Origin of the sequence: Pseudomonas gingeri (genome assembly GCF_013385635.1) — a bacterium.
GTDB classification, from domain to species: domain Bacteria; phylum Pseudomonadota; class Gammaproteobacteria; order Pseudomonadales; family Pseudomonadaceae; genus Aquipseudomonas; species Aquipseudomonas gingeri_A.
Genome location: NZ_JACAPR010000013.1, coordinates 298,894 through 408,873, shown reverse-complemented (window position 1 = coordinate 408,873; position 109,980 = coordinate 298,894). Strand labels below are relative to the sequence as shown.

Here is a 109,980-nt window from a genome sequence, read left to right as displayed (position 1 = left end):
AAGAAATCCTTCGTGTGACACGGGACGCCTGATGAATCGCTATCGCTTCGAAGCCGCCGACGCCCTCGGCAAGATCGAATCCGGCCATCTCGAGGCGGACAGCCAGAGTGCGGCGATGGGCGTGTTGCGCAGTCGCGGCCTGACCGCCTTGTCGGTCAAGGCCGACGGTGGCGAGAGTGGCGGGGCGGGCGGCGGTCTGTTCAGCGCCAGGCTGTCGGACAACGACCTGGCCTGGGCCACCCGCCAACTGGCGAGCCTGTTGGGTGCCAGCCTGCCACTGGAGGCGGCCCTGAGCGCCACGGTGGAGCAGGCCGAACGCAAGCATATCGCCCAGACCCTGAGCGCGGTACGCAGCGATGTTCGTGGTGGTATGCGCCTGGCGGAAGCACTGGCCAAGCGCCCCAGGGACTTTCCGGAGATCTACCGGGCACTGATTGCCGCGGGCGAGGAGTCCGGTGACCTGGCTCAGGTCATGGAGCGGCTGGCCGACTATATCGAGGAGCGCAACAACCTGCGGGGCAAGATCCTCACCGCCTTTATCTATCCGGGGGTGGTCGGGCTGGTGTCGGTGGCCATCGTGATTTTCCTGCTCAGCTACGTGGTGCCGCAGGTGGTCAGCGCGTTTTCCCAGGCTCGCCAGGATCTTCCCGGGCTGACCCTGGTGATGCTCAACGCCAGTGATTTCATCCGCGCCTGGGGCTGGCTCTGCTTCAGCGTCATGACCGGTGGTTTCTGGGGTTGGCGGTTGTACCTGCGCCAGCCGGCGGCGCGCCTGGGCTGGCACAGTCGGATCCTGCGCCTGCCGCTGATCGGGCGTTTTGTGCTGGGACTCAATACCGCCCGGTTCGCCTCGACCCTGGCGATTCTGGGCGGTGCCGGGGTGCCGTTGCTGCGGGCACTGGAAGCGGCGCGGCAGACGGTGTCGAACGATCGCCTGAGCCTGAGTGTGAGCGAGGCCACGGCGCGGGTCAGGGAAGGGGTGAACCTGGCAGCGGCACTGAAGGTCGAGAAGGTCTTTCCGCCGGTATTGATCCACCTGATTGCCAGTGGCGAGAAAACCGGTTCGTTGCCGCCGATGCTGGAGCGCGCGGCGCAAACCCTGTCGCGGGATATCGAGCGGCGGGCCATGGGCATGACCGCGCTGCTCGAACCGCTGATGATCGTGGTGATGGGCGCGGTGGTGCTGGTGATCGTGATGGCGGTATTGCTGCCGATCATCGAGATCAACCAGCTGGTGCAATAGCCGAGACAGGGGGGGGGGCTGTGCCGGCCTCTTCGCTGGCAAGCCAGGTCCCACAAGTGTCCGAGTCGAACACAAATGCTGCGTAGGACTCGATTCCCTGTGGGAGCTGACAAGCCGGCTCCCACAAGTGTCCGAGTCGAGCACAAATGCCGCGCACGACCCGATTCCCTGTGGGAGCTGGCTTGCCAGCGAAAGGGCCCTCGGGATCACCCCCTGATCAAGGCTCCTTGCGCTTGACCAGCTTCATCACCACCACAAAGAACACCGGCACGAACACCACGGCCAGGGTCGCGCTGATCATCCCGCCAATCACCCCGGTACCGATGGCCTGCTGGCTCGCCGAGCTGGCCCCGGTGGCGATCGCCAGCGGTACCACGCCGAGAATGAACGCCAGTGAAGTCATGATGATCGGTCGCAAGCGCAGCCGCGCGGCCTGTACCGTCGCGTCCAGCAGGTCATGGCCTTCGTCGTACAGGCTCTTGGCGAACTCGATGATCAGGATCGCGTTCTTCGCCGACAGACCGATGATGGTGATCAGCCCGACCTTGAAGAACACATCGTTGGGCATCCCGCGCAAGGTCACCGCGAGCACCGCGCCGAGCACGCCCAACGGCACTACCAGCAGCACCGAGGTCGGAATCGACCAGCTCTCGTACAGCGCCGCCAGGCACAGGAACACCACCAGCAGCGACAGGCCCAGCAGGATCGGCGCCTGGGAGCCGGACAAACGTTCCTGCAATGACAGCCCGGTCCATTCCAGGCCCAGGCCCGCCGGCAGTTGCGTCACCAGGTGTTCCATTTCCTCCATGGCCTGGCCGGTGCTGTAGCCGGGCGCCGACTCGCCGGAAATGGCAATCGCCGGGTAGCCGTTGTAGCGGGTCAACTGCGCGGGGCCCTGGGTCCAGCGGGCTTCGACAAAGGCCGACAGGGGGACCATCTTGCCGTTGCCGTTGCGCACATGGATCTTCAGCAGGTCCGCCACCTGGGCGCGCTGGTCGCCTTCGGCCTGGATCACCACCCGCTGCATGCGTCCCTGGTTGGGGAAGTCGTTGACATAGGACGAACCGACGGCGGTGGAGAGGATATTGCCGATATCGGCAAACGACACACCCAGGGCGTTGGCCTGCTTGCGGTCGACGATCAACTGCACCTGCGGCGCCTCGGCCAGGGCGCTTTCGCGGACATTGGCCAGCACCTTGCTCTTGGCCGCGGCCGCCAGCAGCTCGGTACGGGCCTGCATCAAGGCTTCGTGGCCGACGCCGCCACGGTCCTGCAGGCGGAACTCGAAACCGCTGGAAGTGCCGAGGCCGTCCACCGGAGGCGGCAGGATGGCGTAGGCCACTGCATCCTTGAGCTCGCCGAAGGCGATATTCGCCCGTTCGGCGATGGCCGCCGCCGAGTCCTTGGCACTGCGCTGCGACCAGTCCTTGAGGGTGGTGAACGCCAGAGCGGCGTTCTGGCCGCTGCCGGAGAAGCTGAAGCCGAGGATCATGGTAGTGTCACCAACACCGGGCTCCGTGGCGTTGTTGGCCTCGATCTGTTCCACCACCTTGACCGTGCGGTTCTTGCTCGCCCCCGGCGGCAACTGGATATCGGTGATGGTATAGCCCTGGTCTTCCACCGGCAGGAACGAGGCGGGCAGGCGGCTGAACAGCAGGCCGAGAACCACCACCAGTACGCCGTAGAGCAGCAGGTAGCGGCCGCTGCGTTTCAGGGCCTGGACCACCCAGCGTTCGTAGCCGGCGCTCATCTGCTCGAAGCGGCGGTTGAACCCGCCGAAGAAGCCGCCCTTGGCATGGTGTTCGCCCTTGGCGATCGGATTGAGCAGGGTGGCGCACAGGGCCGGGGTCAGGGTCAGGGCGAGGAATGCCGAGAACAGAATCGAGGTCGCCATGGAGAGCGAGAACTGCTGGTAGATCACGCCCACCGAGCCCTGCATGAAGGCCATGGGAATAAATACCGCCACCAGCACCAGGGTGATGCCGATGATCGCGCCGCTGATCTGGCCCATGGCCTTGCGTGTTGCGTCCTTCGGTGACAGGCCTTCATTGACCATGATCCGCTCGACGTTCTCCACCACCACGATGGCGTCATCCACCAGGATACCGATGGCCAGCACCATGCCGAACATGGTCAGCACGTTGATCGAGAAACCCAGGGCGAGCATGGTGGCAAAGGTGCCCATCAACGCCACCGGCACCACCAGCGTCGGGATCAGCGTATAGCGGATGTTCTGCAGGAACAGGAACATCACCGCGAACACCAGCAGCATGGCTTCGCCGAGGGTGTAGACCACCTTGGTGATCGAGACCTTGACGAACGGCGAGGTGTCGTAGGGGATCTTGTATTCCACGTTCGCCGGGAAGTACCGCGACAGCTCATCCATCTTCGCTCGCACCAGCGTCGCGGTCTTCAGGGCATTGGCACCGGGTGCCAGTTGCACGCTGAAGGCGGTCGACGGCTTGCCGTTCAGGCGCGTCGAGTACTGGTATTCCTGGCTGCCGACTTCGACCCGGGCGACATCGCCGATACGTACGCTGGAACCGTCGGGGTTGGCCCGCAGGACGATGTCGGCGAACTCCTGGGGTGTCGACAACTGGCCCTTGACCAGCACCGCTGCGGTGATTTCCTGGGTCGACGGCCCCGGCAAGTCACCGATGCTGCCGGCCGAGACCTGGGCGTTCTGCGCGGCCACGGCGGCGCTGACATCGGCGGCGGTGAGGTTGAAACCCACCAGCTTCTGCGGATCGATCCAGATCCGCAGGGCGCGTTCGGCACCGTACAGCTGGGCCTTGCCGACACCGTCGAGACGCTTGATCTCGTTCATCACGTTGCGCGCCAGGTAATCGCTGAGCGCGGTGTCGTCGTACTGGCCGTCATTGGACGTGAGGGTCGCCAGCAACAGGAAACCGGCGGAGACCTTCTCCACCTGCAAGCCTTGCTGGGTGACGGCGGCGGGCAGGCGCGGCTCCACCGCCTTGAGGCGGTTCTGCACGTCGACCTGGGCCATCTCCGGGTTGGTGCCGGGCTGGAAGGTCGCGGTGATGGTCGCGCTGCCCAGGCTGCTCTGCGATTCGAAGTACAGCAGGTGGTCGGCGCCGTTGAGCTCCTGCTCGATCAGGCTGACCACGCTCTCGTCGAGGGTCTGCGCCGAAGCACCAGGATACACCGCGTAGATTTCCACCTTGGGCGGCGCGACGTTGGGGTACTGCGCCACCGGCAATTGCGGGATGGCGAGAACACCGGCCAGCAGAATAAACAGCGCGACCACCCAGGCGAAGATCGGGCGGTCGATAAAGAAGTGCGGCATGCTCACTGTCCTTTGGACTGGGCGAGGGAAACAGGGCTGTCATCGACTTGCACCAGCTCGCCGGGGCGGGCGTGCTGCAGGCCTTCGACGACGATGCGGTCGCCGGGCTTGAGGCCGTCGTTGACGATCCAGCGGTCGTTCTGCACGGCGCCGAGGCTGACCGGGTGCTGGTTCACGCGTTGTTCGGCGTCCACCAGCAGCACCTGGGGAATCCCGGCGCTGTCGCGCAGGATCGCCCGTTGCGGCACGCTGATGCCTTCGCGGTTGAAGGCCTGTTCGACCTTGACCCGCACAAAGCTGCCCGGCAGCAGGTCGAGGTCCGGGTTGGGGAACTCGCTGCGCAGGATGATCTGCCCGGTGCTCGGGTCGACACTGATATCGGTGAACAGCAGCTTGCCCGGCAACGGATAGGCGCTGCCGTCGTCCTGGATCAGCGTGGCCTTGGCCTGGTTCTGTCCGACCTCCTGCAGTTGGCCGGCGCGGAAGGCCCTGCGCAGGTCGTTCAGCTCGCGGGTGGACTGCGTCAGGTCGGCGTGGATCGGGTTCAACTGCTGGATCAGCGCCAGGGCGGTGGTTTCGTTCTGGCCGACCAGTGCACCCTCGGTGACCAGGGCCCGGCCGATACGCCCGGAGATCGGTGCGGTAACGGTGGCGTAGCCGAGGTTGAGCCTGGCCCGTTGCACCGCGGCCTGGTTGGCGGCGACATCGGCGGCGCTCTGGCGCGCGGCGGCCTGGGCGTTGTCGTAGTCCTGGCGGCTGATGGCGTTGCTGTCCACCAGTTCGCGGTAGCGCTGGTGCTGCAATTTTGCCTGGAACGCATTGGCCTCGGCTTTCTGCAGGCTGGCGACGGCGCTGTCGAGGTCGGCCTTGAACGGTGCCGGATCGATCAGGAACAGCACATCGCCCTGCTTGACGTCGCTGCCTTCGTGGAACAGGCGCTTGAGCACCACGCCGGCGACCCGCGCGCGCACTTCGGCGATGCGTGGCGCGGCGATGCGCCCGCTCAGTTCGCTGCTGATCGACAGGGGTTGGGTATGGATGGTCTCGACCCGGACCTTGGGCGCGGGCGGCGCCTCGGGCTCCCCGGCGGACTTGTCACAGGCGCTCAGCGCGAGGGCCAGGGCCGACAGGCAGAGCGGGGCAAACAGCTTCTTCAACATAATCGAGTCCCAGTAATGACCCGGGCATGCTAAGGGCGGCTGTCAAGCGGTGCTGTGAAGCTATGTAGGTCGTTGGTGAAAAAGTGTGAAGCTTGTGCTCGCGCACGCGAAAGGGCGTATATCCTTCACGGTTTTCCACCTACCTGTAGTTATTTATGCCGACGATTCTCCTGGTCGAAGACGACACCGCGCTTTCCGAACTGATTGCCAGCTACCTGGAACGCAACGGCTATCAGGTCAATGTGCTGGCCCGTGGCGACCAGGTGCGCGAGCGGGCCCGGCAGAATCCGCCGGACCTGGTGATCCTCGACCTGATGCTGCCCGGCCTCGACGGCCTGCAGGTCTGCCGCCTGTTGCGGGCCGATTCGGCGACGCTGCCGATTCTCATGCTCACCGCCCGTGACGACAGCCACGACCAGGTGCTGGGCCTGGAAATGGGCGCCGACGACTACGTGACCAAACCTTGCGAGCCGCGGGTGCTGCTGGCCCGGGTGCGTACCCTGTTGCGGCGCAGCAGCCTCAGCGAGCCGCAGGTGGCCAGCGACCAGATCCTGATGGGCAACCTGTGCATCGATCTGTCCGAGCGCACCGTGACCTGGCGCGAGCAGCCGGTGGAGCTGTCCAGCGGCGAATACAACCTGCTGGTGGTGCTGGCCCGGCATGCCGGCGAGGTGCTCAGCCGCGACCAGATCCTGCAACGCCTGCGTGGCATCGAGTTCAACGGCACCGACCGTTCGGTGGATGTGGCGATCTCCAAGCTGCGGCGCAAGTTCGACGATCACGCCGGCGAGGCGCGCAAGATCAAGACCGTGTGGGGCAAGGGCTACCTGTTCAGCCGTTCCGAGTGGGAATGCTGAGTCGATGCTGAAGATTCTGATCCGCCTCTACCTGGTGACCATCGTGACCTTCAGCGCGGCGATCTACCTGGTGCCCGACCTGGTGATCGAGCTTTTCCGCGAACGTTTCATGAGTTACAACATCGACCAGTCCCGGGGCATGCAGGGGCTGCTGGTCAAGCAGTTCCACGAGGTGCCCAACGGCCAGTGGCCGGCGCTGGCGATCGAACTGGACAAAAGCTTCGCGCCGCTGCGGGTGGCGCTGATCCGCATTGACGACATCAGTTTCAGCGAACCGGAGCAGAAGCGTCTGCGCCGTGGCGAGAATGTGATCCGCCTGGGTGATTGGGGCGCGCCCAACCTGGTGGCCTCGCCGCTGGACGGGCAACTGGCGGTGGAACTGGTGGTACCGCCCGATCCGCTGGACGTGAACCTGTTGTACTGGAGCATGAACGTGCTGATCGGCGCGGCGCTGCTGGCCTGTCTGCTGTTCTGGCTACGGCCGCACTGGCGCGACCTGGAACGCCTCAAGCAGACTGCCCGACGTATCGGCCAGGGCCAGTTGAGCGAACGTACACACATCTCGCCGCGCTCCAACATCGGTGAACTGGCCGCGGTCTTCGACACCATGGCCGGCGATATCGAATGCCTGCTCAACCAGCAGCGCGACCTGCTCAATGCCGTTTCCCATGAACTGCGTACGCCCTTGACCCGGCTGGACTTCGGCCTGGCGCTGGCCCTGTCGGACGACTTGCCGCAGCCGTCGCGCGAGCGCCTGCAAGGGTTGGTGGGGCATATCCGCGAACTGGACGAACTGGTGCTGGAGTTGCTGTCCTACAGTCGCCTGCAGAATCCGGGACGGGTGCCGGAGCGGGTGATGGTGTCGCTCGACGAGTTTGTCGACAGTATCCTCGGCAGTTTCGACGAGGAACTGGAGGCGCCGGATATCGTGATCGACGTGCTGATGCACGGTTCCCTGGAACGCTTTTCCCTCGATCCGCGGCTGACCGCGCGGGCCGTGCAGAACCTGTTGCGCAATGCTACCCGGTATTGCGAGCGACGCATCCAGATCGGTATCCGCGCCAATGCCGAAGGCTGTGAACTGTGGGTCGACGACGATGGTATCGGCATTCCCGAGCAGGAGCGCGAGCGGGTCTTCGAACCGTTCTACCGCCTGGATCGCAGCCGCGACCGTTCTACCGGCGGCTTCGGCCTGGGCCTGGCCATCAGTCGACGGGCGGCCGAGGCCCAGGGCGGTACCCTGACCGCCGAACCGTCGCCGCTGGGTGGCGCGCGCTTCCGCCTCTGGTTGCCGGCGGTCTGAAGTCGTTGGCAACCTCAAGTCCGCCTTCGGGGGCAAGCCCCCTCCCACAAGGTTGAGTGGCTACATGGAAGGGAGGCAGTCTCCTGCCACAAGGTTGAGTGGCTACATGGAAGGGAGACAAGTCTCCTGCCACAAGGTTGAGTAGCCATGTGGAAGGGGGGCAAGCCCCTCCCAAAAGGTTGATCGGATACTGTGGGAGGGGGCTTGCCCCCGAAGAGGCCCTGGAGGGCGGCATCCATCTTCCTAGAGCCCCTGGCTGGCGCGGATCAGGTCATAGGCCCGGCGCACCAGCGGATTGACCGTGTTGGGCCGGATCCACAGGTGATAGGTGACATCCGGCAACCGTGGCAGACCGTCATTCTCCCCCAGGACGCGCATGTCCGGCCCCAGCAGCTCCATGCTGCGGGGCGTCACCCCGAGGCCGGCGCGAATCGCCGCCTTGATGCCGATCAGGTTTGACGCCAGGTACGCCTGGCGCCAGGCAATCCCCTCGCGCTCCAGTGCTTCCATGGCATAACGCCGATAGATGCTCGGCTCCTCCACCAGGATCAGCGGCAGCGGCTCGCTGGGCACATGGATGTACTGCGCCGAACAGATCCACCAGACCGGTGAGGTGCGCAGGGCGAAGCCTTGCAGGCGTGAGTCCTCGCGGGTGGAGATGACCATGTCGATCTTGCCCCGGTGCAGGTCGTCCATCAGGTAGGGGCTGCGCCCCACGTCGATTTCCAGACGCAGGCGTGGTGCCGAGCGGGCAATGTGGCTGAGGATCGGCGGAAGGATGGTGTCGGCGATATCGTGGGGCGAACCGATGCGCAGCACGCCGCTCAGGTGGCTTTCATGCAGCGAGTTGAGCGCCTCATCGTTCAGCGAGAGCATCTGCCGGGCATGGCGCAGCAATTGCCGGCCAGGCTCGGTGAGCTGTTTCTGCCGGCCCTGTTTCTGGAACAGACTGACCCCGACCTGATGTTCCAGGCGTTGCATCTGCTGGGTCACCGACGATTGGGTACGGGCCAGATGCTGGCCGGCTTCGGCAAAACTGTGATGGTCGACCACCGCGACGAAGGTGCGCAGCAGTTCCAGGTCCAGGGTCGGGGAGGGCATGGCAGCTCGAATTCATATCAAGGGCGATCCTCAATAGATTACGGATTCTTATGTATTTGGCGAGAGGAAAATACTTGTGGCTTGAAAATCCCCAGTAAACAGGGGTTATGCCGTTTTTCTCAAAAGCTAATAACCAGAAAGTTATAACAATATTAGATATTTGCATTTCCGTTCCGGTGGGCTGCTCCCTAGCATGCGGGCAAAGAGGTCGGGAGACGCCGATCACCACCGAGGGGATATCCATGCAGTTCACGCGCACACCGATCCAACGCTTTCTACCCGTCGTGCTCGGAGCGGTGCTCGCCTTCGGCGCGGCCGGTGCCGCCCAGGCCGATGCGACCCTCGACAAGATCCAGCAGCGGCACAAGCTGGTGGTCGGCGTGCTGTTGTCCGGCGGCCCGTTCGGCTCCATCGACCCGGCGACCCAGGACCCCAAGGGGCTCAACGTCGACCTGGCCAATGCCCTGGGCAAGGACCTCGACGTGGCGGTGGAACTGGTCGCGGTATTGCCGGCCAACCGGGTGCAGTTCCTGCAGCAGGGCAAGGTCGACCTGCTGATCGCCAACATGGAATGGACCGCCGAGCGCGACACCCTGCTGGGGCATGTGCCGACGCCGTTCTACAAGGTCGGTGGCACCGCGGCGGTGCCGAAGGAAAGCAAGATCACCCGCTGGGAAGACCTCAAGGGCCAGCCGGTGTGCACTTCCCAGGGCAGCAGCTACGTCAAGCCGCTGACCGAGCTGGGCGCTGACCTCAAGGCCTTCAAGAGCTCGTCGGAGTCCTTGCTGGCACTGCGTGGCAACAACTGTGTGGCGGCGGTCCACGATGCGACGCTGATCAACCCGCTGCTCGCCGGCAATCCGGAGTGGAGGGACTACCGGGCGCTGACGCCGGAACTCAACCCGGCGCCGTCGGTGATCTGGACCCGCCTTGGCGAGACCGACACCCAGAAGCGCCTCGACGGCGTGGTCCAGGGGCTGCATCGCAGTGGTTGGCTGATCGAGGCCGAGAGCCGCAACCACATCACCCCGGCATCGCCTGCGCTGGTGGAATTGCATAACCAGTTCAAGGGTTGAATCAAACACCTGATCGATCGTTCCCACACGCAGCCCGTGACACTGTGGGAGCGGGGCTTGCCCGCGAAGCTTTTGATCCAAAACGGACGCAGAGCGTCCAGTGAGGCATTCCCACGCAGAGCGTGGGAACGATCATCGAGATCATCAAGGAATATTTCACATGCTCAAATACCTCCCCGTCGCTCTGGCCCTCTGCGCCGGCCTGGTCCACGCCGATGCCACCCTGGACAAGCTCCAGCAGCGCCACAAGATCAGTGTCGGCGTGATCCTCAGCGGCCCGCCGTTCGGCACCATCGATCCGGCCACCGGTGCCCACCTGGGCTATAACGTCGAACTCGCCAAGGGCCTGGCCGAACGCCTCGGTGTCGAACTGGAAACCGTCTCGGTACTGGCGCCCAACCGCGTGCAGTTCCTGCAGCAGGGCAAGGTCGATGTACTGATCGCCAATATGCAGTTGACCGAAGAGCGCGCCGAGATCCTCGACTACGTGCCGACCCCCTACGAGGAAGTCGGCGGCGCCGCGCTGATCCGCAAGGGCGCCGGTATCAGCCGCTGGGAAGACCTCAAGGGCAAGCCGGTCTGCGTTTCCCAGGGCAGCAACTTCATCAAGCCGCTGCAGGAAACCTATGGCGCGCAGATCAAGGCCTTCCGCAGCCAGTCCGAATCGCTGCTGTCGCTGCGCGGCAACGGCTGCGTGGCGGCGGTGCACGTCAGCCCGACCATGCACAGCCTGCTCGACGAAGCGGAGTGGAGCGGCTACGAAATCCCCTTGCCCGACGACCTGATCCCGTCGCCGTCGGTGATCTGGGTGCGCAAGGGCGAGAAGGATACCCAGGCCCGTCTCGATGCCATCGTGCGTGACTGGCACCGTAGTGGCTGGCTGATCGAACTGGGCAAGCGCACCGGCATGCCGCCGTCCCAGGCCTTGCTCAAGCTGCATGAGCAATACCGTGCCGCCGCACCCCTGGCGACTGCGCAATGAGCACGTTGTTCACGCAGTTGCAGCAACTGCTGGGTGCCGCCCATGTGCGTGACGGCGCCGATGAATCGGCTTGGCTGAGCGACAAGCACCGGGTCTATCACGGCAAGGTGGTCGCCGTGGTGCACCCGGCCTCCACCGAGGAAGTCGCCGCGGTGGTACGTGTCTGTGCCCATCACGGCGCGCCGCTGGTGGTGCAGGGTGGCAATACCGGACTGATGGGCGCGGCGACCCCGGATGACAGCGGCCGCAGCGTGCTGGTGCGGCTGGACCGGATGAACCGCATTCGCCAGATCGATACCGACAACGACACTTTCACCGTCGAGGCCGGCTGCATCCTGCAGAACCTGCAGGACGCCGCGCGCCAGGCCGGGCGCCTGTTTCCCCTGAGCCTGGGGGCCGAGGGCAGTTGCACCATCGGCGGCAACCTCGGCACCAATGCCGGCGGCACCGGCGTGTTGCGGTATGGCAACACCCGCGAGCTGACCCTGGGTCTGGAAGTGGTCACCGCCGACGGTGAAATCTGGAACGGCCTGCGCGGCTTGCGCAAGGACAACACCGGCTACGACCTGCGTGATCTGTTTGTCGGCAGCGAAGGCACCCTGGGCATCATCACCGCCGCGACCCTCAAGCTGTTTCCCTTGCCGAAGGCGCAGAGCACCGCGTTGCTCGCGTTCGACTCGCTGGCGCAGGCGGTCAGCTTCCTGTCCCACGCCCGTGGCGGTTTCGGTGCCGATCTGACGGCCTTCGAACTGATGTCCGCGGCCTGCCTGGTGTTGCTGCGCGAGCAGTTCCCGGACGGCCCGCAGCCGTTTGCCGGGGGCGCGCAACCCTGGTACGCCTTGCTCGAACTGTCCGACAACCACAGTGCCGAACACGCCCGTGAGTCATTCGAACGCGTCCTCGGAGAGGCCTTCGAGGCCGGCCTGCTGGCCGATGCGCTGATCGCCGAAAGCCTGGCCCAGAGTGATGCGCTGTGGCAGTTGCGGGAGAACATGAGCGAGGCCCAGGCCCGCGAAGGGCGCAACATGAAGCACGATATCTCGCTGCCGATCTCGCGGATCGCCGAGTTTGTCAGCCGCACCGACGCCTTGCTGCAAGAGCACTTCCCCGGCGTGCGCAACCTGACCTTCGGCCATCTGGGCGACGGCAACCTGCACTACAACGTCGCGGCGCCCGTCGGCCAGTCGGTCGAAGCGCACATGGCCAACTACGGCGCATTGAGCGCCCTGGTCCATCGCAATACCCACGCCTTCGGCGGTTCCATCAGCGCCGAGCACGGCATCGGCCAGCGCAAGCGCGCGCTGCTGGCCGAGGTCAAGAGCCCGGTGGAGCTGGACCTGATGCGCCGGATCAAACAGGCCCTCGATCCTCGCGGGCTGCTCAACCCAGGCAAGGTGCTGCCATGACCGTTCAACTTTCCCGACGGGTGCAGAAAGTCTCGCTGTCGGCCAATGCCGCCGCCAAGTCCCAGGCCACCGCCCTGCGCGAGGCCGGGCGCGACATTCTCGACCTGACCACCGGCGAGCCGGATTTCGATACCCCCGAGCACATCAAGCAGGCGGCTTACGCGGCCATCGCCGCCGGGGCCACCAAATACACCGCCACCCCTGGCGTGCGGGCCCTGCGTGAAGCGGTGCAACGCAAGCTCAAGGGCGAGAACCGGCTGGACTATCCGTTATCCGCCATCGTCATCGCCAATGGCGCGAAACAGATCATCTTCAATGCCTTTGCCGCGACCCTGGACGAAGGCGACGAGGTGCTGGTGCCGGTGCCGTACTGGCCATCGTTCCCCGACAGCGTACGGATCAACGGCGGTGAGCCGGTGTTCGTGCAGTCAGGCCTGGGGCAGGGCTGCAAGCTGCGTCCGGCGCAGCTGGAGGCGCTGATCGGCGAGCGCACCCGCTGGCTGATTCTCAACAGCCCGGGCAACCCCAGCGGCGCGGTGTACAGCGCCGCCGAGCTGCAAGCCCTGGCCGAGGTGCTGCGTCGTCATCCCAAGGTGCTGGTACTGCTGGACGAGCTCTACGAACATATCCGCTTCGACGGCCAGCCGCCGCTCAACCTGCTGAATGTCGCGCCGGACCTGCAGGAGCGCTGCCTGCTGGTGGGCGGGGTATCCAAGACCTACGCCATGACCGGCTGGCGCATCGGCTTCGGTGCCGGTCCGCAAGTGCTGACCAGTGCCATGGCGGTCGTGCAGTCGCAGTCGGCGTCCGGCGCCTCGTCGGTCAGCCAGGCCGCGGCCCTGGCCGCCTATGAAGGCGGCCTGGCGTTTCTGCAACCGCAGGTGGCGGCCTATCGCGAGCGTCGCGACCTGTTGCTGGCGGCGCTGAAGAACGTCGACGGCCTGGAAGTGCTGACCCCCGAGGGCGGTTTCTTTGTCTTTGTCCGTTGTGCCGGGCTGATCGGTCGCCGGCGTCCGGACGGGCGTCTGATCGGCAGCGACAATGACCTGGTGGATTATCTGCTGGAAGAGGGCGTGGCCGGGGTCGCGGGTAGCGCCTATGGCTTGTCGCCATGGTTCCGCCTGTCGATCGCCACCGCCACCGACAGTGTCCGCGAGGCCGGCCGGCGTATCGCCGTGGCCTGTGCCAGGCTGGTCGAGGACCACGGCTGATGGAAATCTTTGTGCAATGGGCGGCGCACCTGGGCCTCAACTACCGCTTCCTGCTGGATGCCTATCAGCGTGGCAGCCTGGTCGACGGTGCCTGGACCACCATCCTCCTGTGCCTGCTGACCATTGTCGGCAGCCTCCTGGCGGGACTGGCCCTGGCGGCGATGCTCACCAGCGGCAACAAATGGCTGGCGCGCCCGGCGCGGGTGTTTGTCGAAGTGACCCGCAACACGCCGACGCTGGTACAGCTGTACTGCGCGTTCCTGGTGCTGAACATGCTGCTGACCCAGGCCGTCGGCGCGGCCAACCCGCTGACGCCGTTCGCCTGGGTAGTGATCGTGATTTCCCTGCACAAGGGTGCGTTTCACGCCGAAGCCCTGCGGGCCGGGATCGAGGCGGTGCCGGCGGTGACCCTGGAAGCCGCCAGCTCCCTGGCCTTCAGCAGCCGCCAGTTGCTGTGGAACGTGCAACTGCCGCTGGCCTTGCGCTTTGCCTTGCCGTCCCTGGTCAACAACCTGATCGACCTGGTGAAGATGACCGCCGTGGCCTCGGCCATTGCCGTTGGCGATATCACCTACGCCTCGATCATGATCTGGACCCAGAGCGACAACGTGCTGGAACTGATGGTCCTGATCCTGAGCTTTTTCGGTCTGCTGAGTTTTATCGTCAACTGTGTCGGCCGCTATCTCGAAGCGCGCCTGAGGATGCCCGGCTATGGCCATTGAATTGCCGGTTATCGAAGCGCTGTTGCGCTGGTCCCCGGCGTTGGCCGTGGGCTTCGGTCAGAATATCCTGATCAGCCTGCTGGCAATCGCCATCGGCTCGGTCCTGGGCCTGTTGATCGGCGCCCTGGGCCTCTCGCCGGTGCGTCTGCTGCGCTTGCCGGCGCGATTGTGGGTGCAACTGTTCCGCAATGCGCCGTGGCTGGTACTGATCTACTTCACCACTTATGTATTCCCGTTCGAAATCCATCTCGGCAGCTATTACCTGCCGTTTCCCGACTGGCTGAAAGTCACCATCGGCCTGGCCTTGCCGGCCAGTGCCAACGTCGCCGAGATCTTTCGCGGGGCGATCGGCTCGATTCCCGCCACCCAGTGGGAAGCGGCGCGCTCCCTGGCCTTCAGTCGCGGCCAGCTGTTTCGCTCGATCATCCTGCCGCAGTGCTTCAAGCGCATGCTGCCGCCGTGGATGAACCTCTATGCGGTGATCACCATGGGCACCGCCCTGGCTTCGCTGGTGGGCGTGCATGACCTGATCGACACCGCGCAGATCGCCAGCAACACCGTCAACCGCACCGGATTCACCGTCCTGATCTACTTCAGCGTACTGGCGTTGTTCTTCGCCTATTGCTACCCGATTTCCCGTCTGACCCAACGCCTGGAGCGACGTTATGCCTTCTACTGAAACGCTCGTCAGCCTGCGCGACCTGCACCTGTCGTTCGGTGCCAACCCGGTGCTCAAGGGCATCGACCTGGATGTCCAGCGCGGCCAGGCGGTATCGATTATCGGCCCGTCCGGCTCGGGCAAGTCGACCATCCTGCGTTGCATCACCGGGCTGCTCAAGCCCCAGCGCGGCAGCATCCGTGTCGGCAGCACCGAGGTGCACCAACTGCAACGCGAGGCCGAACTGATCGAGCTGCGCAAGCGGGTCGGCTTCGTGTTCCAGCAATACAACTTGTTCCCGCATCTGTCGGTGCTGGAAAACCTGCTGATCGCTCCGTGCAAGGTGCTCGGGCGCAGCCGCGCGGACGCCGAGCAGCAAGCCCGTCAACTGCTGGCCAAGGTGCGCATGGAGCACAAGGCCGAGGCCTTTCCCGGGCAGTTGTCCGGTGGTCAGCAGCAGCGGGTAGCGATTGCCCGGGCGCTGGCGATGCGCCCGGAACTGATCCTGTTCGACGAGGTGACCTCGGCCCTCGATCCGGAAACCGTCGGCGAAGTGCTGACGGTGATTCGCGAACTGACCGAGGAAGGCATGACCTGCGTGCTGGTGACCCACGAAATGCGTTTCGCCGAGGACATCAGCGACGTGGTGTATTTCACCGAGAACGGCCGGATCGTCGAGTCCGGCAGTGCCTACCAGATTTTCCAGGAGCCGCAGAGCGAACGCACCCGCGAGTTCCTCCGGCACGCCCTGGGCGACGTCAGCCGCCGCCCGGTGCAGGCCGACCCGTTCCGACTGAGCAATATCAGTCCCTTTAGCCTGTCCATCTGACCGTGATTCACCTGATAAGGAGCCTGCCCATGAGCACCACCGAACGCGCCAACGTGATCGAATCTTTCCTGGTGAAGATCCGCGCCATCCACCAGCGCGGCGTCGATCGCGCGGCACTGGAGCACATCGTCGCCCTGCTGGAAGAGCTGGCCGAGCGCCGCGACCTGTTCAATTTCGACGCTTTCCCGGCGCCCGTGGCGGGCGAGGGCAGCACTGCGTTCCGCTACCGCCTGAACGATGACGGCGAGACTCCGACGCTGTACCTCAACTCCTTGCTGCCGGGCAAGAACACCATCGCCCACAACCACGAGACCTGGGCGGTGATCAGCGCCATCGAAGGCCAGGAGCTGAACCGCGTGTACACCCGCAGCGACGATGGCTCCGATCCGAAGCGCGCGGTACTGGCGCTCGAACGTGAAGTGGTGGTGCAGCCCGGCACCTCGATCGCCTTCCTCGGCGAAGACCTGCACAGCATCCGCGTCGACGGCGAACAGGCCACCTTGCACTTCCACCTCTACGGTCGTCCGCTGGAGTCCCTCGAAGGCCGCTACGGCGTGCAGGACGATGGCACCGTCCTGAACTACAACAAGTCGCAGATGGCGCCTTCGATCAAGGCCTACGCATGATCGACTTCCACTACTGGCCGACGGCCAATGGCTTGAAGGTCGGCATCCTGCTCGAGGAACTGGGGCTGGAGTACCGCCAGCAAGCGGTGAATATCCGCACCGGGCAGCAGCGTGACGCGGCTTTCCAGCAGATCAGCGCCAATGGCCGGATCCCGGCGATTGTCGACCATGCACCGAGTACCGGCAGCGAACCGCTGAGCCTGTTCGAATCCGGGGCTATCCTCACGTACCTGGCGGACAAGAACGGACGTTTCGTCCCGGCGGCCGGCAGCGTCGAGCGCCAGCGGGTGCAGGAGTGGCTGTTCTGGCAGGTCGGGCACATCACGCCGTACCTGAGCCAGTGGCAACTGTTCCGGGAAAAGGCCCCGGAGCCGATCCCCTTTGCCCTCGACCTGTTGCAGGGCGAGGCCACCCGTTTGTATGAGGTACTGGAGCGGCGCCTTTCCCAACGGGCGTTCGTCGCGGGTGACTACAGCATCGCCGACATGGCGATCTTTCCGTGGATCCAGCCACAACGCCAGGGCTTCGATCTGGTCGACTACCCGGCGATCGGCGCCTGGCGTGAGCGGATCAAGGCCCGTCCGGCCGTGCAGCGGGCCTATGCCCGCGGCCGCGAGCTGGCACCGGCTGAACGTTCACTGGTGCTGGAATGACTTCTTTATCCCGAGGCGAGGCTTTCGTGAGCACAACCATTACCCCGGCACAGTTGCAGACGTGGCTGTTCGATGGCCGGGAAATCGCCCTGTTCGACATTCGCGAGCACGGGCAATACGGCTCGGCGCACCTGTTCCACGGCGTGCACCTGCCCTATAGCCGCCTGGAGCTGGAAGCCCGGCGGCTGGCGCCGAATCCGACGGTACGCCTGGTGATCTACGACCAGGACGGCGGCGAGCTGTCGTTGCGGGCTGCCCGGCGGCTGGCCGAACTCGGCTACAGCCAGGTGCACCGCCTCGAAGGCGGCGCCGAGGGTTGGCAGGCTGCCGGCCTGCAGCTATTCGCCGGCGTCCATGTGCCGTCCAAGGCCTTTGGCGAGCTGGTGGAAGAAGCCTGCCATACCCCGCATATCAGCGCCGGCGAGCTGGCCACCTGGCAGGCCGAGGGCAAGCCCCTGGTGCTGCTCGACGGCCGGCCGTTCGACGAATACCGCAAGATGACCATTCCCGGTTCGATCTGCTGCCCGAACGGCGAGCTGGGCTATCGCCTGCACGACCTGGTGCCGGATGAGTCGACTCCGGTGGTGATCAACTGCGCCGGGCGTACCCGCAGCATTATCGGCGCGCAGACCCTGATCAACCTGGGCGTGAAGAACCCGGTCTATGCCCTGGAGAACGGTACCCAGGGCTGGTTTCTCGCCGACCTGCAACTGGAGCACGGCAGCAGCCGGCGTTATCGCGACGAGGTGGCGCCGACCGGGCTGGAGCAGCAGCGCGAAGCGGCCCGGCAACTGGCGCGGCGTGCCGGCGTGCCGAGCGTCAGTGCGGCGCAGGTCAGTGCCTGGGCCGACAGCGGCGAGGGCAGCCTGTTTCTCTGCGACGTACGCAGTGCCGAGGAGTTTGCCCTGGGCAGCCTGCCCGGTGCGCAACACACTCCCGGCGGCCAGTTGATCCAGGCCACCGACCTGTATATCGGCGTGCGCAAGGCGCGGGTGGTGGTGTTCGACGGCGATGGCGTGCGTGCGCCGATCGTGGCCAGCTGGCTGCGTCAGTTGGGGCACGATGCGCGGGTGCTTGAAGACGGTCTGCACAGCGGCCTGCGGTTGCCGGTGGCGACACCGCCGCCGTTCCCGGAACTGCCGGCCATCGACGCGGCAAGCCTGTCGCGGGCTCTGGCCGAAGACAGCGTGGCGCTGATCGACCTGCGTCCGGGCATGACCTTCCGCAAAAGCCATCTGGCCGGTGCGCAATGGTCGATCCGTTCGCTGCTGGCGGCACAAGTGGCCGCCGAGACACGGCCGCTGGTGCTGGTCGCTGCCGATCTGGCGGTGGCGCAACTGGCGTTGCTGGAATTGCCGCTGGCCCAGCGCGCCCAGGCCCGTGTGCTGTCGGGAGATATCCCGTCCTGGCAGGACAACGGCCTGAAGCTGATCACCGATGCGTCGGCCTTGCCGGATGAGCAGTGCATCGACTTCCTGTTCTTCACCCATGACCGTCACTCCGGCAACAAGGACGCGGCGCGCCAGTACCTGGCTTGGGAAACCGGTCTGCTGGGGCAGATGACCGAGGCCGAGATCGCCAGCCTGAGCCCATTGGCACCGGCCGGCGCGCCGGTCGATGTGCGGACCCGCCTGGTCCACGCCGCGCGGACCCGCGAGGGTAGCGGGGCGCGGGCGGTGAATGTGCCGGTGACGCGTCTGAGCACGGTGCTGTTCGACAACCTGGCGCAGATGCGCGAGGCCCGTACCCGACGCGACAGCGAGCGGGTCTTGAGCTACGGCGCCCGTGGCAATCCGACGGCCTTTGCCCTGGAAGACCTGGTGACCGAGCTGGAAGGCGGTTATCGCACGCGGCTGTTCGGCACCGGCCTGGCGGCGGTGGCGCAGACGCTGCTGGCGTACCTGCGCCCGGGCGATCATGTACTGATCACCGATGGCGTGTACGGACCGGTACGCCGGCTGGCGAAGGAGTTTCTCGCGCCGTTCGGCATCGAGGTCGAGTATTTCCCGGCGGATGGCCGGGATCTCGAATCCCGGTTGCGGGCGACGACACGGATGGTCTACTGCGAGGTGCCGGGTTCGCTGCTGTATGAGTTGAGCGACCTGCCGGCGATCGTCGCCTTGTGCAAGCCGCGCGATATCCTGGTGGCGGTCGACAACACCTGGGGTTCGGCGTACCAGTACCGGCCGCTGGCACTGGGCGCGGATATCTCGATCATGGCCCTGACCAAGTACCTGGCCGGCCACAGCGATGTGGTGATGGGCAGCGTCTGCACCAACGAGGCCGCCTGGCAACCCTTGGCGCGCATGAGCGACAGCTTTGGCAACACGGTCAGTCCCGACGATGCTTTCCTGGTGCTGCGCGGTGCGCGGACCCTGGCGGCGCGGTTGGAAGTGCACCAGCGCCAGGGCCTGGAAATCGCCCGCTGGTTGCAGGCACAACCGCAGGTCCGGCAGGTCTTTCATCCGGCGTTGCCGGAGCATCCGGGGCACCTGGTGTGGCTGCGCGATTTTACCGGCAGCAACGGGCTGGTGTCGTTCGAGTTCGCCGAGGCCGATCCGGAGCAGGCCGAGCGCTTTATCGGCGCCTTGAGCCTGTTCGGGCTGGGGGCGTCGTGGGGCGGCTATGAAAGCCTGGTGACGCTGGCCGACCTGGAAGATCGCGAGTTCCCGGTACCGTCGCGCAACCCGGTGATCCGCCTGCATATCGGCCTGGAGGCCGTGGCATCGTTGATCGAGGATCTGCAACGCGGGTTTGCCGCGCTCTGAGGCCTATAGGCAATGATCGTTCCCACGCTCCAGCGTGGGAATGCCTCTCTGGACGCTCTGCATTCGCTCATTGTGACGCGGAGCGCCACGGGCTGCATGCCTTTGCTGCGCGTGGGAACGATCAGCTTCCAGTGTTATACCTCCCGACGCTGCCCCAGCACGCGCTTGACGCCTTCGAGCACCAGCACCACCACTGCCAGCCAGATCGGGATATAGGTCAGCCATTCCCCGGCGCGGATGCTTTCGCCCAGCAGCAGGGCGACGATCACCAGCAATACCGGTTCGACATACCCCAGCAGGCCGAACAGGCCGAACGCCAGCAAGCGGCTGGCCAGCAGGTAGCAGATCAATGCCGCCGCACTGATCACGCCCAGCAACGGAATCAGCACGTACAGCGAAGGTCGCCGGTCGAGCACGGCAAAACCCTGTTCGCCGTGCTGCACGAACCACCAGGCCACCGGCAACAGCAACGCCATGTCGAGCCACAGCCCACCCAGGTTGTCGGTGCCGTTGCGCCGACGCAGTACGAAGTACACCGGGTAACCGAGGGCCACCAGCAAGGTGGTCCAGGAGAAACTGCCCACCTGGTACAACTCGTTGAGCACGCCGCAAAGAGCCAGCAGGGCGGCGATGGTCTGGAGCCGCGAGAGCTTTTCGCCGTAGACGATACGCCCGGTCAGGACCATGGTCAGGGGCAGCAGGAAGTAACCGAGGGACACGTCCAGGCTGTGGCCGTTGAGTGGCGCCCAGAGGAATATCCACAACTGCACGCCGAGCATCGCCGAGGACAGCAGCAGCTTGGCCAGCAACACCGGCTGCTGGCGAATGCGGATGAAGATCGCCGGCACCCGCTTCCAGTCACCGGACAGCAGCATGAACACCGTCATGCAGGGCACGGTGAGCAGCATGCGCCAGCCAAAGATGTCCTCGCCGTTGAGCGGATCGAGCAAGGACGTGTAGAAATACATGATGGCGAACAGGCAGGACGCCAATACCGATAGAACAATGCCTCTGGACACAACAGCCTCACGGGTGGGCGAACATGGGTTTCTTATAGTCGACAGCTTGATACTTTGTAGCGATCGAGGCAAACCGGCCGGCCATTTTCCAGGCGCGGCCAGGGATCGGCGTCGCTTTCAGTGTGAAGGCGTGTCGCCCGTCTTGTGCTGACGGAACACCAGGGCCTTCAAGCCGCTTTCGACATCGCTGTCGGGAAACTCCGGCGGGTTGTCCAGGCGCTGTTCGAAGCGCAGGCTCGGCGCCTCGCGGGTGACGCCGTCGATCAGGAAGTCCGAACCCGTGGACGGGTCGTTCATGCAGGCCAGAACCGTGCCCTGGGCCGTGAGCAGTTCCGGCAGGCGACGCAGGACCCGCTGGTAATCCTTGGTCAGCAGGAAGCTGCCTTTCTGGAACGAGGGTGGATCGATGATCACCAGGTCATAAGGGCCGCTGTTGATCACCTTGCCCCAGGACTTGAACAGGTCGTGGCCGAGAAAGCTCACCTTGCCCAGGTCGTGGCCGTTCAGGCGGTGATTGTCGCGGCCACGGCTGAGGGCCGCGCGGGACATGTCCAGGTTCACCACATGCTGTGCGCCGCCGGCGATGGCCGCCACCGAAAAGCCGCAGGTGTAGGCGAACAGGTTGAGCACGCGCTTGCCCCCGGCGTTGGCCCGGACCCAGTCGCGGCCATAACGCATGTCGAGGAACAGGCCGTTGTTCTGCTTCTTGCCCAGGTCCACCCGGTAACGCAGGCCGCCTTCGGTCAGGGTCCATTCCTCGATGGCTTCGCCGAGCAGCCATTCGGCCGGGCTCAATGGCAGGTAGCGGTGTTGCAGCAACAGGGTATGGGCGCCACTGCCGGTCCAGGCCGCGGACTGGCTCAGTTCGCCCAGCACCCGCTTGAGTTCGGTCAACTGCTCGGGCTCCGGTTCCTTGAACAGCGAAACCATGACCACGCCCTGCAACCAGTCGACGGTCAGTTGCTCCAGTCCCGGCCAGCAGCGTCCGCGCCCGTGGAACAGGCGCCGGGTTTCGGCCGGGGCCGCCGCCAGGGCGTCGAGCAGGTGAGCGTGGAGGGTGGACAAGGCTTGGGGATTCATCGGGCAGGGTCGGCAATCTGAAAGGGCCGGCATTTTAACCCCATTCCTGCGTAAAAACGGTATCGACGAATCGCTGTCATTTGCCAGCGGCAGATGGTAAAAGCCCCTCCGAGTCGCGACATAGAGGGCTCTATCGTCAGCTTTCCGACCATTCCATTCGAAGATTTGAAGCATGAACCCAGGCAAAATCGCAGTAGGGTTGTCAGCCCTTTTGTTGTTCACCAGCGGCGCGACGCAAGCGCGCAGTCTGCTGGATCTTATCGCTCCACCGGCGCAGCACGAAAAACAGGCACACCGTTCCGGCTCCATCAGTCAGGACGCGGCACTCGACCTGTATTCCAGTCAGGAGCGCCAGCCCTCGTTCGACGGTTGTGCGCAGTTGTTCCCCAACGCCAGGCCGATCAATCCCGGTAGCGTGCCGGCGACGATGAAACCCCTGGCCCTGTGCTCCGACAACTTTGCCGTGCTCTATTCGCAAACCAGCAAGACCCCGCTGGTGGTGGTCGAACGCCTGAGTTCGGCGCAACTGAAGGACGCCAAGGGCGAGGAACGCACCAACCAGTTCTACCCGGACCCGCGTATTCCCAAGGGTGGTCGGGCCGAATTGAGTGACTACCGCAGCCAGCATCCGGCGGTGGACCGTGGGCATCAGTCACCGGCAGCCGATGCGCCGAGCCCGAATGCCATGGCCCAGTCCTTTGCGCTATCGAACATGGTGCCACAGGACCCGACCAACAATCGCAAGATCTGGAGCAAGGTCGAGGCGGATGTGCGCAAGTTCGCGATGCGCGCCAACGGCAATGTCTATGTGTTCACCGGTCCGCTGTTCGACGAGGGCCACGGCACCATCGGCGATAACCGGGTCTGGGTGCCGACCCGGCTGTTCAAACTGGTCTACGACAGTGCGTCCGGACGGGCCTGGGCTTATGTGCTGCCGAACGCAGAAACCGCCATCCAGCGACCAATGGACTACGCCACCTTCGTCAAGACCACCGGCCTGCGGCTGCTGGACAGCCTGCCGGTGTCGGGTTCGCTGGCCAAGGGGTAGTCGGTGCCGGGTGGGTGCCCGGCCACCCGTAGCTTACAGATGAGGGCGTTTCGATGTTGCGCACCAACCTGAATGAAATCCTGATCTTCATGGCGGTGGTCGACGCCGGCAGCTTTGTCGGGGGCGGGCAGGCGATGGGGCTGACCCGTTCGGCGGCCGGCAAGGCCGTGACGCGCCTGGAGGAAACCCTCGGCGTACGTCTGCTGAACCGGACCACCCGGACCCTGGGCCTGACCGAGGAAGGACGGATCTTCTACGACCAGGGCTTGCAGATACTCGCGGCGGTCGACACTGCCCAGACCAGCGTCGGCGGAGCCATGGGTACACCACGGGGCCTGTTGCGCCTGACCGTGCCCGATGCCTTTGGCCGGCTGGTGCTGTTGCCGCTGTTGCAGCAGTACCTGGAAGAGTGGCCCGAGGTGCAGGTTGAAGTGAGCTTCAGCGACCGCATGGCGGACATTGTCGAAGAAGGCTTCGACCTGGCGGTACGGGTCGGTGGCGCCAACCTGGACCGGCAACTGGTGTCCCGGGTAGTGACCCGCTACCGGGCTGTGTTGTGCGCCGCACCGAGTTACGTTGCCGGGCATGGGCAGCCGTCGAATATCGATTCGCTGGTGGGCCACGACTGTCTGTTCTTCAGCAGCCGCACGCGCAAGCAGAGCTGGCGCCTGCGGGACACGGACGGCACTTGGATCAAGGCCCAGGGGCGCAGCCGCATGCGTCTGGACAGCGCCGAGGCGCTGCGTGAAGCCGCCGTCGCCGGCTTGGGCATCGCCCAACTGCCGGATTTCCTGGTGGCGGCCGACCTGGCCGCCGGGCGGCTGGTGCCGGTGTTGCCAACTGTGGATGCCGGTGAGATCGAGATCCTGGCGATCTACCCGACCAAACGTTTCCTCGAACCGCGTGTGCGACGCTTTATCGACCTGATGGTGGACAAGCTGGGTAGCTGATGGCGGGCCCCAGGGCTAGACGTTGTGGTTGTCCGAGCGGGTAAACGAGTAGCGATCGATATCCTGGCGCAGTTGCCAGCCCTGGCGGTCCCAGTACTCGGCGGCGCTGGTGTTGGTCTTGATCACATCGAGATGGCACTTGAGGATGCCGTGGGATTCCAGTGTCGACAGACAGCACTGCACCAGTGCATTGGCGATGCCCTGGCGGCGATGGCGGGGCAGTACCACCAGATGCTGCAGATAGCCCCGACGGCCGTCATGCCCGGACATTATACAGCCGCCGACTTCACCGTCGATTTCGGCGACAAAACTCATGCCCGGATTGCGCTCCAGGTAGCGGGCAGTCGACTCGCGGGAGTCGGCCTCGCGCAGGGAGATGCCGGGGGTACTGCGCATCAGGTCGATGACGGCTGGGTAATCGTCTAGGGTCATGGCACGGATAGTGAACATCGGAGGGGGCCTGGTCGGGTTGAAAGTCCGGCCTGGCAGCCTAGCAGAAGCCATATGACGGTTGTTGTGCCGAACATGAATCTTGCGGGCCTGGAGGCGGTTCTGCTTGTGTTGCCGGCGCGCCAGCGTGGAGACTGCTGTCGCCCACCTTGCCCCGGAGAAGCCTTGATGCTCGTGATTATTGCCCTGATCGCCGTTGCCGTTGCCTGGGCGTGGTGGACCTACCCCCGTGTAGGAGGGCTGCTGTTCGACCTGATTACCGCGATCGAGGCGCGACTCTCACGCCTGACGCCCATTCCGGTATCGATCGAGTCGATGACCCTGGCAACTTTCCAGGGCGGTCCTTTGGGTAATACCGCACCGTTGTTGCTGATCCATGGCTTCAGTGCCGACAAGAACCTGTGGATCCGCTTTGCCCGCGGTTTTGTCGCCGACCACCAGGTGATCATTCCCGATCTGGCCGGCCACGGCAAAAGCGGCTTCAAGGCCGGCAGTGACTACAGCATCGCGGCCCAGGCCAGGCGCATGGTCGAGTTGCTGGACGCCAGCGGCATCGACAAGGTGCATGCGGTCGGCAGCTCCATGGGCGCCTACGTGGCCACCTGGCTGGCGGCGCATTACCCGCAGCGGGTGTTGTCCCTGGCGTTGATGGGCCCGGTGGGGGTCAACCTGCCGCAGCCCAATGAAGTGGAAGAGCTGGTCAAGCAGGGCCGCAACCCGTTCCTGATTCGCTCGCGGGCGGAGTTCGACCGCTTCTTTGCCATGACCATGGCGTCGCCACCGTGGATTCCGGGGGTGTTGCTGGCGTCGGAGGCGCAGCTCTATATCGAGCGGCGTACCGAGCTGGCGGAAATCTTCGATGACTTCCACGACAGCCCGCGCATGGAACCCTGGCTGGGCAATATCCAGGTGCCGACCCTGTTGTTGTGGGGGCGCGAAGACCGCATGGTACCGTTGGCCAGCGCGCAGACCTGGATCGCCGGGGTTCCCCATGCGCGCCTGGAGTGCTGGGACGGCGTGGGCCACCTGCCGATGGTCGAGCGCACGGAGCAGACAGTGGCGCTGTATCGCCAGTTCCTGAGTGAGGCAGGGGCGGTGTAATCCACGCTGCTTATGCCTCCTATCCGGAGCGTCGATTTCACCTCGGGAACAAAGCCCGCTAGCCTCTTTTCCTGACCGACCGGCAATGCCCCCGGCACAGGAGGTCAAGGGAGGCTTTACTGATCTGGCCGGGATTCCCCACTCGAGAGAAAGAGAACCATGATTAAACAAGCCTTGGCTTTTTCGGCGTTACTGACGGCCTGCTCCGCGGCCGTCGCGCAGGCTCAGACCGCGGCGGACGGGCCCGCGGCACAGCTGTTCCATGTCGGCGCGTTCGAGGTCACGGCGCTGCGCGACAAGGTCAATACCTTTCCCAATGACGGCAAGGTCTTCGGGGCAGAGGTCGGCACGCAAGCGGTAGCCGATGTGCTGGCGGCCGCCGGTGCGCCGACTGACAGCATCACCCTGGGTGTCGATGCATTGCTGGTCAAGGATGCCGGGAAACGGATACTCATCGATACCGGGCTTGGCCCGAATGTCCAGGGACTGTTGATACCGAGCCTGGCGAAGGCGGGGTACAGCCCCGCACAGATCACCGATGTGCTGATCACCCATGTGCATGGCGATCATATCGGTGGGTTGGTGACGGCCGGGGGCACCCAGGCGTTTCCCCAGGCCGTGGTGAAAATCTCCGCGCCGGACTGGACCTGGCTCCAGGGCCAGGCGGACATGGCGAACCTGGTCAAGGTCATCGCGCCCCAGGTCAAGACCTTTGCGCCGGGCGACGAGGTGGCACCGGGCATCCGTTCGGTTCCGCTCAAGGGCCATACGCCCGGCCACGTGGGCTACCAGCTCACTTCCGGCAAGGCACAACTGCTCGATGTCGGTGACCTGGCCCATAGCTCGATCCTCTCCCTGGCCAAACCCGACTGGTCGATCACCTTCGACAATGATCGTGACGAAGGCGTGGCGACCCGGCGCAAGGAACTGGCCAAGCTGGCGGCTGACCACGAAACCATTTTCGCGCCGCATTTCCCGTTCCCGGGTGTCGGCAAGATTGTCGCCGAAGGCGATCACTTCGTCTGGCAACCGGCGAAGTAGATCCCTGGCCGATCGCTCCCATGCAGTGGGTGGGGGCGATGGCGGGCGTGATGGGGCTCGTCGCGCGGGGCAAGTCAATCGTGGGACCTACGCCTCCTGTGCCCAGCTACGCAGTGCCTCGGTATCCTTCGCCGGCGGCAGGCCGAACATCCGGCCGTACTCGCGGGTGAACTGCGAGACGCTTTCGTAACCCACGGCAAACGCGGCGCTGCTGGCCGAGGTGTTTTGCGACAGCATCAGCCGGCGGGCTTCGATCAGGCGCAGTTGTTTCTGGAATTGCAGCGGGGTGAGGGAAGTCACCGCCCGAAAGTGCTGGTGGAACGACGACAGGCTCATGCCCGCCGTCGCGGCCAGGCGCTCGACCGGCAGTGCCTGGGTGAACTCGGCCCGCAACAGCGCCACCGCACGGGCCACGCGCTGGGCATGGCCGCCGGCACCGCCGAGGCGGCGAATCGCCGGACCATGCTCGCCGGCCAGCAACCAGTAATGCAGCTCGCGCACCAACTGGGTGTGCAATACCGCCGCCGATTCCGGACGATCCAGCAGGCGCATCAGCCGCAGCGCCGCATCGGCCACCTCGCTGTCGGTGGGTTCGACCCGTACCGGACCGCCGTCGGCCACCGCGGTTTCCTTCATCTGCACCACCAGTTCGGCAATCACCGCGAGGTCCAGATCCAGCACCAGGGAAAGGTAGGGCGTGTCGGCGCTAGCCCGGGTGATCTGACTGACGGTCGGCACGTCGGCGGTGATCAGCAGTGAGTCACCGGCATTGAACTCGAAGGTCTGCGCGCCCATGGCCACGCGTTTGGAACCTTGCAGCACCAGGCACACTAGCGGCCGGGTGATCGCATACACCAGGCCGCTGGTCGTGTCCGTGCGGATGGTCGTCAGGCCCGGTACCGGCGTCTGGGCAATGCCCGTGGCATCGGCATTGGCCTCGACATAGCGGTGAACGGTGGTCAGCAAGGTGTCGGTCATGCAACGGTCCTGAAAGGGTGAAGCCGCGATTTTCAACATTTGGAGGAATGGGCAGGGAACGTCCATTTTTCGGCAAAACCTGGCGGTGACCGGCTCCCTATCATGGTCTCACACCCCACACAGGAGCTGTCACATGACCAAGATCGCTATCATCACCGGCGCCAGCCGTGGCCTGGGCCGCAACACCGCACTGAGCATCGCCCGCCATGGCGGCGACGTCGTCATAACTTACCAGAGCCGGGCCGAAGACGCGTTGGCTGTGGTCACGCAGATCCAGGCCCTGGGCCGCAAGGCCGTGGCCCTGCAATTGGACACGGGCAATGTCGCCGGCTTTGCGGCCTTCTCCGAGCGTCTGCGCGTGGCCCTGCATGAGACCTGGCAGCGCGAGACCTTCGACCATCTGGTGAACAATGCCGGCCATGGCGACTACGCGCTGATCGAGCAGACCACCGAAGCGCAGTTCGACGGCCTGGTCAACGTGCACTTCAAGGGCGTGTTTTTCCTCAGTCAGGCGTTGTTGCCGTTGATGGCCGATGGTGGGCGCCTCGTCAACCTGTCCTCCGGGCTGACCCGGGTGTCGTTTCCCGGCTACGGCGCCTACGCGGCGGTGAAGGCGGCGGTCGAAGTGCTTTCGCTGTATATGGCCAAGGAGTGGGGCAGTCGTGGCATCGCGGTCAATACCGTGGCACCGGGCGCCATCGAAACCGACTTCGGCGGCGGTGCGGTGCGCGACAATCCGGACATCAACCGGTTGTTCGCCGACATGACCGCCCTGGGCCGTGCCGGCGTGCCGGATGATATCGGGCCGATGATTGCCAGCCTGCTGTCCGATGACAATCGCTGGGTCAACGCCCAACGGATCGAAGTGTCCGGCGGCCAGGGTATCTGATCGGGACGCAGATCGTACGCTGATGAAGATCGTTCCCACGCTCCGGCGTGGGAATGCCTCTCTGGACGCTCCGCGTCCGCTGCTGTGACGCAGAGCGTCACGGGCTGCATGCCTTTGCTGCGCGAGGGAACGATCAGGTGGGTGCGATCATGGTTTCCGGGCGTACCCACTTGTTGTATTCCTCCGCCGTCATAAAGCCCAGTTGCACGGCAGCCTCCCTCGGCGTCAGCCCTTCCTCCGCAGCCTTTCGCGTGATCCGCGCGACCTTGTCATAACCCAGCACCGGGTTGAGCGCCGTTGCCAGCAGCAGTGAGCTGTCGACATTGCTGGCCAACCGCTCACGATCGACGTCCAGGCCCTTGATCAGCTTCTCGGTAAAGATGCCGACACTGTTGGACAGCACATCGATGGACTGCAGCAGGTTGTGAATCAACACCGGCTTGGCCACATTCAGTTCGAAGGTGCTTGAGGCCCCGGCAATGGTGATGGTGGTGTGGTTGCCCATGACCTGCATGGCCGCCTGGACCAGCACTTCGGCGATGGTCGGGTTACGCTTGCCGGGCATTATCGAGGAGGTGAGGCCGTCGTCAGGCACCAGCAGTTCGCCGAAACCGCAGCGCGGGCCGGAGCCCAGCAGACGGATATCGTTGGCGATTTTTGTCAGGGACACGGCCAGGACGTTCAAAGCCCCGGAGACTTCCACCAGCGCGTCATGGGTGCCCATGCCCTCGAACTTGCACGGGTTCGGCTCGAACAGCTCGCCGGTGATGTCGCTCAGTGCCTCGCAGAACGCCACATCGAAACCCACCGGGGTGTTGAGCCCGGTGCCGACGGCGGTGCCACCCTGGGGCAGGCTGCGCAACCTCGGCAGGCAGGCTTCGATACGGGCGATGCCATGGCCGATCTGCCGGGCGAAGCTGTCGAAGGCCTGGCCCTGGCTCATGGGCACGGCATCCATCAGGTGGGTACGGCCGATTTTCAGCACGTCGCGCCAGGCCACGGCCTTTTCGTTCAGTTCATCGCGCAGGTTGCCCAGCGCCGGCAGCAGGCGGTTGCGCAGTTCCAGCAGGGTGCTCAGGTGCATGATGGTCGGGAAGCTGTCGTTGGAGGATTGCGAGCGGTTCACATGGTCATTGGGGTGCACCGGGGACTTGCTGCCCAGGGCGTTGCCCAGCAGTTCGTTGGCCCGATTGGCAATGACCTCGTTGGCGTTCATGTTGGTCTGGGTGCCCGACCCGGTCTGCCAGATGGACAGGGGGAAGTGCTCGTCGAACCCGCCGTCGATCAGCTCCCCGGCCGCCTGCTCGATGGCGCTGGCCATGTCGACCGGGAGTGCGCCGAGTTGCACGTTGGCGCGCAGGGCGGCCAGTTTCTGCTGGCCGAAGGCGCGTACCAGGCATGCGGGAAACTGCTCCCTGCCGCTGCCGAAAACCGCCAGGGCGCGCTGGGTCTGGGCGCCCCAGTAACGGTCGGTGGGGATGGATACGGGCCCGAACGCGTCGTGTTCGGTGCGCATGCTGGACATGGACGTTGCTCCGAAAAAGTATTCTGAAAACGGGGTCTGAAAAAAACAGACGTTGAAAAGCGGACTCTGAAAAGCGGATTCTGAAAAGCGGATTCTGAAAAGCGGATTCTGAAAAGAGAGTGCCGGGAAAAATGTTCCGAAGGGGCGGCGCGGGCCGATCCAGCCCGCGCCGCAACAGGTCAGAGGGCTGCGCCGGGTGCCCGTCCCAGGGTGCGTTCATACTCGACCTTAGCCGCCTGTTCGGAGAACTCGCCGGACCATTTCGACACCACCACGGTCGCCACGCTGTTGCCGATGGTGTTGCAGGTGGCGATGGCCATGGACATGAAGCGGTATACGCCGAACAGCAGCGCCAGGCCTTCCACCGGCAGCACGCCGATGGCGGTCACCGTGGCGGCGAACACCACGAAGCTGCCGCCCGAGACCGCCGCCGCGCCCTTGGAGGTCAGGAGCATGATGGCGATCACGCCCAGTTGTTGTTCCCAGCTCATGGGCACGCCATAGGCGTTGGCGATAAACAGCACGCTCAGGGACATGTAGATCGAGGTGCCGTCGAGGTTGAAGGCGTAGCCGGTGGGCAGTACCAGGCCGACGCTCTGCTTGGAGCAGCCGAACTTCTCCAGTTTCTGCAGCAGGCGCGGCAAGGCGCTTTCCGAGGAGGCGGTGCCGAGGACGATAAAGATCTCGTCCTTGATGTACTGGAGGAAACGCCACAGGCTGAACCCCCACAGGCGACAGACCAGGCCGAGCACCACGAAGACGAAGAACAGGATCGCCACGTAGAACATCAGCACCAGGTTGGCCAGCGACATCAGCACTGCCGTGCCGTTGCTGCCCACGGCGTAGGCCACCGAGCCGAAGGCACCGAGCGGGGCGAACTTCATGATCAGGTTGATGAACTCGAAGAAACATTCGGAGATCCGGCTCAGGCCGTCCTCGATCACGGCACGGCGTTCGGCCTTGAGCGCCAGCAGGGCGAAACCGAACAGCACCGAGATCACTAGCACCTGCAACAGCTGGCCACCGGCGAAGGCACCGACGAAGTTGTCCGGGAAGATCTCGTAGATGAATTCCAGGGTCGATGCCGGGGCATGGCCCTTGGCGACGGCGGCGGAGGCCGCGGCGGCAGTGGCGGTGCTGGGGTGGGCGTTGTGCATGCCCGCGCCGATCTCCAGCAGGTTGCCCCACAGCAGTCCGATGGCCAGGGCCACGGTCGACACGACCTCGAAGTAGATCAGCGCCCGCAGGCCGACCTTGCCGACCCGCTTGATATCACCGGCCGAGGCGATACCGTGGACCACGGTGAAGAACACCAGGGGGGCCACGGCGGTCTTGATCAGCTTGAGGAAGATGTCGCCGAGGATCTTGAACTTGGCGGCCAGCTCCGGAGCGATGAAGCCGAAGGCGATACCCAGGGCCATGGCGGCGACGACCTGGAAGGTCAGGTCCTTGTAGAACGGTTTTTTATTCAGTGTGGTCATGTCGCGATCTCATTGTTGTTATTGGCGAGAGTCGGGTCAGGGGGCTCGCTCGTCATGAGCCCCTGACGATCAGCGTTTGACAGAGCCTTCGCGCGCCAGGGCGATATCCACCATGCGTGGCGCCAGGCCCAGGTAGTTGGCCGGATCGGTCAGGCGCTTGAGTTCCTCGATGTCCAGCTGCGCGGTGGCCTCGCCCTGGGCGAGCAAGGCATCGAGCAGGCTGGTGCCCTGGTCGTTGGCCAGGCGGCAGGCGGCATAGACCACGTCGTGGGCGACCTGGCGCCCGAGTGCCGGGGCCAGACCCATCATCACGGCTTCGGCGACGATCAGGCCCTGGGTCATGTCGAGGTTCTTGCGCATGCGTTCGGTGCGCACTTCCAGTCCGGCGAGCATGAACTTCGCCTGGCCGAGGGAGGCGGCGCTCAGGGCGAAGGCTTCCGGAATGGCGATCCACTCAGCCTGCCACGGGCCGGTGGAGCGCTCGAAGTCCTGGATCATCGCATCGAGCATCAGCCCCGCGTGCTGGCGTACGCCCTTGGCGGCGGCATACATCAGCTCGCAGGAAATCGGATTGCGTTTCTGCGGCATGGTGCTGCTGGCGCCACGACCCTTGACGAAGGGTTCGTACACTTCACCCAGCTCGCTGGTCATCATCATCATGACGTCGAGGGCGATCTTGCCCAGGGAACCGGTCACCAGGCCGAGGAAATTCAGGGTTTCGGCCAGGCCATCGCGGGCTACATGCCAGGTGGCTTGCGGGATACCCAGGCCAAGCTCTGCCATCAGCGCCTGCTGCACGTTCAGGCCCTTGTCGCCCAGTGAGGCGAGGGTGCCCGCGGCACCGGCGAACTGGCCGATTTCCACCCGTGGACGCAGCTCCACCAGGCGCTCGGCATGGCGGTCGAACATGCTCAGCCAGACCGCGCACTTGTAGCCGAAGGTGATTGGCAGGGCATGTTGCAGGTGGGTGCGGCCGGCCATCGGCGTGTCGCGATAACGCCGGGCCAGTTCGGCCAGCAGGCCGCGCACCGCCTGGATATCGCGCTCGACGATGGCCAGGGCGGCGCGGACCTGCAGGACCACGGCGGTGTCCATGATGTCCTGGGTGGTCGCGCCCCAATGCACGTAGCGCCCGGCGTCGCCGCAGATCTTCGACAGTTGCTCCACCAGCGGCAGGATCGGGTAGCCGACGATCTCGGTCTCGTGCTGCATCAGGGCCAGGTCGAGGGCCTCGTAGGTGGAAAGGGTGGCGATCTGCTCGGCGGCCTCGACGGGAATCACTCCGCATTTGGCCTCGGCCCGGGCCAGGGCGACTTCCACTTCGATATAGCGTTCGATCAGCGCGCGATCGGAGAACACACCGCGCATTTCGGCGGTGCCGAACATGTCGCGGAAGAGGGCGGAATCAAAAACGGTACTCGACATGGTGATGATCCTGATTTGTATGTTTTAATAAGTACATATATATTATGTCCGTACATTATGATTGCCTGACGGCTGATACACTGTCAACTCGATAGCGAGGTACCAATGGAAGGCGTGAATCAGAGGCGTTATGCGGTGGTGGCCCGGGATCTGATCGACGGCATCGGCAGCGGTCGTTACCCCGTCGGCTCGTTGCTGCCAACGGAGTTCGAGCTCTGTGCGCTGTATCAGGTGAGCCGACAGACAGTGCGCGCGGCCATCGATCAGTTGCAGGGGCAGGGCATGGTGTCCCGGCGCAAGCGGGTGGGCACGCGGGTAGAGGCGGCATCGCCCCAGGGCGGTTATTCCCAGGCTCTGGCCTCGGTGGCCGACCTGGTGCAGGTAGCGGAGACCCATGTCCGGGATATTCAGGATGTCCGGCACTTCGTTGCCGATATCGCGCTGGCCCGGCGCTTGGGCCTGGAGCCGGGCGGGCACTACTTCTGTGTGTCGAGCATCAAGGTCGACAACAGCGAGGCCCATGCGCCGCTCTGCTGGACCGACGTGTATGCCGAACAGGCCTTCGCCGCAGTGATCCCCCAGGCCAGGGAACATCCCGACGAGTTGATCGCCGCTCTGATCGGCAAGGCGTTCTCACGACAGATCGATGTGGTCGACCAGCAAGTGCGGCCGGTGCAGTTGGGCGCCGAACTGGCGGGCAGCCTCAAGGCCCAGGCCGGTTCCCTCGGCTTGAACATCATTCGCCAGTACCGGGACCAGGACGGCGCGCTGATCGCCGTGTCCGAGACGGTCTATCCCAGTGACCGTTTCACCCTGGTCATGCAGATGAAGCGCGACAGGGTGTAAATATTTTTCAGGGGGGATGAATAAAACATCCGGGTGATGTGTTTGCCGTATGTGGCGCCTGCCTGCGCCACCGCCATACGGCCGACTTAACCTGAAAACAGAGAGCTTCCCATGCTGAAGAAAATTACCCTTGCCGCTGCTGTCGCCATGACCTGTCTTTCCGGCCTGGCCTTTGCCGATGCTCCGGCCAAGGTCGCCGACACCGCAGCGGGCAAGGTCCTGGTCGATGCCAAGGGCATGACCCTGTACACCTTCTCCAAGGACAGCGCGGGCAAGTCCGCCTGCAACGGCCCTTGCGCCACCAACTGGCCGCCGCTGCCAGCCACTGCCGGTGCCAAGGCCGCTGACGGCTACAGTGTGGTCACCCGTGATGACGGCAGCAAGCAGTGGGCCTACAAGAACATGCCGCTGTACAGCTGGGTCAAGGATAGCAAGCCGGGCGACACCAGCGGTGACGGTGTGAATCAGGTCTGGCATGTCGCCAAGCCCTGATTGAAGGGTGTGCCGGGCGCGGAAGTCGCTATCTTCCGGGCCCGGCAGCACGGTCACTCGGTTTTCAGCAGCAGCGTCACGTCGATGGTGGGATCACCCATCAGCTTCTGTGGAAACCGGTCGCCGACGAAGTCCTGGTTCACCGGTTCCACCCAGACACTCAGCTTGCCACCCTGTACCGCGGCCAACGGCAGTTCGAAGTCGAAATGGGCCAGGGCATTGGCCACGCAACTGGCACAGGTCTGGGCTTCCTCCGGCTGAAACAACGCCTTGGAGGCGATGGTCTTGCCGTCTTTTTGCAGGTGCACCGAGAAACTGCCCGGAATTTTCAGGCGGTTGACCCCGCTGACCCGCACATTGACCCGATCGGCCGCGACCGTGAAACGTTTTGACGCGGACAGCGAGCGCTGGGTCTTGGTCAGGAAAGCCACCTTCGAGGCCACTGCCGGTGAGTGGTAGTCGATGTCGAGCTGAGCCACCGAATCGATGATCGTCACGGTGTTCAATTTCGGCGGGTCGTTGGTGAACGGATTAAGCAACTGCAGTGCCGGAACGGTGAAAATCTGGTAGCTGACCGGGTCGATCGCCTCGTTGATGGTGGTGAGCAGGCCATGCAGGTCGGTGGCCTCCATCTTCTTCTGCCACTCCCAGAACAGCCGGTCCCAGTTGCAGTGGAAGAACCAGAACACCGGGTCGAAGGCCGCTACCCCCTGGTCCTGCATGGTCGGGCCGATCGAGTTGTGGCCGGCGTCGTGGGCGGCAATGATGGTGTTGTAGGCTGCGCCCGACCAATAGCCGTGGAAGTCTTCCCAGTCGGTCTTGCTCATGGCCCGGTTGACGTCGTCGGTCACTTCATACTTCAGAAGATTCTTGGCAATCACGTCATAGGCAAATCGCTGGGTGGTATAGCCCTGGGGGTATTTGGGGCTGGCTTCCTTCTGCAGCACATACTGGTCGAAGGGCGCGCTCTTGAGCACTTCGGGAAAGGGCGTGGTGATATCCCAGTACGGCAGGGTCACATTCTCGCAACCGGGCGTCGACCTCAGGGCATTTTCGAAGCTGACCAGATACGCCCGGTGCCAGGGGTTGTAGCCCGGGACATGGTGCATGCAATAGGTATTGGGTGCCGGAAACCAGTGGTAGGCAGCCTGGACAAAAAAGCTGTTGGGGTCGCTGGGGTCCTTGGCCACCATGGCGGAAAACGCTTTCTTGAGCAGGTCGAGCTCCTTGCTGGACAGTGTGGTGATGTCCTTGCGTATCCGCGTGGCCGGAACCGCGGCGCTCAACCAGCCACGGGCGGTGAAATTCGTCACGGTGGACTTTGCCGCAGGCGTGCCTTTCGGGTAGCCGTTGTTCATCCAGTTGAGAAAGGTGCCCACCCAGTCGGTGGACCAGGGATTGTGCGGTGGCATGTTGCCGCCGGCGACCTGCTGGTAGATGTCGCCGGCGTGGGTCATCACGGCGTCGTAGCTGGCGAGGTCGAGGCCCTGTGCGGCCATATGGTTCCTGTCTACCGAGGTAAACATATCGCGGATCTGCCCGTACCAGGTCGGGTTCGCGACGGGGGCGGTCTTGGTGGTCGAAGGCATGTTCAACTCCTTGTCGTCAACAGCGGGCGGGCGTTTCAGTGGCGTGAGTCCCGGAGGCCAGTGTCCTGGCGATCCGGGAGTGGGGAGCGCGCCTAGCCGGCCTTGACGCTGATAAAGGAGGCAACCAACCCCGCCGGTTCGCCGTCGTGGGGTTTCACGCGAATGACCGACCCGGTGATGGCGGCGACCTGGTTCACGCCATTCGGCCAGTGCTCGGTCAGCGAGCCGTCATAATCGTAGAAATAGTCTTTGGTCGCGGTGCCGGGACGCCCGCTGCCCTTGATATGAACATGGGCGGCGACATTGCCGTGGGCGGGCGTGATGACACCCTTCAGGTCCATGGCGTCGGTGCCGAAGCTGAGGACACCGATGAAGTTGTCGTCGTCGGTGTTCTCCACATTCCACACGCCTTCGGCGAACAGCAACTTGATGAGTTTGGCCGGGTCGCCGTCGGTGAGCGCCGGGTTGTTGAGGAAGCTTCTGTAAGTCCATTTTCCAGCAAAGGGATTGCTCATGCGTGACATCTCCTTATCAGTGCTACGGTTTGTCCGGGTGTTGATGCGCGGTGTGCTTCATGCCAGCCATGCCGATGCCGCCGCCGACAGCATTGAGGTCGGGGACGATCTGGATGTTGGTCATCATGCCGCCGTCCTCGTGGTCGAGGATGTGGCAGTGGATGACGAACTCGCCGATATAGCGGTCATAGTGGGTGCGTACCAGAACCTGATAGTCGTTCTGGACGAAGATGGTGTCCTTGAACTCGTGCCACATGCCGCAGTACTGGTTCTGCAGGCCCAGCTCGTCGGCCGGCACCAGGCATTCGCCGTTGGGGCCGAAGATGCTCCTCGCGGTCTCGCCGGGCTTGCCGTAGAGCACATCCATCACTTGGAACGGATTGACATGAATGTGGAAAATATGAGGCTCGCCCCCTGAGGTCAGCTTCCAGTCGTCCGTGGTGTTGACCTGCCGGGTGAAATCGATGCGGTCCGGATCATAGGATTTGTGGTTGATATAGAAACCAAATGCTCCGGTCCAGGGATCTCCCGGTTTGGCCGGCGGTGTGACAGCTGGCGACGGCGGAGAGGGCGGATTGCCAATGAAGAAATGGGCCAGTTGCTGGTCTTTGTTGGGCGTCTCATCCGTCAGGTCCCGCATCCCGCGCCAGGGTGACAGGTTGCCCGTGCGCAAGCCCTCCAGGGCCGCGGCAGGGAGATCCTTGTCGGCCTTGTTGGCGTCGTAGAGCGCCTGCTGGATGTACTCCTGAGGATCGCTCGTCACGACCTTGCCACCCTTTACCACGACCGTTGCCAGCAATTGGGTTTCGTTCGGCCCCTGGCCGCCCGGGCCCTTGTTCGGGCCGCCGGCATTGGCGCGCTCGGCGGGTGTCGCTGCCTGGTTCAGTACGCAGTAGGTGCCCTCGCGGGGGAACATCAACAGGACATCGCTGCGGTAGCCCGGCTGCAGGAAGTTGCTGCCGATACCGCCGCTCACGCTTTTCTTGTTCACGCCGATGGGGCGGATCGAGGTACGGGTGAGCCCATCGGCGGCGATCTCGAACTGCGGTACCAGTTCGACAGGCGCTTTGCCGTCCGCAACGGTTATCGGACAGAGATCGGCGATCCTCTGTGCCTGCTCTTTCGGTGTACCGACCAGAGGGGCTTGGGCGTTTGCGAGCTTGGCCTTCGGGCTGGTGGTATCGAGGGGGACGATCTGCAGATTCACCGTGTCGTGGATGCCACCGTGAATGAAGCGCCAGCGCAGTATTTCCCCGGCCTGGATGTCTTTCCCGGGAGCAGTTTGCCTGATAGTCGGTTGCACCACGCCGTTGATGCTGGTGAACCGCCCGCTGTTGTCCCAGACGGTGGGTGAGGAGAGTTGTGCGTCGAAGTTTTCTATCACACCGGTTTTTCCATTGGGGCAGATCCAGGTGCCCAGCTCGTCGTGGATAATGTTTCCCTTGTCATCGAAACAGGCATAGGGAATCTGCTGGAACAGCAGCACCTGCTCGGGAATGGGCTGGCCCGCCGTGTCCTTGAGAATGGTATCGATGTCTCCCGGCTTGCCTCCGGTGTAGGCGCGATCGCCGCGAATGATCAGGGGGCCGGCAGCGCCGCTGGCGACCTGCAACGCGGTGGAACCGTGACGGTGGGCGTGGTACCAGAACGTGCCGGAAGGATGGTCGGTGGGGATGTTGATCTCGTATTCGAATTTGGTCTGTGGGCCGATATTGAGCAGTACGTTGTCGCTGTTGCCCGCCGGCGAGACATGCAACCCGTGGTAATGCAGGTTGATGGTATTGAAACAGCCCGGTGAGCCATCCGCCGGATCGCCGCCGTTCGGACAGCTGGGATCGTCCTTGCTCAACTGGTTGTCCAGGTGCACGCGCAAGGTGTCGCCGGGTTGCACGTCGATCTGCGGGCCGCCCAGGCAGCCGCCGTAGGAGCGCAGCCTGACCGTATCTTTCGCGCTGCCGGGATTGTTCGGGTTGTTGATCTGGTTCTCGCGCTTCTGTACTTGCAGGTTCAACTCGACGGTCTGGCCGTCGCGAGTGATATCGCCGGCGGGGTTGCAACCGGTGTTCGCCAGTTCCAGCTCGGTGGTCTTCAGGGGACCCGGCGCACCTTTTTCAAGGAGCCTGGGCGGAGTGAGGAAGGCTTGGGACGTCAGGTCGGCGAGTGCCGCCGAGGAGCTTGCACACACCAACAGTCCAGCCAGGACCCTGCGAAGTGAAGCCATGTTGTTCTCCCTGCGCCAATGCGCGAGTAACGGCGACGGCCATGACAGCCGTGTGTCCCTTGATCATTCGAGTGTTATCGGAGCCGATATCAAGTTCGCGATTGCCACCGGTTCACGGTGCATGGCCTCTGCGTTGGAGTACCTGCGCGATGGTCCCGGCCATGCCGGTAATGTCGCAACGGCTGGCGTCGCCAGGTGTGTAGACCGGAGGTTCGGCCACCGAAGGATCGCCGCTGTTGAAGGGGGGGCGAGGGTTGTACTGGATATTCAGCTGGACCTTTTTCGCCACGGTGTCGCTGGAAATCTGCGCGATGATTGCCAGCGCTTCATCCAGTCCCGACGAAATGCCGCCGCCGGTGATGCGCTGCCTGTCGCACTTGTAGCGCGGATAGCCGGGCACCACTTCGATCAGCGGGAACAGCTTCAGGCAGGCGATAAACGCCCAGTGGGTGGTGGCCTGATAGCCATCGAGCAGACCCGCGGCGGCGGCCAGCAGGGCTCCCTCGCAGACCGAGGCGGCCAACTGCGCCGCCTGGCCCTGGCGCAGCAGCCAGTCCATGCGTGGTTGATCGAGCATCAGGCGTTGCAAGTCCGTGGGATCGCCCCCGGGAATCCATAGCAGGTCGCTCTGTTCGTGGGTGTCGGCGAAGTTGGGCAGACTACCGCCGAGGGTCAGACCATCGCGAGTCGTGATGGCCGGCCCGTCAAGGGAGACCAGCCGCACCTCTCGGCTCGGTGTATCGGGCAGTTTCGGTTCGAGCAGAGCCATCCAGTTGAACAGCTCATAGGGCACGGAGACATCGAGCAGATCGACGCCGTCATAGACCGGGATTGCGATCAGGTACCGTCCTGGTACTGGCATGGCTCCCTCCTTGGGGAACACCGCGCGGCGAACGCATGGGCGTCGTCAGGGGGTGAGCTTCCTTGCGATCAGCGAGGCGGTTTCCGGATGGAAAAACCGCGGGCCTTGCTGCCGGGATCAATATCCTGGGGGGCAGCGGCTGGAGCATAGTCGGTGGCCTATCGAGTGCAAGGCGTTTCGTCGGCAGCCGCCGAGTGGTAGGCCGTTGAGGTTGTCGTCGGATTTGCGGTCTGTCGGTGGGCGATGATGCGCAGGGGCATCGCTCGTTTATCGCCACTGGCGTGAAGCCGACCACGGGCCCTGGGTCATCAGTCCGGGGCAGAAGGGCGCCGCTGCTTGCCGAAATGGATCGACAGGTAGGTCCCGATCGCCAGCGCTCCCGCCATCAGCGCGATAAACGCCGGGTCGTAACCGATCGTCACCGGTTGCCTCGACAACAGCACCAGACCCACCAGCAGGTTGAACATGCCCCAGAGAAAGTTCACCAGCGGCGAGGAGGGACCTTTCCCGCGCGGCCTGGCAAAGGGCGTGGGGAAGATTTCACCGCGCAATCCGGCGGCGAGGTGTGGCAGGGCGTTGCAGATGAATACGCCGGCAAGGAATGCTGGAATGTACATGGATCACCTTCCGTAACGAAGAGTAGGTAGCGACTGGGTTTTCAGGTATCCACACGACTGCCCGGCGGGGCGATGCGTCGGGAGATAAACGCCGCCATCGCCGGCCCCGCCAGCAACACGACGGCAAAGCGGGCCATCTGCATGGTCATGACAAAAGGCATGTCGACCTGGCTGGAGGCGGCGATGATCGCGACGGAATCGGCGCCGCCGGGGCTGGTGGCCAGGTAGGCGGTGAGAGGATCGATACCGGCGGCAAAGACAAACACCGCAGCCAGGGCGGCACAGGCGGCGATCAATGCCAGGGTGCTGGCGAGAATCGCCGGAAAGGCCTTCAGGGCATATTTCACCAGGGGCCGGGTGAAGGGCATGCCGATCCGCCAGCCGATCACGGCATAACCGAGTGCCAGCAGCCAGTGCGGCATCTCGAGGGTGATCAAGCCGAAGTGGGTGAGGGCAATTGCACCCAGCAGCGGCACCAGCAGCGAGGCGACCGGGATCTTGCTCAAGCGCGCCACCAGCGGGCCGGCGGCTACCAGTGCCAGAGTCTGGGCCAGCGCCAGCCAGTCGATGGCCGGGAACCAGATGAGGGTGTGCACCGCATGCACCACGCCGGCACCGGTGAAATGGGTAATCAGCGTGGCGATCACTGCGACCAGGATCACCCGTGTGTACTGCATGCAGGCGACCAGTTGCGCGTCGGCGCCGGCATTCTCGGCCATCAGGATCATCACCGTGGCGGCCCCCGGGCTCAGGCCCCAGATGGCGGTGGTCCCCGGCAGCACCCGCAGGCGGGTCAGCAGCCAGCCCAGCGCGGCGCTGATGGCGATCACCGCCAGTACACCGACGATAAACAACGGCCAGTTGCCGACAGCCGCGCCGGACAGCGACTGCACCAGGGTTTTCCCGATCATGCAACCCAGGATGCCTTGGGCGAAGGCCGAGGCTGACCGGGCAATCCGTACCCGGTTCTCGACAAAGGTGATCGCCACGATGATTGCGCCAAGCATCGGTCCCAGCAGCAGTGCCGCCGGAATACCGCTCCAGGTCAGGAGCATGGCCAGCAACGCCGACAACCCCAGCAATACCGCCCACTGCCAGACCGAGACGTACTTGCCGGCTCCGGCACTGGCGGCATGATTATCCGCGTTGGACATGAAAGGCCCCTTGAGTGAGCCGGCGTGGTTGCCGGGCGTTGCTTCGGGTTGGGGGAGTGCTAATATGAGAGGATATCCTCTATTAAGATAGTGAAGGGCATCCTCTCATATGTCAACAAAACCACCCGCCAGGGGGCAGGAGCCACAGCGTGCCCGGGGGCACTTGCGCGTGGCGGCGATCCTCGAGGCCGGCGTCGAACTGTTCACGCAGAAGGGTTTCGACGCGACGACCATGACCGAGATCGCTGCTCGCTCGGGAACGGCGATTGCCTCGCTGTACCGGTTCTTTCCGACCAAGCAAGCCGTCGCCGAAGCGCTGTTGCTGAATTATGTCGAGCACGCCCTGACGTCCCTTGAAGCGCTGGCCATGCAGGCGCGCGCAATGACCCCGGACGAACTGGCGACGGCGTTTATCGATTTCAGCCTCGGCTTGCAGTCCCAGCGTCGCTTCGCCATCAACCTGGCCGATATCGGCGGGGCCAGTGACAGCGAACGCCAGCGTTTTCGCAAGGCCATGCTGGAAGGGATCGAGGCGGTGGTACGCGAGGTGCTCCCGGCCCTGTCCGCCGCCAGGTTGAAGGCCGTGGCCGGGACGCTGCTGATCCAGTTCAAGGGGGTGGGTCTGATCAGTCAGGAAGCGCCGGCCCGGCAGCGGGTGTTGTTGGCGGAAGCCCGGGAGATGCTGCGGCTTTATCTGCTGTCGCTGGTTGGATAAGGGCCCGCGCTATATCGGTTTGTCGTCGGCGTCGACCTGGTTGATGCGGTTGTACAGGTTTTGCAGATAGGCAAAGTCGGCGGAAAACAGCTCTTCGATCACCCTGGTATTGATCATCTCGAGACTGCCCAGCCGCACGATCACCCGCGACAGCACGATGATCGGCAGGTAGGCCGGGTTGGCCTGGACCCGGTGGTCTTTCAGCGGCAGGATTTCATCGCCTGCCGTGGCCAGGCGCATGACACCGTTCTTGTGCAGATTGCCGTCGCCGTCGCGGTAGCCGATGGGCAGGGTGAATTCCACTTCGGTGGTGATGATGCTCATGCGGGAAGCTCCTGTCGGGATATGCGGGTCATGTATAGCCAAGGTTGTTCAGGGCGTCGAGTGCGGTGATTGATTCAGTGCGTTGGCTGGAGTCGAATCGGATACGCGCCAGAAGTTGCTGACCTTACCCGTTTGCGCCCTGATCCGTTGGAATGCAGGTTGACTACCCGGCAGTGACGGTCATGCCGCCGTCGACCATGACCACAGAGCCGACCATGAAACTGGCGCGATCCGATGCGATAAAGGCGACCACCTCGGCGATTTCCCCGGGTTGTGCCGCGCGGCCGATCGGCGCGGCTTCGCCGTGTTTGGCAAGGAAGGCCGGGCCGTCATCGACGACATCGTTGAGGATGTTGGTCACCACGTCACCGACGCCGATGGCGTTGACCCGAATGCCATGTCCGATGACTTCCAGGGCCAGGGTACGGGTCAATTGGGCGAGTGCGCCCTTGGAGGCCGTATAGGCCGCGATGGTCGGGAAGGCGAAATAGGACGCATAAGACGCGATGTTGACGATCGCCCCGGATTGGTTGGGCATCATCGCCTTGACCGCTTCGCGGCTGTGCAGGAACGCCGCCGTGACATTGACCGCCTGAATGCGCTCCCAGTCTTCACGGGTCATGTCGATGACGAGTTTGTTGAGGATGATGCCGGCGTTGTTGACCAGAATGTCCAGCCGGCCGAACTGCTCGACGGCCAGGGCGACGGCGCGCTCGGCGGCGCCGTCCCGGGTGATGTCGGCAACCAGTGGCACCAGGCCCGGGAGGGCGAGTTCCTCGACCGCGGGGTTCAGGTCCTCGGCAATCACTTTCGCGCCACGGGCGTGCAGCAACAGTGCGATGGCCCTGCCAATCCCGCTGGCGGCACCGGTCACCAGGGCGACTTTGCCTTCCACTTCCCGAGGCATGTTGTGCTTGATATCGATCATGCTGTTCTCCAGCGTTGTGATCCGGCGAGATATTCACCCGATCGGCACCTGCAAGGTGCTGTCGTCAGCGACAGGCCTACTGTCTCGCAACGCTGGAGAGGGGGCTTTCGCCGACTTGCCGAGACTGTCGGGGTTTTGCGCCGGATGTCGTTGGGGGACGCTTGTCCCTCGCTTGTCGATTGGCGAGAGCCCCATACTGTTCGTCCAATCACATGGATCGGCATGTGCAACGAGGGCAGGCTCTGATGGTGCAAGCCAGGCGACAAGGCACGACACAGACTGCGACTCCCTGTGCGGATCAACGCATTACCGGGGAGTCGATGCGCGACTATCTGCCGGGAGAATCCAGGGATCAGCCGTCGCGACCACAGATCCAGGACGTAGTGATACAGCTGTTCAGCCATCACAGCATCGTCGAGCCCATTCTGGTGCCCGCCGTGGTTGAGCCGTTGCTGGTGCTTGTTCTTGCCGGGGCGGCGAGGGTGGAGGAGCGCGCCCTCGGCGGGGACTGGGACGTGGCTGAAGTCAGTGCCGGCGACTTTTTCCTCACCAGTTCGGCTGAGCCTTATGAGATGCGCTGGCAGACCCTGGGCGGCGATACATTCGAAGTCATGCACCTGTACCTGGGATTGCCGCTGATCGACCATGCCGCGCGCGAGTTGTTGGGAGAACGGGCTGCTCCCGTGGCCTTTCGCGATCTATCGGGTGCACGAGACGCTCGCGTGGCGTTTGTCATGGAACAGCTGCGTACCGAACTGGTAGATGAGCGCTCGCCGAGCCCACTGTTCGCCCAGAGCCTGGCACAGGCATTGGCTGTCCATCTGGTGCGTACTTATCTCGCTGCGCGCCGTCCGGGGCGGCGGGTGAACGCGTTGCAGGCTTACAAGTTGCGCCGGGTCATCGACGCGATGAACGCGCAGTTGGCTGACGACTTCAACCTGGCCCGACTGGCCGGGCTTGCCGAACTCAGCGCGTACCACTTCAGTCGAATGTTCAAACGTGCGACGGGGCTGTCGCCTTCGCAGTACTTCATCCGCTTGCGCATGGCCCGTGCAAGGCATCTGTTGCTCGAGACCCACCGCAGCGTCATCGATGTAGGGCTGGAGGTCGGCTATTCCAGCCCCAGTCATTTTTCGCAGGTGTTTCGCCGCGAAGCAGGCGTCACGCCCAGCGAGTTTCGCCAGGCTTGAAGCCGATTGGTCGAGAGCTGTCGTGATTCTGCCATCGCTGTCGCGGGGGCAGAGCTCAATGGTCGTCCGCATCCGGCTTGTAGCCGTTCACGACGATTTCCACGATTTCTGGCTGTGCCAGGTATCCCGTATGGGCTACCAGTGGGTTCTCCAGAAGTCCAAACCAGGTCCGGGCATTCGAGACCACGACGTCCACGGTGGCATAGGCTGGCCGTCGTGGTGAGTTTCGAAGCGAATAGGAAAGAAGATCGTTGGGATCTGACAGGAAAACCACCAGCGGCGTATTGCTTTTCAGGTCGGTGCCTTCAGTGGTCAGTCTCATCCGCGGTGCATAGGTACTGAGAAGTCTGGCCAGTGAATCGTCGGCCACTGGCTGCTGCCTCACGTTCAGATCGCCGGCCTCTTCGAGTGTTTGATCGGCAAGTTGCAGGATGGGGATCTGGTTGGCCGACATGAAGATACTCTGCACGCGTGTGAAAAGCGCTTCAGCTGCGGCGTTATCTGCTCCGCCATGGGCCCTGAGGGCGTCGATGGCATCGAACCCCACCTTGCTACCCAGGCTTGAAGTGAAGATGACGAGTGGCGTGTGGCGGGCAGCGACTTCAGTTCTCAGTTCATCATGCTTGCGGGTGTGTTTGCCGGGCACTGCAGCAGCCAGGATTGCTTCCTGGACTTGCAGGCTGATGCCTTCACGGGCACGCCCCTGATAGGCCACGGCATCTGCCAGGCAGTCGTCCATCAACCGGTCCTTGCCCAGGCGATTGACCAGTGCGCGGGTCTCTTTGAAGTCGGGTGAGGTGATCTCCTTGGGCAAAAAGTCAGGCTTGTCAGAGCCACGGCCGCACACGCCGGTTTTATTCGATTGGTCATAGCACAACTGGGCCTTGAGGGGCGTCAGCACCGGTGACCACACCAGGGCGGCGATATTGACCGTTCCCTCGCTGAGGTTGAGGGACCGTTTGTAGATCAGGGCATCCGATGCTTCTACCTGGGTAGGGGCGATGGATTCAACAGGAGCGGCGCCCAACTGTTCCGAAAGGGCGTTGATGGACTCTATCGCCCAGGATGAATCGTGGGTGCACATGCCATGGACGGCGATAATGTCCATCTCCGGCCGGTCTTTATGCTGGCTGGCCAGAATTTGCTTGATGCCCTGAATACTGGGTTTTGAGTCGTCGTGGGTGAGCAATATCGGATGTTTATAGGGAGTCGTGCAGCCCATCAGGCACATCGCAGAGGTCATTCCCCATACCGTGGTTGAGAGCCAAGAATGATGTGCCATAGCAGCCTCCGATCCGTGGTCATGGTGTTCGTTCGAGTTTAGTTGCAATTGGCCATCTCTCCAGGGCGCAGACCTCTTTTTTCAATGTGAAACACGATCTTGAAAAATCAGTTGGTTATAGCGGAGCAGAAAAGAGGGGGGAGGCGGTGTCGCGGGTCATTTGTCTTTGTGGACGATGGGTTATCTTCTGATTGTTCTAGTTCACTGCGGTGTAGGCAGCTCAGAAACTTTGGTCAACATCTCGCCTGGTGCCAAAGGGCACACATTGGGTAGTCGCCTGGCTGCTGCACGATGAATCAACCTGAGTTCTCAAGAAATCTTCGTTTGTTACATCATGGCATTTGGCTATTGATCTACGCTCTCGGAAGGCATCGACCAGGAGGGTAGTGTTCCTGCCTTGCCTCATACCGGTTTGTCGTGCTGATGAGCAGGCTGGGTTCATTCGAACACCTGTCAGTCAGTGGCGCTGGCGCTAATGAAGCAGGTCAAATCTCAAGGAGCGATTCGATGCCTCAAAGAATATCCATCGATAAAAATGTCATGGCTCTGATAATGGATGGCGTTGATTTTGACACGGTGTCCATTTTTTATATTGTCGGGCATGGGACAAAAATTGATAAAAGATTCATTGCCGACATGAGTGTGTATTTTCCATGGGGAATAGACAACTATGGATGGTATGAGTCGGATACTGGTTTTCCACTACTCGAGATTTACAACTGCTACCGCCGACGCGGCCAAATGGGGCGTACGCCTAGCTCTAGCTACGATATCCAGAAAGTGGCGACTCCCTCCAAAGAGGCTTCCAATGAAACGCCATTGCTCTCCACGCGAAAGAGTGTAATCCCTGATATCAGCCTGACGCCAAAGGACCTCAACGTGGCGTTCTGCGAAAGAATGCTGGCCAAGTATTACCTTGATGGCGGCGGTTTGGACGATGTGGGGATTGTGTGCCTGACTGGAGATAAAAAATTAAGCGAGGTATTGAGTAGCCTGAACAAGGCTCCACATGGGGGGCAGTATTCTGATTTATTGGTGATTTGCCTGTGTTGCAGTGTCGCGCGTGGAGACGAGCACAACGCTGACAGTAGAGCGCAAGGGTATTCCCAGCTGCTGTGAGACGTAAGTGTCCGGTTGCGTCGTGAATGTAGGCAGCCCTCCCAGTGCGCTTGAAGGGTCAGCGCACTGAGGGAAAACCGCTCTCTGGACTGGCAAAGAGGTTACTCGGCAAAGCTGAACTCAATCTGCTGAAGGGTTATTGCCGAGCTTCTGCTGCGGGGTTGAGGGCGACGCTGTGGCATCGGTGGTTCCTCGTTGAACGGGATCTGCAGTTTCTTGAGTACGCCCGACTCTGCCAACTCGGCGGCTTCCCGTTCCATGCGACTGGCCAACATCTTGATGGACTGTCCGGTCTCTGCCCCCAGTGTGATAGCGACCAATGTCAGCGGGCTCACGTTGAGGGGGACACTCAGGGCGCTGATCATCTCCATCGTCGGACAGCACTGGCCACGTTCCAACTTCGAGATGTAGGTCCGACTGCTGACCTCGGCGAGACTCTTCTGCGAAAGACCTCGAGCGGCGCGCATGGCTTTGAGCACGGTGGCAAAGGCTGTTTTGAGCGACATAAAACGTTCCTGACAGTGGTGCACTTCTGTACCCATCGGGCGACTTGTCCAGATGTAAATCGACGTTCCAGAGCCGTGAGGCTACCACAGCACCGGGCGTCGTTGTCTCATGGTTTCAGGACATCATGATTTTCCTCTAGGCGGCAATGGAAATACGCCAGGCCGACTTGTGAGAGGGGTTGTCGGCTCTAAGCTCCTGCGGGTCCTTAGATAATCGCACTGGTTGGCCTTGGATCCACTAGAGAACGGTGGGGGGCGTTGGGCTGCTTGCCTTCGAACGTACCCTAATCTCTTTTTGCAACTGGCGATTATCAATTTTTTGAAGAAACTAAATCGCTCCCAAGCGTGCTTTTTCTCGTAAAAATAAACATTCAAGCTGCCGGGCAAATTATGTATGAGCGGGTTACATATCAGCCATCTAGAGGCCAACTATGCCAAAATTAAATGCAACGAACAGCACACGGACCGCTAACGGTGCAGCCCTTGCGACTCCGTTTTTCGATCACGGGACGCCCAAACGCCGCACGGTCCGGTTGGGGGTTACGGATTTATCGTTTCATCGAGCAACCGCGGCACTCGTTGCGGTGGTTTTACAGCAGATGGGGTTCACGGTAGAACGCAGCTTCGCCTTGCATGAGGCCAATTTCGAACAACTCCGTACAGGGGAGATCGATATGGTCGCCTCCGCGTGGATACCCTCAAGTCATGGGATCTACAAGGCGCGGGTGGAGGAGGTGGTTTTGACCCGCGAACTCGGTCTTCACTATCAGCCATACGCACTGTGGGGAGTACCGGATTACGTTCCACAGGAAGAGCTTTCGACGATTGAGGATCTGCTCAAGCCGCAGGTTTTTGCTCGCATCTGTACCACTATCCAGGGCATTGGTCCTGGTGCGGGTATTACTCGATTTTCCCTGCGAATGATGGATGACTACGGCTTGAAAGCTGCGGGCTATTCGTTCCGCACGGGTACGCAGGACGAATGCATTGCGGCATTTGAAGACTTGGTGGATGCGCAACGCTGGGGGGTAGTACCTCTTTGGCAGCCCCAATTTCTCCATCATCGCCATCGGATCCGCGATCTCAAAGATCCCAAGGGGCTGTTGGGCGAAATTGATAAGGCGGTTTTATTGGCACGTACTGATCGCCTGGACATCTTTACGGATGCTGAGCTTGACGTGCTGGACAATATCCGTCTCTCCAACGCCATTGTTGCAGAACTCGATTACGCCATTAACCGTCAGGGAAAAAGCCCCGATCAGGCCGCCCACGACTGGTTGGAGGCGCACCCTGAAACACTCCTTAAATGGAAAGCCCCTTTGTTCTAAAAGGTGATAGCTTCCCGTTTTCCAAGTCCTTCAAGGCCCAAGTCATTCAAGAGTGTGCCCAGCCCGGCACTTCGATTGCCAACATCGCGCTCGGCCATTGCCTCAACGCGAACCTCGTCCACAAATGGATTCAGCTGCATGCGCAGAACAGCCTGGCGCTGCCACCTGCATTTGCTCCGTTAGCCATGCCGCTGTGAACCACTGGAAAAACAGGGTCATGCCACCGACTCAGGCAGGAACCTAGTCTCTGGGCAGCCGCGGGGAGACACTGGCGGGTGCTGAGCCCCTAGGAGAAGTGCGTGACCAACATCTCTCGAACCGCGCTGACCAGCGGCGCCTCACCAGGGCGCGGCGGTAACAGGCTGAACTCAACATCGGGCAGCGCCGGAAGCGATTGAGTCGACCGGTAGACTTCGGCTCCAGCAGGCACCGCTGAGCTGTTCAGGCACGCCACTCCCAGCCCTGCCATCAGCGCCGATTGCAGGCCCCCGACACCCGACGCTGAATGCGCAATGACATACGGTACCCCACGCGCATCCAGTAGATCGATGGTGAATCGCTGCAAACTACAATCCTGGGGAAGCACCACCAACGGCAGCGGCGCCAGGTGCTCGCGCTGCGCGTCAAACCCACTGAGTGCCACCCACCGCAGGGCCTCTCGTCGCACGGGGATGCCTTCGGGAAGGCTGCGCCCGTCAAGGATGCGCATCGACAGGCCGATATCGAATTCGCCGCTATTGGAGCCATTTTCGATTTGCAGGCTTTTGCGCACCGAAACATGCAACCGAAGCTGCGGATAGCGCGTGCGCAACCCCTTCAACATACCAGCGATGGCGCTCGGCAAAAAATAGTCGGTGATGGCCAGGCGCAGTTCCCCGGTCAGGGTCACACCGCGCATGTCCTCCAGCACACAATCACTCAAAGCGAGCAATTCAAGCGCATGTACCAACAACCGCTCTCCGGCGGGTGTGGGACTCACACCTTTTTTCCCGCGCTCCAGCAGCGTCACACCGGTAAATGTTTCCAGCTTGCGAAGTTGTTCACTGAGTGCTGACTGCGAGCGGCATAGCTTGGGCGCGGCCGCCGACAGGCTGCCGCACTCCAGGATCGTGACGAAGGAGCGCAGTTGCTCGAGATCAAACGGGCGCATATCTATCCTGCGTTTTTTCCGATAGATACCATTATATCTTCCCGTTTTTCAGAACCGGATAATTTTTTTACTCTGGCGCCTCACCCTATCCTTACGAGGAATTCCCCATGCCAGGCATCACCCTGAAAATCTCCGGCGAGCGCAATCCCGAGCTTGTCCGCCAACTCGTCCCGCAGCTCACCGCGCTGACGTGCGAAGTGCTTGAGAAGCGTCCGGAACAGACCTTGCTGATTCTCGATTTTGTGCCTCATGAGCAGTGGTTCATTCATGACCGCTCGCTGGCCGAACATGGACGTAATGCATTCCGCCTGGAAGTGACCGTCACCGATGAGACCAACACCAAAGCGCAAAAAGCGCGCTTCCATCGTGAAGCCTACGTGCTATTAGCCGAGTTGATAGGCAACCTGCATCCGCACTCCAATGTGCACATCATCGACTGCCGAGCCAGTGCCTATGGTTATGAAGGGGTTACTCAGGAGTACCGATATCAGCATGCTTAAGAGCAGGCGTTGTATGCGGACGCTGGATACACCGGTGTCGAGAAGCGTGAAGAGCACGAAAATCTTAATGTGATCTGGCAAGTGGCGGCTCGCTGCAGCACTTATTCCAAGCTGAATAAACGCGGCGTGTTCTACAAGGCCAATCGCAGATGGGTGCTGCTCCATGGTTTGACGTGCGATAGCCGATTCGGCTATGCCCGGGGAGGGCGCCGCAATAGTAATGCAGCACAGTCAGATGTTGCCCACCGGTTTGTGAGCAAGGATGTATTTTTTCTGACGTTCAACAACCGCACTGAATGGAGTGAGTGGGCTGATATACGAAGTCGATAGTGACAGGCCGGATACTCGCTTCATCGACTAAAAAATGTTGGTCATTCCAAAAAACGGGAAGCGAGGCTTCCCGTTTGTGCTTCTGGCGCGTCAACCTCTGACGCGGGCTTCCTGCATATCCAGCACTGAATCTATCTTCTGCTGCGCCAACTCGATCAAGTGCACCACACCCATCGCGACCTTGCGATCCGTGCCGGTCTGGTTGTCGGCGTTTTCATAGGCCGTAGCCGCTGCCGATTGCAGAATCGAGTAGACGTCGAGCAGGATGGTTTCCCGATCCGGCCAAGCTTAGTAGGCATGACCCGTATGACTACTTGAAGGGCGTTCTGGAGCGACTGCCAACGCAGCGCGCGATTGGAGTCGTTGAGTGATGCCCGCTCGCTTAAGGGGAGCAGGCCTAGACTCAGTCGTTAGGGAGTTTAGCGACAACCTTGATCTCAACATCGAAACCGTACAGCCAAGTGACCCCTACCGCCGTTACGGTGGGGAAAGGCGCCTCGCCCCAATACTCCGGCACGACCTCCCACACCTGTTCGAAAATCTTCTGCGGCTCAACCATGAAGACGGTAACGTCTTGGACATCATCAAAGCTGCAACCCGCTGCGGCCAGCACCGCGTTGAGATTCTCGAAAGCGCGTCGAACTTGTGCTTTGAGCTCTGGCTCTGGTGACCCATCTTCACGGCTGCCAACTTGCCCGGAAACGAAGAGCAAGCCATTGGCACGTACCGCAGCTGAATAACGATTGCGCTCGTAAAGGGCCTGACGGCGGGCGGGGAATACAACATCTCGTTGGTTCATCAGAAAACTCCAGCAGTTGGGAAGCGACATGAACACTTTACGGAGCTTGCTCGGGTGCAATAAACAGGTAATGCTGGCCATCACTGTTTGTAATATCCAAACAATATGGAGCCCCCATGGATCGTTTCGATGCCATGCAAGCCTTCGCGCGGGTGGTAGAAACCGGCAGCTTTACTCGGGCTGCCCACACCTTGCACATGAGCAAAACCACAGTGAGCCAACTTGTCCAGCAACTGGAGGCGCGCTTGCGCGTGAAGCTGCTCAATCGCACCACGCGCAAGGTGAAAATGACCGCCGATGGCACCGTCTACTACGAGCGGGTGCAATTCTTGTTGGCGGCGTTAGATGATGCTGAAACCGCGCTATCCAGTGCCGCAGCTGCGCCGCGTGGGCGCTTGCGGGTGGATGTGCCCAGTCCGCTGGCCCGGTTGCTACTGATTCCGGCGCTACCGGCATTCCATGAGCTCTACCCGGATATCCAGCTAGATCTGGGCGTGAGCGACCGTCATGTGAGCCTGATAGATGAGAGCGTCGATTGTGTGATTCGCGGCGGAGAGATCACCGACACTTCCCTGGTCGCGCGGCACATCGGCGACCTGCTGCTGGGAGTGTACGCAGCACCCTCATACCTGGCTCTCTATGGCGTGCCGGCACATCCACGCGAATTGCAGGAAGGCGAGCATCGTGTCGTGGGGTATCGATGGGCGCGAACAGGCAAAGCGCTCCCTTACACCTTGCGGCGCATGGGCGAACAGCTGGAAGTACACGGCCGACATGTGCTTGCCGTAGACGATGGCAATGCCTATCTAGCAGCCGGACAGGCTGGCCTGGGGGTACTATGGCTACCGCGATATATGGCTTTGCAACCAGTGGCGAGTGGCGAACTTGTGCCGCTGTTCGAGGACTGGGACATCGCGTCGATGCCGCTATATATGGCATATGCACCGAACCGCCATGTTAGCCGAAAATTACGTGTGTTCATGGACTGGGTAATGGAGTTGATGATCAAGCATGTGCCGGAGATTGCTCCGCCCACGCGCTGACACTCCATAGATCTCTGACACCGCCGCGCCTGGTTGCAGTGTAGTGGTCCAATGAAACCGGACCCCCATTCAGGCGAGAATACTCGCCAGATAGAGGTGTCTGATGACCAAGCAACGTCGTTCCTTTTCCGCTGAATTCAAACGCGAGGCCGCAGGCCTCGTGCTCGATCAAGGCTATAGCCATATCGAAGCCAGCCGCCCCCTCAGAACTGTGGGTTTGTGAGCAGTGACCTAAGCCTGTATCTGAAGCACGGGCTCAATATCCGCCAGTACCCATGATCGTTCGAAATAAGGTTCGAGTGGGCCGAAGAGGCGAAAGTAGGTGTACCAGGACTTGGCCGGTGTCGTCGGAATACAGTTCCTTTCATAGCCGGCCGGTGCAGTAGGGCCAAGGATGATGTCTATGGACCCATCGGGGTTCTTGAGCAGGTCCTGGCGTGAAGAACGATCGGCGATCTCCCGGGTGTTTCCAATCAGGCCGCGCGTCCGAGTGTCGTACAGCGTGACGGACCAGAAAAGTTTTGCCGGGACGTGCGCCGGTACCCGCAGGCGATAGGTTCTGCCGCCGTCGAACGCTGCTCCTGATTTGTCCTGATAAGCGGCGAGGTACGCGGAGCCCACCCCTGGCGTTTGGGTGAGGACTGCGGCCGATGTCCCGGTGACTTCGTAAAAGAATGCCGTCCGTTCCTCCAGCAGCGCTCCTGTGGGCCCGTCTTGCTCATTGTCGTAATGGGGGGCGATGAGGTACTCCCAGCGAGTGTCCTCTCGATAGTGGATACCGGCCAGGCGCTTGCTGAAAGCTGTCACCTTGGCCATGGCCTCGCCCATCGATGCGGCTTTTTCCAGGATAAGCCGCTGGCGTTCGTCCGGCGCAAAGACGCGGTTCATTTCGATACCCAGAGGTCTGAGCATGGCCGCGAAGAAGCGGTCGCGTTCCTCCACGGGCTCGTCCCGCAGCGCGTTCGCCAGTCTGGACCAGTAAGCCATGCCGCCAGGATGGGCCATGCTGGTGAGTTCGCCTTCAGGCTTGAAACGCAGCAGGCGTGCGGACTGCGGCACCTGACCGCTGTTGCAGAAGGCCACTTTCGTGGTGGAGAACACCGTCGCCACCTTGTCGGGGTCGGTATCCAGACCACGGCAGAACATCATTACCTTGCAGGTGCGTGAGTGCAGGATATGTGCGTCGGCAGGAACGGCAGCGGGAGCAACATGGCCCGGCCCGACCAGGACATACACCGCGCCGTTGCCAGCATCCGGGCCGGTCATGCCGACATCGGTCAGTGGGCGATCCCACCAGTCAATCAGCGAGCCCGCCGTGGCGCCGGGCGGGTAATGAAGCATCATCGGCCCGTGGGACAGATCGAAGTAGGCGAAGACATAGGGGGTTGTGACGTTCGAGCCCAGCATCACGCTGACCTCACGATAACCATGGACGAGCACAAGATCACCGCTATGGGCGTCTGCATTGTCGACGAGCATTTGTCGCGCGCTCTCCATGCCGACGATGGGCACGCTCCACAGGTAGCACTGGGTGGCCCGTTGGAAATCCATCTCGTCGTACAGGTGCTCAACGTCATCGGGTGTCGGCATACCGAGGTTGAATGTCATAAACTCATCTCGAGTCTTCAGGTGGTCCGCGATGTGGGTTGCATGCTCGGCGCCCATCGTGGTTCTGATGGCGCTCAGGACAGCCAAGCCAGCCGTCATTTTTAACGCGTCTCTTCTGTTGATCGACATTACCCAATCTCTATTTTTCAAACTGGATAAAATCCTAGCATTGGCCTGTTGCCACCCTTGTGGCAACAGTGTCGATAACCCGTGTCAGCGCGGGTTCATGTTCAGCGCAGTCATCGCGTATAAGGAGTGTCATGCGTCGAGCAGATCGTTTATTTCAGGTCATCCAGATATTGCGCAGGCGAGGAACGGTAACGGCTGCGGGCATCGCCGAAGAGCTGGAGGTGTCGCGCCGAACCGTCTACCGGGATATCCAGGACATGATGGCCAATGGTGTGCCTATCGTGGGCGAAGCCGGCATCGGTTTCGCGTTGCGCGCTGGGTATGATTTGCCGCCGTTGATGTTCAACGAGCAGGAACTGGAAGCGTTGGTGCTGGGCGCTCGAATTCTCCAATCCTGTGCGGACCCGCAATTGGGAAGGGCTGCGGACGACGTGATCGCCAAGATACGCGCAGTATTGCCACAGAAGCTGCGGCCGCATATCGACGCGCTATCGTTGTGGGCGCCTGGCGATCCTCAACAGGAATCGATTTCCATCGACCGTGCGGCGCTGAGAGCGGCCATTCGATACCAGCGCAAGATCAACTTCGCTTACATCGATCTGCAAGACGTCGCTTCTGTTCGCACCGTTCGCCCGCTCATCATGGCCTTCTATGGTCCCGTTTGGCTGTTGGCGGCCTGGTGTGAAATGAGGAACGCATTCAGGGTGTTCCGCCTGGATCGCATGGCCGAGATGTCAGTGCTCGATGAGCCATTCCGACAAGAGCGCGGAAAAACGGCGGCCGACTTCCTCAAGCAAGACGCCGGGTACAAGCATCAGTGAGGCCACAGGGAGGCACCGCCATGTCCAGTTCTCGCCAATATCTGAATTTTGTCCTGGAACAACTGGAGCCTCTGGGCTCGGTGGCCAGCAAGCGCATGTTTGGATGCACGGGCATTTACCTGAACGGCCTGATGTTCGCACTCATTGATGGCGACGACGGTGTGTATGTCAAATCCGACGCCGACAGCGTAGGCTTTTTCGAGGCCGCGCAGTGTTATCCCTTTACCTATCAGTCACGCGGTCGCGAGGTGGCGCTGTCGTATTGGTCCATTCCCCATAGTGCGTTGGATGACCGCGATGAGCTGCTGCTGTGGGCGCGGCGCGGCGTGGAGGCTGCGGTCCGTGCCTCACAGAAAGGTCGCCTTTCAGGCAGCTGATACGCCTGCCGTCAACTACGCTCCACTCGACAGGACGCCCCGGGGCGTCACCATGGACGCTGTTGGGGAGGGAGTTCAATGTGCAGTTGGGGGCTTAACGAAGTCAGGGTCGCGGTGCTGGATGTCATTGATACCTACGTCAATGACCTTTGCACGTGTGCTCCGGCGCAGGGTGGCACTCTCCTGTACCCGGGCTCGGGCGCTGACATCGCCAACGCATTGTTCTCCTCAGCCAGCCGGATCGACACTTTTGTCTTCGTGGACAATTGGCAGGGTGGCGGCGGTGTCGAGGTCGCGTTTGAGAAAATTGCTGAAGCCTTGCGCAAAGCCATCCCTGATGATGCTGCTCCCGAGCCGCTTGCCGCTGAGGATGTGCGGGCGTTCGCGACCCAGATCAATATCGCCTCTGCCTGTCCGATGCTGGCCTTCCAGTTCATGTTCAAGGGCAGGGCCAGGCGGCTGCTGTTCTTGCGCACCTCGTTGGAACGCTTCTTTACCGACAATGGCGGCTTTCGATGCCATGTGGTTTTCGTCAAGGACCTGGGCGGAACCACCTCCACGGTCTCCTGCGAGATGGCGCTACCGTGCCTGCATCTGCACGGATTGTTCGTGACCAACGAAACCATTCTGCACATTCAACTGTATGGCCTAAGACGTCTGGTCAGTCTTGTCGGGGTCGGGTATGGGGATACGGTCGTGGCGCATAAAGTGCGCGATTTGGATGTGGGTATTCTTCAGGGCGTGAGTGAATTCGCTGATCAACTCAAGCGCGCCGCCGATGCGTTTTTTGCGGAGTATGAGGACACCTATGACTTTCTTTCCCTGAATTATGGGGCGGTTCAGCCTCATGAGATCAAGATCCTTGCCGACGGTATGGCACGGATAAGACCCCTGCTGACACCCTACGGGTTGACACCTGACGAGCAGTTCGAGATCTGCAAGAGCGTGCTCCAGGCCGGCACCTGGGTGCCTCAATGGGATCATGACATTCCCGCCTATCTGGCTGCGTGGCAGTTACAGCATATGCAGGCGCACACGGCCATGCTCCTGAACCGACCCCGCCCACCTGGACGCCCTCGTACGATCAAGCCGAGTTTTCACTAGGTCGTCTCCCATTGTAGAACGCGGTGACAGTTTCCTTGCTCACGGATCGACCGGGGGAGGGGCGCGATTACCGGCTGCTCGGCGCCAGGGCGCGCCCAGCGTTGGGCGATAAGCAAAACGGGAAGCCAGGCCTCCCGTTCGGTGCAGCGCCTTGTCAGCCGTTGGCGCTGACGCTCAACTCATTGAGCATCGCATCCATTCTCAGCTGTGCCAGCTCAATCAGGTGCACCACACCCATCGCTACCTTGCGATTCGTGCCGGTCTGGTTGTCGGCGTTTTCATAGGCCGTGGCTGCCGCGGATTGCAGAATCGAGTAGACGTCGAGCAGGATGGTTTCCCGGTCCCTGGGCAGAGGCAAGTCTTCCAGTAGCACGGTGACAGGGACGGGCTTCGAACCTGCCTTGGGCCCAAGGTCATAGTGAGACAAGGCCAGGTCGGCGATACGAGAGTCGATGTTTACGGCGTTGGGTGATGCAGGCGGATTGGGGGTTACTTTGAACATATTTGCACTTCCAATGTTAAGTGGAACTGCCAGCTATCGCTGCTAAACGAGGGGTGGCAGCTGTACGCAGGTTAGCAGACCGGAACATTGGGAATCCGGCGCACCCGTGAGGGTGCCCTGCGCACAGCCACCATAAAGCGGAGGCAAAAAATACCACCCGATTAGGGTGGCGCTGTGCGCCCAATGTTAAGTTCCAGGCTGCTAAACCCGATCACTGATGATCAGTGATGAGTCGAAGCCTAGCGCTGCGATTGGGTGCAAACAAGTGGTCAGGATTTTCTAGGAAATTTCACTCAATGGAAAGAGTTCTATCCTGCTGGCGGCTCGAAATCACTGGCCATACGGGACAAATAAAACATGTTGTAACGTTTGCGAAACACCCAATCGTTCTTTTGTCCTGCGTGACCGTTAAAAGCAACAGCTCTCTGCTGACGAATCCGTCTCTTATCGAGAAAAGTCCTATAGGTGCTTTTACGGGCCGCCTGCAAAGCTGAATCGTGCGTCGGCTGACTGGACCGTGCCGAGCGCGAAAACTCAACTGCGAGGTCAGAAGCATGGTTGCTGAAGCAAGGAAGAAAGGACTCATCTACCGTTTGGGCTATGGGGTTGGTTGGCTTTCTCGTCGTTATTTCGGGTACGAGAAAGCGCTTCTGGGATGTATGACGAGGAAAGGCATGCCCGCTGCTTTTACGGGCATGCTGGGGTGGTGTGTGAGGCTGGGGATTGATAGGCGGCTTTTTGTATCTGGCGTTCTGGGTGGCGGTTATTGCGATGGGGCTGTTTTTCTTGACGATAATCCCGGTAAGCAATTTGAATTCTGAAGGAAAAATAGTTGCCTCTGACGGTGATAAGCTGTGTCCCGATCCTTACTCATTGGAAAGTATGAACAATCCAGCTTTCTATCATGATCTCTGGGAATAGGCCGTCTATTTTCTTAGAGGGCCTTTCAGTTGACTAGTTATTAAGCTTGCTCCGCTACCTCCTTGTTGCTTGGCGTTGTTGGTTCCTTCTGACAGCCCTTGGAGAACTGTTCCTGCGCGGATTCCTGCCCAAGTTAATGAAGCCAACCAAAATGTCGGCAGAATGATGAATAGCATGCCCATCACAAAATTCAACAACATATTAGCCTGTGTGTTGTTCATCCCCAGCAACAGGTTCAGGTTCGAATGCGGCGAGTCCCATCCGTAAAGCGCATCGAGAATGGTGGTGTCGAGCCAGCGGGCAAGCTGAAACCAGAAGTCCACAAAGATGATCGCGAACTGCACCACTGAAACGGTGATGGTTGCCTTCAAGTCGTAGGTGCTGAACATCAGCACCAGGGGAATGCAGATCACCAGCGCCATCTTCAGCGCCGCTGTCACCATCGGCAGCGCCTGGCGCATGACATCCATGGCCGGAAAGTAGGCCGCTGTACCTACGGTGAGGCCGACAGCCCCCGTCACGCGGCTCACGTCGTTGAACATCGAGCCGCCGACCTGTCCGCCATAATCGCTGTAGGCCCGGCCCTGTGTCATGGTCTAGCTGCTCGGCGAGACGATCTGCCGAACGATCGCGTCGTTCACTTCCTCCTGGCTGACAAAGTTTGCCCATCGCGCGAAGCGCTCGATCAGGCTGCTTTCCACCTCGGCCAGCAAGCGCGACCGCAGCCCTTTGTCCCCATCGTTCCACCACTGATTGCAGGTCGGGTACCCACCACCGTTTGCCACCTGGGCCAGGCCCATGTCCCGATCAGGATCATAGGGCCATTCGCTCCGCGGCGACTTGGAGTGATAGGTGTCGTAGTACCCGGACTGCTCCCTGAAGTACCTGGAGCCGATCCAGTTGATGTCGTGGGTTTGCTCCAGGCTCAGGGTGGGGCGATTCATGAACAGTTTCGCCCGCGAGTAGCCGTAGCAATCGTTGGTGAAATCGGCGACTTCCTGACCCAGCAAGGGATCGTGCAGGCGGGTGTTGTACACCTGCATGCGCATCTGCCGTAGATCGGTCCCGCAGGGGATGGCGGCCACGGCGGCGCCGGTCACGGCCTTGGACATCGAGTGCACGAAGAACCACCAGACCGGCACCAGCGCCGTCTGGCCATTCAGTGTGGTGAAGGATCGTCCCCAGCCGGTGTCCTGGGGAATAGGCTGAAGAACCTGGCATTGTTCCGAGCGACTTTGATCGAACTGCAGGGTGCCGAGGTCCAGGTGGATGAAGGGGATCCCGGCGAACATGATCACCGCCGTCGCCAGCCATAGGCGGGTTTCGATGCTGGCGCTGGCCGCCAGCACACTGTTGCCATCGGGTCCTTTCTCACGTCCCTTGAACCACTCCTGAAGCACGATGACCAGAAACGGCAGCGCGAACAGGCCGGAGTCCGTGAGCACCTCCCAAATTCCGTTGCCGACCAGCCAACCCACCAGTGTCAGGTAATATTCCAGGTAATCATTGGCGTAGAGCGTCATGTCAGGCTCCCCAGCGCGCATACGCCCGCAGCAGTTCCATCAGCAGCAACAGCAGGGCCAGGCCCTTGGCGGATCGTACAAGCCCCTGGGTAAGTGCGGGTCGGTCGATCAGCAGCCGTTTTCTGAAGCGCAGGCAGCCCCAGATCAGTAGGCTGTACAACAGGGCTCTCCAGGTCACGAAATACCAGTAGGTGTCCTCTCTCCAGGCCTGCCAGGCGGGTAGTCCCTGCATGATGTAGATACCGCCGATGTTGAACGCAGCAGCAATGAAGATGACCAGCAAGGTGACCGCAATCGGCCCCGTAGGCAGTCGTTTGGAGCCTCGTGGGGAGGTGCTTTCATCGGGGCAATTATTGATGCGGTGGGGATCATGGCGAGAGAAGTGCATGACGTGGCTCCTGAGAAAGAAGCCTTCAATCCTCATCAATGCCTCACAGGATCACAGCCGTAAAACTGGTTTGCGGACTGCACCTTTGCTTATGGTGATTGCCCGGGAGCTGGTTTAGATTCTGGACTGGCCCAGTATGCCGGTCGAGTGATGATCCCCCGGCATCTGGATAAAACCCTGAAGACGCCGATAGCCTCTCAAGGCCGTTTCACAATTCTTCCCCAGGGAATAGGGCCTTTGATTTGCTGAAAATCAGCATTGCAGTTGCAAGGTGTACCAACAGGGAGGTCAACACTCAGACGGCAGTTGGCGATAGCCCCACTGCAATACTCACTGAGTGGTCGTAGTGCACCCACGCCATTACCTATCCCTGGACATCCGCAGGCCCCGCCGATACTGCCTTGGCCCATTGGACATGACCATTTTCCTGGAGGAATGGCACAGGCGTTTGGTGGCGTTAAGGGCGCTAGTTTTTTTACGATCGCCTTGATAGTCGATAAGCTAATAGGGTTTTCAGAGGTTTTCTGCCCCCGGCTTATCAGTTGATCAACTACAAATCCTGTGTCATCGGATCTGGCAGACGCAAGGCCTCGTACTGCTTTGAAAAAGCGTTCCTGTTCTGGGTTGTTTTCTTTCGTTTTCACATCTGATGGTGGTAGTCCCAATGTTTTTTCGTTTTCAGATTTTAGTTGTTCAGCCTTCTTTGCATCGTCAGCCTCTTTCTGCATTAGGTATCTGGCCCCCAGCATTTCTTTCTTTGTTTCTGCCAGGTCAATCCAACTTTTTCCGACTTTAGCAGGGGTCAGTGATTTCAGAATTTGTGATACGCCAGGAGATATAAACTCGTCGGTTAGCGCATCCCACACTTTCTCTACAATATTCCCATCATTTTCGAGAGATTCATCGCCAAGTCGAAGAAGTAGTTCATAGGCTGCGTCCTTTGCTTCTTTGACTCGAAGCTTTTCTTCCTCTGTAGCCTTCGCCAAGGCTGCTTGTTTGGCGGCCTCTTCTGCCTTGGCCTGTGATTTTTTGATTTCGTCGCCGGATGGCTCGCCTTTTGGGTTGCCGTGGGGGCCTCCATAGGGAACAGATACATCGATGGGGGGGAGATTGAAGGTTTCTTGTGCTGAATATGAGCCATCAATATCAAGGGGATCCATGTCGAAGGAACCCGCGCTTATGCCCTTCGCATGAACCATAAGCGGAAAGAAAGATAAGGCTACCAGGAGGGGAACTACGACTGGGTTGTTCATAACGGGTGACCTGGCTTGAGAGTGTACGGCAAGCATATCTTGGATATGGCATTTCGCCATGTGTAGAGGTCCAATGAAACCGGACATCCATTTATGAGTGGCCATGGCGATCGCCCCATGAGACATGACCGGTCGAGGTGTACACGTCGAAGCCAGCGTGACGGGGCGATGGTGTTTTTCACCCAACCGGCACTCGAATAGGTCCTACTGAGGCGTGGTTTACGATTCAGTCGGATGGGACATTGCACATCGAGTTCTTGATGATGCTCTGCAAGCTTTGGGGGCCTTGCAAGGCCTTGGGTTTCAGCCCGCGAAACATCAGCGGTCATGAGGTTGTCGACGTCTCCTATGTGGACGAGCATTCGAAGACTTGCTGGACGGTGACCCTGTACAAGAGCAATGCCGAAGAGTTGCAACGCTTGTTGCCGCCCAAGACCTGATTCGTGATCTGCAAGGCGGGAGGTCCGGCCTGTCGCCTATCCGCATAACCAGATCAACCTTTGGCGCTGACGAGCTGCTTGTCCCACCCATTCAGCCCGACAGAACGGGAGACTCGACCTCCGGTTCTGTCGTTGCAAAACCTGTCACAACCGGGCGTAGTGCACCTTGCTCAGACCGAGAATGCCATAGGTGTTTCGCAGGTTCTCGTCCGTGGGCTCCTTGTCGCGAAGCCAGCGTACAGAAAGCCCCAGGTAGCACGCCCATTGGGCTCCCTGCTTGAAAGCAAGCCACTGCCTGGTTTTGGCCATTACCTCCAGATACTGATTGACCAGAATGTACTGGGTCTCACCAGCACTGTACTTGGCATGCAGGAATGCCTCCCGGTAATGAGGGGCCGCAGTGGTGTAGTCCTCGGCTCTGTAGGCAATAACACCTCGCAGCCAGTGGAGTAACCACGGCAGGCGCTCCGACAGGCCATTGTCCTTCATCTGCAGGGCGAGCTGATCGACCTCCTGCACTGTGGCCGAGGGCTTGTTCTTGAGGGCAAGCGCACGATCGAGGTAGACCTCCAATCCCGCCGGTTTATCCAGTTGCCAGCGAGCAATGACGTCTTGCCGGACCTTTGCGGCATACGAGCCATAACGCTTGTCCAGCCAGCGGATCACCTCCGGGCTTACAGCGCCCTTGCTGTCCATGTAGTGCGTCATCAATTCGTCCGCGGCGCTGCGTTTGGCTTCGAAAAAGCCCCAGAAACTGGGGGCCATCCTCGTGCCGAGTAGCACCTTTTCGCGAGCATCGTCGATGTTTCTTTCGCGGATTTCCTCTTCCAGGTTGCGCATGTACTCATCGATTTCCGCATTCATCCAACCCGCATACAGCTGGATTTGTCCGGCGAGCTCCTGCAGGTACGGTTCGCCAAAGGCATCTCTCGCATCCAGGGCGATGCAGGTCGTGATGCGAGCGATCGCGGCGCACGTGACAATGGCGTTCTGTAGTTGTTGATCGACAGGCTTGCCGGCTTGTGCCTGCGCAGCGAATGAGTCCTCGAGGTTCTTGACGAGCACGGGCAGCGAGGGGGGGCGCTTGGCCTTCTTCCAACTGCGTGCGGCTCGCTCGTTGCGCTTGAGGTTGTCATTCGGATCGTCCACCCCACAAGGGTGGTGGAACGTCGCCAGCGTTTGGCCGCAGGCGTCGTAGGCCCATGACAGCACCTTGTCGAGTGGCATGAACCATGCCTGATGTTCATCCCGGGTTGGCAGGTACCAAAACGCTTCGGGAGGGTGCGCCGATGCGTAGATATGCCCTTGGTACTTTATCCAGTCCCGAGCGAGTGCACGCACGGCGCCCTCGACGGCATAAGTCGTCAGGAAGTATCGGGTGGTGTCCGCTTTCGTGAGAAAGGTACCAATGCTTTTCACCATCGAGGCATACGACTCGTAAAGGTCGTTCAGCAGCTCGGTGATTTGAGTCGCCCGAAAGGGGCACCGGATATAGCGTGAAAGGGTCTTGGCATGGAGCTGGATAATCTCCTCCATGTTTTTCTGCAAGTGACAGTCTTCCTTGGCGATGCGTTCCAGGCGCTTGCGAAAGCTCTTTGCCTCGACTTCATCGAACTCGGTGTCGTCCTCGCGATCACGCGCCTTGCGGGGCAGTATCCCGCTGGCATCGACCAGGTACTTCAGCACTTCGCCGAGGGTGGGCGAGGTATATAGTCTTTCCATCATGGCTCCTTATGGGGCATCCCTGCCCGTGAAGATGTTACTTCTGATTGGGGTTCAGTTGCTTGCCGCGATTGCCATGCACCTGGGCGTTGGTTGGGTTCGAACCGCTGGTGCCCCGGTTGGCGTTCAGGGCATCGGAACGCTGGTTTTGCTGTTGGCGCTGTTGCGAGGGTTGTTTCTGCGACATGGGGGTTACTCCTGTGTTGGAGTTCGCACGATAAACGCGTACCGGTAAATTCGACGACGTCGAAAAAGGCGACGTGTTTTTCATAGGCCGAAAGGGATTCGGTCAAACCTGAAGGCGCTGGTCTTTTCGGTTGAGCGACACCAGCCAGGCCACGACCGTACCGCTGGCCGTCGAGATGACGTCGCGCGGTATCCGTGCGGATTTGCGCAAGTCAGCTTTCGTCTTTGGTAATTGTTGCTGCGCAGCCGACTCCCTATCTTGAATCGATGTAAATGCCCGGCATGCATCGGGTATTGCTCAAGAGCTCCGTCCTACAAGAAGCGTTTTCGCTACCTGCCAATAAAAAACGAGCCTGGGATGAATCATGAAACTCTACGAACTTTTCGGTTATGACCGCCACGGTGTTGTCAGCGAACTCGACACCGCGCTCAGTAAAGGAAAACTCAATACCAAGGACGTCAGCTTCTCTGCTTTGGGCTTCAACGCGCCGGCCTGGGTGGCCGCATCCTCGATGTCGATCCTCTATTCGATCTCCGGCCATCAAGCGCCCCTGGCGATCCTGATCGCCTTCTTCTTTCCCATGCTGGTACTGGCCGTATGCATGGTGTCGCTGACACGCCAGGCACCGTCGGCGGGGGGCATCTTTACCTTCTGCTCGCGCTTTTTGCACCCGGACGTCGGCTGTATCCTGGGCTGGACCTACGCCGTCGCCTGCATTGCCGTCACGCCGATGTGCGCGCTGATCGGCTCCGAATACATCCAGGCGCTGATTCCCTCCCTGGCCGGCGAGCTCAACGCGAAGATCATCGGTACGTTGCTGATCGCGACCTTCTTCGCGGTGTCGGTGCGCGGGGTTGGAGTGACCGCGAAGCTCGCCAGTACCTTTCTGGTTTTCGAGATAGCCGTGGTCGCCGGCCTCGGTTTCATGGGGTTGATCCATCCCCAGGTCGAGAACCTGTCCTTTGCCTCGATGTATTCGCTGCAAGGCGCCGGCGGTCTGGCGGCGATCGGCCCGGGCGTGCTGTTTGGCGTGTGGATGCTGGCGAACTTCGATTCGGCCATCAACTACATCGAAGAGGCGCGTGTGCCGGTGCGTACCGTGCAGCGCTCGCTGCTGATCGTCCTGACCTCGGCGTTCGTGATCTACAGCCTGGCGGCCATCGGCTGGCAGTACGCGGTTCCGGTAGAGCAATTGGCCGCGATTGTTGAAAACGGCAACGGCGGGCCCATCGCCGCGGTCGCCAATGTCTACCTGCCACCGGCCATGGCCTGGCTGGCGCTGTTCGTGGTGATTACCTCGGCCTGTGCCGGCCTGCAGATTTCGTCCAATTCATCGGCGCGCACGCTGTATCGGATGAGTGAAGAGGGTCATCTTCCCGGTACGTTTCGCGCGGTCAACCGCTTCAAGGCGCCGTGGTTCACCCTGGGCCTGGTGTCGCTTGCCGGTATCGCCCTGGTCTGGTGGAAGCCGCTGGACAAGATCGTCTGGTATTACGACGTGGTCACCATCACCCTGGTGATGTCCTACATCTCGGCACTGGCGGCCTTCATGGTCATGACCTGGAAGCAGCACAAGGCGCCCACCGCAATCCTGCTTTCGATCCCCGCCTTGTTGGCGCTGTTTGTGCTCGCCTATATCGGCTACACCGCCGGGGCCAACCCGGTGTCCCCGGAAGATCTCCATACCGCCTGGTACCTGGGTGCGCTGTCACTGGTGACCGGCGTGCTGATCGTGGTCTCGGGCAAGCGCCGCCGCAAAGTGGCCGGAGCGATACCGGCGAAGGCGTGAAGCCGTTCCCTGAGCTTTCCCTTTCTTATCGCCCATTCATCTGCTGACAACCAGGAGCAATATTGATGGCCAATGATTTTCCGCAACCTCTGGACGCCGCCGTCATCCCTCGTTTTGCCGGTATGCCGAGCTTTATGCGCCTGCCGATATTCACCGACCCGGCCGACGTGCAGATCGCCTTGCTGGGCATCCCCTGGGATGGCGGTACCACCAACCGCGCAGGCGCCCGGCATGGTCCGCGGGAGGTGCGCAACCAGTCGAGTATGATGCGCAAGGTGCACCACGTCAGTCATATTGCCCCCTATGACCTGGTGCGGGTTGGCGATCTGGGGGATGCGCCGGTCAATCCCATTGATCTGCTCGATTCGCTCAAGCGTATCGAAGCGTTCTATCGGCAGGTCCATGAGGTCGGCACCGTGCCGCTGTCCGTCGGTGGCGATCATCTGGTGACGTTACCGATCTTTCGCGCCATCGCCCGGGACCGGCCGATCGGCATGGTCCATTTTGACGCTCACTCCGACACCAATGACCGTTATTTCGGCGACAACCTCTACACTCACGGCACGCCGTTTCGCCGTGCGATCGAGGAAGGGCTGCTGGACCCCAAGCGCACGGTGCAGATTGGTATCCGCGGTTCGATCTATTCCGCAGAAGACGAAGACTTCGCCAGGGACTGCGGCATCCGTGTGATCCACATGGAGGAGTTCGCCGACATCGGCGTTGCCGCAACCATTGCCGAGGCGCGGCGCATCGTGGGTGACGAGCCCACCTATGTCACCTTCGATGTCGATGTGCTGGACCCGGCCTTTGCCCCGGGGACGGGCACCCCCGAGATCGGTGGCGTCACCACCTTGCAGGCGCAGCAACTGATTCGAGGCCTGCAAGGCCTGAACCTGGTCGGTGCCGATGTCGTGGAAGTGTCGCCGCCCTTTGACGTGGGCGGGGCCACGGCGCTGGTGGGGGCAACCATGATGTTCGAGCTGCTGTGCATTCTCGCCGACTCGATCAAGCGTCGCTCGTAGAAGGAGTCGCATCGATGATCGCCTGGCCTGAGAACAAACGCTTCGCCGTGACCTTGAGTTTCGACCTGGATGCAGAAAGCGCCTGGGAGCCATCCAGCCTGTCCGGGCGCCGGCTCTCCCTGCTGTCGATGGGGGCCTATGGCCGCCGTGTCGGAGTGCCGCGCCTGCTGGAGCTGCTTGCCCGCTACGGTATCCGCGCGCAGTTTTATATTCCCGCCCGAGTGGCCGAGATCGACCCCGAGGGGGTGCGCAGCATTGCCGCTGCCGGGCACGGGATTGGCTGCCACGGCTACTTCCATGAGCGTGTCGACGAGCAGACGCCCGAGCAGAACCTGCAGATTCTCAAAGACTCCAAGGCCCTCCTGGAAGCCACCATCGACCGGCCGGTCACCCATTACCGCGCACCCTTGTGGGAGTTGACTCCGGACGTCGTCGATTCACTCCTCGCCCTGGGTTTTCACAGTGACAGCAGCCTGATGGGCGATGACCGGCCGTATCGTGTCGGCAGTCCCGAAAAGAGCCTGCTGGAGCTGCCCGTTAGTTGGTTGCTGGACGATTGGGAGCAGTTCGCCTACTCGGCGGAGCCGGCGGTGGGCAGTGTGATCGAAGACCCGGACAAGGTCTTGCGACTCTGGTCGGCGGAGCTGGAAGGCATGCGTCACTACGCCAGCCATTTCATTCTGACCATGCACCCGCAACTGATCGGTCGCGCCTCGCGCATCGCGATGCTGGAGCGTCTGATCCAGCAGATTCAGCGCTATGACGATGCCTGGATCTGTACGCCTGATGATGTCTACGCTCGCTGGCAGGCGGGCGACCTGGTGCTGCCGCTGTACCCTTACTGAGGACGGATCATGAACATACTGGTAACCGGGGCCAACGGGTTTCTTGGTCAGGAAGTGGTGCGTCAGTTACTGGCCCGGGGAGACGAGGTGGTGGGCTACGACCGCAGCCTGGTGTGCGCCATCGAGCACGCGGCATATCGCTACGTGCAAGGTGACCTGGCCGACCTGGCGAGTCTGCTGGAGAGCTGCCGCAGCCGCCCGGTCGACGTGATCATTCATACCGCGGCGATCTCGCACCCGGTGGACTCGCGGCGCATTCCGCTGCAAACGGTGCTGACCAATGCCCTGGGCACCACCCATGTCTTCGAATGCGCCCGGCTCAGCGGTATTGCCCGGGTGGTCAATCTCAGTTCCGAATGTGCCTACGGACCCAATCGGGAAATGGACGTGATCGACGAGCGCGCGCCCCTTGAGCCGACCACGCCGTATGGCTGTACCAAGGTGTTCACCGAAAAGCTCGGCCAGGTCTACAGCGACCTGTATCAGGTCAGCGTGGTGTCGCTGCGTCCGGGCTGGATCTACGGTCCCGGGCAGTTCATGCAGTGCTACCTCAAGAGCATGCTCAGAAGCGCGATCGACAACGAGCCGTGGCATGAGGAGGAAGGTGGCGATTACCGCTTTCAGTACGTGCACGTGGTGGACGTCGCCCACGCCTGTGTCCTGGCGGCCAATGTTCAGGAAGAGCGCTTGCAGCAACGGGTGTTCAATGTGACGGCCGGCGAGCAGGACAGTTACCGGGCCGTCGCGGCACGGATTCGCAAGGTCTACCCCCAGGCCCAGCTCAGTATCGGTCCCGGTAGCTTGAGCGTGCTCGATGACAATGCGCGCTTCGATATTTCGGCGGCGGGCGGGCAACTGGGCTACCGCCCCCGGTTCTCCCTGGAGGAAGGCATTGCCATGTATGCGCAGTGGCTGGAACAGCATCCCTACTAATGGCCTGAAAGCCGAGGTGATTGATGAAAACCTATCTGGTAACCGGTGCTGCACAAGGCATCGGCCGCGCGGTCGCGCTTGCGCTCGGTGAACAGGGCAGTCTTGCCGTGCTTAACGACCTGCAGGAAAGCCCGGCGCTGCTGGCCCTGGCCGATGAGCTGAAGGCGCGAGGGGTGGAGGTGCGTCTTGCCCTGGGCGATGTGTCGGATCCGGCAACGGCGGAGCGTGCATTTTCCGGTCTGCAACGCCTGGATGTGCTGGTCAACAACGCGGGGTTCTTGCAGGAAGCGCCGCTGAGCGAGCTCAGCTTCGAGGCCTGGGACCGGATGATCCGCGTGCATCTGTATGGGGCGTTCCTGTTCTGCAAACCGGCGGCGGCCCTGATGACCCGCCAGGGCAGCGGCGCTATCGTCAATATCGCCTCCGATCTCGGGCAACTCGGGTGCGCCAATCTCTGCCATTACTCGGCTGCGAAAGGTGGAATCATTGCCCTGACCAAATCGTTGGCGCGAGAGTTGGCGGCCCATGGTATACGGGTAAACGGGGTTGCCCCCGGCGGCACCTTGACACCGATGGTCGAACGCCTGGGCGAGGCTTATATTCGCGAGGAAGCGTTACGTTACCCGATGCTGCGGCTGGGTACGGCGCAAGAAATCGCCGCCGCGGTGATCTTCCTTGCCTCGGCGCAGGCCAGTTTCATGACCGGGCAGATTCTGGGGGTCAATGGCGGCGGTGTAATGAACGGCTGATTGTGCTCGTACGCAAAAACACGAGGAGAGGGCGGCATGCTGGTGAACCTGACGGATGTGGATCTGCGCATGCTGCGGATTTTCTGCGCGATCGTCGATGCCGGTGGTTTTACGGCGGCGCAGGTCCCGTTGAACACCAGTCTGTCGCGTCTCAGCGTGCTTGTTCGCGACCTTGAGGTCAGGCTTGGCTACTCGTTGTGCAAACGCGGGAAAAGCGGTTTCCAGTTGACCGAAGAAGGTGAAGAAACCTACGCGGCAGCGCAGGAACTGTTCGCCAATATCGGCCATTTCCGCCAGCGCACGGCAGTGCTCAGCGGGCGCCATCGGGAGTTGTTGCGCATCGGCACGGTCGACAGCCTGATCACCCTCGAACACAGTCCGGTACCGGCGGCCATTGCCCAGTTGCGTGCGGGGCATCCCGGCGTTCATATCGATTTGCAGGTCATGCGGCCCGACGAGCTTGAACAGGCGGTCCTCGAAGAGCGCATCCAGGTGGCTGTCGGTGCCTTTCACCACCGATTGTCGGGGCTTCACTACCAGGCGTTGTTTGAAGAGGAACAGCACCTGTATTGCGGCCGCGGCCATCCGTTTTTCCAGCGGCCCGATCAGGATCTGACGTACGAAGAGCTGAGCGCGGCGGATTATGTCGACCGAGGCTATGTCGCCGAGAACAAACGACCGTGCGAGCTCCGGTTCGCCAGCGCGGTCAGCGCTTTTTCGATGGAGGCCATCGCACTGCTGATTTTTTCCGATACCTACATCGGTTACTTGCCCACGCACTACGCAGCGAGCTGGGTCGAGCGAGGCCGGCTGCGATCGATCATGCCGCAGCGCCTGGCTTATCGCTCGGCCTTTCACTGCATCACCCGCCAAGGGGTTGAGCAGAAGAGCACGGTAAGCCGCTTTCTCGACAGGCTCACCGCCCATGCCAGGCTGCATCTGCCTTAGACTCCAGGCGCAGGGCAGGGTGGAAGTCGCGCAGCATCGTGAAAAAATCGGACTGATAACACTGGCTTAATGCAGGTTTGGCGATATGGCCTTCACTCAACACTCTTGATGGGGTGTGGGTGATGTCTGCCCATGACGTTGAACAGCCTTTTGCGAGATTGCCCGGCACTCCATGAAGCGTTATCTGCGGTTTTGTCTCCTGCTCGTGATCAGCCTGGCGCTTCCCCTCAGCGGGATGGCGGGCGTTCGCGTATCGGCAGAACCGTGCCCGATGGAGATGACGGGCAAGACGACGATGGATGGCATGGGCCCGGACTGCTGTCAGGAGGCGAAGAACGGCGCCACCGAGCACGGCAAGTTGTGCAAGCCCGGCCAGGAGTGCAAGAGCGCAAGCATGCTGCAAGTCTCGGTGATCAAGCCGCCGATCAGCTTATCCCTCCCTGCCGTCATTTCCTTCTCCAGCGATTTGCTGCCCCTGCAGACCCCGTCCGGGGTGTGGCGCCCGCCACGGGTTTGATTCCTGTCCCTCATTGAGCCTCATGTCGCGTCTGCGCAAGAGGACTGTTGCGCCTGTCTTTTGGCTCGCGCAATGGAAGAACACAGGAACAACAAATTGCCGAACCTACCTGTTTTGAAGGAAAAACCGATGAAACGTACTCTGATTACCGTTGTAACCGCCATGGCTGTGCTCTCTTTGAATGCCTATGCGGAAGAGATGAATATGGGCGGAGAGTCGATGCAAACCATGACCAGGAACCGGGCGCCCAATCAGGTGGCCGTGGCCAAGGCAGAAGGTGTGATCAAGGCGATAGATGCCGAAAAGCATACGGTGACCATTGCCCACGGCGCCATCGCGTCCATCCAATGGCCGGCCATGACCATGGCGTTTTCTGCGACACCGGCGCAACTGGTGGGACTTCGCAAAGACGACCCTGTCACCTTCAGCTTCGGTCTCTCGGGCACTGTGGCAAAGATCGAGTCCATTGAAAAAATGAAGTAACGCGGGGAGGGGCTACCGGCTCGATGAGTCGGGTCGGTAGCCCATGCTAAATCAAACCGCTATCGCCTTGCTCACGGGGCCGAATGCGCTTCAGACCTGAAACCTGGCACGGCTTGTCAGTGCAATGTCCTCAAATACCGACTAGTGTTCGCAAGTTCCCGGAGCACAGGATTCTGTCGGCTGGTGGCGTTAACGGACGGAGCCTTTCCTTACCTGGGAGCACACCCTTATTTGCGCAATTGGAGAGCGACAGACATGGCAAGGTCGTACAGCTTGAGCCTGAAAAATAACTCCAGCAGGGCATGGACCTTTTATGTTTACCAGGTGCAGCCCAACGCAGGGATCGATAATGTTTTTCCCCTGGCCTGGCTCGCCAGCCCCTACAGCATAGCGCCAGGTGCGCAGATCACTTTCAACTGGAACACGGACTACGGTTTCATATGGGATGAGGTCGGGGTGGTCATGCCGGGGGTGACGTTCTCGGCCTCCGAATGCGTTCCGGGCGGGCTGCTGGAAAACAACACCATCAAGTTCAGTTGCAGCAACAATACGCCCAGATTTGAGGCGGCACTCACGGGCAACCCTGCCGGCTCACTGGTCATCAGTACCGACCAGACGGTGCCCAACGAGGTATTTTCCGTCGGTATCAGCATGAGCGGCGCCGGGACCTTCGTCACGCAAGCCGGCCCGAATCTGACCTCTGTCTTCACGCCGCCGTCGACACCGCGCTACTGGGTTGCCGCCGGGACAGGTGTGCACGCCGGAACTGTCCTGGATGCCACAGACGTCAATCAGAGTTTCGAAGTGATCTTCCCGGTCAACGTCTATGAAGTGGCGTTGAGCCTGGGGATGGACAACGTCTGGCGGCAAGGTTGAACGGTGCGCCGAGGGTCACTTGCAAGAGCGCGGATCCCGCGGGTATCGGATTGGCGCCGGCCTCAAGCATCATCATGCCGCGAGTGATGTGAACCGTAAAAGCACCAACGGGAAGCGAGGCTTCCCGTTGGTGCTCATGGCGCGTCCGCCGCGATCCCTCGCTCGACTTGAATATGTGTTTTTAGAATATCAATAGATTTCAATATTCTTTTCCGGACTTACAAAACGCCGCTACGCTCGCTGCCATTCCCCAACATCGCAGCATCCTCCACAGGTCGATCCCTCATGACAGCGTTTCGCTTTGCACCGACAGTACGCAAGCCTGGTCATGGACGTTCCTTGCGCATGGCTTTGGCGCTCACCACTCTTCTGACTCCTTTCCTGACGCAGGCGGCGACGCTGGACGAGGTCAAACAACGCGGCTACCTGTCGGTGGCCACGGAAGATGAATTCCGTCCCTTCGAGTTTGTGGACAACGGCAAGCCCACCGGCTTCGATAACGAACTGGTGCAAAAGCTCAAGGCTGCGGGACCCTTGGACGTACACCAGCAAATCATGCCGTTCACCGGGCTGCTGGCGGGTGTGGTCAGTGGCAAGTATGACGCCGCCATCACCGGTTTGCTGATCACCCGTGAACGCCAGCAGTCGCTGGATTTCACCACGCCGATTGCCGAAGCCACGGTGTTTTACCTCAAGCGCCAGGGCGATGACCGGATCAAGAGCGTCGCCGATCTCAATGGCCTGACCTTGGGCATCCAGGCGGGCAGTGCAATGTATCAGCGCTTGCCGGAGCTGGAGAAATTGCTGGCGGCCAGCGGCGGTAAACTGGGCAAGATCGTGCAGTACACCTCGTACCCAGAGGCGTACCAGGACCTCGCGTTGGGCCGTACCGATTACGTGGTCAACAATATCGTCGGCCTGAATGCCTTGCTCAAGGAGAAACCCGGTGTGTTCGAACTGGGTCAGGCGGTGTCGAGCAAGACCTACGTGGCCTGGGGCGTGGCCAAGGGTAACCAGAGCGTGCTTGATTACCTCAACAACTTCCTGGCCCAGGAACGCAAGAACGGCGATATCGCGCAACTCCAGCAGAAGTGGTTCGGCACGGTATTCCCTGAGCCGCCAGCGCATTTCGTCTCCGAATACTGATTGAGTCCACATGAACTTCGCTCAATGGGGCCTGGAACCAGGCCCCCTGTTGATGGGGGCGTTGGTGACCCTGGGCCTGACGGCGGTATCGATCGTCCTGGGCCAGGGGGTCGGCCTGGGGCTGGCGCTGTTGCGGCGCCAGCAATGGCCATTGCTGGGCCCGCTGCTGGCGGCGTATATCAGCGTGCTGCGCGCCACCCCGTTATTGACCCTGGCGCTGGCCGTGTTCTTCATCACCCCGGCGCTGGGGTATGACATCTCGGCACCGGCGGCGGCAGTCCTGGCCATGACCCTCAACACTTCGGCGTTCAACTGCGAAATCTGGCGCGGCGGTTTTGCGCAATTTCCCCGCGATCAACTCGATGCCGCCAAGGCCGGCGGCATGGGCGCGGTATTGCGTCTTCGGCGTATCGTGCTGCCGCAGGTCGGGCGTCAGGTGCTGCCGTTGCTGGTGAATGAGATGACGATCCTGATCAAGAACAGCCCCGCGGTGGCGGTGATCGGTATTGTCGAACTGACCCGCACCGCCGTACGCATCGGTGCCAATACCTACCGGCCGTTGCCCCCGTTGATTGCGGCGCTGCTGCTGTACATGGTGATCATCTGGCTGGTGGTGGCGGCGCAGCGTTATCTTGAACGTCACTACAAGGCGCGCTTCGCATGATCGCCCATGAGTTTACGGTGGTCTGGGAGCACCTCGGCGACCTGCTCGAAGGGGCCGGGCTGACGGTGGTGTTGTCATTGGTGGCAGGGGCTTCGTCGCTGCTGGTCGGCTGTGGCCTGACCTTGCTGCTGATGAGTCGCCAGCGTTGGCTGGCGTCGGTGTTGCGCGGCTTTATCGAGCTGATGCGCTGCACGCCGTTCCTGTTGCTGGCGTACCTGGTTTACTACGGCCTGCCATCCTTCGGGCTACGCCTGAGCAATATCCAGTCCGGGTTGCTGGCGTTGTTGCTGTACCACAGCGCTTATATCGCCGAGATCCTGCGGGCCGGCTGGTTGGCGCGTCCCCGCGAAGAAATCGAGGCCGGGTTGGCGTTCGGGTTTCGCGGTGTGCTGCTGGCACGGCGGCTGATCCTGCCGAACCTGTGGACCAGCAGTGCGCCGGCCTTGGGCAACCAGATGATCCAGGTGGTCAAGGACACCTCATTCCTGACCATCATCGCCGTGCCCGAGTTGACCTCGGCGGCCAACAGTCTGCAATCGAACTACTACATTCCCTTCGCGGCGTTGTTCTCCGCGGTGTTTTTCTACTGGCTGATTTGCGTCGCCATCGAGCTGGGTGTGTCGGTGTTGCGGCGCAAGGCGGAGCGCTATCAATGACTTCCTCGAATAACCCCACTGCCGTTGCCTTGCAGGTGGCGGGGTTGAACAAAAGCTTCGCCGGGCGCCCGGTGTTGCAGGGCATCGACCTGCAAGTGGCGGTGGGCGAAACCCTGTGTTTGCTCGGTCCCTCCGGTGCCGGAAAATCAACCCTGCTGCGCTGTCTGAACTGGCTGGAAGTGCCCGATAACGGCAGTATCCATGTCGCCGGCCAGCGCATTGGCTTCAATGAAGACGGCAGCAAAATGTCGGAGCGCAACATCGCCAGTATCCGCACCCGAACCGGCATGGTGTTTCAGAATTTTGCCCTGTGGCCGCACTTGACGGTGCTGCAGAACATCATGGAGGCGCCGCTGCACGTGCAACGCCGAGCCAGGCTGGAGGTACAGGCCGAAGCCTTGGAGTTGCTGGCCAAAGTCGGCTTGAGCGACAAGGCGGATGTCTACCCGGCCACCCTGTCTGGGGGGCAGAAACAGCGGGTAGGGATTGCCCGTGCATTGGCCAGTCGCCCGCAATTGCTGTTGTTCGATGAACCCACCAGTGCCCTCGACCCTGAGCGGGTCAGCGAGGTGCTGTCGATCATGCAGTCCCTGGCCCAGGCGGGCATGACCATGATCGTGGTCACCCATGAAATGGAATTCGCCCGGCGCAGCGCCGATCGTATCGTGTTCATGGACCATGGACGGATTGTCGAGACCGCTACCCCTACAGCGTTTTTCAGTGCGCCGCAAACCCGTCGGGCGCAGGAGTTTCTGTCCCATCAGCATCGCCCGGAGGCGCTCGCCCAACATGTCTGAAGCTCACGCCAATGCATTGGCCGTGCAACGTATTCTCGCCACCGAGCCGGTGCTGGTCGGGTCTGAACCGGCATCCTCGGCCCTGGGTCTCGAAACCGGCCACCTGGGGCATGCCGGCCCGCCGTTTGCTCATGCCGGGGAGATTCCGGCGGTGGTGCTCAACGCCCTGGCCGGTGCGACCGTGCACGAGGGCTGGGCGGGTGACGTCGATAGCGCCAGGCGGCTGATTCTCGACGGCGAAATCACCTTGCATGCCAATCACGATCTCGGCACCGTTTCGCCCATGGCAGGCGTGGTGCGCCCCGGCCAGTTGCTGATGTGCATCGAGAACCGCGCGGGCAACGAAGTGGTGCATGCCACCCTCGCCGAATCCGGACGTCGGGCGTTGCGCTTTGGTTGCTACGATGGCTTGATCGCTGAGCAACTCGATTACCTGGATCGGGTCATCGGTCCGAGTATCATCAAGGCGCTGCCCGCCGCAGGGTTATCGCTGTTGCCCCTGATTGCCCAGGGCATCGTATTGGGGGATGACACCCATCAACGCAATGTCGGCGCGATGTACGCCTTCGCGGCTCAGTTGCCGGGCCTCGAAGCCGAAAGCCGACAATGGCTGCTGGGCAACCCGCAGCACTTTCTGAACTATGCCATGGCTGCGGCCAAGCTGGCCCTGGACCGGGCCAGCGGCATCGCAGGTTCGTCGATCATCACGGCGATCGCGCGAAATGGCGTGCACTGTGGCGTGCGCATCGCCGGGGCAGGGCAGCGCTGGTTCACCCATGCAGCCAGCGAGCCGCAGGGGTATTTTTTTCCACCGCACCGGCCCCGCGACGGCCAGCCCGACCTGGGCGACAGCGCCATCGTCGAAGCCTACGGACTGGGCGGTACCATCGCCCATGCCGCCCCCGAACTGGCTCGCTTGATGGGCCAGGACTGGGTACAGGCCCGGGACTGCGGGCGACGCATGCGCCAGCTGTTTGTCGGCCAGCACCCACTGCTAGCCCCGGCGCTCGCCGGTCCTGAGGGCGTGGGCGCAGGGCTGGATGCTCGCGCGGTGGTCGCGGCGGGGGAACCGGTCCGGATTCATACCGGCATCGCCCACCGCGACGGTATGACGGGCTGGATTGGCATCGGCGTGGCCCTGGCGCCGGTGGAATGCTTTCAGGCTGCGCTAGAGGCGCTCTGACTTTTCTGCTTGAGGACTCTACGAATGACCCAAGACACGCTGCATCACTTTGTGCCCAATGCCAGCCCACCGCCGCCTTCGGCGATGTATTCCCACGCAGTGCAGGCCGATGGCTGGCTGTACGTCACCGGGCAATTGCCCACCGACCCTGACGACCCCACCGCCGAGCTGCGTGACGGTATCGAAGCGCAGGCGCAGCTGTGTTTCGAGAACCTGCGGCGCATCGTCGACCATGCCGGTTACAGTCTGGATGACACCCTGTTTGTGCGCATCTACCTGAGCGACTACGACAACGACTTCGCGGCGTTCAACCGGGTGTACGTGGAGCATTTCAATAATCCGCAAAAACTACCGTCGCGTACCACCGTGGGGGTCACCCGGCTGGGGCGCAAGGCGCTGGTAGAAATTGACCTGGTGTGTTTCAACCCTAAGCACAAATAGAAAGACCGAAATCCGCCCTGGAACCGAAATGAAAATTGGCGTGATTTCCGATACCCAGCGGACGGGTATCCTCAGGCTAAACAGCCTGAGGCATCCGAGAAAAGTACGGGAAGTCGGAACAGATGGGGGTTTCTGTTCCGGACATCCAGTATGGATGAATGGCTCTATGAAATGCGTCGAAAGTGGATCTTTTTGCCGATCCATTCAGCTCATATAGTCGCTCTGTGTCCTGAACAGTGAGTAGTGGTTATTAGTGCTACTTATTCAAGAGGACGAGAGTTTCTACTGTATGGAAAGCTGATATATGAATTACAAAAAATGCTCTATCGGCGTTGGCGCGTCCGCGCTTGTAGTGTTGTCAATCCTGCGGTTATCCGGTGGTCAACCACCTGCCAGGGAAGACTTCATAAAGTACCCGTCCCTGCGGCAAAAGTGGTTGACGCTATGCGACCCGCGCAGCAACCTCGCGGAAGTTAATAGTGAAGGTTGCAAGCATTTGCATGAATGGCAGGCCGCCAACGAACTCCCTGTTCTGGATAACTTGATGAGTCAGAATCTGGGTAAGTAACCAGTAGCTAGTTTGGGCCTCCTGGCGCGGGTCAACTGGTAGGCAATGGCCAACCAGATAAACCACCCTGGCATGACCATCAAGGCAATACGGGTGTCAGGCCTTAACGCCAGCAGACATAGAACAAAGCCCAGGAACGCCAGGGAGAACCAGGCCATCGGCACGCCGCCAGGCATCTTGTAGGCGGATTGTGCATGCAGGTCGGGCCGTTTTTTGCGATAGGCAATGTACGAAGCCAGGATGGTCGACCAAGTGAAAATCACCAGGATCGCCGACACCGTAGAGACGATGGTGAAGGCGGTCATGACTTCTGGAACGATGAACAGCAACAGCACGCCCACCAGCATCAGCAGTGTGGTGAACGCCAGGCTCGGCAACGGCACACTGTTTCCCGACAATCGCCGAAAAGCTCCTGGAGCATTGTCATGGCTGGCCAATCCAAACAGCATGCGACTGGATGAAAATACGCCACTGTTGGCCGATGAGGCGGCAGACGTCAGCACCACAAAGTTGACGATGCCGGCCGCCGCGGGAAACCCTGCCACCAGAAACAGTTCGACGAAGGGGCTCTTGCTGGGCGAAACCTGCTGCCAGGATGTCACCGCAATGATGCAGGCCAGTGCCAGCACATAAAACAGGATGATCCGCAGCGGAATCGAGTTGATGGCTTTGGGCAGGGTCTTCTCGGGAGAGCGGGTTTCGGCGGCAGCGGTACCGATCAACTCGGTGCCGGCAAAGGAGAAGATGGCCATCTGGAAACCGGCAAAAAAACCGAACAGACCGTTGGGGAAGGCGGCCTGTTTATCCAGCAGATGGCTCAGGGAGGCAGTGACGCCGCTGGGTGAGACGAAGGCGCTGGCAATCAGCACCAGGCTCACGCCAATCAAGGTCACGACTGCAATGATCTTGATGATCGCGAACCAGAACTCCACTTCACCGAAAAGCCTGACGGTGAGTACGTTCAGGGCGAACAGCGTCAGTAGCATCGCGACGGCCGGGATCCAGGCGGGTACGTCGGGGAACCAGTACTGGAAGAACCCGCCGACCACCACCGCATCGCCCACCACGGCGACGCTCCAGCTCAGCCAGTACGACCAGCCGAGGAAGAAAGCCGCTCTCGGGCCGAGGTAGGCACCGGCAAAATCCGCGAAGCTTTTGAAGTTCAGGTTGGAGAGCAGCAACTCGCCCATGGCACGCATGACGAAGTAGACGAACAGACCGATGATCATGTAGATGAGGATGATCGAGGTGCCGGAGAGGGCAATGATCTTTCCGGAGCCCATGAACAGACCGGTACCGATGGCACCTCCCATGGCCATCAACTGAATGTGACGATTGCTGAGCGTGCGCTGCAGCGCGGGCTGTTCAGCCAGCCCGGACGGAGTCGATTTCATTGCAAAACCTCTTGGTTTTATGTTTTTGAGTTTTGGCAGAAAGTGGATGTCTGGCGTTCTTGTCTGGGATGCAACGGCTACTGACGCTGGCGATCAGCCGACGGTGCGCAGGCGCGAGGTCGCTACTGGCTGATCAAGCAGTTGGTAGAGGTTTTTGATGTTGGCGGGCGTCGGCACCAGATGGATGCGCTCACCGATGGCATGTTCCCGCGCCAGGTCGTGCATGTAGCGCAGTGATGAAAAGTCTTCCAGGGCAAAACCCACCGAATCGAAAACGGTGACCTGTGCGTCATTCTCGCGGCCGGGGACTTCGCCCTGAACAATTCGGAAGAACTCGACGACGGGAAAGTCGGCCGCCAATTGTTGAATATCGCCTTCAATCCGGGTTTGCGCTTCAAACTCAACGATGACCCGGGCATTGCGCAGGATGTCGGCATGCAGTTCGGTTTTCCCCGGGCAGTCACCGCCGACGGCGTTGATATGCATGCCGGGCTCTATCATCTCGGGCATCAGAATCGTTGCATGGGCCTTGTCTGCCGTGACCGTGGTGACGATGTGCGCGCCCTTGACCGCTTCCTGGACCGAGTTGGCCAGAATCACCTTGATAGCCGGGAAGGCTGACAGGTTATGCTTCAACTTGAGTGAAGCGTCGCGATCGATATCGAAAAGGCGGATTTCCTGGATGGACAGCATTTCGTGGAAGGCCAGGGCCTGAAATTCGCTCTGGGCACCATTGCCGATGATTGCCATGACGCTTGCATCCGGGCGCGCCAGGGACTGCGCGACGAGGGCGGAGGTCGCGGCAGTGCGCACGGCGGTGGTGAGCGTCAGTTCGCTGAGCAAGGTTGGATAGCCACTGTGGACATCGGCCAGCACACCGAAAGCCATGACCGTCAGCAAATGGCTTTGACCGTTGTCCGGGTGGCCGTTCACGTATTTGAACGAGTACTGTTGGCCATCGTCGGTCGGCATCAACTCGATCACGCCGTTGACCGAATGATTGGCGGTGCGAGGCGACTTATCAAACTGTGCCCAGCGTGCATAGTCCGCTTCGATGTAAGCGGCCATCTCGCGGATTGCCCGGCGGATGCCTACGGTGGCGAACAGGCGTGCGGCATGATCGACGTCTATGAAAAGCGTCATGTTTTTATTCTCCGGTTCAATAGTTGAAACGCTGCGACTCAGAGGAGGATTCAGGCGCGTTTGCTCTCGTAACCTTGCAGCACGTTGACCGCATTGATCCCGATTTCATCGACCATGTAGCCACCTTCCATCACGAACAGCGTGGGGCAGCCCACACCCGCGATCAGCTCGCCGATGCCGATGAAGTCTTTGCTTTCCAGCAGGAAGTGGCTGATGGGATCGTCCTTGAACGTGTCGACACCCAATGAAATGACCAGCACTTCAGGGGCAAATTGCTGGAGCTTTCCGCAGGCGTGGAGCAGGGCGTTACGGTAGCTTTCCCAGGTGGTGTTCTTCGGCATCGGATAGTTCAGGTTGTACCCTTCGCCGTGGCCTGCGCCGACTTCGTGGTTGTGGCCCGAGTAGTATGGATAGGACACCGACGGCTCGCCGTGCAGCGAGACAAACATGACGTCGCTGCGCCCGTAGAAAATGTTCTGCGTACCGTTGCCGTGATGAAAGTCGACGTCCAGCACCGCGACACGCCGGGCGCCCTGGGTAATGGCCTGCTGCGCGGCAATGGCGGCGTTGTTCAGATAGCAGTAGCCGCCCATGTACTCACGCGCGGCGTGATGGCCGGGCGGGCGGCACAGGGCGAAGGCACTGTCGTGGCCTTCATCGATCAGCGTCAGGCCGGTGAGGGCGATATCGGCACTGGTCTTTACCGCTTGCCAGGTGGTGGCGGTAATCGGCGAGCCGGCGTCCATGGCATAGAAACCGAGCTTGCCATCGATGAACGTCGGCACTTGCTCGTTGGCCAGATCACGCACTGGCCACACCAGTGGCAGGGCATCATGAGTACGCCCGCTCGTACACCATTCTGCCCAGGCGCTTTCCAGGAAGCTGACGTAGCGTTCGCTGTGGGCGTTGACGTAACACGAGCGGTCAAACGCACGCGGTTCGATGATCTGGCCGAGGCCTGCCTGCTTGACTCGACTATGGACCGTATCGGCTCGACTGGGCTGTTCGAACGACGGCTTGAGCACGCCATCTTTCAATTCGGTGCCGTGGTGCAGGCGGTGGGAATCACTGAAAACTGTAAACATTCTGCGCATCCGTTAATGTAAGCCGGTTCGAATATTTTGTTCTGGACGGACTGCGATTTCTTTGCTTTGTGTTCGTGATTTTCCAGATTTTTCAGGAATTTTTACCCAGGAGTGGTGGTATGCAGAAAAAATTATCCAAGCGCATCAGTCTCGACGAGACCGACCTGGCGATACTCACGTTGCTGCAGGACGATGCGAGCATCTCCAATGCCGAGCTCAGCGAGCGCTTGTCGTTGAGCCTGACGCCCTGCTGGCGGCGGCGTAAGCGAATGGAAGAGGCGGGCGTCATCAAGGGCTACCAGGCCAACCTTGATCGACGCCTGTTGGGGTTGGATATCATGGCCTTCGTGCACATCCGCTTTTCCACCCATGCCGATCATGCGCCGGACGCCTTCGAGGCGGTGATTGCGCAATTGCCCGAAGTGTTGTCCTGTCACAAGATCACCGGGGATGCCGATTACGTGCTGCAAGTATTGGCAGAGGATCTTGATAGCTACAGTGACTTTATCGAGCAGGTGCTCCGGCGGCAGATGGGCATTGCATCCATCCAGTCCAGCCTGGCCTTACGCGAGGTCAAGGCCAGTAGCCGTATTGCGATACCCAAATCGAGCAAGGAGTAAGGGCATTGGCTGAGACTGGAGAAAATCCGGTGATAGCCGATACACTCTCGTCCAGATCGACCGAGCCACTGATCCATGAACCTGACTGACGCTGTCCTCATCCTGCTACTGGCCGCGCGTATCCATGGTACGGATGATGCGGTGCGGGCATCGGCCAAGAGCTGTGTGAAGAAGCTGCCGCGAGGCAAGCGCGACCTGATCTACAACGTGATCAACAGCCGCAGCCCCATGGAACTGGTTGCCTTCCTGGCGGAAAATCTCCAGGACTGAAACCGCTCGCTTGATTGCCGCCAGCCAGGTCGGCGCTCCAATGGCCGTACAGTTCGACACCTCTTGAGACCTGATTCGCATGACCCTGGATCTTCGACTGCTCGTGGCCTTTATCGCCGTCGCCGAAACCGAAAATGTCGGGCAGGCCGCCAGTCGCCTGCATATTTCGCAGTCGCCCCTGAGTCGCCAGATCATCCAGCTTGAAGCACAACTGGGGTTGCGATTGTTCGAGCGCACACGCCAGCGCATGCAATTGACTGGCGAGGGCCGCCTTTTCCTGAGCGAGGCCCGTGGCCTGGTCGCGCATGCCGCTGAAGTCGCCCAGGCCGCGCGCAGCATTGCGCGGGGTGAAACCGGCCACATTGCCGTGGGGTATGTAGAGGGGGCCTTGCACTCCAATGTACTGCCGCGTGCGCTGGCGGATCTGCAAGCGGCTCATCAGTCGGCCACGTTCGACATTCGTCCGATGAGCTCTGCGCAACAAGTCGAAGCGCTGCTCAACAAGGCGATCGATTTCGGCCTGGTTTATGCCGCGCCCGATCGCGCAGACATCGACTGCGCGGAGGTGTCCAACGAGGCGCTGTTGCTGGTGCTCGGCAAGCACCATCCCTTGGCTACGCGGGCAGAGATTGCTCCCCGGGACTTGAATGGCCAGCGCTGGGTTTCGCTGGCGCAATCACGCAATCCGGCCGCCAGGCGGCGCTTTCTGGAGAACTGCGCGGCGTGTGGTTTCTCGCCTGACATCAGGACGGAGGCCAATGACCTGTTGGCCGTCTTGCGGCTGGTGGCTGCCGGCCTGGGGATCACGGTCGTTCAAGCCAGCCTGCGCGATCTGCTGGCCGACAGCGTTGTATGCCGCGAGATTCCCTGGTATCCGGTGAGAATCAGTGTCTACGCCATTTGGAGGAAGGGGGACGCCAAGCCACTTGTGGGTTTCTTGAGCAAGCTTCTGGCGTCCTGCGACAGTCCGGTTCAGCGATAGCCGGTCACGGCATGAGGAACGTACAACGCTTCAAGTTGCTCAACTTCATGCTGGGTCAGCTGGATGTCCAGCGCGGCGACGGCGTCGTCCAGCTGGGCCGACCTGGATGCTCCGACGATGGGGGACGAGACCCCGCGATGGCCTAGCACCCAGGCCAGTGCAACTTGTGCCATCGGCACGCCTCGTTCCCTGGCTATCTGCTCGACAGCGCCAATGACCTGACTGTCAACGAGGTCGGTCGCATCCAGCACGGACTTGCCGAACTCGTCAGATTGGCTGCGCGCGGTCTGTTGGCCGTGAGGCCTGGTCAGTCGACCTCTTGCCAGGGGGCTCCATGGCATCAGGGCGACACCTTGGTCCATGCACAGCGGAATCATCTCGCGTTCCTCTTCCCGGTAGATCAGGTTGAGGTAGTTTTGCATCGATACGAAGGGCGTCCAGCGGTTGGCCCGGGCCACTTCCTGAGCCTTTGCGAACTGCCAGGCGAACATCGACGAAGCGCCGATGTAGCGAGCCTTGCCGGCTTTTACCACATCGTGCAAGGCCTCCATGGTCACTTCGATGGGCGTGTGGTAGTCCCAGCGATGAACCTGATACAGGTCGACGTAATCCAGACCCAGGCGCATGAGGCTGGCATCGATACTCGCCAGGATAGCCTTGCGGGAAAGGCCTTTCTCGTTCGGCCTGGCCGTGCCTTGCCCCATGCCGGCGGGGAAGAAGACCTTGGTCGCAACGACGGTTTCATCGCGGCGAGTGAACTCCTTCAGCAGCTTCCCGACGATGATTTCCGATGTGCCGGCGGAGTAGCTGTTTGCCGTGTCGAAAAAATTGATGCCCTGGTCGACCGCGTGCTTGAAGATCGGTCGACTCGCCGCTTCTCCCAATGTCCAGGCGTGAGTGCCGGCAGTGGCCTCACCGAATGTCATGCACCCGAGGCAGAGGCGAGAGACATCCAGCCCGGTATTGCCCAACTTGACGAATTGCATAAATTGACTCCCGAGTGTCCCGTTACTCAGTCCGTGGGCCAAATCCACCGTAAGGTTTCAGCGGTACAACCGAGGTCACTTCCAGCATGCCGTTGTTGACCAGCGGCAACGTTGCCAGCTTTTCGCGAACAGCATCTTCGCTTTCGGCTTCCACCAGCAGGCATGCGCCACCCATATCGCCACGATGCCAGATGGTGCGGATAAACCCTTCCAGATAAAGCGCTCTGGCGCGTTGCGCTTCGGCTTCAATAAACGGTGCAAAATCGGCGTCTGAAAACCGCTCCGAGACACGGCGTGATAGCGTGATGAATTGCATCCAGTTCCCCTTTAAGGCGCTCGTTGTTTAAACCTCCCATTGATCATTGCAAAAAAACCGGATGCCGGTCCAAGACGCATTCTGCACAGCGTGAGACCGGATCTGCATGACCTTGGAGGGCTGCATTCAAGGGGCGAAGGACGCAGTGAAGGTCGAAGCATGAAGCGGCTCACCGGCAAAATCGCCGCCGGCCATCGCAGGTATAAAAAAGCCCTCACATCGCGCTGTCGTGGGCAGGCGGTGAGGGCAAAAGGGGAAAGCGGGGCAGGGAGGGTTCAGGATTTGCGTTGCAGGGTGTGGTAGCCCAGTGCCGATCGGGCTTCCCTGAGGGATTTTCCTTCGGTGAGCAAGGCACGGATCCTGGCTTCCACGCCTTCGATGGCGCGGGCAGTCGTTGCCACTTGATGGGCGCGGTCCCGGGGCACGATGACCACGCCGTTGGCATCGGCGATCACGATGTCCCTGGCGCAGACGCGGGCCTGGCCGATGGAGACCGGCTGATTGATCGATTCCACTTCGACCCGATCCTTTCCGGTGCGCATGAACCGACCTTTGCTGAACAGCGGGTAGCCGTCGCCCAGCGCCTTGCTGACATCCCGGCAGACGCCGTCGATGACGGTCGCCGCAATCCCTTGGCTCCCGGCATATTGGGTCATGATGTCACCCCAGACGGTGCAGTCGGTGCGCCCGTCATTGTCGATGACCACCACATCGCCCTCGGCCACGTCATCGACAAAGTCGCCGACCGTTCCGGGTGGGCAACTGGCGGTGACATAACGCACGGTGAAGGCCGGGCCGACGACCACCTGGCGATAGTTGTCCAGGGGCATGATGCCCAGGCACTGACCCGGCAGGCCCAGTTTGTCCAGGGCATCGGACACGCCTGGCGTATCCAGGCCTTCAAACAGCGCAACCAATTCTTGGTCTTCGGGGGACATAGCTAACTCTCGCGGTGATGGAATCGTTGATGCACAAGCCGCTCAAGCGAACGGCTCGGTTTTATTCAGTGGGCGGTTCAATCAGCGGCGCTTGACCGCGCCCGTGGCTCGGAGATGGTCAGCAGGAGGATGAAACTGATCAATGAGCCGATCGCCAGCCAGGCAAACACATAGTTCCAGCCATAGTGATCCAGCAGCAGGCCGGTGATGAAAGGTGTGGCCGCGGCGCCCAGCTGACCGATCATGTTCACGATGGCGTTGGCGATGGGGAATGTCTTTTTGGTCGCCAACCCCATCGGATAAACCATGTAGGACGAGAAGCCCAGACTGAGGACGACACCGGTCAGCAGCAGCAACAATCCATAGGCCAGCGGTTCGGCAGGCGAACTGATCAGCAGGTACATCATCAGCGATGTCCCCAGTGCCGACAGCAACATCCCGGGCTTGCGCCGCCCGCCCAAGAATCGATCCGAGCAGAAACCGCCGATCAGGTTGCCAAGCACGGCACCCACCCAGGGCGCCGCCGATACCAGCCCCATGTTCATGATCGAGAAGTGTTTGACGGTCATCAGGTAGGTCGGAATCCAGGCCAGCAATACGCTCGATACGCCCAGTTGGAAGCAGTAGCTGGTGGCGCAACCCCAGATGTTCCAGGAGGTGAACACCTGTTTGTTGGTTTCCAGTGGCGTTTCCTGGCGAGCCCGTATGAACCGGTCAAGTTTTCCCAGCCAGGACGGGGCCTTTTTGGGGCAGGTTTGTTGAGTCGCCTGGGCGCTGTCGGTTGTTTCAGTGATGTAGCTGAGCTCGGCGGCGTTGACGAACCGGCTGCGGGCGGGATGATCGCTGACGACGAAGTACCAGACCACCGCCAGGACGATGCCGGGCACGGCAAAAAAGTAGAAGATTTCTCGCCAGCCCCAGACCGAAATGATCACGGCGCAAAGAGGTGGCACGATCACCGGACCGAACTTGACGGCGGACAGGAAGATCCCGGAAGCCGTGCCCTTTTCCTGTGGGGGAAACCAGTTGTTGATGGTCGTGGTCATGCTGATCGGCAGGGGACCTTCAGCGACGCCCAGGCCCAGGCGATACAACTTGAGGGCAAGCAGTGAACTGGCTGTGCCCACCAGGCCCGTCAGCATTGAGGTCAGTACCATGGCCCCCGGCAGGATCCGGCTGACACCGAAGCGACCGAAGGCAAAGCCGGAGGGAATCTGTACCAGGGCATAGGCCAGCAGAAACAGGCTCATCAAGCCGCCGGCCTCGGTGTTGCTCATCTCGAACTCTTTGCGAATAAACGGCAGCGCAACACCCAGGTTGGCCCTGTCGGCGGCGGCGATGGTGTAAATCAGAAAAATCAGGGTCGCGACCACCCAGCGGTAATTGCTGCGCACAGCAGGCTTTATGATTTCAGGCATGGACATGGGGGCAGACCTTATTTTTTTATGGGTGTTGTCCGCTCAAAGTAGTGATTGTGAATCTGCAAAAAAAGCGACAAATACTCTCGTCAATAAATCACTTTTATTGATGGGAATGGGGCGTGCAATGCGTGGGTCATGGAGTGTGCAGATGTGAATAACACGGGAGGAAAACCGGTTTACTGGCGCCCCGATCGCCAAAGTGAGCTTCACTGATAGAGGCAGCGCCCGGGGTTTCCAATGACAGTCAGACGCTGCCCACACGGGAGCAGACGACGATGAGCAACGAGCAGGCGGTACCCGCGACACGAGGCGTCACGGTGGAGTTACTGGCAACGATTGACCTGGGCCCTGAGATCGAGGGCATGGCCGGGCGTCAGCTACGGATGCGCAAGGTGACCATCGAGCCGGGAGGAGTCTTCGGGCCCGTCCATGATCACAAGGACCGGCCCGGCACCGTCTACATCCTGCAAGGCACGCTCACCGACCATCGCGATGGCATCGCCACGGACTACGGCCCCGGAGTGGGCTGGCCGGAGGACAGAAACACCACGCACTGGCTCGAAAACCGGAGCGCCGTCACCGCGGTGGAAATCTCGGTGGATATCGTCAGGTTGGGGTAGATCCCTTCACCGCCGCTCAAGCCTGGGCAGCGGCTTCCAGCATCTTGCGCAGCCAGCAGTGGGCGGCGTCCTTGTCGAACCGTGAGTGCCAGGTGGCATACAGGTTGTAGCGCCGCACCTGGACGGGCAGGGGGAAAGACTCCAGGGTCCCGGCATAACGCGCCAGGAACTGTGCCGGCAAGGTGCAGACCAGGTCGGTCGCCTGCAACATCACCGGCACCAGGCTGTAGTACTGCACGGAAACCCCCACGCGCCGGCTGAGCCCGTGTTCCGACAACGCGTCATCCACGAATCCGCGAAAACCCCCGCCATCGCCTGACACGATCACATGTTCGAGCTGCGTGTACTCCTCCAGCGACGGCGGTCGTGTGCCACGTGGATGGCCGATGCGCTGCGCCATCCTGAATTCCTCTTCCAGCAACGGCTGCTGGGAGGCTTTGGCCACGGCGTCCCTGGAGGTCAGGGCAACATCGATTTCGCCGTTTTCCAATTGTTCGGCCAGCCTGTGCTTGTCGAGGCCGCGAAACGCAAAGCGAATGTCCTGACAGCCCGCTGCACGGGTCAACTGGATCAGACGGGGGCCGATAATGGCCCCCGCATTGTCGTTGGCGGCAATCGAAAACGTCCGCTGTGCGGTCTGGGGATCGAACTCGGGCGTGTGGTTGATCACGTCTTCCAGCGCTTGCAACGCCAGGCGCAAAGGCTCCTGCAAGCGGGCGCCGTGAGGGGTGAGGATCATGCCTTTGCCCGAGAGCGCCGGGGTGAGCAGCGGGTCGCCGAACAGATCGCGCAGCCTCGACAGTTGTGCCGAGAGCGCCGGCTGGCTGATGGCCAGGCGGGCCGCCGCGCGGGTGACATTGCGTTCATCAAGCAGGGTACTGAGGGAGGCCAGCAATGCCAGGTTATGACCGGTGATATTCATCGTGCTTATGCCTCGTATCCTGAGAGTCGATTTCACCGACAAGGGGCGGCTATATAACATTTTCCCCATCGACCGGTAACGGCTTGGAGATCGAACCGCATGTGCACCTACCATTTTGGCAACGTCTCGGTGACCCGGGTCACCGAGCAGCGTGGCCCCGGATTTACCCCGGAGATGCTGTACCCGGACTGGGACTCTCAGGCGTTGGAGCCGCACCGAACGCTGATGGTGCCGGACTGCTTCGACCCTTTGTTGAACCGCTTTATCGCCAGTATTCACACCTGGGTGGTCAAGACGCCACACCACACGATCCTGATCGACAGCTGTGCCGGCAACCACAAGGAGCGGCCCGGCATGCCGCGCTTTCACCAGCAGGAACTGCCGTTTCTGGAGCGCCTGGCCGAGGCCGGTGTGACCCCCGAGTCGGTGGACTATGTGATGTGTACCCACCTGCACGCCGACCACTGCGGTTGGAACACCCGGTTGGTGGACGGACGCTGGGTGCCGACGTTCCCCAACGCGAAGTACGTTTTTTCCAGGGCCGAACATGAGTATTGGCTCAACCAGATCGGCCAGGAGGGGTTCAACGCCAATGTGTTCGAAGACAGCGTGCTGCCGGTGATAGAGAAGGGCCAGGCGCTGATCGTCGACAACGAAGGCCTGATCAGCGATACGTTGCTGATCCACCCGACACCGGGCCACAGCGTCGGCCACCTGGCCATCGAGCTGTTGCATCACGCCCAGGGCGGGCTGTTCAGTGGTGACATCATGCACCAACCCTTGCAGGTGTTTCGGCCCGAGTGGAACAGTTGTTTTTGCAGCCACCCGGAACAGGCCCGAGCCTCACGTCGCTGGCTGCTGGAGCAGGCGGCAGAGCGCGGCTTGACGGTGTTCACCAGCCACTTCGCCAACACCTCCGCCGGTCTTGTGACCGAGGCGGGCGGCCAGTTTGACTGGCGGTTTATCTGAGTCCATGGGAGAACCTTCGATGTCCATCATCACCTGTAACGAATTCATGATCCCCAGCGATACACCCGGGATCGAACTGTATGTCCGCAATAAACACCGGGCGGATCTGGCGACCTGGTCGGGCGAAAAAACGCTGCTGTTCGTGGCCGGCTCGACGTATCCGGCCTCCAGCACCTTTGACCTGGCACTCGATGGCCAATCCTGGATGGATCAACTGGCACAACAGGGTTATGACACCTATCTGGTCGACGTCCGCGGGTATGGCCGCTCAAGCAAGCCGCCAGAAATGTTGCAGCCGGCAGAGGACAATCCTCCAGTAGTGCGCGCTCCCGTCGCAACCAGCGATGTGGCCGCCGCCGTGGCCTTTGTGCGTCAGCGTCGCGGGGTCAGTCGCATCAACCTGATCGGCTGGTCGTGGGGCACCTCGCTGATGGCGAGGTACACCGCCGAGCACAATGAGGCCGTGGTCAAGTTGGTGCTGGTGGCGCCACAGTGGCTTCGTGAAACGCCAAGCCTGGCAGACAACGGCGGCACGCTGGGTGCCTACCGCATCGTCAAGCGCACCGAGGCCAAGTCCCGCTGGTTGAATGGCGTACCGCAGGAGCGGCAGACAGCGGTGCTGCCCGAGGCATGGTTCGAAGCCTGGGCCGACGCCACATTCGGGCCGGGTGAAACACAACTCAAGGCACCCAATGGCACGGTGCAGGACAGCCGGGAGTTCTGGACGGCCGGCCGGCCACTGTACGACCCTTCACTGATCCGGGTGCCGGTGCTTATCGTGCACGCCGACGGTGATCGCGACTGCCCGCTCGAGTTGTCTCGTGCGGTGTTCTCGAAGCTGACCCAGGCCGCCTATCGGCGCTGGGTGGAAATCGGTGAGGGGACGCACAGCCTGTTCATGGAGCGCAATCGTTGGCAGGTGTTCGGGGCTGTGCAAGCGTTTCTGGATGAGCGCGCCCCGTATCAGGCGAGCCCTGCAAATGCGTTGAGCGTGTCGCCTTCCATCCGATAACGCACCCACTCGGGTTGCGGTTTGGCGCCAATGGACTGATAGAACTGAATGGCCGGCTCATTCCAATCCAGGACGCTCCATTCAAATCGGCCACACCCTTTGTTGCACGCTTCACGCGCGAGGAACTGAAGCAACAACTTGCCGGCGCCAACGCCCCGATGTTCAGGGCTGATGTAGAGGTCCTCCAGATAAAGACCATTGCGGCCCAGCCAGGTGGAATAGCTGAAAAAGTACAGGGCAAAACCGATGGGCTGATCGCCCCTCGAACAGATCAGCGCATGCGCGGCTGCCCCCTCGGCAAACAGCGTGCGTTCGATGTCTTGGACGGTGGCGGTCACTTCCTGCCTGGCCCGTTCATAGTCAGCCAGTTCCGTGATGAAGGCCAGGATCTGGGGCGCATCGCTGGGCCGGGCCGGACGAATATGAAGTTCCACGATGATGTCTATCCACTTGAGAAAAGGAGGACTGATGCTAGATGAAGCCATACACTGCATGTACTGCAATCTCTTCAGCTTAAAGTGAATATCATGCATTCAGTGCTGCGCCGTCTTGATCTCAATCTGCTGCTGACGTTTGACGCCTTGTATCGCAATCGAACGGTGACGAATGCCGCCAGCGAACTGGCGATCAGCGCGTCAGCTTTCAGCCACGCCCTGGGCCGCTTGCGCGAGGCGTTGAACGATGAGCTTTTTATCCGACAAGGTAATCGCATGCATCCGACCCAGCGTGCAGACCTGTTGGCGTCGGCGGTGAGTGAAAGCCTGAGAATTCTTTCCGATCAGTTGGGCCAGTGGGAGCCCTTCAATCCGGCAACCAGTCAGCGCACCTTTGTCTTCGCGGCGACCGATTACACCGCATTTGCCTTGTTGCCGGGGCTGGTCGACCGGCTTCAGCAGGTTGCCCCGAACCTGTGTTTGCGAGTGGTCTACTCCGACCGCAAGGTCTCCATCGAGGACTTGGCGTGCGGGCGTATCGATTTTGCCCTGGGCTACAGTGAGGATCGCGACGCGCTGCCCGCCGGGGTCGATAGCGAGGATTGGCTGACGGGCGAGTACATTGTCATTGCCAGCCAGCAGCATCCGAGAATCCAGGGGGCTCCGGATCTATCCCGCTATCTCGCCGAGAAACATGCGGTCATCACGCCTTGGGGTGAGAAGCGCGGCGTGGTCGACCATGTCCTGGACGGCATGGGGTTGAAGCGCAAGGTCGCCTTGCAGCTTCCTGCGGTGATGATCGCACCCTTCATCATTGCCGGGAGCGAATTACTGATGACCATTCCTCGTCATGCGGCTGAAACACTCCGAATGGCGACCACCATTGCCCTGTACCCGGCGCCGTTTGCCATTCCTCCCTACACGCTGAAGCTCTACAGCCACAGTAAATACGCGCGCAGCGACGGGCATGCCTGGATGAGCGGGCAACTGCAAGCGTTGTTTACAGAGGGCAATCGTCAGTCAAAAAACACCCTCTCGCCATAAGTCAGTCACGCCATCGGGTCAACGAACGGTTCATGCAACATCGGATGACTGCCGGCAGCCGCAGCCTGCAGCCACTCTCTCAAGGCTCGAATTTTCGGTAGCTGCGCCCGGTGCGCCGGGTAAATCAGAAAGTAGGAAATACCCTGGTTGAGCTCGATATCAAAGGGCGCGACCAGCACGCCATCGTTCAGGCTTTCGCGCACCAGGTTCAGGTCCCCCAATGCGACGCCGTGCCCGCGCGTTGCCGCCGATAGCGCAAGGTCCAGGGTGTCGAACGATTGCCCTCGATGGGCTGCCACGCCTTCTACGCCAGCCGCTTCCAGCCAACGGCTCCAGCCCTGTACCGGAAAGCAATGCAGCAGCGGCAAGTGCTTCAGGCCAGCGGGCTCGGTGAGGTGTTTGGCCAGTTCCGCCGAACAGACCGGCGTCAGTCGCTCCGGCATCAGGGGGATGGCTTCGACGTCTTTCCAGTCCCCGCGACCTTGAATGATCGCGGCGTCCACGTCGCTGTCTTCGAACCGCGGCTCCCAGGCGTCGTAGGTCGTCACCCGCACGTCCATGTCCGGCATTATCGCACGCAGCCCCGGCAAGAGCGGCAGGAACCAGCGTGTCGCCAGGGTCGGCGGCATGCGCAGGGTCAGGACCTGGCCGGCGTTGCGCAGGCTGTTGCACAGGCTGGTCAGGCGCGCAAAGGCGTCTTCGACCACCGGTAGCAGTGCTTCTGCTTCAGGCGTCAGGCGCAGGCCGGTCTTGTGGCGGATGAACAGCACGACCCCCAGATGCTCTTCGAGCTGTTGCACCTGGCGACTGATCGCACTCTGGGTGACGAACAGCTCCTTGGCGGCGCGACTGAAGGTGCCGCAACGAGCCGCCGCGGCAAACACCTCCAGGGCGTGCATGGGCGGCAAACGCCGGTTGAAGACAGGGCTGTCCAATACATGATCTGAAAGCATGGATCGCATGAGAATTTACCGCGTTTACTCTTGTATCCGCGCAGCTTAGCTTAGTTGGGTCGACTCACATAACGCTGTTTATCGCATGGATACATCAGTGAGTCCGCTTCTCTTGCCCTTCTCTGGAGCCGCTACGCGATGAAGATCAAAAGCATCAAGGCCACGCCCATCAACCTGCCCCTGGACGCCCCCTATGTCTGGGTGTTCGGTGAGCTGCCGGGCTTTTCCACGACCATTATCGAAGTTGAAACCGAGGACGGACTGGTCGGCTTGGGAGAGGCGCCGTCGTGGCAGGCGGCAGCGATCATTCGCGAGCAGATCGCGCCGAAGCTGCTGGGCCATGATGCCTTTGATATCGCCGGCGCCGAGTTCCTCTGCCTGCCTTACTTCGCGGGGGTCCAGAGCATCAACGACAACGCCCGGATCACCGCCTTCGGTGCCGTGGAGATGGCGCTGTGGGACCTGCGCGGCAAGGCCTGGAAGCAGCCGCTGTATCAACTGCTGGGCGGGGCGGTACGCAAGGACATTCCGTTTACCGACTACTTCTCCTTGCGCAACGACGGCCCGCTGCAACGGGATGGCACCCGGGTACGCGGCGAGCAGACCCCGGAAGCGGTGGCCGATTACTGCGTGATGCTCAACGAGACCTACGGCACGACGTTCTTCGAGGGCAAGTTTTCCACCCATGACCCGAAAGTGTCCCTGCGCATGCTGGAGCTGATTCGCCAGCGCCTGGGGGATGACGTGATGCTGCGCATCGATTCGAACCAGGCCTACTCGCTGGCCACGGCGCGGCGACTGATTGGTCCGCTGGAAGAACTGGGCGTGCGCAATTGGGAAGACCCGGTCTCGACCCTCGATGAAATGATCGAACTGCGCCGCCATTGCTCGATCCCGTTTTCCACCCATAACACTGACATCGCCCGGGCGATGGTGCACAAGGTGCCCGATGCGATTGTCGGCAACCCCGCGGTCCTCGGCGGTATCGGCCGACTGGTCCGCTTCATCGGCGCTTGCGAGCACGCCGGTATCGACTTCTGGTGCTACAGCGGCGATTCGGGGGTAGGCAGCGCGGTGTACCTGCATCTGTGTGCGGCGCTGGGCTGGATTCGCGAACCGAATCAGTCGCTGTTTCGCATGCAGGTGACCGATGTGATCGAAGAGGGGCCGTTCGTGCCACGCCACAACACCGTGCGCGTACCAGAGGGGCACGGCCTGGGTGTGACGCTGTCCCAGGAACGCCTGGCGCAGGGCCATAAACACTTCCTCGAACACGGCCCGATGAACAAATACCACGATCCGCAAAAGCCCGGCACTTTCCGCCGTCTGCCGCTCGTTTGATCTTTTTCCGGAGGTATTGCCATGCATCAGAGTGTGATTGATCGTGCTTATGCGCTGTTGTCCGAGCGGCGCCCGGATTGGGGGCTGGAGCAGCCCTTTTATGTCGATCGGGATTTCTTCGAACTGGAAATGCAGGTGTTTTTCCGCCGCCAGTGGCTGTTCGCAGCCATGACCTGCGAGATCCCCAAGCCCAGTGACTGGTTGCGGGTGGAAGTAGGGCGCGACTCGGTGATCATCATCCGGGGCCAGGACGGCGAGGTGAACGCGTTCCATAACACCTGCCGCCATCGCGGCTCACGGATATGCCTGGAGGAACGCGGCAGCACCCGACGACTGGTCTGCCCGTATCACCAATGGTCCTATGACCTGGAAGGGCAACTGATCGGCACGCGCCTGATGGGCGATGAGTTCGACCGTGCCGACTTCCAATTGGCGCCGGTGGCGGTGGGCATTGCCGGTGGCTACATCTTCATCAATTTCGCCGATGAGCCGAGCGACTTCGAGCCGTTTCGCCGGGACGTCGAACCCTATCTGCTGCCCCATGGCCTGGACGATGCCAAGGTGGCCTGCACCCAGACGCTGGTGGAAAAGGCCAACTGGAAACTGGTGATCGAGAACAATCGCGAGTGCTACCACTGCGTGGGCTCACACCCGGAGCTGATGCACATCATCACCGAGTTCGACGATCCGAATGACCCGCGCATCAAGCCCGAATACAAGGCGTTGGTCGAGCGCAAGGCGGCGGACTGGGACCGCCTGGGCATTCCTCATGCCCATACCCAGGGCAACGACCGTTACCGCGCCGTGCGCCTGCCCTTCAGCGAGGGGAGTGTGTCGATGACGGTCGACGGCAAACCGGGGTGCTCACGCTTGCTGGGCAAGCTGACCGACCCCGACCTGGGCTCGGTGCGCCTGATGAGCCTGCCCAATACCTGGAACCATATCCAGGCGGACCACGCCGTGACCTTCCGGGTGTTGCCGATCGGTCCGGAGGAGACCCTGGTGACCACCCACTGGCTGGTGCACAAGGATGCCCGCGAGGGCGTGGATTATCACGTCGATCGGCTCAAGGAAATCTGGGCCGTGACCAACGACCAGGACCGTCTCCTGGCAGAAAACAATCACCTGGGGATTCGTGGCAGCGCCTATCGCCCCGGTCCGTACTCCGAGTTGATCGAAGGCGGTACGCGCGACTTCATTCGTTGGTACGCCGATCAATTCCTGGCCGAGCTGGCACCGCTGGCTCAAACCCACCTTATCCATCGGGAGAGCGCAGCATGAGCACCTCATTGATCGTCAGTCTCGCTGACATCGAAAACCGTACCGCCGCCGCACTGGTTGCCAGCCATGTCAGCCCCGACAACGCACGGGCTGTGGCGCGCTCGATTGCCTTTGCCGAGCGTGACGGGCAGCAGATCGTGGGCTTGTCCTACCTGCCAACCTATTGTGATCACGCCGCGTGCGGCAAGGTTGACGGAAATGCGCAACCGAGTGTCGAGGCGCGGGCCCCTTCACTGATTCGTGTCGATGCGCGAACCGGTTTCGCCCATCCGGCGTTGGCCGTGGGCATGCCCTTGCTGGTCGAGTCCGCACGGCGCCAGGGCATGGCGGCGCTGGCGGTCGGGCAGTCCTACGCCTGCGGTTCGCTGGGTTATTTTGTCGAAGAACTGGCCGAACAGGGGCTGGTAGCCCTGATGGTCGCCAACGCCTCGCCTTCGATTGCCCCCCATGGCGGCAAACAGGCGTTTTTCGGTACCAATCCGTTGGCCTTTGCAACGCCACGGCAAGGGCACCCGCCACTGGTGATCGATCAATCCTCCAGTGTCGTGGCCAAGGTGGCGGTGATTGATGCACACCGCCGTGGTGTCGCGTTACCGGCCGGTTGGGCCCTGGATGCCGATGGTCAGCCAACCACCGATGCCGATGCGGCAATGGCCGGCAGCCTGAGCTCGATCGGTGGCTACAAAGGCGCCAGCCTGGCCTTGCTGATCGACATCCTGGCCGGTGGGTTGAGCGGTTCCAACTTTTCCTTCGAAGCGTCTTCTTTCGGCGATTGTGAAGGTGGGCCGCCACGAACCGGACAACTGGTGATTGCTTTTGATCCGGCAGCCTTTGGTGGCGCGGCTTTCGTGGCGCGTACCGAAGCCCTGTTCGCTGCGCTGCAAACCGAACCCCAGGTGCGCCTGCCCGGTGCGCGTCGCCTGCAAGCGCGCCAGCGCAATGAAAACGGCATCGAAGTACCCCGCGAACTCTGGGACTTGATCGGCCGGTATGTCGCTCAGGGATCGCCCGTTGCGCGCACTGGAGGTGCCCAATGAGCCTGGTACTGCTTGACCAGCCGTTGAGCGTCGCGCAGGTGGCTGAAGTCGCCACTCGGCAAGCGGTACTGGAATTGTCGAATGCCGCGAGGACGCGCATCGACAACGCCCACGCCATCGTGCGCAGCGTGGTGGACAACAACCTGCGGGCCTACGGGGTCAATACCGGCGTCGGCGCACTGTCCGATACGGTGGTGCCGCCCGCGCAGCAAAAGGCCTTGTCACGCAACATCCTGATGAGCCACGCCGTGGGGGTTGGCAGGCCGCTGGGTGTCAGCGAAACGCGGGCGATCATGGTGGCTGCCATCAACAATTATGCCCATGGCTATTCCGGGCTGCGGCTGGAGGTGGTCGAGCGTCTGGTCCTGTTGCTCAACGCCGCTTGCACCCCACAGGTGCCACGTCATGGCTCGGTCGGTTACATCAGTCATATGGCGCATATCGGCTTGCTGTTGATCGGCCAGGGCCAGTGCGTGATGGACGGTGTGCGCCTGTCCGCCGCGGTCGCGCTCGATCGCCTGGGGGTCAAACCCCTGGTGCTGGAAGCGAAGGAGGGCCTGTGTCTGGTGAACGGTTCGCCCTGTGTCACGGGGCTGGGCAGTGTGCTGCTGGAGCGCACGCGTCGGCTATTGAACTGGGCGGATACCGTGGCCGCGCTCAGCTTCGAAACCCAGCGCTGCCAGATCCGTGCCTTGCACCCCGTGTCCATGGCGTTGCGCCAGTCGCCAGGACTGATGCACGTCAGCCAGCGGCTGAACACCTTGCTCGCCGGCTCGGGCATTCTGCTGGCCGCCGGCGGGCGCAAGACCCAAGACCCCTTGAGCCTGCGCAGCATTCCGCATGTCCATGGTGCGGTGCACGACGTATGGGCGCAGGCGCTGACTGTGGTCGAGCGCGAATTGGCCAGCGTCACCGACAATCCGGTGGTGTGCGGCAGCCCTGAAGCACCAGAGATTTATTCCCAGGCCCACGCGGTGGGGGCGGGCATTGGTCTGGCCATGGACCAGATCGCCGTTGCGGCGGCGCAACTGGGGGCCATCTGCGAGCGTCGTATCGATCGCATGGTGAACCCCTTGGTCAGCGGCCTGCCGCCTTTCCTGGCGGGCAGCAGCGGGGAGGAGTCAGGCTTCATGATCGCGCAATACACGGCCGCGTCACTGGTGGCGCAGAACCGTCGCCTTGCGGCCCCTGCCAGTCTTGACGGCGGGGTCACTTCCGGCTTGCAGGAGGACATCCTGTGCCACCCGACACCGGCGGCGTTGAAAGCCCACAAGATCCTCGACAACCTCGAAAGCCTGTTGGCCATTGAACTGCTGGCGGCTTGCCAAAGTTATGACCTCCTGGAGCCCGACCTGAAACCGGCACCCGCGACGCTGGCCATTTACCAAGCGGTGCGCACACGTGTGACGCGCTATGCCGATGACCGCCCACTGGGTGAAGACATTGCCGCGATCAGTCGACTCATTGCCCGCTATAGCCCCGACGACACGCTTTTTCTATGCAGGGTGCAATGAACACCGGTCAGAGAAAACCGCACAAGGGTAAGCCGAGAAGAGGGCGCATTGATGTTTGAAGTCATCGTCGTAGAGAAGCGCCAGGAGGCCGAAGGGATTTGCTGTTTCGAGCTGCGTCGTGAGGACGGACAGTCCTTGCCCGGCTTCACGGCGGGCGCGCATATCGATGTGCAAGTGAGCACCACCATCACTCGCCAATATTCCCTGTGCAACAGCCCCCTGGAGCGTGATCGTTACTTGATTGCCGTGCTGCATGAGCCCCTCTCACGAGGCGGATCACGTGGCATGCACGAGGCAGTTGGCGTGGGAGATCGGCTATGGATCAGTACGCCGAAAAATCACTTTCCACTGACAGCCGGTGCGGGTAAATCAGTGTTGTTGGGCGGCGGTATCGGGATTACACCGGTGCTGGCGATGGCCTTTCAGCTCGCCCACGAAGGGGCTGAGTTTGAACTGCATTACTGCGCACGCGAGCCTCGGCGCGCAGCATTCCTGCAGCAGATGGCCGCGTCCGGTTTTGCCGACAGCGTGCACCTGCACTTTGACAGTGGCGAGCAGGATCAACGGCTGGACGTGAACCACGTGCTGGCTGCGCCTGATGCGGATACCCACCTGTACGTCTGCGGCCCGAAGGGTTTCATGGACCATGTGATAAACGCCGCGCACCGTCTGGGGTGGCCGACCGGGCAGATTCACCGAGAGTACTTTGCGGCGCCGGTCGTGGCGCACGATGTCGATCATGCCTTCGAAGTCGAGCTTGCGGATTCGGGGCTGGTCCTCCAGGTGCCGGCAGACAAGAGCGTGCTCGAAGTGCTGTGTGCCTCGGGCATCGAGTTGCCTGCTTCTTGCCGGCAAGGGGGCTGCGGTGCTTGCATGACAACGGTCATTGACGGGGTCCCGGATCATCGGGATGTCTTCATGAGCGATAAGGAGCATGCCTTGAACGACCTGTTCACGCCCTGTTGTTCGCGCTCGAAAACCCCGCGACTGGTGTTGGCGCTTTAGGGCGCCGAAGCTCTTGAGCCTAGCGTCCGGCCAGCCGGTGCAATGCCGGCAGCATCAGCGCCCAGATCAAGGCCAGCAGCACTGCGCTGGGCCATAGTCCCAACGGCAGGCCGATGCCTGCCAGTCTGGCGCCAGCCAGATAGGACAGTGGCCCGGCACAGGCGCCCAACAGGCTGCCCAGCCACCAGGGACGCGCGGTCCACCTCAGGCTGTGACGCAAGGTACTGGCAAACAGCAGCCAAAGGATGGCCAGCCAGAGGGGTAGCACTACCTGGGAACCGGGGAAATCAAACAGCCCAAGGTGCAGCAGGGCGCTGTCCAGGACCCAGCCGCAGGTCGCCACTTGCAACAACAGGCGCCACTCGTTGCGGTCGTCGGCAATCCACAGCAGATGGGCAGCCAGGCAGGCCATGGCAATCAACAGCAGCCACGGCCGTTGCGCGCCCAGCACGCAGGCAAACCAGCCGAGCTGGAACAATCCGGCGTTCAGCAACAGCCGCCCCTGCTTGCTCACACCGAAAGACCGCTGGCTACAAAGCCGATGCCGCAGTGATCGCAGTAAAAGCCCTCCACCAGTTGTTGCAATGGGGGCTCTTTCAGCAGCTCTGGTTTGCACTCATCAACAGCCAACTGATCCACACGTCGAAAGCCTGCCTTCTCCTCGCCGTTGAAACGCTTCCTGGGGCTGGCCGCGCCGATCAGCATTTTCTTCTCCCGGACGTGTTGGGCAGATCCACAGCGTGGGCATTCTTCAGGATTGTGCGACATAAGATGACTCGACTTGAGGCGGTAGTGGTTTTATGCCGGAGCAGGCGATGCTTTGCCATACCCATCATCCGTGGGTGTTGGCGGTGCTTTCGGCCGCGACGCCCGAAACCGGCTCGGATTGGCCCCAAACACTCTCAGCATCAACCGCCGCAAGGCAGTCGCGTCTTCATAACCCACGTGTGCCGCGACCTGCTCGATGGTCATCCGGCTGCTCTCGATCAATTGCCGGGCGCGGTTGAGTCGTACGCTCTGCAGGAGCGCCAGGGTGCTCTTGCCCGTGGCCGCCTGGATGTGGCGGGAGAGGGTGCGGGTGGACATCGCCAGCTCGTCCGCCAGTTCCACCACGCTGGGCAGGTCCGGCAGCGCCGACTCGATGCGTTGCGTCAGGCGGGTGACCAGGTCGTTGCCGTTGGACAGCATCATCGGGACGATAAACGGCGACTGGGCCTGGCGCCCGTCGATCAACAGCAGCCGGCCCACCTCGTCGGCCAGGGGAGCGCCAAACCGCGTGCGCAGCAAATGGAGCATCAGGTCGGTTTGCGCAAAGGCCGCGCCCGCCGTGGTCACCGGACCGTCGCTGCACACCATCCGGTCCGCGTCGACCACGCAGCGCGATTCGAGTCGACGCAGTTCGCCGGCCAGCCACCAGGAGGTTGTCGCCCGGCGCCCGGCCAGCAACTGCGCCGCCTGCAGCAGGAAAACCCCGGTACAGGATGCGGCCAGGGAACCGCCGCGTGCGCCATGGGCAGCAATGGCCGCAATCGCCAGTTGCGCATCGGCGCTCGCCAGCCTCGCGGGAATGTTCGCGGAACTCTCAAGCCCCAGGCCCGGAATGATCCAGGTGGACTGATCGTCGAGGGTGTTGTCAGGTATCGCGGTGGTTTCGAGGCTCAGCCCGCCACTCAGGACGACCGCTTTCCCCTCCGGGGAAACGATGCGCCAGGTGGGACGCGCCGCTTTCAGGCGCGGTGCCACCGCGACGGCAGCTCCGAGGATATCCAGGGTGGCCGCGACACTGCTGGCGTAGCTGCCGGGCAGGACCAGAAGGGTGAAATCATGCATTGTCATAAACCGCCGTAAAGGAGTCATAACGGACACTGGAAGCCTACAGGTTCGCGACGCCTAATGCATGACCTCTCATCCACTGGACTCCTCCATGCCCAACATTCTGTTGAAAATCCCCAAGGGCGCCTTTTCCGGTGACGCACGCGCCACGCTGGTTCGTGGCATCAACGAAGCCGCCGCCATTGCCGAGCAGATCCCGGCAGACCCCGGGAAGCGCTTTTTGTGCTGGGTCGTTATCGAGGAAGTCGAGCCGGGTAGCTGGACCTGCGGCGCGGTCGACATGACCACGCAGATCGTACCGTGCATCGTCACGGTTCATGTGCCGGCCGGGGTCCTCGACGAGGCATCGAGGGCTCGTTATGTCGAGTTGATACAGCAGGCGTTCATCGCGGCACAACCGGCCGATGACCCGCGCCGGTTGATGACCTCGGTGATGCTGCACGAGGTGGTCGACGGCGCCTGGGGCGCCAACGGGGTGATCTGGAACCTGCCGGCCTTCGCCAGGGCCGCAGGTTTTGAACACTTGCAGCACCTGGTGACGGGACGCGACTGACGACCCGGCGGCAATACCGGGTACTACAGCGAAAAGCGCGCCAGCATCCCGTCCAGCTCCGCGGCCAGGCGTCCCAGCTCCTGGCTGGCGGTGCTGGTCTGGGCGGCGCCGCTGGCCGTCTGCATGGACAGATCACGAATCAGCACCAGGTTGCGGTCCACTTCACGGGCCACCTGGGCCTGCTGCTCGGCGGCGGTGGCGATTACCTGGTTGCGCTCGTCAATGCCGGCCACCGAGCGGGAAATGCTCCCCAGCACGTCCTTCGCCACCTGCGCCCGTTGTCGCGTGCGGCCCGCCTGGGCGGCACTTTCGGCCAGGGCCTGGACGGTCTGGCCGGTGCCCAGGTGAATACCGTCCATCATCTGTTCGATCTCCCGCGTCGAGGCATCGGTGCGGTGTGCCAGGCCGCGTACTTCATCGGCCACCACGGCAAATCCGCGTCCGGCATCACCGGCCCGGGCCGCTTCGATGGCGGCATTGAGCGCCAGCAGGTTGGTCTGCGCGGCCACGCTGCGGATCACTTCCAGCACCTTGCTGATGCCCTGGGTCTCTGTCGCCAGGGCCTGGGCGCGCAGGCTGGCCTGTTCGACCTGATCGGCCAGGGCGCTGATGTCGGTCATGGTCTCGTCCAGTTGCTGCTGGCCTTCGCGCACGGCCGTGTTGGAGCCGCGCGATTCGGTGGAGGTTTCCAGGGCATTGCGGGCCACTTCCTCGACCACCTGGCTCATCTGTGTGACCGCCGTGGCGGCCTGTTCGATCTCGCCGCATTGCTGCTGCAGGTCCTGGGCGCTGTCGTGCATGATCGCGCCCATCTCCTGGGTCGCCGCATTCAGGCGGCCAACGGCGCCACCGATCTGTTGGATCACCGCATGCAACTGGTCGCGCATATGCCCGAGCATCTGCAGCAGTTGGGCTACTTCGTCCTGGCCATGGGCGACCACCACCTGGCTGAGATCGCCGGCGGCGACGGTCTTGGCCACCTGCAAGGCCTGGCGCAGCGGCCGGGTGATGCTCACGCTCAGCCGCCAGGCCTGCAACAGCATCAGCGCCAGTGCCACGCCGATGACGATGGGCAGCAGTAACTGCACCTGGTGAAAGGTGCCGGCGGTGTTTTCCAGGGCTTGCGCGGTGGTCTGCTTGTTCAGTTCTCGGAGCAACTGCACCTGCATGTCCATCAATGAGCCCTGGTTGGACAGGTCGTTGCTGGACAGGTTGGCGGCCTCGCTCATTTTCTTCTGCTCGACCAGGTCGATGGCCTGCTTGAACAGGGTGACAAATTGCTTTGCGGCGTCCTGCAGCAACTTGATCGAATCGCGCTCGGTGCCTTCCGGGACCTTGGCCAGGTAGTCGGTGAACCCCTGGTCCACCTCGGTGCTGAGCTGTTGCAGGTTGATCTTGCGGTTGACCAGTTCGGCCGGGTCGTTGGCATACACCAGCAACAGCGCGGCCTCGGTGCGCATTTTGGCCAGGTCGATGGCGATGGCGTCGGCCTGGGCGATACTCGACAGCGGTCCTTGCTCGATCAACTCGCCCTCATGGCGAATATGCTGCATCGCCACCAGGCACAATCCGCCGATAGCGGCCAGCAGCAGGGCACACAGGCCGAAACTGGCCAGCAGGCGCTTGCCGATGCTCAGGCGGCGCAGCAGGGCGGGACGGTGTGACGGCTTGCGGAGAAAGGCAAAACGAAGGTTCACGGGCGCGGGCTCTTATGAGAACTACGCCAGCGGTTGTAGCAGGGCTGCGTGATGGCTTTATGTCATTAATGTGGATGTAGAAAATTTAATGTTGGGCGGCTGCTGATGGCGCAGCCCGAACGTCGAGGGCGGGCTCAAGGCAATCAATAAAATAGGTGTTGACTTATTTAATAATCCAAAATTCAACTTGCCAATATCCGACCAATTCCCTCCGGTAATGCCCTCGATCCAGATGAAAAGCGAGCTTTGCTTTAAGGCCAAAAAGCGGATTGTGACGGTCAAAACCGGAGCAGCAGCCATCATATTCGCTTTACCGAATATTCGTAAAAGCATATATTCGATTTTCCATATGTGCAGAGACCCGCCATGAGCCTTGCTATCAAAGTGCTTTTCGTCTGTGTTGCCAATTCTGCCCGCTCTCAGCTTGCAGAGGCTTTGCTTAGACATACCGATTCGCGCTTCGAAGCCTTCAGTGGGGGCTCCGAGCCGTCTGACGTCGACCCGCGCACGGTTCAGGCGTTGGATGCCGTTGGGGTCGATGCAGCCGGCCTGCGTAGCAAGTCCATCAATGAGTTTCGCACTGAGCGATTCGATTACGTCATTACCCTCTGTGACAAGTCCGCCATCGAGTGTCAGTCGATGCCAGGTGCGGGTGAATTCATCGCGTGGGATTTTCCTGACCCGGTGACCAGCGATGATCCCAGTGCATTTCGACATACGCTCCATGACATCCACGAGCGCATCAAGTTCTTCGTTTTGGTCAAGACCAAACACCTGGAGGATCTATGACAGACCCCATGAACCCCACCACGTTATTCAAGTGCCTGGCGGATGACACGCGAACTAAAATTACGCTGCTCGTTGTGAGTCAAGGCGAGCTGTGTGTCTGCGAACTGACAGCTGCCCTGGAGCTGAACCAGCCCAAGATTTCTCGTCACTTGGCGCTGCTTCGTTCCGCCGGTTTGCTGATGGATCGTCGCCAGGGGCAGTGGGTGTACTACCGACTGCATCCCGATTTGCCTGACTGGGTGGCTGCAGTTTTAAAAGACGTGGTGGATGCCAATCAACAGTGGTTGGAAAGCGAGGTCAAGCGCCTGTGTAGCATGAGTGACCGTCCCATCAATCAGGCCGTGTGCAGTTGATTCACTTCCAAACCGGGTCAGTGAAATGCCGAGCTCCGAGCGAAAGGCGTCCGCCGAAGAGCTGTCCAGGCGCGTCAACCAGCGATCCATCTAACGACACCACGAGAAAACCGTATGAGTCAGATCACGATCTACCACAACCCGCAATGCGGTACCTCCCGCAACACCTTGGCGTTGATCCGCAACAGCGGAGAAGAGCCGACGGTTATCGAGTACCTGAAGACTCCACCTGATCGCGCCACGCTTGTCAGGCTCATTGGGGATATGGGGATCGAGGTGCGAGCCTTGCTTCGTATCAAAGGCACTCCGTATGAGGAGCTGGGACTGGGCGATGCATCACTGACTGACGAACAGCTCATCTCTGCCATGATGACTCATCCCGTTCTGATCAACCGTCCCATCGTCGTGACTCCGTTGGGGACACGCTTGTGTCGTCCGTCAGAAGCGGTTCTCGACCTGCTACCACAAGAGCAGCGCGCAAGCTTCGTCAAAGAGGACGGACAAGTCGTCATTGATAAGCATGGTCGCAGGGTCTGAATCGACGTTGAAGCGCAAGGTGAATGAGCCTGGAGGAGGGATAGAGGTGAGTCAGAATGCGACGTTTGATGTTGTGGTCATTGGCGGTGGTCAATCCGCGCTGACGGTCGCCTATTTTCTGAAGCGGTCAGGCTTGTCTTACGTATTGCTCGATGCCGGGGCGGCACCGGGTGGGGCCTGGCGGCATGGATGGGATTCGCTGCGACTCTTCTCGCCGTCTGCATGGAGTTCAATTGCGGGTTGGCCGATGCCGGCTGTACCCGACGGTACTCCTGGGCGGGATGACGTTGTCGACTATCTGACCCAGTACGAGCGCCGGTATGACTTTCCCGTTATCCGTTCCACACGGGTAACCCGTGTCGAGAGGGTCGACGGCGGGTTGCGCGTTGTCTCAGGAGATCGTTACTGGAACGCCAAAGCGGTCATCAGCGCAACAGGCACCTGGAGCTGTCCGGTGATTCCCACCTATCCAGGGCAAGCGCTGTTCGAGGGGCAGCAGATCCATTCGGCGCATTACATTGGGCCGGGTGCTTTGGAGGGAAAGACGGTACTCGTCGTCGGCGGTGGCAACTCAGGGGCCCAAATCTACGCCGAAATTTCAAAAGTGGCAGAGGCGACCTGGGTGACTCAAGAAGCCCCAGCGTATCTTCCAGATGAGGTCGACGGCCGCGTTCTGTTCGAACGAGCCACCGCTCGACTGAAGGCGCAACAGGAGGGGCTGGAGCCTCAACAGCCCGTAGGAGGGCTTGGCGACATCGTGATGGTGCCCTCTGTAAAGGAGGCTCGTGAACGCGGTGCGCTGAATGCGGTGCGGCCATTCACGCACTTCACGTCAACCGGCGTTGTGTGGCCATCCGGAAGCGAGACGAAGGTGGACGCCGTGATCTGGTGCACCGGCTTTTCTCCCGCGCTCGACCACCTGATCAGCCTCGGTGTCGTCGGTCCGGATGGCAGAGTCATCGTGACTGAAAACCGTAGCGTGGATTTACCCAATTTATGGCTGGTGGGCTACGGCGATTGGACGGGGCTCGCCTCCGCTACATTGATCGGAGTGACCCGTACCGCTCGAGACGTGGTCAAGCACGTGCAACGCTATCTTGCCGGGGTAGCCTGATGGCTGATGCTGCCTCGCCCAAAAGCCGGAGTGTTACGTTAATTGGCTCAATCGGGTGTAACCAGATTCTGGCGTGGGGCTCGACGTTTTATCTGCCGGCAGTTATCGCCGTTGCCGCGAGCGACTGAGTCTCACCGGGCGAAAAAGCCCCCGTACGCGCCCGCTGATCCACGTCTAGTGTGGATCGCTTTGCTCCTCACGTTGCATGCATTCCTGGTGCAGATTGGCCCCCACTGGCTAATTTGGATCATGGCCGGAATACTGGGTATCGGCGCTTTGGTCGCATTCACCAAACTACGAGCATTCGTCCCATCAACGGCCTGAACAGCAGCGCTTCGTGGGAGGAGGGCTGCAAGCTCTTCAGTCACTGCGCTCAACGCATGCAACACCCGCCGGGTGGCCCTACTTTGAATCAACTTCAAGTTGGGGGAAGAGAAGGGGCTCCAATGGTGGGGTTGACTGGCACAGCCCGAGCCGCCAGTAGCCGACGTCGTGCCATTTACCCAGCTTGAAGCCTACCTCCGGATAGGTGCCGATGTGTACGAACCCCAGCGACTCGTGGAGGCCCACGCTGCCTTCATTGGGCTGCGCAATGCCAGCGTACGCTGCGCGAAACCGCTGTTTATCAAGTATGGGAAGCATTGTCTCGTAGAGTTGGCGGCCAACGCCCTGACGGCGAGCTGACTCGGCTATGTACACCGTCACGTCCACGGCCCATCGGTAGGCCGGACGAGCCCGGTGCTGGCTTGCGTAGGCGTACCCCTTGATCTCTCCGTCTTCTTCGGCCACCAGATAGGGGTATGTCTGAAGCGTCGTCGCTATTCGCTGAGCGATGTCCTCAACGCTGGGTGGCGTCTCTTCAAATGAGATTGCTGTTTTTAGAACAATGGGGGCATAAATGCCCTGGATGGCGTGTGCATCTGCGACTACCGCCGTACGAATGTTCAAAGCCATTCAGGTCGCCCCTGATTCAAAAAAGGAACAGTACCTTTTCTGAATCACCTTTGGACATGTCCGAAATATGAAAATGTGAGTGACCTCAGAATCGTCACGCGCCTAGGGCTTCCATCAGATCCCGACCGAAGGCCGTGGCGACGTACATGTGATCTGTTCGCGGCCTCTCAACCGGCAGAGGAAACGAAGGTAATGACCGTGCTGGCGATGGGGCAGAGGAACACTGCGGGCCGCCAGCGTCTCGCAAAATCCCGAGTGGGGCATGCGCGCCGGGAGATGATGAGCCGCAGCTTCACCACGCGGCTGGATCAGCTTTGGCGGGTGTCTTGTTGCTGAGCCCAGAGGAGGCGTCACGAAGTGTCATGGCTGACCCTCTTTTTTGGGTGAGATCCCGCCGCTAATAAAATCAATCACTTACGGAACGGCAAAAAAAGAGGGGTAAACTGGCAATTATTGGGGATTTGCCTTTGCAGGCAGAGCCTTATCACCGAAAGTGTCTAGCTCACTGCCGTGTAGGCAGCTCAGAAATACAAGTTCGCCGACAAGTCCACCGCGCAGATGCTCACTGCCGTGTAGGCAGCTCAGAAATGTCTGCCGAAAAATGATCTGGCGATCCGAAAGCTCACTGCCGTGTAGGCAGCTCAGAAAATTCGCGCAGGAATTCATCATATCCACCCAGGGCTCACTGCCGTGTAGGCAGCTCAGAAAATACGTCGCGGAGTTCGTTCGACTGCTGGTGGGCTCACTGCCGTGTAGGCAGCTCAGAAAAGAGCCTTGTCGAACATCACTTCAGCAATCTTGCTCACTGCCGTGTAGGCAGCTCAGAAAATCGACGTTCAGCCAGTCATCCAGCGAGTTGTGCTCACTGCCGTGTAGGCAGCTCAGAAAAATCAGGTCGGCGCAACTTGTGCTGTGGAAGAGCTCACTGCCGTGTAGGCAGCTCAGAAAAAGACCATCCCTACGACCATTGAGCGCAAAGGGCTCACTGCCGTGTAGGCAGCTCAGAAATACAATGGCGACTTCGAAGGCGCTGACTGGATGCTCACTGCCGTGTAGGCAGCTCAGAAAAAGAACCTTATCGATGCTGCACGGAACCACATGCTCACTGCCGTGTAGGCAGCTCAGAAATTTGCGCGTGAGGGGATTGTGCATTCTGTTGCGCTCACTGCCGTGTAGGCAGCTCAGAAATAACGCGTCTACCACTTCATCGACGGACTTGGGCTCACTGCCGTGTAGGCAGCTCAGAAAGATCGGTGGAACGATGAATTTCACCGATGCAGGCTCACTGCCGTGTAGGCAGCTCAGAAACAACTGGTGGGCAAAGACCGCCTGGCTGGCACGCTCACTGCCGTGTAGGCAGCTCAGAAATTCAACGTTTGCAAAGTACGAACGCGGAGAAAGCTCACTGCCGTGTAGGCAGCTCAGAAAACAGCCATTTGAAGACCTTGTGCCCGTTGTCTGCTCACTGCCGTGTAGGCAGCTCAGAAAATGGTGGTCAGGCTGCCACCACAGATCCCCCATGCTCACTGCCGTGTAGGCAGCTCAGAAAGCACATGTGCACCTGCTGGGTCTTTGTGAACGGCTCACTGCCGTATAGGCAGCTCAGAAATTGACCGTCGGAACACCGGCCTCGATGTGAGCGCTCACTGCCGTATAGGCAGCTCAGAAATGTCGCGCCTGGCGGGCTGGAAAAAGGTTGTGGCTCACTGCCGTATAGGCAGCTCAGAAATTCAGGCCGTCGAACGACTTGAACAGCTCGGCGCTCACTGCCGTATAGGCAGCTCAGAAACAGAACTAGAACCACACACCGGCGGCTAGGCCGTTCGCTGCCGTATAGGTGTTTATTGAGCGGGCCTAGTCAGTAGATGGAAGCCCGAAGCACATAGGTAACCTGATGTGGACGCTGTTCGCCCATTACTCCCAGTTGAGCGATGGAAGGCCGAAGTCGTACCAGATGGACCACAGGATAACCAGCAGACCGGCAAGCACCTCGCGGCGGCGATATAACACCAGGTAGCGCAATACCACGCTCAGGTCGGAACGACTCAATGCACGTAGGCTTTGCCCGTGGGACATCAGGCGCAACGCATCCTCAGGTGTGTCGTGGTGGCGGCGGGAGTCATAGCCATATCGACGATAGGCCCCTGATGAGCCGGTGTACCCCAGTAGGATTTCACCCTCTAGATGGATCAGGCGTGGCCTCAGGTTCAGGGACTCCATCAGGTCCGTAGCGCTGCTGACGATGGAGCTCACTCGGTCTTCGCCAAGGATGCCGATCGCATCGCCAGTGACGTCTATATTTGTACCGGCAAGGAGGTTGGTCTGCTGGTCCGAATAGAACAGTTGGCCCGCTGTATTGTTAAGACCGGTCCGCAGATCGCGAACGTGAGTAGCTCCCAATATTTGATACCAGTTGCGATCGGCCCGGCCATTCTGCAGGCGTTGCACCACAGTGTCCCAGGTTGCCACGAGGGTATTGGCGTTCATTGCTACGAACACCGCACGTACCACTGCCATCCGCTCGTCGACCCGGCTGTTCAAAACGCTCTGCACTGCTCTGCGGAGGAAATTGTCGGCCACGATATGCCGTAGGTGAAAGGCACCACCGCGGATATCGTCGAAGTTCGCCGCTGCCGTCTGGATTTCCAGTACCGACGGATTTTGATTGCCCAGTGCCTGCGCCTGCGCGTTGCCGAAGCTGGAGAGCGAGGTCTCGATTGTCTGCCTGCCGAAAGTACCTCGACGCAGACTGTGGGTGACAGGTGTGCGCCAGTCGGTGATGGCCGGTGGCTGCTGCTCCTCGTTTTCCTGATGCCGATGCAGGCGCCTTATCACCAGGATCAGCATCAACAGAAGCACGCAAACCGTGGTCATGACAGGGATGAAAAAACTGCTGGCATTGGGCAGGCCATTGTTTGGGTCATTAGTGTCAGGCATAGGCGTCCCTTCCGTGTGAGAGCCCCCAGGTGCCCATGCCGCGCAGACCTATCCAAGGCTTATACGCTGAGTATTGCTGCAGGATGACGAGGGCGATTGCTATCAGCGTGAAACAGTAGCAGCAATTGGAAAGCCCACAAGCATTGGCTCCATGAGCGCTGACTACCTCGCTCAATGTGCTGCAACATCTGAGCTGACTGTTGAGGCGCATCGATGCCCGTGTTGCGCCGCAGATGTTGTCTCGGCCAATCTCGTGAATGGGCTTGCTCTCAAGGTCGGTTGCCGATAAGCCTGCGAGCAGACCCTCTTTTTTCAAGATGAAATACCACCTTTAGAAATCAAAGACTTACAGGAGAGTGAAAAAATAGGGGTAAAGTTGGTGTTGCAGATCATTTGTCTTTTCGAACAATACGTTATCTTCGGATTGCTCTAGTTCACTGCCGTGCAGGCAGCTCAGAAACCAGAGAAAACCATCTTGATTGCCTCCCCCAGGTTCACTGCCGTGCAGGCAGCTCAGAAAGTATCACGAACGGTCACCTTCCGGCCCCAGTGGTTCACTGCCGTGCAGGCAGCTCAGAAATGATTGAAAAGTTTGTCAGCATGATTGTCTGCGTTCACTGCCGTGCAGGCAGCTCAGAAATCGATGGCTCTTCTCATGAATCTGTCAGCCTGGTTCACTGCCGTGCAGGCAGCTCAGAAAAGGTGCGCGATCAGCCGCGGGAAAGAGCAGGGGTTCACTGCCGTGCAGGCAGCTCAGAAACCTCTTTATTGGCATGCGGTTTGCCGTTGAGGGTTCACTGCCGTGCAGGCAGCTCAGAAAACTTACGAGCCTGCGTCATTGCCCATCAGCCTGTTCACTGCCGTGCAGGCAGCTCAGAAATAACCGGGTGAACCAACGAATGGAGAGAGTCAGTTCACTGCCGTGCAGGCAG

At 61.2% G+C, this 109,980-nt stretch carries 112 protein-coding genes, 4 pseudogenes and 2 CRISPR repeat arrays (1 of these 118 only partly in view); of the genes and pseudogenes, 69 read left to right on the top strand and 47 right to left on the bottom strand.

All coding sequences use genetic code 11. The features are described 5' to 3' along the window. Positions 1–32: the end of a type II secretion system ATPase GspE gene (gene gspE, locus HX851_RS42810; protein WP_177064030.1), read on the top strand. 1,375 nt of this gene lie to the left of the window's left edge; 32 of the gene's 1,407 nt are visible here — the last part of the coding sequence; the start codon falls outside the window, past its left edge; its stop codon occupies positions 30–32. Beyond that, entirely contained in the window at positions 32–1,243 is a 1,212-nt protein-coding gene (gene gspF, locus HX851_RS42805; protein ID WP_177061703.1) for a type II secretion system inner membrane protein GspF, read from the top strand. The genes gspE and gspF overlap by 1 nt, the downstream gene beginning before the upstream one ends. A 217-nt stretch (positions 1,244–1,460) precedes the next feature. Here the strand turns inward: gspF and HX851_RS42800 are convergent, their stop codons facing one another. Beyond that, entirely contained in the window at positions 1,461–4,553 is a 3,093-nt protein-coding gene (locus HX851_RS42800) for a multidrug efflux RND transporter permease subunit (RefSeq protein WP_177064029.1), read from the bottom strand. A 2-nt stretch (positions 4,554–4,555) separates the two neighbouring features. Continuing rightward, positions 4,556–5,713, bottom strand: coding sequence for an efflux RND transporter periplasmic adaptor subunit (locus HX851_RS42795; RefSeq protein ID WP_177063751.1), 1,158 nt, complete (start codon positions 5,711–5,713; stop codon positions 4,556–4,558). A 155-nt stretch (positions 5,714–5,868) separates the two neighbouring features. On the opposite strand from HX851_RS42795, the gene HX851_RS42790 reads away from it, so the two are divergent. Both HX851_RS42790 and HX851_RS42785 read left to right on the top strand, forming a co-directional pair. Next, positions 5,869–6,570, top strand: coding sequence for a response regulator transcription factor (locus tag HX851_RS42790; RefSeq protein WP_177063752.1), 702 nt, complete (start codon positions 5,869–5,871; stop codon positions 6,568–6,570). 4 nt (positions 6,571–6,574) lie between these two features. Further along, on the top strand, positions 6,575–7,873 hold the full coding sequence (locus tag HX851_RS42785; protein WP_177063753.1) for an ATP-binding protein: 1,299 nt from the start codon (positions 6,575–6,577) through the stop codon (positions 7,871–7,873). 243 nt (positions 7,874–8,116) lie between these two features. Here the strand turns inward: HX851_RS42785 and HX851_RS42780 are convergent, their stop codons facing one another. Beyond that, positions 8,117–8,974 carry a LysR substrate-binding domain-containing protein gene (locus HX851_RS42780; RefSeq protein ID WP_017125994.1) on the bottom strand — a complete coding sequence of 286 codons (858 nt, stop codon included), beginning with the start codon at positions 8,972–8,974 and terminating at the stop codon, positions 8,117–8,119. Positions 8,975–9,216: 242 nt separating this feature from the next. Here HX851_RS42780 and HX851_RS42775 point away from each other — a divergent pair, with 242 nt between their 5' ends. From HX851_RS42775 to metC, 10 genes are all read left to right on the top strand, one after another. After that, positions 9,217–10,050 carry a transporter substrate-binding domain-containing protein gene (locus tag HX851_RS42775; RefSeq protein ID WP_177064028.1) on the top strand — a complete coding sequence of 278 codons (834 nt, stop codon included), beginning with the start codon at positions 9,217–9,219 and terminating at the stop codon, positions 10,048–10,050. Between the two features lie 160 nt (positions 10,051–10,210). Beyond that, complete coding sequence (locus HX851_RS42770; protein WP_177063068.1) at positions 10,211–11,032, top strand: transporter substrate-binding domain-containing protein; 822 nt, start codon at positions 10,211–10,213, stop codon at positions 11,030–11,032. After that, a complete protein-coding gene (locus tag HX851_RS42765; protein WP_177064027.1) occupies positions 11,029–12,438 on the top strand; it encodes an FAD-binding oxidoreductase in 1,410 nt (469 codons plus the stop codon). Before HX851_RS42770 ends, HX851_RS42765 begins: the two co-directional genes overlap by 4 nt. After that, on the top strand, positions 12,435–13,649 hold the full coding sequence (locus HX851_RS42760) for an aminotransferase class I/II-fold pyridoxal phosphate-dependent enzyme (RefSeq protein ID WP_177064026.1): 1,215 nt from the start codon (positions 12,435–12,437) through the stop codon (positions 13,647–13,649). The genes HX851_RS42765 and HX851_RS42760 overlap by 4 nt, the downstream gene beginning before the upstream one ends. Then, on the top strand, positions 13,649–14,371 hold the full coding sequence (locus HX851_RS42755; protein ID WP_177063071.1) for an amino acid ABC transporter permease: 723 nt from the start codon (positions 13,649–13,651) through the stop codon (positions 14,369–14,371). The genes HX851_RS42760 and HX851_RS42755 overlap by 1 nt, the downstream gene beginning before the upstream one ends. Continuing rightward, the gene (locus tag HX851_RS42750) at positions 14,361–15,050 is read left to right on the top strand and encodes an amino acid ABC transporter permease (RefSeq protein ID WP_177063072.1); all 690 of its coding nucleotides are present in this window, start codon (positions 14,361–14,363) and stop codon (positions 15,048–15,050) included. The genes HX851_RS42755 and HX851_RS42750 overlap by 11 nt, the downstream gene beginning before the upstream one ends. Further along, positions 15,037–15,858 carry an amino acid ABC transporter ATP-binding protein gene (locus HX851_RS42745; protein WP_177063073.1) on the top strand — a complete coding sequence of 274 codons (822 nt, stop codon included), beginning with the start codon at positions 15,037–15,039 and terminating at the stop codon, positions 15,856–15,858. Before HX851_RS42750 ends, HX851_RS42745 begins: the two co-directional genes overlap by 14 nt. Positions 15,859–15,887: 29 nt before the next feature. Then, positions 15,888–16,484 carry a cysteine dioxygenase family protein gene (locus HX851_RS42740; protein ID WP_177063074.1) on the top strand — a complete coding sequence of 199 codons (597 nt, stop codon included), beginning with the start codon at positions 15,888–15,890 and terminating at the stop codon, positions 16,482–16,484. After that, positions 16,481–17,137: a glutathione binding-like protein gene (locus HX851_RS42735; RefSeq protein ID WP_177064025.1), complete on the top strand. Its 657-nt coding sequence runs from the start codon at positions 16,481–16,483 to the stop codon at positions 17,135–17,137. The genes HX851_RS42740 and HX851_RS42735 overlap by 4 nt, the downstream gene beginning before the upstream one ends. A 26-nt stretch (positions 17,138–17,163) precedes the next feature. Continuing rightward, complete coding sequence (gene metC / locus HX851_RS42730; protein ID WP_177064024.1) at positions 17,164–19,905, top strand: cystathionine beta-lyase; 2,742 nt, start codon at positions 17,164–17,166, stop codon at positions 19,903–19,905. 134 nt (positions 19,906–20,039) lie between these two features. Here the strand turns inward: metC and rarD are convergent, their stop codons facing one another. Both rarD and HX851_RS42720 read right to left on the bottom strand, forming a co-directional pair. Beyond that, positions 20,040–20,924, bottom strand: coding sequence for an EamA family transporter RarD (gene rarD / locus HX851_RS42725; protein ID WP_177064023.1), 885 nt, complete (start codon positions 20,922–20,924; stop codon positions 20,040–20,042). Between the two features lie 117 nt (positions 20,925–21,041). Continuing rightward, a complete protein-coding gene (locus HX851_RS42720; RefSeq protein ID WP_177064022.1) occupies positions 21,042–22,004 on the bottom strand; it encodes a class I SAM-dependent methyltransferase in 963 nt (320 codons plus the stop codon). Between the two features lie 172 nt (positions 22,005–22,176). On the opposite strand from HX851_RS42720, the gene HX851_RS42715 reads away from it, so the two are divergent. Then, positions 22,177–23,052: a DNA/RNA non-specific endonuclease gene (locus HX851_RS42715; protein ID WP_177063079.1), complete on the top strand. Its 876-nt coding sequence runs from the start codon at positions 22,177–22,179 to the stop codon at positions 23,050–23,052. A gap of 53 nt (positions 23,053–23,105) precedes the next feature. Further along, complete coding sequence (locus tag HX851_RS42710) at positions 23,106–24,002, top strand: LysR family transcriptional regulator (RefSeq protein WP_177064021.1); 897 nt, start codon at positions 23,106–23,108, stop codon at positions 24,000–24,002. Positions 24,003–24,017: 15 nt separating this feature from the next. Here HX851_RS42710 and HX851_RS42705 read toward each other — a convergent pair whose 3' ends face one another. Beyond that, complete coding sequence (locus HX851_RS42705; RefSeq protein ID WP_177064020.1) at positions 24,018–24,452, bottom strand: GNAT family N-acetyltransferase; 435 nt, start codon at positions 24,450–24,452, stop codon at positions 24,018–24,020. A gap of 168 nt (positions 24,453–24,620) precedes the next feature. On the opposite strand from HX851_RS42705, the gene HX851_RS42700 reads away from it, so the two are divergent. Then, a complete protein-coding gene (locus HX851_RS42700; protein WP_177064019.1) occupies positions 24,621–25,553 on the top strand; it encodes an alpha/beta fold hydrolase in 933 nt (310 codons plus the stop codon). A 159-nt stretch (positions 25,554–25,712) separates the two neighbouring features. Beyond that, complete coding sequence (locus HX851_RS42695) at positions 25,713–26,594, top strand: MBL fold metallo-hydrolase (protein ID WP_177063083.1); 882 nt, start codon at positions 25,713–25,715, stop codon at positions 26,592–26,594. 87 nt (positions 26,595–26,681) lie between these two features. Here HX851_RS42695 and HX851_RS42690 read toward each other — a convergent pair whose 3' ends face one another. Next, complete coding sequence (locus HX851_RS42690; RefSeq protein ID WP_177064018.1) at positions 26,682–27,572, bottom strand: AraC family transcriptional regulator; 891 nt, start codon at positions 27,570–27,572, stop codon at positions 26,682–26,684. Positions 27,573–27,705: 133 nt separating this feature from the next. Between HX851_RS42690 and HX851_RS42685 the strand changes: the two genes are divergently transcribed. Beyond that, complete coding sequence (locus HX851_RS42685; RefSeq protein ID WP_177064017.1) at positions 27,706–28,461, top strand: SDR family NAD(P)-dependent oxidoreductase; 756 nt, start codon at positions 27,706–27,708, stop codon at positions 28,459–28,461. 133 nt (positions 28,462–28,594) lie between these two features. On the opposite strand, the gene HX851_RS42680 is transcribed toward HX851_RS42685, so the two are convergent. The 3 genes from HX851_RS42680 to HX851_RS42670 form a co-directional block, all read right to left on the bottom strand. Further along, positions 28,595–29,986: a class II fumarate hydratase gene (locus HX851_RS42680; protein WP_177063086.1), complete on the bottom strand. Its 1,392-nt coding sequence runs from the start codon at positions 29,984–29,986 to the stop codon at positions 28,595–28,597. A 179-nt stretch (positions 29,987–30,165) separates the two neighbouring features. Next, a complete protein-coding gene (gene dctA / locus HX851_RS42675; protein WP_177063087.1) occupies positions 30,166–31,467 on the bottom strand; it encodes a C4-dicarboxylate transporter DctA in 1,302 nt (433 codons plus the stop codon). Positions 31,468–31,536: 69 nt separating this feature from the next. After that, a complete protein-coding gene (locus HX851_RS42670) occupies positions 31,537–32,892 on the bottom strand; it encodes a class-II fumarase/aspartase family protein (RefSeq protein WP_177063088.1) in 1,356 nt (451 codons plus the stop codon). Positions 32,893–32,997: 105 nt separating this feature from the next. Between HX851_RS42670 and HX851_RS42665 the strand changes: the two genes are divergently transcribed. Beyond that, on the top strand, positions 32,998–33,738 hold the full coding sequence (locus HX851_RS42665; protein WP_177063089.1) for a GntR family transcriptional regulator: 741 nt from the start codon (positions 32,998–33,000) through the stop codon (positions 33,736–33,738). A gap of 111 nt (positions 33,739–33,849) precedes the next feature. Beyond that, positions 33,850–34,230, top strand: a complete 381-nt coding sequence (locus tag HX851_RS42660) for a COG4315 family predicted lipoprotein (RefSeq protein ID WP_177063090.1) — start codon at positions 33,850–33,852, stop codon at positions 34,228–34,230. Positions 34,231–34,283: 53 nt separating this feature from the next. Here HX851_RS42660 and HX851_RS42655 read toward each other — a convergent pair whose 3' ends face one another. From HX851_RS42655 to HX851_RS42630, 6 genes are all read right to left on the bottom strand, one after another. After that, complete coding sequence (locus tag HX851_RS42655; RefSeq protein WP_177064016.1) at positions 34,284–35,819, bottom strand: tyrosinase family protein; 1,536 nt, start codon at positions 35,817–35,819, stop codon at positions 34,284–34,286. Positions 35,820–35,911: 92 nt separating this feature from the next. Then, a complete protein-coding gene (locus tag HX851_RS42650; RefSeq protein ID WP_177064015.1) occupies positions 35,912–36,334 on the bottom strand; it encodes a hypothetical protein in 423 nt (140 codons plus the stop codon). Positions 36,335–36,356: 22 nt separating this feature from the next. After that, entirely contained in the window at positions 36,357–38,555 is a 2,199-nt protein-coding gene (locus HX851_RS42645; RefSeq protein WP_177064014.1) for a multicopper oxidase family protein, read from the bottom strand. 112 nt (positions 38,556–38,667) lie between these two features. Then, positions 38,668–39,417 (bottom strand): DJ-1/PfpI family protein, encoded by a 750-nt coding sequence (locus tag HX851_RS42640; protein WP_177063094.1) that lies wholly within the window; start codon positions 39,415–39,417, stop codon positions 38,668–38,670. Between the two features lie 308 nt (positions 39,418–39,725). Further along, complete coding sequence (locus HX851_RS42635; RefSeq protein WP_177064013.1) at positions 39,726–40,034, bottom strand: hypothetical protein; 309 nt, start codon at positions 40,032–40,034, stop codon at positions 39,726–39,728. A 41-nt stretch (positions 40,035–40,075) separates the two neighbouring features. Then, positions 40,076–41,188: an AbrB family transcriptional regulator gene (locus HX851_RS42630; protein ID WP_177064012.1), complete on the bottom strand. Its 1,113-nt coding sequence runs from the start codon at positions 41,186–41,188 to the stop codon at positions 40,076–40,078. Positions 41,189–41,297: 109 nt separating this feature from the next. Here HX851_RS42630 and HX851_RS42625 point away from each other — a divergent pair, with 109 nt between their 5' ends. Further along, complete coding sequence (locus HX851_RS42625) at positions 41,298–41,903, top strand: TetR/AcrR family transcriptional regulator (protein ID WP_177064011.1); 606 nt, start codon at positions 41,298–41,300, stop codon at positions 41,901–41,903. A gap of 9 nt (positions 41,904–41,912) precedes the next feature. Here the strand turns inward: HX851_RS42625 and HX851_RS42620 are convergent, their stop codons facing one another. Together HX851_RS42620 and HX851_RS42615 are read right to left on the bottom strand one after the other, a co-directional pair. Continuing rightward, positions 41,913–42,227, bottom strand: a complete 315-nt coding sequence (locus HX851_RS42620; protein WP_177064010.1) for a hypothetical protein — start codon at positions 42,225–42,227, stop codon at positions 41,913–41,915. Between the two features lie 163 nt (positions 42,228–42,390). Further along, positions 42,391–43,155 carry an SDR family NAD(P)-dependent oxidoreductase gene (locus tag HX851_RS42615; protein WP_177064009.1) on the bottom strand — a complete coding sequence of 255 codons (765 nt, stop codon included), beginning with the start codon at positions 43,153–43,155 and terminating at the stop codon, positions 42,391–42,393. Between the two features lie 320 nt (positions 43,156–43,475). Between HX851_RS42615 and HX851_RS42610 the strand changes: the two genes are divergently transcribed. Beyond that, on the top strand, positions 43,476–44,345 hold the full coding sequence (locus tag HX851_RS42610; RefSeq protein WP_167331633.1) for a helix-turn-helix domain-containing protein: 870 nt from the start codon (positions 43,476–43,478) through the stop codon (positions 44,343–44,345). Between the two features lie 55 nt (positions 44,346–44,400). On the opposite strand, the gene HX851_RS42605 is transcribed toward HX851_RS42610, so the two are convergent. Then, a complete protein-coding gene (locus HX851_RS42605) occupies positions 44,401–45,588 on the bottom strand; it encodes a hypothetical protein (RefSeq protein WP_177064008.1) in 1,188 nt (395 codons plus the stop codon). Positions 45,589–46,134: 546 nt separating this feature from the next. Between HX851_RS42605 and HX851_RS42600 the strand changes: the two genes are divergently transcribed. Next, on the top strand, positions 46,135–46,746 hold the full coding sequence (locus HX851_RS42600; RefSeq protein ID WP_177064007.1) for a hypothetical protein: 612 nt from the start codon (positions 46,135–46,137) through the stop codon (positions 46,744–46,746). Between the two features lie 101 nt (positions 46,747–46,847). Here HX851_RS42600 and HX851_RS42595 read toward each other — a convergent pair whose 3' ends face one another. Next, positions 46,848–47,252, bottom strand: coding sequence for a helix-turn-helix domain-containing protein (locus HX851_RS42595; RefSeq protein ID WP_177064006.1), 405 nt, complete (start codon positions 47,250–47,252; stop codon positions 46,848–46,850). Positions 47,253–47,683: 431 nt separating this feature from the next. Between HX851_RS42595 and HX851_RS42590 the strand changes: the two genes are divergently transcribed. Both HX851_RS42590 and HX851_RS42585 read left to right on the top strand, forming a co-directional pair. Next, the gene (locus HX851_RS42590; protein ID WP_177064005.1) at positions 47,684–48,580 is read left to right on the top strand and encodes a glycine betaine ABC transporter substrate-binding protein; all 897 of its coding nucleotides are present in this window, start codon (positions 47,684–47,686) and stop codon (positions 48,578–48,580) included. After that, positions 48,559–48,777: a transposase gene (locus HX851_RS42585; RefSeq protein ID WP_177064004.1), complete on the top strand. Its 219-nt coding sequence runs from the start codon at positions 48,559–48,561 to the stop codon at positions 48,775–48,777. The genes HX851_RS42590 and HX851_RS42585 overlap by 22 nt, the downstream gene beginning before the upstream one ends. Positions 48,778–48,866: 89 nt before the next feature. Here HX851_RS42585 and HX851_RS42580 read toward each other — a convergent pair whose 3' ends face one another. Next, positions 48,867–49,730: a LysR family transcriptional regulator gene (locus HX851_RS42580; protein ID WP_177064003.1), complete on the bottom strand. Its 864-nt coding sequence runs from the start codon at positions 49,728–49,730 to the stop codon at positions 48,867–48,869. A 107-nt stretch (positions 49,731–49,837) separates the two neighbouring features. Between HX851_RS42580 and HX851_RS42575 the strand changes: the two genes are divergently transcribed. Together HX851_RS42575 and HX851_RS42570 are read left to right on the top strand one after the other, a co-directional pair. Then, positions 49,838–50,230, top strand: a complete 393-nt coding sequence (locus HX851_RS42575) for a tautomerase family protein (RefSeq protein ID WP_017125934.1) — start codon at positions 49,838–49,840, stop codon at positions 50,228–50,230. Continuing rightward, positions 50,231–50,380 (top strand): annotated as a pseudogene (locus HX851_RS42570) (IS5/IS1182 family transposase); the annotation flags it as partial. A gap of 270 nt (positions 50,381–50,650) precedes the next feature. Here the strand turns inward: HX851_RS42570 and HX851_RS45540 are convergent. Together HX851_RS45540 and HX851_RS42565 are read right to left on the bottom strand one after the other, a co-directional pair. Beyond that, complete coding sequence (locus HX851_RS45540; protein WP_439899232.1) at positions 50,651–50,827, bottom strand: DUF6124 family protein; 177 nt, start codon at positions 50,825–50,827, stop codon at positions 50,651–50,653. 136 nt (positions 50,828–50,963) lie between these two features. After that, the gene (locus HX851_RS42565; RefSeq protein ID WP_017125932.1) at positions 50,964–51,359 is read right to left on the bottom strand and encodes a RidA family protein; all 396 of its coding nucleotides are present in this window, start codon (positions 51,357–51,359) and stop codon (positions 50,964–50,966) included. Between the two features lie 116 nt (positions 51,360–51,475). Here HX851_RS42565 and HX851_RS42560 point away from each other — a divergent pair, with 116 nt between their 5' ends. Both HX851_RS42560 and HX851_RS42555 read left to right on the top strand, forming a co-directional pair. Continuing rightward, positions 51,476–52,402 (top strand): LysR family transcriptional regulator, encoded by a 927-nt coding sequence (locus HX851_RS42560; protein WP_017125931.1) that lies wholly within the window; start codon positions 51,476–51,478, stop codon positions 52,400–52,402. Between the two features lie 103 nt (positions 52,403–52,505). After that, positions 52,506–52,607, top strand: a pseudogene (locus HX851_RS42555) (transposase); the annotation flags it as partial. 26 nt (positions 52,608–52,633) lie between these two features. On the opposite strand, the gene HX851_RS42550 reads toward HX851_RS42555, so the two are convergent. Continuing rightward, on the bottom strand, positions 52,634–54,139 hold the full coding sequence (locus HX851_RS42550; RefSeq protein ID WP_177064002.1) for a DUF1214 domain-containing protein: 1,506 nt from the start codon (positions 54,137–54,139) through the stop codon (positions 52,634–52,636). 131 nt (positions 54,140–54,270) lie between these two features. On the opposite strand from HX851_RS42550, the gene HX851_RS42545 reads away from it, so the two are divergent. The 3 genes from HX851_RS42545 to HX851_RS42535 all read left to right on the top strand — a co-directional run bounded on the left by HX851_RS42545 (position 54,271) and on the right by HX851_RS42535 (position 56,441). Continuing rightward, the gene (locus HX851_RS42545) at positions 54,271–54,960 is read left to right on the top strand and encodes a helix-turn-helix transcriptional regulator (protein WP_177064001.1); all 690 of its coding nucleotides are present in this window, start codon (positions 54,271–54,273) and stop codon (positions 54,958–54,960) included. Positions 54,961–54,980: 20 nt separating this feature from the next. After that, the gene (locus HX851_RS42540) at positions 54,981–55,337 is read left to right on the top strand and encodes a TfoX/Sxy family protein (protein ID WP_177064000.1); all 357 of its coding nucleotides are present in this window, start codon (positions 54,981–54,983) and stop codon (positions 55,335–55,337) included. Between the two features lie 78 nt (positions 55,338–55,415). Continuing rightward, positions 55,416–56,441, top strand: a complete 1,026-nt coding sequence (locus HX851_RS42535) for a hypothetical protein (RefSeq protein WP_177063999.1) — start codon at positions 55,416–55,418, stop codon at positions 56,439–56,441. Between the two features lie 154 nt (positions 56,442–56,595). On the opposite strand, the gene HX851_RS42530 is transcribed toward HX851_RS42535, so the two are convergent. After that, entirely contained in the window at positions 56,596–56,943 is a 348-nt protein-coding gene (locus HX851_RS42530; protein ID WP_256262748.1) for a DUF6124 family protein, read from the bottom strand. A 554-nt stretch (positions 56,944–57,497) separates the two neighbouring features. Between HX851_RS42530 and HX851_RS42525 the strand changes: the two genes are divergently transcribed. Further along, a complete protein-coding gene (locus HX851_RS42525) occupies positions 57,498–57,764 on the top strand; it encodes a hypothetical protein (RefSeq protein ID WP_177063998.1) in 267 nt (88 codons plus the stop codon). Positions 57,765–57,869: 105 nt separating this feature from the next. Here HX851_RS42525 and HX851_RS42520 read toward each other — a convergent pair. The 3 genes and pseudogenes from HX851_RS42520 to HX851_RS42510 all read right to left on the bottom strand — a co-directional run bounded on the left by HX851_RS42520 (position 57,870) and on the right by HX851_RS42510 (position 61,028). Continuing rightward, positions 57,870–59,387, bottom strand: a pseudogene (locus tag HX851_RS42520) (conjugal transfer protein TraG N-terminal domain-containing protein). Between the two features lies 1 nt (position 59,388). Next, positions 59,389–59,775, bottom strand: a complete 387-nt coding sequence (locus tag HX851_RS42515; RefSeq protein ID WP_177063997.1) for a hypothetical protein — start codon at positions 59,773–59,775, stop codon at positions 59,389–59,391. Positions 59,776–59,972: 197 nt separating this feature from the next. Beyond that, a complete protein-coding gene (locus HX851_RS42510) occupies positions 59,973–61,028 on the bottom strand; it encodes a hypothetical protein (RefSeq protein ID WP_158683266.1) in 1,056 nt (351 codons plus the stop codon). Between the two features lie 260 nt (positions 61,029–61,288). Here HX851_RS42510 and HX851_RS42505 point away from each other — a divergent pair, with 260 nt between their 5' ends. After that, on the top strand, positions 61,289–61,468 hold the full coding sequence (locus HX851_RS42505) for a hypothetical protein (RefSeq protein WP_146049215.1): 180 nt from the start codon (positions 61,289–61,291) through the stop codon (positions 61,466–61,468). Positions 61,469–61,612: 144 nt separating this feature from the next. Here HX851_RS42505 and HX851_RS42500 read toward each other — a convergent pair whose 3' ends face one another. Together HX851_RS42500 and HX851_RS42495 are read right to left on the bottom strand one after the other, a co-directional pair. After that, a complete protein-coding gene (locus HX851_RS42500; protein ID WP_177063996.1) occupies positions 61,613–63,190 on the bottom strand; it encodes a hypothetical protein in 1,578 nt (525 codons plus the stop codon). A 37-nt stretch (positions 63,191–63,227) separates the two neighbouring features. Further along, positions 63,228–63,377, bottom strand: coding sequence for a hypothetical protein (locus HX851_RS42495; RefSeq protein ID WP_017128645.1), 150 nt, complete (start codon positions 63,375–63,377; stop codon positions 63,228–63,230). A 364-nt stretch (positions 63,378–63,741) separates the two neighbouring features. On the opposite strand from HX851_RS42495, the gene HX851_RS42490 reads away from it, so the two are divergent. From HX851_RS42490 to HX851_RS42415, 16 genes are all read left to right on the top strand, one after another. Continuing rightward, a complete protein-coding gene (locus HX851_RS42490) occupies positions 63,742–65,166 on the top strand; it encodes an APC family permease (RefSeq protein ID WP_017128644.1) in 1,425 nt (474 codons plus the stop codon). A 65-nt stretch (positions 65,167–65,231) separates the two neighbouring features. Further along, positions 65,232–66,188, top strand: a complete 957-nt coding sequence (gene speB / locus HX851_RS42485) for an agmatinase (protein WP_017128643.1) — start codon at positions 65,232–65,234, stop codon at positions 66,186–66,188. A gap of 14 nt (positions 66,189–66,202) precedes the next feature. Beyond that, positions 66,203–67,033: a polysaccharide deacetylase family protein gene (locus HX851_RS42480; protein ID WP_017128642.1), complete on the top strand. Its 831-nt coding sequence runs from the start codon at positions 66,203–66,205 to the stop codon at positions 67,031–67,033. A gap of 9 nt (positions 67,034–67,042) precedes the next feature. After that, entirely contained in the window at positions 67,043–67,966 is a 924-nt protein-coding gene (locus tag HX851_RS42475) for an NAD-dependent epimerase/dehydratase family protein (RefSeq protein ID WP_017128641.1), read from the top strand. A gap of 23 nt (positions 67,967–67,989) precedes the next feature. Further along, positions 67,990–68,715 carry an SDR family NAD(P)-dependent oxidoreductase gene (locus HX851_RS42470; RefSeq protein WP_177063995.1) on the top strand — a complete coding sequence of 242 codons (726 nt, stop codon included), beginning with the start codon at positions 67,990–67,992 and terminating at the stop codon, positions 68,713–68,715. Between the two features lie 36 nt (positions 68,716–68,751). Then, positions 68,752–69,663 carry a LysR family transcriptional regulator gene (locus tag HX851_RS42465; protein WP_177063994.1) on the top strand — a complete coding sequence of 304 codons (912 nt, stop codon included), beginning with the start codon at positions 68,752–68,754 and terminating at the stop codon, positions 69,661–69,663. A 172-nt stretch (positions 69,664–69,835) separates the two neighbouring features. Next, positions 69,836–70,180: a hypothetical protein gene (locus HX851_RS42460; RefSeq protein WP_177063993.1), complete on the top strand. Its 345-nt coding sequence runs from the start codon at positions 69,836–69,838 to the stop codon at positions 70,178–70,180. A gap of 129 nt (positions 70,181–70,309) precedes the next feature. Further along, on the top strand, positions 70,310–70,663 hold the full coding sequence (locus HX851_RS42455) for a copper-binding protein (RefSeq protein ID WP_177063992.1): 354 nt from the start codon (positions 70,310–70,312) through the stop codon (positions 70,661–70,663). Positions 70,664–70,936: 273 nt separating this feature from the next. Then, positions 70,937–71,539 (top strand): RhiA family protein, encoded by a 603-nt coding sequence (locus HX851_RS42450; protein WP_177063991.1) that lies wholly within the window; start codon positions 70,937–70,939, stop codon positions 71,537–71,539. 345 nt (positions 71,540–71,884) lie between these two features. After that, on the top strand, positions 71,885–72,685 hold the full coding sequence (locus tag HX851_RS42445) for a transporter substrate-binding domain-containing protein (protein WP_177063990.1): 801 nt from the start codon (positions 71,885–71,887) through the stop codon (positions 72,683–72,685). A gap of 10 nt (positions 72,686–72,695) precedes the next feature. Next, positions 72,696–73,349 carry an amino acid ABC transporter permease gene (locus HX851_RS42440; protein WP_177063989.1) on the top strand — a complete coding sequence of 218 codons (654 nt, stop codon included), beginning with the start codon at positions 72,696–72,698 and terminating at the stop codon, positions 73,347–73,349. Further along, positions 73,346–74,005: an amino acid ABC transporter permease gene (locus tag HX851_RS42435; RefSeq protein ID WP_177063110.1), complete on the top strand. Its 660-nt coding sequence runs from the start codon at positions 73,346–73,348 to the stop codon at positions 74,003–74,005. Before HX851_RS42440 ends, HX851_RS42435 begins: the two co-directional genes overlap by 4 nt. Next, on the top strand, positions 74,002–74,802 hold the full coding sequence (locus HX851_RS42430) for an amino acid ABC transporter ATP-binding protein (protein WP_177063988.1): 801 nt from the start codon (positions 74,002–74,004) through the stop codon (positions 74,800–74,802). Before HX851_RS42435 ends, HX851_RS42430 begins: the two co-directional genes overlap by 4 nt. Then, a complete protein-coding gene (locus HX851_RS42425; RefSeq protein ID WP_177063987.1) occupies positions 74,795–75,985 on the top strand; it encodes an oxamate carbamoyltransferase subunit AllG family protein in 1,191 nt (396 codons plus the stop codon). Before HX851_RS42430 ends, HX851_RS42425 begins: the two co-directional genes overlap by 8 nt. Before the next feature lie 24 nt (positions 75,986–76,009). After that, entirely contained in the window at positions 76,010–76,426 is a 417-nt protein-coding gene (locus tag HX851_RS42420; protein ID WP_177063113.1) for a RidA family protein, read from the top strand. 304 nt (positions 76,427–76,730) lie between these two features. Next, positions 76,731–76,994, top strand: coding sequence for a hypothetical protein (locus HX851_RS42415; RefSeq protein ID WP_177063114.1), 264 nt, complete (start codon positions 76,731–76,733; stop codon positions 76,992–76,994). Here HX851_RS42415 and HX851_RS42410 read toward each other — a convergent pair. From HX851_RS42410 to HX851_RS42400, 3 genes are all read right to left on the bottom strand, one after another. Next, positions 76,976–78,388, bottom strand: coding sequence for an amino acid permease (locus HX851_RS42410; protein ID WP_177063986.1), 1,413 nt, complete (start codon positions 78,386–78,388; stop codon positions 76,976–76,978). The two genes, HX851_RS42415 and HX851_RS42410, sit on opposite strands and share 19 nt — an antisense overlap. A gap of 93 nt (positions 78,389–78,481) precedes the next feature. Then, a complete protein-coding gene (ocd, locus tag HX851_RS42405; RefSeq protein WP_177063116.1) occupies positions 78,482–79,531 on the bottom strand; it encodes an ornithine cyclodeaminase in 1,050 nt (349 codons plus the stop codon). 50 nt (positions 79,532–79,581) lie between these two features. Then, entirely contained in the window at positions 79,582–80,616 is a 1,035-nt protein-coding gene (locus tag HX851_RS42400; protein WP_177063985.1) for a histone deacetylase family protein, read from the bottom strand. Between the two features lie 119 nt (positions 80,617–80,735). Here HX851_RS42400 and HX851_RS42395 point away from each other — a divergent pair, with 119 nt between their 5' ends. The 3 genes from HX851_RS42395 to HX851_RS42385 all read left to right on the top strand — a co-directional run bounded on the left by HX851_RS42395 (position 80,736) and on the right by HX851_RS42385 (position 82,488). Next, entirely contained in the window at positions 80,736–81,236 is a 501-nt protein-coding gene (locus tag HX851_RS42395) for an Lrp/AsnC family transcriptional regulator (RefSeq protein ID WP_177063118.1), read from the top strand. Between the two features lie 75 nt (positions 81,237–81,311). Beyond that, complete coding sequence (locus HX851_RS42390; protein ID WP_177063119.1) at positions 81,312–81,506, top strand: DUF7740 domain-containing protein; 195 nt, start codon at positions 81,312–81,314, stop codon at positions 81,504–81,506. Positions 81,507–81,585: 79 nt separating this feature from the next. After that, positions 81,586–82,488, top strand: a complete 903-nt coding sequence (locus tag HX851_RS42385; RefSeq protein WP_177063120.1) for a LysR family transcriptional regulator — start codon at positions 81,586–81,588, stop codon at positions 82,486–82,488. Here HX851_RS42385 and HX851_RS42380 read toward each other — a convergent pair. The 4 genes from HX851_RS42380 to HX851_RS42365 form a co-directional block, all read right to left on the bottom strand. Next, positions 82,479–83,474, bottom strand: coding sequence for an aldo/keto reductase (locus HX851_RS42380; RefSeq protein ID WP_177063984.1), 996 nt, complete (start codon positions 83,472–83,474; stop codon positions 82,479–82,481). The genes HX851_RS42385 and HX851_RS42380 overlap by 10 nt on opposite strands. 22 nt (positions 83,475–83,496) lie before the next feature. Further along, a complete protein-coding gene (locus HX851_RS42375; protein ID WP_177063983.1) occupies positions 83,497–83,790 on the bottom strand; it encodes a muconolactone Delta-isomerase family protein in 294 nt (97 codons plus the stop codon). 275 nt (positions 83,791–84,065) lie between these two features. Next, positions 84,066–84,728, bottom strand: coding sequence for an RraA family protein (locus tag HX851_RS42370; RefSeq protein ID WP_177063123.1), 663 nt, complete (start codon positions 84,726–84,728; stop codon positions 84,066–84,068). Positions 84,729–84,805: 77 nt separating this feature from the next. Further along, the gene (locus HX851_RS42365; RefSeq protein ID WP_256262579.1) at positions 84,806–86,152 is read right to left on the bottom strand and encodes an MFS transporter; all 1,347 of its coding nucleotides are present in this window, start codon (positions 86,150–86,152) and stop codon (positions 84,806–84,808) included. Between the two features lie 272 nt (positions 86,153–86,424). Between HX851_RS42365 and HX851_RS42360 the strand changes: the two genes are divergently transcribed. Then, positions 86,425–86,769 (top strand): cupin domain-containing protein, encoded by a 345-nt coding sequence (locus HX851_RS42360; protein WP_177063982.1) that lies wholly within the window; start codon positions 86,425–86,427, stop codon positions 86,767–86,769. Between the two features lie 16 nt (positions 86,770–86,785). On the opposite strand, the gene HX851_RS42355 is transcribed toward HX851_RS42360, so the two are convergent. Beyond that, the gene (locus HX851_RS42355; protein WP_177063981.1) at positions 86,786–87,691 is read right to left on the bottom strand and encodes a LysR family transcriptional regulator; all 906 of its coding nucleotides are present in this window, start codon (positions 87,689–87,691) and stop codon (positions 86,786–86,788) included. Between the two features lie 99 nt (positions 87,692–87,790). Here HX851_RS42355 and HX851_RS42350 point away from each other — a divergent pair, with 99 nt between their 5' ends. Together HX851_RS42350 and HX851_RS42345 are read left to right on the top strand one after the other, a co-directional pair. Then, positions 87,791–88,660, top strand: coding sequence for an MBL fold metallo-hydrolase (locus tag HX851_RS42350; RefSeq protein WP_177063126.1), 870 nt, complete (start codon positions 87,791–87,793; stop codon positions 88,658–88,660). 19 nt (positions 88,661–88,679) lie between these two features. Next, entirely contained in the window at positions 88,680–89,672 is a 993-nt protein-coding gene (locus HX851_RS42345; protein ID WP_177063980.1) for an alpha/beta hydrolase, read from the top strand. On the opposite strand, the gene HX851_RS42340 is transcribed toward HX851_RS42345, so the two are convergent. After that, positions 89,624–90,106, bottom strand: coding sequence for a GNAT family N-acetyltransferase (locus tag HX851_RS42340; protein WP_177064098.1), 483 nt, complete (start codon positions 90,104–90,106; stop codon positions 89,624–89,626). The genes HX851_RS42345 and HX851_RS42340 overlap by 49 nt on opposite strands. A 93-nt stretch (positions 90,107–90,199) precedes the next feature. Here HX851_RS42340 and HX851_RS42335 point away from each other — a divergent pair, with 93 nt between their 5' ends. Then, complete coding sequence (locus HX851_RS42335) at positions 90,200–91,150, top strand: LysR family transcriptional regulator (RefSeq protein ID WP_177063979.1); 951 nt, start codon at positions 90,200–90,202, stop codon at positions 91,148–91,150. A gap of 5 nt (positions 91,151–91,155) precedes the next feature. Here the strand turns inward: HX851_RS42335 and HX851_RS42330 are convergent, their stop codons facing one another. Next, positions 91,156–92,049, bottom strand: coding sequence for a LysR substrate-binding domain-containing protein (locus HX851_RS42330; protein WP_256262747.1), 894 nt, complete (start codon positions 92,047–92,049; stop codon positions 91,156–91,158). Positions 92,050–92,241: 192 nt separating this feature from the next. On the opposite strand from HX851_RS42330, the gene HX851_RS42325 reads away from it, so the two are divergent. Genes HX851_RS42325 through HX851_RS42305 form a run of 5 tightly spaced genes read left to right on the top strand, consistent with a single transcriptional unit; the run spans position 92,242 to position 98,281 of the window. Then, complete coding sequence (locus HX851_RS42325) at positions 92,242–93,444, top strand: mandelate racemase/muconate lactonizing enzyme family protein (protein ID WP_177063130.1); 1,203 nt, start codon at positions 92,242–92,244, stop codon at positions 93,442–93,444. Between the two features lie 21 nt (positions 93,445–93,465). After that, complete coding sequence (locus HX851_RS42320; protein WP_177063977.1) at positions 93,466–94,725, top strand: aromatic ring-hydroxylating oxygenase subunit alpha; 1,260 nt, start codon at positions 93,466–93,468, stop codon at positions 94,723–94,725. After that, a complete protein-coding gene (locus tag HX851_RS42315) occupies positions 94,722–95,762 on the top strand; it encodes an Ldh family oxidoreductase (protein WP_177063976.1) in 1,041 nt (346 codons plus the stop codon). Before HX851_RS42320 ends, HX851_RS42315 begins: the two co-directional genes overlap by 4 nt. Further along, positions 95,759–97,276, top strand: a complete 1,518-nt coding sequence (locus HX851_RS42310; protein WP_177063975.1) for an HAL/PAL/TAL family ammonia-lyase — start codon at positions 95,759–95,761, stop codon at positions 97,274–97,276. The genes HX851_RS42315 and HX851_RS42310 overlap by 4 nt, the downstream gene beginning before the upstream one ends. Positions 97,277–97,327: 51 nt before the next feature. Next, entirely contained in the window at positions 97,328–98,281 is a 954-nt protein-coding gene (locus tag HX851_RS42305) for a PDR/VanB family oxidoreductase (RefSeq protein ID WP_177063974.1), read from the top strand. Between the two features lie 19 nt (positions 98,282–98,300). On the opposite strand, the gene HX851_RS42300 is transcribed toward HX851_RS42305, so the two are convergent. From HX851_RS42300 to HX851_RS42290, 3 genes are all read right to left on the bottom strand, one after another. Continuing rightward, a complete protein-coding gene (locus tag HX851_RS42300) occupies positions 98,301–98,795 on the bottom strand; it encodes a DUF2878 domain-containing protein (RefSeq protein ID WP_177063973.1) in 495 nt (164 codons plus the stop codon). Then, positions 98,792–98,986, bottom strand: coding sequence for a hypothetical protein (locus HX851_RS42295; RefSeq protein WP_177063972.1), 195 nt, complete (start codon positions 98,984–98,986; stop codon positions 98,792–98,794). Before HX851_RS42295 ends, HX851_RS42300 begins: the two co-directional genes overlap by 4 nt. 93 nt (positions 98,987–99,079) lie before the next feature. Further along, the gene (locus tag HX851_RS42290) at positions 99,080–100,111 is read right to left on the bottom strand and encodes a GlxA family transcriptional regulator (protein ID WP_177063971.1); all 1,032 of its coding nucleotides are present in this window, start codon (positions 100,109–100,111) and stop codon (positions 99,080–99,082) included. 94 nt (positions 100,112–100,205) lie between these two features. Between HX851_RS42290 and HX851_RS42285 the strand changes: the two genes are divergently transcribed. Continuing rightward, positions 100,206–100,667: a tautomerase gene (locus HX851_RS42285; RefSeq protein WP_177063970.1), complete on the top strand. Its 462-nt coding sequence runs from the start codon at positions 100,206–100,208 to the stop codon at positions 100,665–100,667. A 23-nt stretch (positions 100,668–100,690) separates the two neighbouring features. On the opposite strand, the gene HX851_RS42280 is transcribed toward HX851_RS42285, so the two are convergent. Both HX851_RS42280 and HX851_RS42275 read right to left on the bottom strand, forming a co-directional pair. Then, positions 100,691–102,364, bottom strand: a complete 1,674-nt coding sequence (locus HX851_RS42280; protein WP_177063152.1) for a methyl-accepting chemotaxis protein — start codon at positions 102,362–102,364, stop codon at positions 100,691–100,693. Positions 102,365–102,421: 57 nt separating this feature from the next. Continuing rightward, positions 102,422–102,697, bottom strand: coding sequence for a hypothetical protein (locus tag HX851_RS42275; protein ID WP_177063969.1), 276 nt, complete (start codon positions 102,695–102,697; stop codon positions 102,422–102,424). A gap of 33 nt (positions 102,698–102,730) precedes the next feature. Between HX851_RS42275 and HX851_RS42270 the strand changes: the two genes are divergently transcribed. The 4 genes from HX851_RS42270 (at position 102,731) to HX851_RS42255 (ending at position 105,157) form a co-directional block, all read left to right on the top strand. After that, positions 102,731–103,153: an arsenate reductase ArsC gene (locus tag HX851_RS42270; protein WP_177063153.1), complete on the top strand. Its 423-nt coding sequence runs from the start codon at positions 102,731–102,733 to the stop codon at positions 103,151–103,153. Then, a complete protein-coding gene (locus tag HX851_RS42265; RefSeq protein WP_177063154.1) occupies positions 103,150–103,506 on the top strand; it encodes a metalloregulator ArsR/SmtB family transcription factor in 357 nt (118 codons plus the stop codon). The genes HX851_RS42270 and HX851_RS42265 overlap by 4 nt, the downstream gene beginning before the upstream one ends. A gap of 114 nt (positions 103,507–103,620) precedes the next feature. After that, positions 103,621–104,043 carry an arsenate reductase (glutaredoxin) gene (gene arsC, locus HX851_RS42260; protein WP_177063968.1) on the top strand — a complete coding sequence of 141 codons (423 nt, stop codon included), beginning with the start codon at positions 103,621–103,623 and terminating at the stop codon, positions 104,041–104,043. Positions 104,044–104,083: 40 nt separating this feature from the next. Beyond that, positions 104,084–105,157: an ArsO family NAD(P)H-dependent flavin-containing monooxygenase gene (locus tag HX851_RS42255; protein ID WP_369680898.1), complete on the top strand. Its 1,074-nt coding sequence runs from the start codon at positions 104,084–104,086 to the stop codon at positions 105,155–105,157. A 402-nt stretch (positions 105,158–105,559) separates the two neighbouring features. On the opposite strand, the gene HX851_RS42250 is transcribed toward HX851_RS42255, so the two are convergent. After that, positions 105,560–106,111, bottom strand: a complete 552-nt coding sequence (locus tag HX851_RS42250) for an arsinothricin resistance N-acetyltransferase ArsN1 family B (RefSeq protein ID WP_177063156.1) — start codon at positions 106,109–106,111, stop codon at positions 105,560–105,562. A gap of 141 nt (positions 106,112–106,252) precedes the next feature. Between HX851_RS42250 and HX851_RS42245 the strand changes: the two are divergent. Continuing rightward, positions 106,253–106,447, top strand: a pseudogene (locus HX851_RS42245) (DUF4113 domain-containing protein); the annotation flags it as partial. Between the two features lie 164 nt (positions 106,448–106,611). Then, positions 106,612–107,900: a CRISPR direct-repeat array (repeat unit 28 nt; unit sequence GCTCACTGCCGTGTAGGCAGCTCAGAAA). Between the two features lie 125 nt (positions 107,901–108,025). On the opposite strand, the gene HX851_RS42240 reads toward HX851_RS42245, so the two are convergent. Continuing rightward, positions 108,026–109,048: a hypothetical protein gene (locus HX851_RS42240; protein WP_177063966.1), complete on the bottom strand. Its 1,023-nt coding sequence runs from the start codon at positions 109,046–109,048 to the stop codon at positions 108,026–108,028. A gap of 432 nt (positions 109,049–109,480) precedes the next feature. Next, positions 109,481–109,928: a CRISPR direct-repeat array (repeat unit 28 nt; unit sequence GTTCACTGCCGTGCAGGCAGCTCAGAAA). Between the last annotated feature and the right edge of the window lie 52 nt (positions 109,929–109,980).

What these genes read in the sequence shown, in the direction of transcription:
- HX851_RS42560 (WP_017125931.1), top strand. Translation starts at nt 51,476, where the DNA reads ATGGATCGTTTCGATGCCATGCAAGCCTTCGCGCGGGTGGTAGAAACC.
- HX851_RS42770 (WP_177063068.1), top strand. Translation starts at nt 10,211, where the DNA reads ATGCTCAAATACCTCCCCGTCGCTCTGGCCCTCTGCGCCGGCCTGGTC.
- HX851_RS42330 (WP_256262747.1), bottom strand. Translation starts at nt 92,049, where the DNA reads ATGCACGCCCTGGAGGTGTTTGCCGCGGCGGCTCGTTGCGGCACCTTC.
- HX851_RS42740 (WP_177063074.1), top strand. Translation starts at nt 15,888, where the DNA reads ATGAGCACCACCGAACGCGCCAACGTGATCGAATCTTTCCTGGTGAAG.
- HX851_RS42745 (WP_177063073.1), top strand. Translation starts at nt 15,037, where the DNA reads ATGCCTTCTACTGAAACGCTCGTCAGCCTGCGCGACCTGCACCTGTCG.
- HX851_RS42350 (WP_177063126.1), top strand. Translation starts at nt 87,791, where the DNA reads ATGTGCACCTACCATTTTGGCAACGTCTCGGTGACCCGGGTCACCGAG.
- HX851_RS42565 (WP_017125932.1), bottom strand. Translation starts at nt 51,359, where the DNA reads ATGAACCAACGAGATGTTGTATTCCCCGCCCGCCGTCAGGCCCTTTAC.
- HX851_RS42290 (WP_177063971.1), bottom strand. Translation starts at nt 100,111, where the DNA reads ATGCATGATTTCACCCTTCTGGTCCTGCCCGGCAGCTACGCCAGCAGT.
- HX851_RS42355 (WP_177063981.1), bottom strand. Translation starts at nt 87,691, where the DNA reads ATGAATATCACCGGTCATAACCTGGCATTGCTGGCCTCCCTCAGTACC.
- HX851_RS42475 (WP_017128641.1), top strand. Translation starts at nt 67,043, where the DNA reads ATGAACATACTGGTAACCGGGGCCAACGGGTTTCTTGGTCAGGAAGTG.
- HX851_RS42665 (WP_177063089.1), top strand. Translation starts at nt 32,998, where the DNA reads ATGGAAGGCGTGAATCAGAGGCGTTATGCGGTGGTGGCCCGGGATCTG.
- HX851_RS42480 (WP_017128642.1), top strand. Translation starts at nt 66,203, where the DNA reads ATGATCGCCTGGCCTGAGAACAAACGCTTCGCCGTGACCTTGAGTTTC.
- HX851_RS42605 (WP_177064008.1), bottom strand. Translation starts at nt 45,588, where the DNA reads ATGACCTCTGCGATGTGCCTGATGGGCTGCACGACTCCCTATAAACAT.
- HX851_RS42375 (WP_177063983.1), bottom strand. Translation starts at nt 83,790, where the DNA reads ATGCAATTCATCACGCTATCACGCCGTGTCTCGGAGCGGTTTTCAGAC.
- HX851_RS42525 (WP_177063998.1), top strand. Translation starts at nt 57,498, where the DNA reads ATGGTTGCTGAAGCAAGGAAGAAAGGACTCATCTACCGTTTGGGCTAT.
- HX851_RS42785 (WP_177063753.1), top strand. Translation starts at nt 6,575, where the DNA reads ATGCTGAAGATTCTGATCCGCCTCTACCTGGTGACCATCGTGACCTTC.
- HX851_RS42660 (WP_177063090.1), top strand. Translation starts at nt 33,850, where the DNA reads ATGCTGAAGAAAATTACCCTTGCCGCTGCTGTCGCCATGACCTGTCTT.
- HX851_RS42250 (WP_177063156.1), bottom strand. Translation starts at nt 106,111, where the DNA reads ATGGCTTTGAACATTCGTACGGCGGTAGTCGCAGATGCACACGCCATC.
- HX851_RS42680 (WP_177063086.1), bottom strand. Translation starts at nt 29,986, where the DNA reads ATGTCCAGCATGCGCACCGAACACGACGCGTTCGGGCCCGTATCCATC.
- HX851_RS42760 (WP_177064026.1), top strand. Translation starts at nt 12,435, where the DNA reads ATGACCGTTCAACTTTCCCGACGGGTGCAGAAAGTCTCGCTGTCGGCC.
- HX851_RS42625 (WP_177064011.1), top strand. Translation starts at nt 41,298, where the DNA reads ATGTCAACAAAACCACCCGCCAGGGGGCAGGAGCCACAGCGTGCCCGG.
- HX851_RS42795 (WP_177063751.1), bottom strand. Translation starts at nt 5,713, where the DNA reads ATGTTGAAGAAGCTGTTTGCCCCGCTCTGCCTGTCGGCCCTGGCCCTC.
- HX851_RS42750 (WP_177063072.1), top strand. Translation starts at nt 14,361, where the DNA reads ATGGCCATTGAATTGCCGGTTATCGAAGCGCTGTTGCGCTGGTCCCCG.
- HX851_RS42715 (WP_177063079.1), top strand. Translation starts at nt 22,177, where the DNA reads ATGAACCCAGGCAAAATCGCAGTAGGGTTGTCAGCCCTTTTGTTGTTC.
- HX851_RS42285 (WP_177063970.1), top strand. Translation starts at nt 100,206, where the DNA reads ATGCCCAACATTCTGTTGAAAATCCCCAAGGGCGCCTTTTCCGGTGAC.
- HX851_RS42455 (WP_177063992.1), top strand. Translation starts at nt 70,310, where the DNA reads ATGAAACGTACTCTGATTACCGTTGTAACCGCCATGGCTGTGCTCTCT.
- HX851_RS42400 (WP_177063985.1), bottom strand. Translation starts at nt 80,616, where the DNA reads ATGTTTACAGTTTTCAGTGATTCCCACCGCCTGCACCACGGCACCGAA.
- HX851_RS42635 (WP_177064013.1), bottom strand. Translation starts at nt 40,034, where the DNA reads ATGTACATTCCAGCATTCCTTGCCGGCGTATTCATCTGCAACGCCCTG.
- HX851_RS42710 (WP_177064021.1), top strand. Translation starts at nt 23,106, where the DNA reads ATGTTGCGCACCAACCTGAATGAAATCCTGATCTTCATGGCGGTGGTC.
- HX851_RS42265 (WP_177063154.1), top strand. Translation starts at nt 103,150, where the DNA reads ATGACAGACCCCATGAACCCCACCACGTTATTCAAGTGCCTGGCGGAT.
- HX851_RS42705 (WP_177064020.1), bottom strand. Translation starts at nt 24,452, where the DNA reads ATGTTCACTATCCGTGCCATGACCCTAGACGATTACCCAGCCGTCATC.
- HX851_RS42445 (WP_177063990.1), top strand. Translation starts at nt 71,885, where the DNA reads ATGGCTTTGGCGCTCACCACTCTTCTGACTCCTTTCCTGACGCAGGCG.
- HX851_RS42645 (WP_177064014.1), bottom strand. Translation starts at nt 38,555, where the DNA reads ATGGCTTCACTTCGCAGGGTCCTGGCTGGACTGTTGGTGTGTGCAAGC.
- arsC (WP_177063968.1), top strand. Translation starts at nt 103,621, where the DNA reads ATGAGTCAGATCACGATCTACCACAACCCGCAATGCGGTACCTCCCGC.
- HX851_RS42585 (WP_177064004.1), top strand. Translation starts at nt 48,559, where the DNA reads ATGGAAAGCCCCTTTGTTCTAAAAGGTGATAGCTTCCCGTTTTCCAAG.
- HX851_RS42500 (WP_177063996.1), bottom strand. Translation starts at nt 63,190, where the DNA reads ATGGAAAGACTATATACCTCGCCCACCCTCGGCGAAGTGCTGAAGTAC.
- HX851_RS42595 (WP_177064006.1), bottom strand. Translation starts at nt 47,252, where the DNA reads ATGTCGCTCAAAACAGCCTTTGCCACCGTGCTCAAAGCCATGCGCGCC.
- HX851_RS42390 (WP_177063119.1), top strand. Translation starts at nt 81,312, where the DNA reads ATGAACCTGACTGACGCTGTCCTCATCCTGCTACTGGCCGCGCGTATC.
- HX851_RS42465 (WP_177063994.1), top strand. Translation starts at nt 68,752, where the DNA reads ATGCTGGTGAACCTGACGGATGTGGATCTGCGCATGCTGCGGATTTTC.
- HX851_RS42310 (WP_177063975.1), top strand. Translation starts at nt 95,759, where the DNA reads ATGAGCCTGGTACTGCTTGACCAGCCGTTGAGCGTCGCGCAGGTGGCT.
- HX851_RS42690 (WP_177064018.1), bottom strand. Translation starts at nt 27,572, where the DNA reads ATGACCGACACCTTGCTGACCACCGTTCACCGCTATGTCGAGGCCAAT.
- HX851_RS42410 (WP_177063986.1), bottom strand. Translation starts at nt 78,388, where the DNA reads ATGAAATCGACTCCGTCCGGGCTGGCTGAACAGCCCGCGCTGCAGCGC.
- HX851_RS42545 (WP_177064001.1), top strand. Translation starts at nt 54,271, where the DNA reads ATGCGTCGAGCAGATCGTTTATTTCAGGTCATCCAGATATTGCGCAGG.
- HX851_RS42550 (WP_177064002.1), bottom strand. Translation starts at nt 54,139, where the DNA reads ATGTCGATCAACAGAAGAGACGCGTTAAAAATGACGGCTGGCTTGGCT.
- HX851_RS42590 (WP_177064005.1), top strand. Translation starts at nt 47,684, where the DNA reads ATGCCAAAATTAAATGCAACGAACAGCACACGGACCGCTAACGGTGCA.
- HX851_RS42695 (WP_177063083.1), top strand. Translation starts at nt 25,713, where the DNA reads ATGATTAAACAAGCCTTGGCTTTTTCGGCGTTACTGACGGCCTGCTCC.
- HX851_RS42775 (WP_177064028.1), top strand. Translation starts at nt 9,217, where the DNA reads ATGCAGTTCACGCGCACACCGATCCAACGCTTTCTACCCGTCGTGCTC.
- HX851_RS42275 (WP_177063969.1), bottom strand. Translation starts at nt 102,697, where the DNA reads ATGCTTTTACGAATATTCGGTAAAGCGAATATGATGGCTGCTGCTCCG.
- HX851_RS42380 (WP_177063984.1), bottom strand. Translation starts at nt 83,474, where the DNA reads ATGCAATTCGTCAAGTTGGGCAATACCGGGCTGGATGTCTCTCGCCTC.
- HX851_RS42490 (WP_017128644.1), top strand. Translation starts at nt 63,742, where the DNA reads ATGAAACTCTACGAACTTTTCGGTTATGACCGCCACGGTGTTGTCAGC.
- HX851_RS42345 (WP_177063980.1), top strand. Translation starts at nt 88,680, where the DNA reads ATGTCCATCATCACCTGTAACGAATTCATGATCCCCAGCGATACACCC.
- gspF (WP_177061703.1), top strand. Translation starts at nt 32, where the DNA reads ATGAATCGCTATCGCTTCGAAGCCGCCGACGCCCTCGGCAAGATCGAA.
- HX851_RS42295 (WP_177063972.1), bottom strand. Translation starts at nt 98,986, where the DNA reads ATGCTGATCGGCGCGGCCAGCCCCAGGAAGCGTTTCAACGGCGAGGAG.
- HX851_RS42530 (WP_256262748.1), bottom strand. Translation starts at nt 56,943, where the DNA reads ATGTTCAAAGTAACCCCCAATCCGCCTGCATCACCCAACGCCGTAAAC.
- HX851_RS42620 (WP_177064010.1), bottom strand. Translation starts at nt 42,227, where the DNA reads ATGAGCATCATCACCACCGAAGTGGAATTCACCCTGCCCATCGGCTAC.
- HX851_RS42430 (WP_177063988.1), top strand. Translation starts at nt 74,002, where the DNA reads ATGACTTCCTCGAATAACCCCACTGCCGTTGCCTTGCAGGTGGCGGGG.
- HX851_RS42315 (WP_177063976.1), top strand. Translation starts at nt 94,722, where the DNA reads ATGAGCACCTCATTGATCGTCAGTCTCGCTGACATCGAAAACCGTACC.
- HX851_RS42415 (WP_177063114.1), top strand. Translation starts at nt 76,731, where the DNA reads ATGAATTACAAAAAATGCTCTATCGGCGTTGGCGCGTCCGCGCTTGTA.
- HX851_RS42610 (WP_167331633.1), top strand. Translation starts at nt 43,476, where the DNA reads ATGCGCGACTATCTGCCGGGAGAATCCAGGGATCAGCCGTCGCGACCA.
- HX851_RS42420 (WP_177063113.1), top strand. Translation starts at nt 76,010, where the DNA reads ATGACCCAAGACACGCTGCATCACTTTGTGCCCAATGCCAGCCCACCG.
- HX851_RS42720 (WP_177064022.1), bottom strand. Translation starts at nt 22,004, where the DNA reads ATGAATCCCCAAGCCTTGTCCACCCTCCACGCTCACCTGCTCGACGCC.
- HX851_RS42325 (WP_177063130.1), top strand. Translation starts at nt 92,242, where the DNA reads ATGAAGATCAAAAGCATCAAGGCCACGCCCATCAACCTGCCCCTGGAC.
- HX851_RS42470 (WP_177063995.1), top strand. Translation starts at nt 67,990, where the DNA reads ATGAAAACCTATCTGGTAACCGGTGCTGCACAAGGCATCGGCCGCGCG.
- HX851_RS42395 (WP_177063118.1), top strand. Translation starts at nt 80,736, where the DNA reads ATGCAGAAAAAATTATCCAAGCGCATCAGTCTCGACGAGACCGACCTG.
- HX851_RS42240 (WP_177063966.1), bottom strand. Translation starts at nt 109,048, where the DNA reads ATGCCTGACACTAATGACCCAAACAATGGCCTGCCCAATGCCAGCAGT.
- HX851_RS42460 (WP_177063993.1), top strand. Translation starts at nt 69,836, where the DNA reads ATGAAGCGTTATCTGCGGTTTTGTCTCCTGCTCGTGATCAGCCTGGCG.
- HX851_RS42335 (WP_177063979.1), top strand. Translation starts at nt 90,200, where the DNA reads ATGCATTCAGTGCTGCGCCGTCTTGATCTCAATCTGCTGCTGACGTTT.
- HX851_RS42580 (WP_177064003.1), bottom strand. Translation starts at nt 49,730, where the DNA reads ATGCGCCCGTTTGATCTCGAGCAACTGCGCTCCTTCGTCACGATCCTG.
- HX851_RS42320 (WP_177063977.1), top strand. Translation starts at nt 93,466, where the DNA reads ATGCATCAGAGTGTGATTGATCGTGCTTATGCGCTGTTGTCCGAGCGG.
- HX851_RS42650 (WP_177064015.1), bottom strand. Translation starts at nt 36,334, where the DNA reads ATGAGCAATCCCTTTGCTGGAAAATGGACTTACAGAAGCTTCCTCAAC.
- HX851_RS42505 (WP_146049215.1), top strand. Translation starts at nt 61,289, where the DNA reads ATGATGCTCTGCAAGCTTTGGGGGCCTTGCAAGGCCTTGGGTTTCAGC.
- HX851_RS42435 (WP_177063110.1), top strand. Translation starts at nt 73,346, where the DNA reads ATGATCGCCCATGAGTTTACGGTGGTCTGGGAGCACCTCGGCGACCTG.
- HX851_RS42615 (WP_177064009.1), bottom strand. Translation starts at nt 43,155, where the DNA reads ATGATCGATATCAAGCACAACATGCCTCGGGAAGTGGAAGGCAAAGTC.
- HX851_RS42670 (WP_177063088.1), bottom strand. Translation starts at nt 32,892, where the DNA reads ATGTCGAGTACCGTTTTTGATTCCGCCCTCTTCCGCGACATGTTCGGC.
- HX851_RS42385 (WP_177063120.1), top strand. Translation starts at nt 81,586, where the DNA reads ATGACCCTGGATCTTCGACTGCTCGTGGCCTTTATCGCCGTCGCCGAA.
- HX851_RS42370 (WP_177063123.1), bottom strand. Translation starts at nt 84,728, where the DNA reads ATGTCCCCCGAAGACCAAGAATTGGTTGCGCTGTTTGAAGGCCTGGAT.
- HX851_RS42510 (WP_158683266.1), bottom strand. Translation starts at nt 61,028, where the DNA reads ATGAACAACCCAGTCGTAGTTCCCCTCCTGGTAGCCTTATCTTTCTTT.
- HX851_RS42600 (WP_177064007.1), top strand. Translation starts at nt 46,135, where the DNA reads ATGCCTCAAAGAATATCCATCGATAAAAATGTCATGGCTCTGATAATG.
- HX851_RS42765 (WP_177064027.1), top strand. Translation starts at nt 11,029, where the DNA reads ATGAGCACGTTGTTCACGCAGTTGCAGCAACTGCTGGGTGCCGCCCAT.
- HX851_RS42800 (WP_177064029.1), bottom strand. Translation starts at nt 4,553, where the DNA reads ATGCCGCACTTCTTTATCGACCGCCCGATCTTCGCCTGGGTGGTCGCG.
- HX851_RS42425 (WP_177063987.1), top strand. Translation starts at nt 74,795, where the DNA reads ATGTCTGAAGCTCACGCCAATGCATTGGCCGTGCAACGTATTCTCGCC.
- HX851_RS42440 (WP_177063989.1), top strand. Translation starts at nt 72,696, where the DNA reads ATGAACTTCGCTCAATGGGGCCTGGAACCAGGCCCCCTGTTGATGGGG.
- HX851_RS42515 (WP_177063997.1), bottom strand. Translation starts at nt 59,775, where the DNA reads ATGCACTTCTCTCGCCATGATCCCCACCGCATCAATAATTGCCCCGAT.
- HX851_RS42360 (WP_177063982.1), top strand. Translation starts at nt 86,425, where the DNA reads ATGAGCAACGAGCAGGCGGTACCCGCGACACGAGGCGTCACGGTGGAG.
- HX851_RS42535 (WP_177063999.1), top strand. Translation starts at nt 55,416, where the DNA reads ATGTGCAGTTGGGGGCTTAACGAAGTCAGGGTCGCGGTGCTGGATGTC.
- HX851_RS42780 (WP_017125994.1), bottom strand. Translation starts at nt 8,974, where the DNA reads ATGCCCTCCCCGACCCTGGACCTGGAACTGCTGCGCACCTTCGTCGCG.
- HX851_RS42540 (WP_177064000.1), top strand. Translation starts at nt 54,981, where the DNA reads ATGTCCAGTTCTCGCCAATATCTGAATTTTGTCCTGGAACAACTGGAG.
- HX851_RS42640 (WP_177063094.1), bottom strand. Translation starts at nt 39,417, where the DNA reads ATGCCAGTACCAGGACGGTACCTGATCGCAATCCCGGTCTATGACGGC.
- HX851_RS42575 (WP_017125934.1), top strand. Translation starts at nt 49,838, where the DNA reads ATGCCAGGCATCACCCTGAAAATCTCCGGCGAGCGCAATCCCGAGCTT.
- HX851_RS42735 (WP_177064025.1), top strand. Translation starts at nt 16,481, where the DNA reads ATGATCGACTTCCACTACTGGCCGACGGCCAATGGCTTGAAGGTCGGC.
- HX851_RS42755 (WP_177063071.1), top strand. Translation starts at nt 13,649, where the DNA reads ATGGAAATCTTTGTGCAATGGGCGGCGCACCTGGGCCTCAACTACCGC.
- HX851_RS42495 (WP_017128645.1), bottom strand. Translation starts at nt 63,377, where the DNA reads ATGTCGCAGAAACAACCCTCGCAACAGCGCCAACAGCAAAACCAGCGT.
- HX851_RS42365 (WP_256262579.1), bottom strand. Translation starts at nt 86,152, where the DNA reads ATGTCCATGCCTGAAATCATAAAGCCTGCTGTGCGCAGCAATTACCGC.
- HX851_RS42630 (WP_177064012.1), bottom strand. Translation starts at nt 41,188, where the DNA reads ATGTCCAACGCGGATAATCATGCCGCCAGTGCCGGAGCCGGCAAGTAC.
- HX851_RS42790 (WP_177063752.1), top strand. Translation starts at nt 5,869, where the DNA reads ATGCCGACGATTCTCCTGGTCGAAGACGACACCGCGCTTTCCGAACTG.
- HX851_RS42685 (WP_177064017.1), top strand. Translation starts at nt 27,706, where the DNA reads ATGACCAAGATCGCTATCATCACCGGCGCCAGCCGTGGCCTGGGCCGC.
- ocd (WP_177063116.1), bottom strand. Translation starts at nt 79,531, where the DNA reads ATGACGCTTTTCATAGACGTCGATCATGCCGCACGCCTGTTCGCCACC.
- dctA (WP_177063087.1), bottom strand. Translation starts at nt 31,467, where the DNA reads ATGACCACACTGAATAAAAAACCGTTCTACAAGGACCTGACCTTCCAG.
- HX851_RS42305 (WP_177063974.1), top strand. Translation starts at nt 97,328, where the DNA reads ATGTTTGAAGTCATCGTCGTAGAGAAGCGCCAGGAGGCCGAAGGGATT.
- HX851_RS42700 (WP_177064019.1), top strand. Translation starts at nt 24,621, where the DNA reads ATGCTCGTGATTATTGCCCTGATCGCCGTTGCCGTTGCCTGGGCGTGG.
- HX851_RS42270 (WP_177063153.1), top strand. Translation starts at nt 102,731, where the DNA reads ATGAGCCTTGCTATCAAAGTGCTTTTCGTCTGTGTTGCCAATTCTGCC.
- speB (WP_017128643.1), top strand. Translation starts at nt 65,232, where the DNA reads ATGGCCAATGATTTTCCGCAACCTCTGGACGCCGCCGTCATCCCTCGT.
- HX851_RS42655 (WP_177064016.1), bottom strand. Translation starts at nt 35,819, where the DNA reads ATGCCTTCGACCACCAAGACCGCCCCCGTCGCGAACCCGACCTGGTAC.